This window comes from Flavobacterium sp. MFBS3-15 (genome assembly GCF_026107645.2).
GTDB lineage: Bacteria > Bacteroidota > Bacteroidia > Flavobacteriales > Flavobacteriaceae > Flavobacterium.
The window spans coordinates 57,672-173,014 of the sequence record NZ_JAPCHV010000006.1; the positions used below are offsets into that span (position 1 = coordinate 57,672).

Annotated in this window: 104 protein-coding genes and 2 tRNA genes (2 of these 106 cut by a window edge); 62 read left to right on the plus strand and 44 right to left on the minus strand. The window is 46.3% G+C overall.

The window, feature by feature from the left end:
- Window positions 1–96: the 3' end of a hypothetical protein gene (locus OGH69_RS06485; RefSeq protein WP_265173639.1), read on the plus strand. The gene continues 522 nt to the left of window position 1, outside the view; the window shows 96 of its 618 coding nt (coding positions 523–618); its start codon lies off the left edge, out of view; its stop codon occupies window positions 94–96.
- A 6-nt stretch (window positions 97–102) separates the two neighbouring features.
- Here the strand turns inward: OGH69_RS06485 and OGH69_RS06490 are convergent, their stop codons facing one another.
- From OGH69_RS06490 to OGH69_RS06505, 4 genes are all read right to left on the minus strand, one after another.
- On the minus strand, window positions 103–831 hold the full coding sequence (locus OGH69_RS06490) for a porin family protein (protein WP_265173640.1): 729 nt from the start codon (window positions 829–831) through the stop codon (window positions 103–105).
- Window positions 832–959: 128 nt separating this feature from the next.
- Window positions 960–2,204 (minus strand): beta-ketoacyl-ACP synthase II, encoded by a 1,245-nt coding sequence (gene fabF, locus OGH69_RS06495; RefSeq protein WP_265173641.1) that lies wholly within the window; start codon window positions 2,202–2,204, stop codon window positions 960–962.
- The gene (locus OGH69_RS06500) at window positions 2,201–2,644 is read right to left on the minus strand and encodes a PaaI family thioesterase (RefSeq protein ID WP_265173642.1); all 444 of its coding nucleotides are present in this window, start codon (window positions 2,642–2,644) and stop codon (window positions 2,201–2,203) included. Before OGH69_RS06500 ends, fabF begins: the two co-directional genes overlap by 4 nt.
- A 75-nt stretch (window positions 2,645–2,719) precedes the next feature.
- Entirely contained in the window at window positions 2,720–3,310 is a 591-nt protein-coding gene (locus OGH69_RS06505) for a TetR/AcrR family transcriptional regulator (protein WP_265173643.1), read from the minus strand.
- Between the two features lie 155 nt (window positions 3,311–3,465).
- Between OGH69_RS06505 and OGH69_RS06510 the strand changes: the two genes are divergently transcribed.
- Both OGH69_RS06510 and OGH69_RS06515 read left to right on the plus strand, forming a co-directional pair.
- Entirely contained in the window at window positions 3,466–3,780 is a 315-nt protein-coding gene (locus OGH69_RS06510) for an HPF/RaiA family ribosome-associated protein (RefSeq protein ID WP_265173644.1), read from the plus strand.
- A 112-nt stretch (window positions 3,781–3,892) separates the two neighbouring features.
- A complete protein-coding gene (locus OGH69_RS06515) occupies window positions 3,893–4,873 on the plus strand; it encodes a Gfo/Idh/MocA family protein (protein ID WP_265173645.1) in 981 nt (326 codons plus the stop codon).
- A gap of 48 nt (window positions 4,874–4,921) precedes the next feature.
- On the opposite strand, the gene OGH69_RS06520 is transcribed toward OGH69_RS06515, so the two are convergent.
- Window positions 4,922–5,506 (minus strand): hypothetical protein, encoded by a 585-nt coding sequence (locus tag OGH69_RS06520; protein WP_265173646.1) that lies wholly within the window; start codon window positions 5,504–5,506, stop codon window positions 4,922–4,924.
- A gap of 192 nt (window positions 5,507–5,698) precedes the next feature.
- Between OGH69_RS06520 and OGH69_RS06525 the strand changes: the two genes are divergently transcribed.
- Window positions 5,699–6,571, plus strand: coding sequence for an AraC family transcriptional regulator (locus OGH69_RS06525; RefSeq protein ID WP_265173647.1), 873 nt, complete (start codon window positions 5,699–5,701; stop codon window positions 6,569–6,571).
- A gap of 48 nt (window positions 6,572–6,619) precedes the next feature.
- Here the strand turns inward: OGH69_RS06525 and OGH69_RS06530 are convergent, their stop codons facing one another.
- From OGH69_RS06530 to OGH69_RS06555, 6 genes are all read right to left on the minus strand, one after another.
- Window positions 6,620–7,600, minus strand: coding sequence for a LuxE/PaaK family acyltransferase (locus tag OGH69_RS06530; protein ID WP_265173648.1), 981 nt, complete (start codon window positions 7,598–7,600; stop codon window positions 6,620–6,622).
- Between the two features lie 78 nt (window positions 7,601–7,678).
- Window positions 7,679–8,683 (minus strand): T9SS type A sorting domain-containing protein, encoded by a 1,005-nt coding sequence (locus tag OGH69_RS06535; RefSeq protein WP_265173649.1) that lies wholly within the window; start codon window positions 8,681–8,683, stop codon window positions 7,679–7,681.
- Between the two features lie 102 nt (window positions 8,684–8,785).
- On the minus strand, window positions 8,786–9,589 hold the full coding sequence (locus OGH69_RS06540) for a T9SS type A sorting domain-containing protein (RefSeq protein ID WP_265173650.1): 804 nt from the start codon (window positions 9,587–9,589) through the stop codon (window positions 8,786–8,788).
- Window positions 9,590–9,701: 112 nt separating this feature from the next.
- The gene (locus tag OGH69_RS06545; protein WP_265173651.1) at window positions 9,702–10,037 is read right to left on the minus strand and encodes a T9SS type A sorting domain-containing protein; all 336 of its coding nucleotides are present in this window, start codon (window positions 10,035–10,037) and stop codon (window positions 9,702–9,704) included.
- Window positions 10,038–10,265: 228 nt separating this feature from the next.
- Window positions 10,266–11,456: a hypothetical protein gene (locus OGH69_RS06550; RefSeq protein WP_265173652.1), complete on the minus strand. Its 1,191-nt coding sequence runs from the start codon at window positions 11,454–11,456 to the stop codon at window positions 10,266–10,268.
- A gap of 50 nt (window positions 11,457–11,506) precedes the next feature.
- Window positions 11,507–14,302, minus strand: coding sequence for a TonB-dependent receptor (locus OGH69_RS06555; protein ID WP_265173653.1), 2,796 nt, complete (start codon window positions 14,300–14,302; stop codon window positions 11,507–11,509).
- 189 nt (window positions 14,303–14,491) lie between these two features.
- Here OGH69_RS06555 and OGH69_RS06560 point away from each other — a divergent pair, with 189 nt between their 5' ends.
- The 10 genes from OGH69_RS06560 (at window position 14,492) to OGH69_RS06605 (ending at window position 21,443) form a co-directional block, all read left to right on the plus strand.
- Window positions 14,492–15,175, plus strand: a complete 684-nt coding sequence (locus tag OGH69_RS06560; protein ID WP_265173654.1) for a response regulator transcription factor — start codon at window positions 14,492–14,494, stop codon at window positions 15,173–15,175.
- The gene (locus OGH69_RS06565; RefSeq protein WP_265173655.1) at window positions 15,175–16,218 is read left to right on the plus strand and encodes a sensor histidine kinase; all 1,044 of its coding nucleotides are present in this window, start codon (window positions 15,175–15,177) and stop codon (window positions 16,216–16,218) included. Before OGH69_RS06560 ends, OGH69_RS06565 begins: the two co-directional genes overlap by 1 nt.
- 221 nt (window positions 16,219–16,439) lie before the next feature.
- Window positions 16,440–17,114, plus strand: a complete 675-nt coding sequence (gene trmB / locus OGH69_RS06570; protein ID WP_265173656.1) for a tRNA (guanosine(46)-N7)-methyltransferase TrmB — start codon at window positions 16,440–16,442, stop codon at window positions 17,112–17,114.
- Window position 17,115: 1 nt separating this feature from the next.
- Window positions 17,116–17,751 carry a lysine transporter LysE gene (locus OGH69_RS06575; RefSeq protein ID WP_265173657.1) on the plus strand — a complete coding sequence of 212 codons (636 nt, stop codon included), beginning with the start codon at window positions 17,116–17,118 and terminating at the stop codon, window positions 17,749–17,751.
- A gap of 11 nt (window positions 17,752–17,762) precedes the next feature.
- The gene (locus tag OGH69_RS06580; RefSeq protein ID WP_265173658.1) at window positions 17,763–18,110 is read left to right on the plus strand and encodes an MGMT family protein; all 348 of its coding nucleotides are present in this window, start codon (window positions 17,763–17,765) and stop codon (window positions 18,108–18,110) included.
- Window positions 18,111–18,112: 2 nt separating this feature from the next.
- Complete coding sequence (locus OGH69_RS06585) at window positions 18,113–18,292, plus strand: hypothetical protein (RefSeq protein ID WP_265173659.1); 180 nt, start codon at window positions 18,113–18,115, stop codon at window positions 18,290–18,292.
- 225 nt (window positions 18,293–18,517) lie between these two features.
- Complete coding sequence (locus OGH69_RS06590; protein WP_265173660.1) at window positions 18,518–19,648, plus strand: Mrp/NBP35 family ATP-binding protein; 1,131 nt, start codon at window positions 18,518–18,520, stop codon at window positions 19,646–19,648.
- A 1-nt stretch (window position 19,649) separates the two neighbouring features.
- Window positions 19,650–19,889, plus strand: a complete 240-nt coding sequence (locus OGH69_RS06595) for a NifU family protein (RefSeq protein ID WP_265173661.1) — start codon at window positions 19,650–19,652, stop codon at window positions 19,887–19,889.
- 90 nt (window positions 19,890–19,979) lie between these two features.
- The gene (locus tag OGH69_RS06600) at window positions 19,980–21,032 is read left to right on the plus strand and encodes an NAD(P)/FAD-dependent oxidoreductase (RefSeq protein WP_265173662.1); all 1,053 of its coding nucleotides are present in this window, start codon (window positions 19,980–19,982) and stop codon (window positions 21,030–21,032) included.
- Window positions 21,033–21,110: 78 nt separating this feature from the next.
- Window positions 21,111–21,443, plus strand: a complete 333-nt coding sequence (locus tag OGH69_RS06605; protein WP_372339332.1) for a 2Fe-2S iron-sulfur cluster-binding family protein — start codon at window positions 21,111–21,113, stop codon at window positions 21,441–21,443.
- An 80-nt stretch (window positions 21,444–21,523) separates the two neighbouring features.
- Here OGH69_RS06605 and OGH69_RS06610 read toward each other — a convergent pair whose 3' ends face one another.
- The 5 genes from OGH69_RS06610 to OGH69_RS06630 all read right to left on the minus strand — a co-directional run bounded on the left by OGH69_RS06610 (window position 21,524) and on the right by OGH69_RS06630 (window position 26,160).
- Window positions 21,524–22,906 carry a T9SS type A sorting domain-containing protein gene (locus tag OGH69_RS06610; protein ID WP_265173664.1) on the minus strand — a complete coding sequence of 461 codons (1,383 nt, stop codon included), beginning with the start codon at window positions 22,904–22,906 and terminating at the stop codon, window positions 21,524–21,526.
- 186 nt (window positions 22,907–23,092) lie between these two features.
- Window positions 23,093–23,773, minus strand: a complete 681-nt coding sequence (locus OGH69_RS06615) for a LytR/AlgR family response regulator transcription factor (protein ID WP_265173665.1) — start codon at window positions 23,771–23,773, stop codon at window positions 23,093–23,095.
- Window positions 23,770–24,810, minus strand: coding sequence for a sensor histidine kinase (locus OGH69_RS06620; RefSeq protein ID WP_265173666.1), 1,041 nt, complete (start codon window positions 24,808–24,810; stop codon window positions 23,770–23,772). The genes OGH69_RS06615 and OGH69_RS06620 overlap by 4 nt, the downstream gene beginning before the upstream one ends.
- Before the next feature lie 263 nt (window positions 24,811–25,073).
- A tRNA-Asp gene (locus tag OGH69_RS06625) sits at window positions 25,074–25,147 on the minus strand.
- A gap of 86 nt (window positions 25,148–25,233) precedes the next feature.
- Window positions 25,234–26,160: a DUF58 domain-containing protein gene (locus OGH69_RS06630; RefSeq protein WP_265173667.1), complete on the minus strand. Its 927-nt coding sequence runs from the start codon at window positions 26,158–26,160 to the stop codon at window positions 25,234–25,236.
- A gap of 463 nt (window positions 26,161–26,623) precedes the next feature.
- Here OGH69_RS06630 and OGH69_RS06635 point away from each other — a divergent pair, with 463 nt between their 5' ends.
- The gene (locus OGH69_RS06635; RefSeq protein WP_265173668.1) at window positions 26,624–27,241 is read left to right on the plus strand and encodes a hypothetical protein; all 618 of its coding nucleotides are present in this window, start codon (window positions 26,624–26,626) and stop codon (window positions 27,239–27,241) included.
- 248 nt (window positions 27,242–27,489) lie between these two features.
- On the opposite strand, the gene OGH69_RS06640 is transcribed toward OGH69_RS06635, so the two are convergent.
- A complete protein-coding gene (locus tag OGH69_RS06640) occupies window positions 27,490–28,554 on the minus strand; it encodes an NADH:flavin oxidoreductase (protein ID WP_265173669.1) in 1,065 nt (354 codons plus the stop codon).
- A gap of 98 nt (window positions 28,555–28,652) precedes the next feature.
- Here OGH69_RS06640 and OGH69_RS06645 point away from each other — a divergent pair, with 98 nt between their 5' ends.
- Window positions 28,653–28,994, plus strand: a complete 342-nt coding sequence (locus OGH69_RS06645; protein ID WP_265173670.1) for a winged helix-turn-helix transcriptional regulator — start codon at window positions 28,653–28,655, stop codon at window positions 28,992–28,994.
- Window positions 28,995–29,117: 123 nt separating this feature from the next.
- Here OGH69_RS06645 and trxA read toward each other — a convergent pair whose 3' ends face one another.
- The 4 genes from trxA to OGH69_RS06665 form a co-directional block, all read right to left on the minus strand.
- Window positions 29,118–29,435 (minus strand): thioredoxin, encoded by a 318-nt coding sequence (gene trxA / locus OGH69_RS06650; RefSeq protein WP_265173671.1) that lies wholly within the window; start codon window positions 29,433–29,435, stop codon window positions 29,118–29,120.
- A gap of 119 nt (window positions 29,436–29,554) precedes the next feature.
- Window positions 29,555–34,066 carry a DNA polymerase III subunit alpha gene (gene dnaE, locus OGH69_RS06655; RefSeq protein ID WP_265173672.1) on the minus strand — a complete coding sequence of 1,504 codons (4,512 nt, stop codon included), beginning with the start codon at window positions 34,064–34,066 and terminating at the stop codon, window positions 29,555–29,557.
- A 197-nt stretch (window positions 34,067–34,263) separates the two neighbouring features.
- Window positions 34,264–34,641, minus strand: coding sequence for an RNA recognition motif domain-containing protein (locus OGH69_RS06660; RefSeq protein WP_265173673.1), 378 nt, complete (start codon window positions 34,639–34,641; stop codon window positions 34,264–34,266).
- Window positions 34,642–34,782: 141 nt separating this feature from the next.
- Entirely contained in the window at window positions 34,783–35,259 is a 477-nt protein-coding gene (locus OGH69_RS06665) for a DUF6252 domain-containing protein (protein ID WP_265173674.1), read from the minus strand.
- Window positions 35,260–35,489: 230 nt separating this feature from the next.
- On the opposite strand from OGH69_RS06665, the gene OGH69_RS06670 reads away from it, so the two are divergent.
- The 8 genes from OGH69_RS06670 to OGH69_RS06705 all read left to right on the plus strand — a co-directional run bounded on the left by OGH69_RS06670 (window position 35,490) and on the right by OGH69_RS06705 (window position 45,288).
- The gene (locus OGH69_RS06670; RefSeq protein ID WP_265173675.1) at window positions 35,490–36,050 is read left to right on the plus strand and encodes a 30S ribosomal protein S16; all 561 of its coding nucleotides are present in this window, start codon (window positions 35,490–35,492) and stop codon (window positions 36,048–36,050) included.
- 13 nt (window positions 36,051–36,063) lie between these two features.
- Window positions 36,064–36,594, plus strand: a complete 531-nt coding sequence (rimM, locus tag OGH69_RS06675; protein WP_265173786.1) for a ribosome maturation factor RimM — start codon at window positions 36,064–36,066, stop codon at window positions 36,592–36,594.
- A gap of 152 nt (window positions 36,595–36,746) precedes the next feature.
- Complete coding sequence (locus tag OGH69_RS06680; protein WP_265173676.1) at window positions 36,747–37,454, plus strand: tRNA1(Val) (adenine(37)-N6)-methyltransferase; 708 nt, start codon at window positions 36,747–36,749, stop codon at window positions 37,452–37,454.
- Window positions 37,455–37,589: 135 nt separating this feature from the next.
- The gene (locus OGH69_RS06685) at window positions 37,590–38,015 is read left to right on the plus strand and encodes a hypothetical protein (RefSeq protein ID WP_265173677.1); all 426 of its coding nucleotides are present in this window, start codon (window positions 37,590–37,592) and stop codon (window positions 38,013–38,015) included.
- 129 nt (window positions 38,016–38,144) lie between these two features.
- On the plus strand, window positions 38,145–39,227 hold the full coding sequence (locus tag OGH69_RS06690) for an efflux RND transporter periplasmic adaptor subunit (RefSeq protein ID WP_265173678.1): 1,083 nt from the start codon (window positions 38,145–38,147) through the stop codon (window positions 39,225–39,227).
- A 24-nt stretch (window positions 39,228–39,251) separates the two neighbouring features.
- Window positions 39,252–42,461, plus strand: a complete 3,210-nt coding sequence (locus OGH69_RS06695; protein ID WP_265173679.1) for an efflux RND transporter permease subunit — start codon at window positions 39,252–39,254, stop codon at window positions 42,459–42,461.
- Window positions 42,461–43,897, plus strand: coding sequence for a TolC family protein (locus OGH69_RS06700; RefSeq protein WP_372339333.1), 1,437 nt, complete (start codon window positions 42,461–42,463; stop codon window positions 43,895–43,897). The genes OGH69_RS06695 and OGH69_RS06700 overlap by 1 nt, the downstream gene beginning before the upstream one ends.
- Window positions 43,898–44,109: 212 nt before the next feature.
- Complete coding sequence (locus tag OGH69_RS06705) at window positions 44,110–45,288, plus strand: acyl-CoA dehydrogenase family protein (RefSeq protein ID WP_265173680.1); 1,179 nt, start codon at window positions 44,110–44,112, stop codon at window positions 45,286–45,288.
- 79 nt (window positions 45,289–45,367) lie between these two features.
- Here the strand turns inward: OGH69_RS06705 and OGH69_RS06710 are convergent, their stop codons facing one another.
- A complete protein-coding gene (locus tag OGH69_RS06710; protein ID WP_265173681.1) occupies window positions 45,368–47,386 on the minus strand; it encodes a M43 family zinc metalloprotease in 2,019 nt (672 codons plus the stop codon).
- 320 nt (window positions 47,387–47,706) lie between these two features.
- Here OGH69_RS06710 and OGH69_RS06715 point away from each other — a divergent pair, with 320 nt between their 5' ends.
- Window positions 47,707–48,492, plus strand: coding sequence for a DUF3050 domain-containing protein (locus OGH69_RS06715; protein WP_265173682.1), 786 nt, complete (start codon window positions 47,707–47,709; stop codon window positions 48,490–48,492).
- Window positions 48,493–48,584: 92 nt separating this feature from the next.
- Entirely contained in the window at window positions 48,585–50,636 is a 2,052-nt protein-coding gene (locus OGH69_RS06720) for a M43 family zinc metalloprotease (protein ID WP_265173683.1), read from the plus strand.
- A gap of 69 nt (window positions 50,637–50,705) precedes the next feature.
- On the opposite strand, the gene OGH69_RS06725 is transcribed toward OGH69_RS06720, so the two are convergent.
- The 8 genes from OGH69_RS06725 to ruvC form a co-directional block, all read right to left on the minus strand.
- Window positions 50,706–51,131, minus strand: coding sequence for a 3-hydroxyacyl-ACP dehydratase FabZ family protein (locus OGH69_RS06725; RefSeq protein WP_265173684.1), 426 nt, complete (start codon window positions 51,129–51,131; stop codon window positions 50,706–50,708).
- 53 nt (window positions 51,132–51,184) lie between these two features.
- Window positions 51,185–51,934 carry a PH domain-containing protein gene (locus tag OGH69_RS06730; protein WP_265173685.1) on the minus strand — a complete coding sequence of 250 codons (750 nt, stop codon included), beginning with the start codon at window positions 51,932–51,934 and terminating at the stop codon, window positions 51,185–51,187.
- A 47-nt stretch (window positions 51,935–51,981) separates the two neighbouring features.
- The gene (locus OGH69_RS06735; protein WP_265173686.1) at window positions 51,982–52,353 is read right to left on the minus strand and encodes an MmcQ/YjbR family DNA-binding protein; all 372 of its coding nucleotides are present in this window, start codon (window positions 52,351–52,353) and stop codon (window positions 51,982–51,984) included.
- Complete coding sequence (locus OGH69_RS06740; protein WP_265173687.1) at window positions 52,350–52,709, minus strand: DUF4260 domain-containing protein; 360 nt, start codon at window positions 52,707–52,709, stop codon at window positions 52,350–52,352. Before OGH69_RS06740 ends, OGH69_RS06735 begins: the two co-directional genes overlap by 4 nt.
- Window positions 52,706–53,470 (minus strand): cyclase family protein, encoded by a 765-nt coding sequence (locus OGH69_RS06745; protein WP_265173688.1) that lies wholly within the window; start codon window positions 53,468–53,470, stop codon window positions 52,706–52,708. Before OGH69_RS06745 ends, OGH69_RS06740 begins: the two co-directional genes overlap by 4 nt.
- Before the next feature lie 146 nt (window positions 53,471–53,616).
- A complete protein-coding gene (gene hemW / locus OGH69_RS06750; RefSeq protein ID WP_265173689.1) occupies window positions 53,617–54,750 on the minus strand; it encodes a radical SAM family heme chaperone HemW in 1,134 nt (377 codons plus the stop codon).
- A gap of 73 nt (window positions 54,751–54,823) precedes the next feature.
- Window positions 54,824–55,690 (minus strand): hypothetical protein, encoded by an 867-nt coding sequence (locus OGH69_RS06755; RefSeq protein ID WP_265173690.1) that lies wholly within the window; start codon window positions 55,688–55,690, stop codon window positions 54,824–54,826.
- 138 nt (window positions 55,691–55,828) lie between these two features.
- Window positions 55,829–56,383 carry a crossover junction endodeoxyribonuclease RuvC gene (gene ruvC, locus OGH69_RS06760; RefSeq protein ID WP_265173691.1) on the minus strand — a complete coding sequence of 185 codons (555 nt, stop codon included), beginning with the start codon at window positions 56,381–56,383 and terminating at the stop codon, window positions 55,829–55,831.
- A gap of 22 nt (window positions 56,384–56,405) precedes the next feature.
- Between ruvC and OGH69_RS06765 the strand changes: the two genes are divergently transcribed.
- On the plus strand, window positions 56,406–57,368 hold the full coding sequence (locus OGH69_RS06765; RefSeq protein WP_265173692.1) for a hypothetical protein: 963 nt from the start codon (window positions 56,406–56,408) through the stop codon (window positions 57,366–57,368).
- Between the two features lie 57 nt (window positions 57,369–57,425).
- Here the strand turns inward: OGH69_RS06765 and OGH69_RS06770 are convergent, their stop codons facing one another.
- Together OGH69_RS06770 and OGH69_RS06775 are read right to left on the minus strand one after the other, a co-directional pair.
- Window positions 57,426–57,902: a hypothetical protein gene (locus OGH69_RS06770; RefSeq protein WP_265173693.1), complete on the minus strand. Its 477-nt coding sequence runs from the start codon at window positions 57,900–57,902 to the stop codon at window positions 57,426–57,428.
- A gap of 53 nt (window positions 57,903–57,955) precedes the next feature.
- Window positions 57,956–58,753 (minus strand): hypothetical protein, encoded by a 798-nt coding sequence (locus OGH69_RS06775; protein WP_265173694.1) that lies wholly within the window; start codon window positions 58,751–58,753, stop codon window positions 57,956–57,958.
- A 172-nt stretch (window positions 58,754–58,925) separates the two neighbouring features.
- On the opposite strand from OGH69_RS06775, the gene OGH69_RS06780 reads away from it, so the two are divergent.
- Together OGH69_RS06780 and OGH69_RS06785 are read left to right on the plus strand one after the other, a co-directional pair.
- Window positions 58,926–59,438, plus strand: a complete 513-nt coding sequence (locus OGH69_RS06780) for a Crp/Fnr family transcriptional regulator (protein ID WP_265173788.1) — start codon at window positions 58,926–58,928, stop codon at window positions 59,436–59,438.
- A gap of 57 nt (window positions 59,439–59,495) precedes the next feature.
- On the plus strand, window positions 59,496–60,347 hold the full coding sequence (locus OGH69_RS06785; protein ID WP_265173695.1) for an acyl-CoA thioester hydrolase/BAAT C-terminal domain-containing protein: 852 nt from the start codon (window positions 59,496–59,498) through the stop codon (window positions 60,345–60,347).
- Between the two features lie 61 nt (window positions 60,348–60,408).
- Here OGH69_RS06785 and OGH69_RS06790 read toward each other — a convergent pair whose 3' ends face one another.
- Both OGH69_RS06790 and OGH69_RS06795 read right to left on the minus strand, forming a co-directional pair.
- Window positions 60,409–61,239: a ferritin-like domain-containing protein gene (locus OGH69_RS06790; protein ID WP_265173696.1), complete on the minus strand. Its 831-nt coding sequence runs from the start codon at window positions 61,237–61,239 to the stop codon at window positions 60,409–60,411.
- Window positions 61,240–61,257: 18 nt separating this feature from the next.
- Complete coding sequence (locus OGH69_RS06795) at window positions 61,258–62,004, minus strand: ferritin-like domain-containing protein (protein WP_265173697.1); 747 nt, start codon at window positions 62,002–62,004, stop codon at window positions 61,258–61,260.
- A gap of 421 nt (window positions 62,005–62,425) precedes the next feature.
- On the opposite strand from OGH69_RS06795, the gene OGH69_RS06800 reads away from it, so the two are divergent.
- Window positions 62,426–63,448, plus strand: coding sequence for a LacI family DNA-binding transcriptional regulator (locus tag OGH69_RS06800; RefSeq protein WP_265173698.1), 1,023 nt, complete (start codon window positions 62,426–62,428; stop codon window positions 63,446–63,448).
- Window positions 63,449–63,613: 165 nt separating this feature from the next.
- Here OGH69_RS06800 and OGH69_RS06805 read toward each other — a convergent pair whose 3' ends face one another.
- Both OGH69_RS06805 and polA read right to left on the minus strand, forming a co-directional pair.
- Window positions 63,614–64,942 (minus strand): serine hydrolase domain-containing protein, encoded by a 1,329-nt coding sequence (locus OGH69_RS06805; RefSeq protein ID WP_265173699.1) that lies wholly within the window; start codon window positions 64,940–64,942, stop codon window positions 63,614–63,616.
- Between the two features lie 112 nt (window positions 64,943–65,054).
- Complete coding sequence (gene polA, locus OGH69_RS06810; RefSeq protein WP_265173700.1) at window positions 65,055–67,886, minus strand: DNA polymerase I; 2,832 nt, start codon at window positions 67,884–67,886, stop codon at window positions 65,055–65,057.
- A 243-nt stretch (window positions 67,887–68,129) separates the two neighbouring features.
- Here polA and OGH69_RS06815 point away from each other — a divergent pair, with 243 nt between their 5' ends.
- Window positions 68,130–69,362 carry a metallophosphoesterase gene (locus tag OGH69_RS06815; protein WP_265173701.1) on the plus strand — a complete coding sequence of 411 codons (1,233 nt, stop codon included), beginning with the start codon at window positions 68,130–68,132 and terminating at the stop codon, window positions 69,360–69,362.
- A 75-nt stretch (window positions 69,363–69,437) separates the two neighbouring features.
- Complete coding sequence (locus tag OGH69_RS06820; RefSeq protein ID WP_265173702.1) at window positions 69,438–69,734, plus strand: thioredoxin family protein; 297 nt, start codon at window positions 69,438–69,440, stop codon at window positions 69,732–69,734.
- Here the strand turns inward: OGH69_RS06820 and OGH69_RS06825 are convergent.
- Window positions 69,731–70,363, minus strand: coding sequence for a polysaccharide deacetylase family protein (locus OGH69_RS06825; RefSeq protein ID WP_265173703.1), 633 nt, complete (start codon window positions 70,361–70,363; stop codon window positions 69,731–69,733). The genes OGH69_RS06820 and OGH69_RS06825 overlap by 4 nt on opposite strands.
- Window positions 70,364–70,478: 115 nt before the next feature.
- On the opposite strand from OGH69_RS06825, the gene OGH69_RS06830 reads away from it, so the two are divergent.
- The 14 genes from OGH69_RS06830 to OGH69_RS06895 all read left to right on the plus strand — a co-directional run bounded on the left by OGH69_RS06830 (window position 70,479) and on the right by OGH69_RS06895 (window position 87,792).
- Window positions 70,479–72,770, plus strand: coding sequence for an NADP-dependent malic enzyme (locus OGH69_RS06830; RefSeq protein WP_265173704.1), 2,292 nt, complete (start codon window positions 70,479–70,481; stop codon window positions 72,768–72,770).
- 125 nt (window positions 72,771–72,895) lie between these two features.
- Window positions 72,896–73,477, plus strand: a complete 582-nt coding sequence (ruvA, locus tag OGH69_RS06835; protein ID WP_265173705.1) for a Holliday junction branch migration protein RuvA — start codon at window positions 72,896–72,898, stop codon at window positions 73,475–73,477.
- 84 nt (window positions 73,478–73,561) lie between these two features.
- On the plus strand, window positions 73,562–80,836 hold the full coding sequence (gene sprA / locus OGH69_RS06840; RefSeq protein ID WP_265173789.1) for a T9SS outer membrane translocon Sov/SprA: 7,275 nt from the start codon (window positions 73,562–73,564) through the stop codon (window positions 80,834–80,836).
- A 70-nt stretch (window positions 80,837–80,906) separates the two neighbouring features.
- A complete protein-coding gene (gene gcvH, locus OGH69_RS06845; RefSeq protein WP_265173706.1) occupies window positions 80,907–81,287 on the plus strand; it encodes a glycine cleavage system protein GcvH in 381 nt (126 codons plus the stop codon).
- Window positions 81,280–81,675: a VanZ family protein gene (locus tag OGH69_RS06850; RefSeq protein WP_265173707.1), complete on the plus strand. Its 396-nt coding sequence runs from the start codon at window positions 81,280–81,282 to the stop codon at window positions 81,673–81,675. Before gcvH ends, OGH69_RS06850 begins: the two co-directional genes overlap by 8 nt.
- A gap of 23 nt (window positions 81,676–81,698) precedes the next feature.
- Window positions 81,699–82,442, plus strand: a complete 744-nt coding sequence (gene deoC / locus OGH69_RS06855) for a deoxyribose-phosphate aldolase (RefSeq protein ID WP_265173708.1) — start codon at window positions 81,699–81,701, stop codon at window positions 82,440–82,442.
- 323 nt (window positions 82,443–82,765) lie between these two features.
- On the plus strand, window positions 82,766–83,668 hold the full coding sequence (gene cyoE, locus OGH69_RS06860; protein ID WP_265173790.1) for a heme o synthase: 903 nt from the start codon (window positions 82,766–82,768) through the stop codon (window positions 83,666–83,668).
- Window positions 83,669–83,670: 2 nt separating this feature from the next.
- The gene (locus tag OGH69_RS06865; RefSeq protein ID WP_265173709.1) at window positions 83,671–84,246 is read left to right on the plus strand and encodes a cytochrome c oxidase subunit 3; all 576 of its coding nucleotides are present in this window, start codon (window positions 83,671–83,673) and stop codon (window positions 84,244–84,246) included.
- Between the two features lie 47 nt (window positions 84,247–84,293).
- Window positions 84,294–85,271 (plus strand): cytochrome c oxidase subunit 3, encoded by a 978-nt coding sequence (locus tag OGH69_RS06870; protein ID WP_265173710.1) that lies wholly within the window; start codon window positions 84,294–84,296, stop codon window positions 85,269–85,271.
- 20 nt (window positions 85,272–85,291) lie between these two features.
- Window positions 85,292–85,642, plus strand: a complete 351-nt coding sequence (locus OGH69_RS06875; RefSeq protein WP_265173711.1) for a cytochrome C oxidase subunit IV family protein — start codon at window positions 85,292–85,294, stop codon at window positions 85,640–85,642.
- A 72-nt stretch (window positions 85,643–85,714) separates the two neighbouring features.
- Window positions 85,715–86,383, plus strand: a complete 669-nt coding sequence (locus OGH69_RS06880) for a hypothetical protein (protein WP_265173712.1) — start codon at window positions 85,715–85,717, stop codon at window positions 86,381–86,383.
- Window positions 86,383–87,012 (plus strand): SCO family protein, encoded by a 630-nt coding sequence (locus OGH69_RS06885; protein ID WP_265173713.1) that lies wholly within the window; start codon window positions 86,383–86,385, stop codon window positions 87,010–87,012. Before OGH69_RS06880 ends, OGH69_RS06885 begins: the two co-directional genes overlap by 1 nt.
- Window positions 87,012–87,560, plus strand: coding sequence for a DUF420 domain-containing protein (locus tag OGH69_RS06890; RefSeq protein ID WP_265173714.1), 549 nt, complete (start codon window positions 87,012–87,014; stop codon window positions 87,558–87,560). The genes OGH69_RS06885 and OGH69_RS06890 overlap by 1 nt, the downstream gene beginning before the upstream one ends.
- 1 nt (window position 87,561) lies before the next feature.
- Complete coding sequence (locus OGH69_RS06895) at window positions 87,562–87,792, plus strand: hypothetical protein (protein ID WP_265173715.1); 231 nt, start codon at window positions 87,562–87,564, stop codon at window positions 87,790–87,792.
- Between the two features lie 219 nt (window positions 87,793–88,011).
- Here OGH69_RS06895 and OGH69_RS06900 read toward each other — a convergent pair whose 3' ends face one another.
- Window positions 88,012–89,403 (minus strand): DUF4403 family protein, encoded by a 1,392-nt coding sequence (locus OGH69_RS06900; RefSeq protein ID WP_265173716.1) that lies wholly within the window; start codon window positions 89,401–89,403, stop codon window positions 88,012–88,014.
- Window positions 89,404–89,544: 141 nt separating this feature from the next.
- Here OGH69_RS06900 and OGH69_RS06905 point away from each other — a divergent pair, with 141 nt between their 5' ends.
- The 3 genes from OGH69_RS06905 to tsaB are packed head-to-tail and all read left to right on the plus strand — an operon-like array spanning window position 89,545 to window position 92,963.
- Complete coding sequence (locus OGH69_RS06905) at window positions 89,545–90,996, plus strand: TolC family protein (protein ID WP_265173717.1); 1,452 nt, start codon at window positions 89,545–89,547, stop codon at window positions 90,994–90,996.
- 5 nt (window positions 90,997–91,001) lie between these two features.
- Window positions 91,002–92,300, plus strand: coding sequence for an efflux RND transporter periplasmic adaptor subunit (locus tag OGH69_RS06910; protein ID WP_265173718.1), 1,299 nt, complete (start codon window positions 91,002–91,004; stop codon window positions 92,298–92,300).
- 3 nt (window positions 92,301–92,303) lie between these two features.
- The gene (gene tsaB, locus OGH69_RS06915; protein ID WP_265173719.1) at window positions 92,304–92,963 is read left to right on the plus strand and encodes a tRNA (adenosine(37)-N6)-threonylcarbamoyltransferase complex dimerization subunit type 1 TsaB; all 660 of its coding nucleotides are present in this window, start codon (window positions 92,304–92,306) and stop codon (window positions 92,961–92,963) included.
- On the opposite strand, the gene OGH69_RS06920 is transcribed toward tsaB, so the two are convergent.
- From OGH69_RS06920 to OGH69_RS06930, 3 genes are all read right to left on the minus strand, one after another.
- Window positions 92,964–93,650 carry a hypothetical protein gene (locus tag OGH69_RS06920; protein ID WP_265173720.1) on the minus strand — a complete coding sequence of 229 codons (687 nt, stop codon included), beginning with the start codon at window positions 93,648–93,650 and terminating at the stop codon, window positions 92,964–92,966. It abuts the gene before it with no gap.
- A gap of 137 nt (window positions 93,651–93,787) precedes the next feature.
- Entirely contained in the window at window positions 93,788–94,618 is an 831-nt protein-coding gene (locus OGH69_RS06925; protein ID WP_265173721.1) for a mechanosensitive ion channel family protein, read from the minus strand.
- Window positions 94,615–96,636 (minus strand): thioredoxin domain-containing protein, encoded by a 2,022-nt coding sequence (locus OGH69_RS06930; RefSeq protein ID WP_265173722.1) that lies wholly within the window; start codon window positions 96,634–96,636, stop codon window positions 94,615–94,617. The genes OGH69_RS06925 and OGH69_RS06930 overlap by 4 nt, the downstream gene beginning before the upstream one ends.
- A gap of 162 nt (window positions 96,637–96,798) precedes the next feature.
- Between OGH69_RS06930 and OGH69_RS06935 the strand changes: the two genes are divergently transcribed.
- Entirely contained in the window at window positions 96,799–98,172 is a 1,374-nt protein-coding gene (locus tag OGH69_RS06935) for an RCC1 domain-containing protein (RefSeq protein ID WP_265173723.1), read from the plus strand.
- Between the two features lie 122 nt (window positions 98,173–98,294).
- On the opposite strand, the gene OGH69_RS06940 is transcribed toward OGH69_RS06935, so the two are convergent.
- A tRNA-Phe gene (locus OGH69_RS06940) sits at window positions 98,295–98,367 on the minus strand.
- Between the two features lie 133 nt (window positions 98,368–98,500).
- On the opposite strand from OGH69_RS06940, the gene OGH69_RS06945 reads away from it, so the two are divergent.
- The 9 genes from OGH69_RS06945 (at window position 98,501) to OGH69_RS06985 (ending at window position 107,253) form a co-directional block, all read left to right on the plus strand.
- Window positions 98,501–99,229, plus strand: coding sequence for a type III pantothenate kinase (locus OGH69_RS06945; RefSeq protein WP_265173724.1), 729 nt, complete (start codon window positions 98,501–98,503; stop codon window positions 99,227–99,229).
- Window positions 99,226–100,485 (plus strand): BamG family beta-barrel-assembly machinery protein, encoded by a 1,260-nt coding sequence (locus OGH69_RS06950; RefSeq protein WP_265173725.1) that lies wholly within the window; start codon window positions 99,226–99,228, stop codon window positions 100,483–100,485. Before OGH69_RS06945 ends, OGH69_RS06950 begins: the two co-directional genes overlap by 4 nt.
- Before the next feature lie 15 nt (window positions 100,486–100,500).
- Complete coding sequence (locus tag OGH69_RS06955; protein WP_265173726.1) at window positions 100,501–101,868, plus strand: tetratricopeptide repeat protein; 1,368 nt, start codon at window positions 100,501–100,503, stop codon at window positions 101,866–101,868.
- Window positions 101,869–101,871: 3 nt separating this feature from the next.
- The gene (gene lptC / locus OGH69_RS06960) at window positions 101,872–102,426 is read left to right on the plus strand and encodes an LPS export ABC transporter periplasmic protein LptC (protein ID WP_265173727.1); all 555 of its coding nucleotides are present in this window, start codon (window positions 101,872–101,874) and stop codon (window positions 102,424–102,426) included.
- A 5-nt stretch (window positions 102,427–102,431) separates the two neighbouring features.
- Complete coding sequence (locus OGH69_RS06965; RefSeq protein WP_265173728.1) at window positions 102,432–102,614, plus strand: hypothetical protein; 183 nt, start codon at window positions 102,432–102,434, stop codon at window positions 102,612–102,614.
- Window positions 102,615–102,623: 9 nt separating this feature from the next.
- The gene (locus OGH69_RS06970) at window positions 102,624–103,889 is read left to right on the plus strand and encodes a hemolysin family protein (RefSeq protein ID WP_265173729.1); all 1,266 of its coding nucleotides are present in this window, start codon (window positions 102,624–102,626) and stop codon (window positions 103,887–103,889) included.
- A gap of 250 nt (window positions 103,890–104,139) precedes the next feature.
- Window positions 104,140–106,239, plus strand: coding sequence for a peptidylprolyl isomerase (locus tag OGH69_RS06975; protein ID WP_265173730.1), 2,100 nt, complete (start codon window positions 104,140–104,142; stop codon window positions 106,237–106,239).
- 199 nt (window positions 106,240–106,438) lie between these two features.
- Window positions 106,439–106,609 (plus strand): hypothetical protein, encoded by a 171-nt coding sequence (locus tag OGH69_RS06980; RefSeq protein WP_265173731.1) that lies wholly within the window; start codon window positions 106,439–106,441, stop codon window positions 106,607–106,609.
- Between the two features lie 8 nt (window positions 106,610–106,617).
- The gene (locus tag OGH69_RS06985; RefSeq protein WP_265173732.1) at window positions 106,618–107,253 is read left to right on the plus strand and encodes a hypothetical protein; all 636 of its coding nucleotides are present in this window, start codon (window positions 106,618–106,620) and stop codon (window positions 107,251–107,253) included.
- Window positions 107,254–107,315: 62 nt separating this feature from the next.
- Here the strand turns inward: OGH69_RS06985 and OGH69_RS06990 are convergent, their stop codons facing one another.
- Together OGH69_RS06990 and OGH69_RS06995 are read right to left on the minus strand one after the other, a co-directional pair.
- Window positions 107,316–108,230, minus strand: coding sequence for a GYDIA family GHMP kinase (locus tag OGH69_RS06990; RefSeq protein ID WP_265173733.1), 915 nt, complete (start codon window positions 108,228–108,230; stop codon window positions 107,316–107,318).
- Complete coding sequence (locus OGH69_RS06995; protein ID WP_265173734.1) at window positions 108,208–109,560, minus strand: hydroxymethylglutaryl-CoA reductase, degradative; 1,353 nt, start codon at window positions 109,558–109,560, stop codon at window positions 108,208–108,210. Before OGH69_RS06995 ends, OGH69_RS06990 begins: the two co-directional genes overlap by 23 nt.
- Before the next feature lie 163 nt (window positions 109,561–109,723).
- Between OGH69_RS06995 and OGH69_RS07000 the strand changes: the two genes are divergently transcribed.
- The 3 genes in view from OGH69_RS07000 to OGH69_RS07010 are tightly spaced (at most 19 nt apart) and all read left to right on the plus strand, a layout consistent with a single transcriptional unit that may run on beyond the window.
- Window positions 109,724–111,892, plus strand: coding sequence for a S9 family peptidase (locus OGH69_RS07000; RefSeq protein ID WP_265173735.1), 2,169 nt, complete (start codon window positions 109,724–109,726; stop codon window positions 111,890–111,892).
- A gap of 14 nt (window positions 111,893–111,906) precedes the next feature.
- Window positions 111,907–113,628 carry a peptide MFS transporter gene (locus OGH69_RS07005; RefSeq protein ID WP_265173736.1) on the plus strand — a complete coding sequence of 574 codons (1,722 nt, stop codon included), beginning with the start codon at window positions 111,907–111,909 and terminating at the stop codon, window positions 113,626–113,628.
- Window positions 113,629–113,647: 19 nt separating this feature from the next.
- A protein-coding gene (locus OGH69_RS07010) for a peptide MFS transporter (RefSeq protein ID WP_265173737.1) crosses the window boundary here: on the plus strand, window positions 113,648–115,343 show its 5' portion. 5 nt of this gene lie beyond the right edge of the window; 1,696 of the gene's 1,701 nt are visible here — the first part of the coding sequence; the start codon lies at window positions 113,648–113,650; the stop codon falls past the right edge of the window.

The window sequence follows — 115,343 nt, forward strand, 5'->3', positions numbered from 1 at the left end:
GGTACAAATGGTTTGGGCGAGGTTGTGCTTGGCACGCTTATAGGGATCCTGCCCCAGGTCGGGCTTTGGTATTTCTGGCTGTTGCCATCGATATAATAATTGCTACAAAATGTAAAATATCAGCCCGAGGTTGAGCGATTGCATTTTCACCTCTTCGCCACTTTCAAGATAAGTGTTTTTGTATAAGGGAGTAATCGCATAACAGGCATAAAAGTTCCAGGTGTTCCATCCCGCAGAGAGATAGGCGCTATATACAAAGCGGTTCATGTTGCTGTCGTTGCGCACCTTTACGGTTTTGCCTACATTGGGTTCATACTGTGCCTTGTCATACAGGAGCATGCTCACCTTGGCACCGGCGTACACACGCCAAAACCTGTGGTCAATTGAGTTGGAATTTCGCCATCTCAATTCCAGTGGTACCTCAAGGTAGTGCAATACCAGCTTGTTTTTGTCAAAACTGCCTTCGTCCATGGCTGCATAGTTCTTTACCCCTCCGCCAAGGTCGGTCACCACAAGGTTATGCTTGATGTTGCTGTAAGAATATCCGATGCCCAGCGCGATGGAGTGGTTCCTGCGCTCGTTGATGGGCATATCCCGTAAAAATCCTGCTGATAAGCTCGTAGAAAAAGAATACTGTTTGTACCCAACCGGCTTACCCTGCATCAGGTTATACGAAATAGTGGCGTAAAACTGGTCTTCCCTGTACTTCGGATCGTTAAAGGCCGGTACGCTGTCCGTTTCGATGGTGTCGCGAGCACGTTCCAACTCACTCACCTGTGCCGAAATCGGCAGGAAACACAAACCCATCAATAAGGCATATAGGTAACGCATACGGTTTTTAAGCTTAGTACTGCAAAGATGCGAAAAGTTTTGTTTGCTATGGGTTGTACTTTACCATGAATTATACATTTTTCGCCAATTAACCGGTGATTTCCTGTTTATAAGCTTTGATAAGCGTATCATGCTTTTTTAAAGATGGTACTGGCAGTATGCCCGCCAAAGCCGAATGTATTATTCAATGCATAATTCACTTCATGCTCCAGTGGTTTGCCCAGAACGATGGAAAGCCCCTTTGGTATTTCGGCATCTAATGTTCCAGTATTGATAGTTGGCGGTACAACATTGTTCTTTACTGCCAATATGCTGATGATGCTTTCAATGGCGCCGGCAGCACCAAGCAAATGCCCTGTCATCGATTTGGTAGCGCTTACCGGGACATCCAAACCTTTAAAAACAGCAGCAATGGCCGTGAGTTCACTCAGGTCGCCCTGCGGTGTGGAAGTCGCGTGTGCATTGATGTAGTCAATATCCGACGGCTGCAATCCGGCATCCGCCAACGCTTTTCGCATACCCAGTGCCGCACCAAGCCCGTCGGCAGGGGTACCTGTTAAGTGATACGCATCGGCGGCCATGCCGCCACCTGCGATTTCGGCATAAATCGTTGCTCCCCGTGACACGGCATGATCCCATTCTTCAAGAATGAGCGCACCCGCACCCTCGCCGGCCACAAAGCCGTCACGATGGGCATCAAAAGGCCTGGAGGCACCTTGCGGATCGTCATTATTTTTAGACAGGGCATGCGAAGCATTGAATCCGCCGATGGAAGACTGCGTGATTGCAGCCTCACTTCCTCCGGCAATCATCACTTTGGCCTTACCGAGGCGGATGGTATCGAATGCGGAAATGATGGCAGTATTGGATGAAGCACATGCCGAAACAGTGGCATAATTCGGCCCGTGCAATCCATAGCGTATCGACAGCACGCCCGCTGCAATGTCCACGATCATTTTTGGGATGAAAAAGGGGTTGAACCTCGGTGTACCATCACCGGAATGGAATTCTTTGAGCTGTTCTTCAAAGGTACCAATGCCGCCGTTGCCGGATGCCCAGATTACGCCAACATCAAAGCGGTCTTGTTGCGGCATGGCTTCAAAGTCCAGGCCTGAATCTTTCACAGCCTCATCGGCTGCCGCAATGGCATACCGGGTAAAAAGATCGTATTTGCGTGCTTCCTTGCGGTCCACATATTGGGTAATGTCGAAATCCTTCACCTCGCAGGCAAATTGCGTCTTGAATTTGGATGCGTCGAATTTAGTGATGGGTCCTGAACCGCTTTTCCCGGCAAGGATGTTTCCCCAAAATTCAGGTACTGAATTGCCCAGCGGTGTTATCGCGCCAAGGCCTGTAACTGCTACTCTTTTCATGATTTATTTTTAATGTCCGTACGCAGCAGGTTGGTATAGCCTTTAGCGACCAGTTTCGTCCTGTCCTTATTCCAAATCTCGCATTGCGCATTGGTTATCTGGCTTCCCTTCTTCAGGATGGCGGTTTTGGCCACTACCACATCGCCTTCCCGGGCCGGGGAAAAGTAGTCAGTAACCAGGTTGACCGATACATAAAAGCAGGGCTCGCCATAGGATATGAGTGTTGCCCCAATGGCGTCGTCTATCATAGCCGCCGTTACACCGCCATGCAGCGTACCGAACGGGTTGGTCATTTCTTTGCGGACGGTATATTCAAAGGTCAGGCTTCCGTCTTCTACAGCTGCCATTACAGGCTTCAGCCAGTTCATGAAGGGCGAGGGGGAATTTTCGACCTCTTTGCCTATATAGTTTTGTAAAAATTCTTTTGCTTTAGTATCCATGTTTTTTAATTTAATACCAAGTGGTATATTATAATTATATTTTATACCAATCGGTATATTATTGTTTAAAAAAATTTATTTTGCTATTTCGTCGATCATTTTTTCGGCCTGCTTCATGGCCGCCTTAAAACCGGTCATCCTGCCTGTCACTTTAGCCAGCATTACGCCGCCTTCTATAAGTGCGATGAGCGCAAATGCAAATTCTTTCTCATCGAACTTCTGGCGGATTTCCTTTCGCTCACGCCCCAGCCTGATTACCGCCAGGATTGTGCTATGCCAGCTATCTATGGCACTCCGCACTTTTATTTTCAGGAGGTCATGGGTATCGTCGCATTCCACAGCGGTATTGAGTACCGGGCAACCGCCCTGAAGTGCAGGCGCTTTTATGAGTTCAGCATACAAAGTCAGGTAGACCTTCAGTTTGTCCACTGTTTTTGAGTGTTCTGCCATCTTCTTATTTACGAGGGATGACATAAGGCCGAAATTGTGGTCGAAAACCGCGAGCGCCACGTCATCCTTGTTACCAAAGTTGCCGTATACGCTGCCTTTGGTCAGCCCCGTAGCTTCAGTAATGTCGGCAATGGAAGTCCCGGCATACCCTTTCCTGTTGAAAATGGGTGCTGTTTTCTCAATGATGAACTGCCTGGTTTTTTCCGCTTTAGTCATACATCAAAAGTACAAAATTTTTTATACCAATCGGTATATTTTATAGAATAATCTAAATTTTGTTTTTACGGGGCCAAATCCCAATCTTATGCTAATTGACGTGTATATATTCGTTTTATTGGGTAACTTTATGGATATAATTAAATTCAAACACTATGCAGATTAACATAAACACCGACAATCACATTGACGGAAGCGACAGGCTCGAAAATTACTTTTCTGAAGTATTGCACAACACACTGAAACGTTTTGAAGACAAGATAACCGGCCTTGAAGTCCATATAGGCGATGAGAATGGCGATAAAACAACAGGAGGCGATAAACGCTGCTTAATCGAAGCGCGTGTCAATGGCCTCAACCCGCTGGCAGTGACAAACCATGCAGATACTGTTGAGCTTGCCATTAAAGGCGCGGCCGACAAGATGAAGCATTTGCTGGAACATACATTCGACAAGATGCGTACGCATTAATAGATATCTTGCCTAAACCGAAAACCTTCAGGGACTGCCTGGAGGTTTTTTTTGTGCCTTTAGGATTGAATTCCGATTAAAAAAGTAATTTTAAGCTCCGAAAAACAAACCCATGAACCAAAACATCATCCGCTGGGGCATCATAGGCTGCGGCGACGTAACTGAACGCAAGAGTGGCCCGGCCTATCAAAAGACGGAAGGATTTGAACTCCACGCCGTGATGCGCCGTGATGCTGAAAAGGCGGCCGACTACGCCCGGCGTCACAATGTCCCGAAGTTTTACACCGATGCCGATGCGCTCATCAGCGATCCGGAGGTGGATGCGATATACATTGCCACCCCGCCGGACACCCATAGATTGTATGCCCTGAAAGTTGCCCGGGCGGGGAAGCCCTGCTGCATTGAGAAGCCTATGGCGCCATCGTATGCCGAATGTGAGGCTATCTGCGAGGCGTTTGAGGCTAAAGGATTGCCACTGTTTGTGGCCTACTACCGCCGGTCATTGCCAAGGTTTTTGCAGGTTAAGAAGTGGATTGAAGAGGGCCGGATAGGGGATGTACGCCATGTGAGCTGGCACCTGGGCCGCACACCATCGGCGACAGATCTTTCCGGGGATTATTTTTGGCGTACCGATGCCTCCATAGCCCCGGCAGGGTATTTTGACGACCTGGCCAGCCACGGGCTCGACCTGTTTGTTTATTTGTTCGGCAACGTCAGTTCAGCTTCAGGGCACAGCCTCAACCAACAGGGGTTGTATACTGCCAAAGATGCCGTATCCGGATCCTGGCTGCATGAAAGTGGTGTGACCGGTGTTGGCACATGGAATTCGGGTTTATCCGAACGTGCCGATGATGTGGCCATTTACGGCAGCAAAGGGAAAATAGAGTTTGCTGTTTTTGATGATGTGCCGTTGGTGCTTACCAATGGAGAGGGCAGGCAGGAAGCCACTATTGCACACCCTGAAAACATCCAGCTGTACCATGTGCACAACATGCGGGAGCATTTGTTGGGTAATAGTACGCACCCGTCTACAGGGCGAAACGGGGCGCATACCAGCTGGGTCATGGATAAGATACTGGGACTATATAAATAAAAAAGACAGTCCGAAGACTGTCGCTTTCATAGTAACCAAAACCAAACTTTAACGTGCCGCGATCGTCTCCACAAATGTCCTGTCGTTGTACTCCAGGATTACGGTGATGTTTTTCGCAGCAGTATTGTTTACGTCGAATTTCTTGGTGCCTTTCACGGTACCTGTGTAAAGTTCCACGTTATTTTCATCATACATCCTGATGGCTGCAGGCGCTTTGCCGTTGTCGGGTACGCTAACCATTACGAAGCCATCTTTTTTAGCAAGCACGGGCTTACTTACTTCGGCTACAGCCTTATCACCCACGATAACGCCATTGTTAGCTATCGTAACCTCATACTTTGCTACTTTAGCGCCGGTTTCTGCTTCAAGATAATATACTCCGTCGGGGAAGGAAGCCAGGTCATACGTCCTATTGATCTTACCGTCCTTGCTCCTTAGCGTTTCAGAGAAAATTACTTCTTTATCCTTTGAGCTTATTGATATCATAACGCTTTTTTCGTCATCTATGGAGAAGTTTACCAGCTTACCTACACCTGTCCTGACTCTTAAGGATAGTGCATTGCCATTTGCCATTGCAGTCAGTGCTGAAAAAAACAACGCTACTGCCAAACTGATTTTTAATACATTTTTCATAATTCGTGATTTAATGATTGAACCTTGACTGATGATTTTTGATAGTGCTAAATTACTACTATACTAATGGCAGCGTTACAGCAATATTTTCTAATATCTATGTTATTTTAACCTTCGAAAACGTTATAATTAAAATATCTGAAAATATTGTTGCAATATGGTTAACTTTGTGCTCATAAAGGTCTCAAAATCATGAAGACAGCAACAGCTACATTTGAGGTTATAGAACCGTCCTTCGGCAGTTCTTTCTACTATTCCAGATATCAGCAAAATGCGAATATTAAGGCACATGTATGGCATTACCATCCTGAAGTAGAGCTGGTATTTGTAAAAGGCGGTGCGGGCAAGCGGCAGATAGGCAGCCATATTTCCTATTATACCGATGGCGACCTTATACTCATAGGCAGTAACCTCCCGCATTGCGGTTTTACCGATGAAGCCACCGGCAACACTACGGAAACCGTCATACAAATGAAGCCGGATTTCCTGGGGGAGGATTTTTTATCCCTTCCCGAAACTATGGGTTTGCAAGCGCTTTTCGAACGCGCCAAAGGCGGCCTGGCGTTCGGCCCTGAAGCCCGAAAGCTTGTCGGCCAACGCATGGAGGCCATGGATGCCATGCAGCCGTTCGAGCGCCTGCTGACTTTGGTAAGTGTACTGCATGACCTTGAAAAGTCTGCAGACCACACCATACTTAATGCCGATGGCTTTGCAATCGAGACACAGGTTCAGGACAACGACCGCATCAACATGGTATTCAATCATGTAAAGGATAACTTTCGGGAGCCCATTGCCCTGGACGAAGTAGCGGGGATGGCAAGCATGGCGGTCCCGTCGTTTTGCCGTTATTTTAAAAAGGTAACTAAAAAGACTTTTACGCAGTTCGTGAACGAATACCGGATTGTGCATGCCTGCAAGCTATTGGCTGAAAAGCACATACCAATATCCGATGTGTGTTACGAAAGCGGCTTTAATAATTTTAGCCATTTTAATAAGTCGTTTAAGGAATTTACAGGCAAGAGCGCTTCGCAGTACAGGAAGGAGCTGAGGGAAGTGGTTTCGTAAGGACGCGATTCGCTGAAAGATCCATCTGAAACCTGCAATCCGGAATTCTTACACCACCATCAGATTACATCCCCGTATGTCGGAATTATCAAAACGTCCCAGCACTTCAAACGACTGGTTGGGGTATTTTTTGCCCAGGTCCTGTGTGGCGATAAAGGAGCAGGAGTTGATGTTAGCAAGGTCAATCACGTTGATACCGCCGGTTTTGCCATAGTCAATATAAGTTAGTGCATCCTCTGTATCGCGGATGAGGACATCCATCCAGGGCGGGCACTCAAAAATGCCATCACCAAGCGAGTAGGCCTGTGAAAGCAATTCGGTCATGCCGTATTCGGAATGGATCTTGCTTACGCCAAAGCCTTTGCAAAGTACTTCATGCAGTTCTTCACGTATCATTTCCCGTCGCCGGCCTTTCATGCCCCCGGTCTCCATGATGATGGTGTTCCTGAGGTGAACATCCTGCTTTTCAACCAGGTCGAGCAGGGCATAGGTTACCCCGATGAGCAATACGTTTTGGCCTTCGGCATCGAGTGTAGTCAGCTTTGAGATAAGTTCGTCGTAATTGTGCAGGTAAAAGCCGCTGTTGGGGTTGTTAGAGCCTTCTATGAGATCTTCAACCATATAGATGAGCGATGACCCCTCGCGCTCGAGATAGGATGGGAGAAGCGCTAAAACAGCATAGTCCTCAATATTTCCATAGAATTGCGAAAACGCCCGGCGGAAACTCTGCTCGTAATAATTTAAATCGGTTACCAAATGGCGGCTGGTTACCATCCCTGTTGTCCCGCTGCTCGTAAAAGCAACCTGAACCGGATCCTGGGAACTTAAAACCTCATGGGTTTTAAAAAACTGGATGGGCAGGAAGGGTATTTCCTTAACCGACTTTACATTCTGCTTATCCTTGCCCAAAAAGCCGCAAAAGTCACGGTACACCGCATTGTTCTCGTACTGGTGGCGGAAGACTTTGAGGGTTATCTTCTCAAACTCTTTTTTGGAGGCAATGGTAAATATGTCGGAGGCGCTGATCACGGCAGAAGTTTTGGCAAAAGTACAAATAAAAAAAGCATCCGACGCGGCAGATGCTTTTGAGGTATATTTTAAAAAAGCTTACTGCACCACCAATTTCTTAGTAGCCGTTTTTCCTTCTTCAGTTATTTTTACGATGTATACGCCGCTTGTAAGGTTGCTTACATTGATAGCCGTAGCAGAAGTTGTAGTGTTTACTACCTGCTTGCCAAGAACGTCGAATATCGCAACGGTTTTTGTAGCGTTAGCATCCGAAGTAATGTTAAGTACATTGCCTTTTAGCGGGTTAGGGAATACTTTCAGGCCTGCGATAGCGCTTTCTTTGACACTGGCTGTTCCGCCTGTTACGGAAGCGTAGGTTGTACCTGTCCTTAATTCATCTATTTGAAGGTTTCCTGTGCCGCCATTCGCAACGTTGCCGCCCTGCCTTATAAGGAAAGCCTCAATAGTTGTTGCTGCAGGCTCTGTGCCGGTTGCATTAGTTGTGCCTCCGGCTTCGCTGCCGCCCGGAGTAGGATTTACCCAAAGGGTGGCGGTGTTTGTGGCTAATTCATATTTAACGACTGCAAATACAGTTGTATTTACCGGAAGGTCAGTTGCCACAAAAGCAGGGTCAGCTGTTCCGCCTCCGGCATTCAAGATGCCAAGGTTAAAAGTATTTGGGGTGGCACCCTGCTTAATGTTCAATCGGGCATAATAGGCTGTCCCGTTAAAAAGCTGGCTTAAGGATAAGAAGTAGTCGCCGTTCGAGCCATTTACTTCGAGTCCCGTAGTGTTGTCTACTTTAATTAATGCGGAAAAATATGCAGCACCGGTTGATATCGCCTGCGGAAGCGCTTTTTTAACGTCTTCGCTTTCGCCTGCCACCAACGCGATACGATTTCCTGCAGATGCAGGCAGCCCGGTGAAGGAAAGGCTGTTGCCGGCATCACTAGCTGTAGTGAGTATCTTAATTTGCCCGGATGTTCCGGAGGCGGTAGTCCAGCCGTTGGCACTGAGATCGCCTGTGCCTGTAAAAGAGTCAAATGTCTGCCCAAAAGAAAAACCTGCAGCCATTAGTAGCGTAAAACAGTAGATTTTTTTCATTTTGAATAATTTTGAGTTTACTCAAAGATAACAAAAAAAATCACTAAAATAAAAAAACGCCCTGATAACAAGGCGTTTATAATTTAAATCTGTGGCCGGTGCTTATTTTACAACCAGCTTGCGTGTTGCAACGGCATTGCCCTGCTGTATTTTTACGATGTATACACCTGATGTAAGGTTTACGTTGATTACTTCATTTGCTGTTGTAGTGTTAACTACCTGCTTGCCAAGTACATCATAGATTGCAACTGTTTTAGCTTCGCTGCTGTCTGATGTAATGTTAAGTGTGTTGCCGCTTAGTGGGTTAGGGAACACTTTAAGGCCTGAAATAGCGTTGTCTTTAACACCCGCAGTTGATTGATCTATAAGTGAAACACCATCATAATAAATTATACCTGAATCTGCTCCTGCAGCTTCCTGATATATCCTAAAATCAAGCCTGAATGCTGTTGCTGTTGCAGGGGCCGTTAAAGTATATGTTACTTGCTGCCAGCCAGACGTGTTGGCCATATAATCAGGCTGTAAAACATCAAGATTGTCAGTTAACTGATTTGCGCCAGACCTCCAAGAAGCCCAGTGCCTTCCTTTTGCATTGTCGCTTTCATCTTTAACCCAGTATGAAAAAATATAACTGTGACCTGGTGTTACCGGAATATCGGTAACTGCAGCTTTTACATTTCCTGTCCCTGCAGGAGCTGTGAATTTAGCAGAACTTGTGCCTTCGTTAATATTAGCCGCTCCGGTTTCCTGAGTTAGACTTCCTCCATTTGCAGGTACTGTAACCGTAAATCCTTCTGGAGCTCCATCAGTCCAAGCTTCAAATCCTCCATTTGAAACTAGGTTTTGGGCATTTGCAGAAATAGCTGTAAGTGCTACTACAGATAATAATGAGTAGATTTTTTTCATGTCGATAGTTTTTGAATTTATTTTCGTTACAAAAATAACAAATACTGTCTGAAAATGAAAGAAATCGTAGTAAAATTAAGACGGTTTTAGCAACTGGTTAACGGAGTGTTAATTACTTCACTATCAGTTTCCTGGTGGCTGAGGCTTCGCCTTCTTTGATTTTTATTACATAAACGCCAGGGGTAAGGTTGGTTATGTTCAACTCTTTGCCCGTCAGGGTTGTTTGCAGTATTTTCTTTCCAAGCACATCATAAATCTCTACTTCCTTGCTCTGGCCTGACTTCGAAGTCACATAAATCCTGTCCGAAGTAGCAGGGTTCGGGTAGATGTTCAGTCCCTCTATGGTTTCCTTATTGGATGCGGAAATTCCTTTGTTTTCCTGGGCTGAGGAGCCAAGCGAAAACAAAAAGAAAGAGAGTAAGGTGATATAAAAGTATTTTTTTGCCATTGGTGAAAATGATGTTGTAAATATATAAAAAATATTCCAAATACTATACCAAAATTACTTTTGGCAAAAATTTATTAAAATAGTGAGGACTATATCGTTTTTTATAGAATAAAGGCCGCTAATGCATAGGGTTTTATGTGTTATTAACGTTTATTACCCATAAAATAGCCCCTCAATGCAAATTGCACGAGGGGCTAAAAGTATACTAACTAACTTAACCTCTAATTCTTAGAAAGCAGTGTAGCCTGTCCATCCGAATACTGAAGTATCAGCACCACCTGTAGCGCCTTCAGTTACGTTGATTGCAGCGCTGTTAATGCCCGCTTTGTTGTCTGTAAGGTTTAAGGCTGTACCTGTAGCTTTAATTGTGATAACAGTGCCTGTAGCAGCATCACCTTTAGAATCTGTACAGTCTACAAGGTCGTCCGGAGCTGTTGTAGCCGAAGCATCCCACTTAACCAGTGTGTTAGTGATGTTTGCGCCGCTACCCCTTCTTACTTTGATCACGTCAGAAAGTACAACCGGAGCCCTGTTTACAATAGTAAGCCCTGTTAATGTTGGGTTAGACTGGCCTGTGTGGTTCGGGTAGTCGCCGTCAAGGTTACCATCAGCCTCAATACCCCTTGGGTCAGAAGAAAGGCCGGTGAATGATTCTTCCCTTACACCATAAGCATTGGTAAGTTTACCAACCCATCCTTGTGTCCAGTCAAACATATCATCTTTAGCGTTTACTACAAGCAGGTTCTCAACGTCTACAGTACCGCCAAAAAATTCGATAGCGTCGTCATCGCCATTGTAGATAGCAATGTTTTTTATTGTAGTGCCTTTACCAACACCGTATAGTGTAAGGCCGTTAAATTCTTTTTCACCGTTGATGCGTGCGCCTGAATACCTGATGATTACATGGTTTAGCATACCTGAGTCAGAGTTCACGTTCGTACCTCCGTAGAAGTGGTCAACAACTTCAGTTACCGCTGTACCGCCACCGCTGATTGGAGCATCACCACAAAGGATAAGGCCACCCCAGTTTCCTGCAGCAGGTGTAGCAGCGTTTGATGTGAAAGTAATTGGGTTGTTTGCTTCTCCCTGGGCATCGATCCTTGCGCCCTGCTCAACGATTACATATACGTTTGTTCCGCCGGCCTGTGCTTTAAAAGTAGTGCCAGGGTTAAGCTTTAGCGTATAAGGAGGCCTTACAACAAGTCCGCCTGTTAGTACATACTCGCCTGCAGGCAGCTCAAGGTCAGCGCCAATAGCACCTTTAAGGTTGTTTGCGTCAAAGTCAGGATCTTCTGTTGATGTGATTACACCATTCATTTGGCCATCTCCTGAATTATTGCCGGAAGAATCGTCGTCGCTACATGCTACGAATGAGCCTGCAATAACAGAAAGCATTAGGATTTTTTTGATTGTGTTCATGATTAAAATTTAATAGTTAAAAGTTAAAAAGTTTATGATCTAAATTATAATTAGAGAGTCCAGTTCAACCCTACTGAAAAGAACATTCCTTTCTTGTAAGAGCTGATTATCGATTCGGAAGTCGTGCCTTCAACTGTCGTGGTTTCCTGGGTTAGCTTGTACTCAGGGTTTAGCAGGTTTTTAGCCGCAATGCTAAACTGAAGCTTTGACTTTATCAGTTCGAATTTGTTAACGAAGTCAAGCGACGGAACGCTGTTTTCCAAAATGTTCTCGTTTCCGCCCGGGCCTCCTGTACCCACAGCATATACCTTGTCGTAGAAATACCCGAATACAAGTGTTGACGTAAGTGCTGTTTTTTCGTTTTTAAACATATAGCTTAGGTCAGAGTTAACAAGCCATGGTGAGGCTCCCTGCATGCGGCCTTTTTCATGTGTAAACTGTACTGTAAAGTTGTCGGTATCCACATCATCCTGCTCCTGCATAGTGTACAGGTACGATCCGTTAAGGCCAAAGGTCATCTCGCTGCTCCGTATGTCGCTGGTGATATCGAAGATGCTTTTGCGTAATTCAACTTCTATACCTGTAACCATTGCTTTGGATGTGTTTACATAAGAGAAGTCATTGGCAGCCGAAGCAACGCGTATACGGCTGATAGGGTCTTTTATGTATTTGTAAAGCGCGCCCACGGAAATGATTTCCTTTTTAGAAAGGTACCAATCGTATTTCAGGTCGATGTTGTAATTCGTTGAAGGAAGGAGGTTAGGGTTACCTACATCAGACAGGTTGACATCTTCGTAAAGGAACGGCGCTGTTTCTTTAAACTGCGGCATGGTATATGTCTGGCTTGCAGCAAAACGCAGCGTGTTCTTTTCGTTGATGGAGTATTTAAGGGTAACGCTTGGCAGCAAATAGGTCTCATCGATTACCGAAGGGTCGATTGCCAGGTTTTCAACACTGCTTGATACGTTTGTGTCCCAATCGATTGTTTGCTTGAATGTTTCAAAACGCACGCCGGCCTGTGCAGTGAACTTTTCACTGAAGGGGTACACCATCTGTGCAAATCCGGCTACTACATCGCGGTCAGCAAGGTAATAGAACGGGTCAAGTGAATTTTCCCCGGATCCCCTGTTGGTTATAAGGTCAAATCCTCCGCCAAACTTGCCCAGTGTAAGGTTTTCCTGGTTGAATACGGCTTCGGGGTTATTGATGTCGATTGCTTTAGGGCTGTCAAAATCATAGTCGAACTGCGTAAAGTTAAAAGTCCTTTCAGTCGACCTCATGTCAGCACCTATGGTCAGTACCTTTTGCAAGTTCGCTTCAGGATTGAAGCTGTAGTTCAGGGAAACTGTTCCGGCCAGGTCATCTTCCTCAAGGGTTGAGAAGAAACGGTTGTTAAGCCTTGCGGAGTTGCTGGCAACCTGGTAGCCGCCTCCATTTGTGTCGCTGTAATCAAAATCGTATGAATTCGTTCTCCTGTCCGGCTCCGATCCCCTCATCATATTGTAGGTGAATCCCGCATTGGCGCTTATCTTATCGGAAAATTTATATTCACCAAGCAATTGATTTACAAAAAGGTTGTTGTTGTTCATCTGCTGGCGGCGAATCATAGAGTTGGTGGCAAAGTCATTATCGTTTATGCTTGTCGAAAAGCCGTGGTAGTCATCAACCGATTGGGTGTTGTCGTGAACATAAAGCGAGTTTAGGGCTATGCTTTTGCCTGTGCCGAAACGGTATTTGGCAGAACCCATCATAGTTTGTGTGGCGTTGTATTCAGATCTTTGGAAAGTAAGGTCTTTTCCGGCCTGCCCCCTTGGGTTTACCTGCCTGGCCTGCCCTTCACGGAAATTATAATCGCTATTGTTTACAATTGTTCCAAAAAGTGACAGCGACTGGTCTTCGCCTATGTTGATCTTGCCGCCGCCTACAAGGCTGAAGTTTGTATTTACGGTATTGCTTTTTTCAATTGGCTTAAACTTCGTTTTAAAGTCATACTGCCCCAGGTCGGTAATAGGGCTGTCCTTCCCGTTTTCCAAAAAGCCGAAGTAATTGTGGGTGCCGTCGGCAACCAAAAAGGTGGCATCAAGGGCATTGGTGTTAAAGCCGGTTCCGGCCGATGCGGAGAAAAATGCATTTTGGTCGGCTTCCTTCGAGGCAATGTCAATGTTGGCTCCGGCTACATCGCCATATATGTTGGCGCCAAAGGTTTTGTTGATGCTTACATTCTTAATGATATTCGAGCCAAACAGCTCCAGGTTTACGTTTTTATAAACCGGATCTTCAGACGGTAACGGAAGCCCGTTTAAGGTGGTAGAATTGTAGCGGTCGCCAAGTCCGCGTACAAATACGTTATTTACGCCTTCCTGCTTGGCAACACCGGTAGTTTTTACTACTGCTGCCGCTGCATCGCTTACGCCTTTACGGCTAAGTTCCTGTGCGCCGATGGCCTGTTTCATTTCAACCGCGTTTTGCTGCTCCAATAGCAGCGCGCTTTCCTTTTCGCGGCTGATTACCTTTTCAATTACCACATCTTCAAGCTGTACGCTGTCCGATTGGAGTTCCTTGTTTACTGTTTTAGTTTCGCCTGCTGCTACGGTTACGGTTGCTGTTGCGTCGGAGTAGCCAAGAAAGGCAAAAGTGATCGTGTGTGTTCCGGCCGACACGCTTAGCGTATAATTGCCATTCTCATCCGTATTTGTGATGATGTTGGTGCCTTTAACGCTTACCGAAGCAAAGGGCAGCGTTTCGCCGTTCATGTCCTTGTCGGTAACCGTGCCCCTGATTGTCGCGTTCTGGGCAAGTCCCGCAAAAAAGGTGAATAATGTAATTAATAGAAATTTGAATTTCATTTGTCGTCGTCGTTGTTTTAATTTTGGTGCAAAGTTGGTTCAGGCATCTAAATCACGTGTTACTTAAATGTTAGCTTTAGAATTGGTATTTATTACTAAATTGTTAAGACATTAAATAATGGTTAACACGTTTAAAGGTTTTGTATTATCTTTACCTTTACAGCCGCAAAACATTCACATACATCTATAATGAAGAAAAAAGACATTAAGATCTTGTTGGTTGATGATGAGCAGGATATCCTGGAAATCGTAGGCTACAACCTCACCCAGGAAGGCTATCAGGTAGTAACTGCCGCAAATGGCCGCGAAGCCATAACCAAGGCTAAAAAAGAACTGCCGCACCTTATTATAATTGACGTGATGATGCCCGAGATGGACGGTATGGAAGCGGTAGAGAATATAAGGAGGATACCCGAGCTGAACAATGTTATCATTACCTTCCTTACGGCACGCAGCGAAGACTATTCGCAGGTAGCCGGGTTCGATGCCGGGGCTGATGACTACATAGCCAAGCCTATCAAGCCGAAATTGCTTGTAAGCAAAGTAAAGGCGCTGCTAAGGAGGCTTAAGGATGATGAGGCGAAAGAGGATGTGTTGAGGGTAGGCAATATTGAAATAAACCGCGAAGAATATAAAATAATAATAGAAGACCAGGAAATCGTACTGCCACGCAAGGAATTTGAACTTTTCTACCTGCTGGCCTCCAAGCCGGGCAAGGTATTTAAAAGGGAAGAGATTCTTGATAAAGTGTGGGGCAACGAAGTGGTTGTGGGCGGAAGGACGATTGACGTACATATCCGCAAGCTTCGCGAAAAGATAGGTGAAGAATTGTTTAAAACAATAAAGGGTGTGGGCTATAAGCTCGAAGTTTAGTGGCAATAAATTTTAAGAAGTCATATAAGTTTGCGTTAAAATCATCGCTGTACATCATGCTGTTTTCGGCGGCATTCCTTGCAGGTATGATGTATTTTTTCATGGAACTGCGATGGGACTTCATTATTATTTTTGGGTTTTCCCTTTACATCTTCTCATTTTTTGTCCTGCAATACCGCGTTGAGCATTTCATTTACCGCAGGGTAAAGAAAATTTACGACGATGTTTCACTGCTGGAGTCGAGCACTTTCCGCAACAAAGCCATTACTACCGACATGGCTACGCTTACCCGCGAGGTACAGAAATTCGCACAGGACAAAAAGATTGAGATTGAAACCCTCAAGATACGCGAGGAGTACCGCCGCGAATTCCTCGGCAATGTTTCCCATGAGCTAAAAACGCCGCTGTTCACCGTGCAGGGCTACCTGCTTACACTGCTGGATGGCGCCATGGCAGACAAGGCCCTGCGTAAAAAATACCTGCAACGAGCCGAAAAAGGTGTGGAAAGGCTTATCTACATTGTGCAGGATCTCGACATGATCACCAAGCTCGAAGTGGGTGACCTGAACCTTAATTATACCCGTTTCAATATTGTGGAAGTCGTGCAGAACGTTTTCGACCTGCTCGAAATGAAAGCCGACAAGAAAGGTATCATGCTGATGTTCGACATGAAGTACATCAAGCCCATAATGGTTTATGCCGACCGTGAAAAAATACAGCAGGTTGTGACCAACCTGGTGGTAAATTCCATAAAATACGGGCGTGAGAACGGAACGACCGAGGTTGCTATAGAAGACCTTATTGACAACAAGATAATCGTGCGGGTAAAAGACAACGGTGAAGGTATCGAGAAAAAGCACATCCCGCGCCTGTTCGAGCGTTTTTACCGTGTCGATAAAAGCGGCGCCCGTACCGAAGGCGGATCAGGCCTTGGGCTTTCGATAGTAAAACACGTTGTGGAAGGCCACGATGAAAAAATCTATGTCGAGAGCAAAGTGGGGCAGGGTTCGGAATTTTCTTTCACTTTGGAAAAAACAAAGTAGCCCCGGCCTAAAAACCTGTTAGCATATACCCAAAAATCATCCCGCATATACTCATAAACCTCTACGCATGGGTGGCTAAATACCATTAAAATGATGAAATAGGGGGTGGTTTTCTCATTTTAGGGCAACAGGCAAAAGTTAAAATAATTTTGATAACTGGCTTACGAAATCGTCTTCCATTCCCGCAGATTTCCATATTTTTACCGAAATATTTTTAAAACGTGGGAAGTAAGAATAAATTAAAGCGATTCAGGGAAAACGAGACTTTTGGCAATGTACTCCAGCCTTCCAGGGAGGATGCCATGGCCGGCAAGTTTGAATTAAAAGGGAAATGGAACACGGATTTCTTTAAGAATGACAAGCCAATTGTGCTCGAACTGGGCTGCGGCAAAGGTGAATATACTATTGGCATGGCCGAAAGGTACCCGCAAAACAACTACATCGGCATAGATATTAAAGGAGCCCGGTTTTGGAGAGGTGCCAAGACTGCTGTAGAAGGCGGGCTTGATAATGTGGCATTCCTGCGCACACAGATAGAGCTCATCGAGCATTTTTTTGCCGAAGGTGAGGTTGCCGAAATATGGATCACTTTCCCCGATCCCCAGATAAAATACAAGCGCACGAAGCACAGGCTAACCAATGCGGAGTTCCTGCAGCGCTATAAAAAGATACTTGAGCCGGGCGGCATTGTCAACCTTAAGACTGATAGCGAATTCATGCATGGATACACTTTGGGCTTGTTGCACGGCGAGGGACATCAGGTACTCTACGCCAACCATAATGTATACCGTAATGAAGGTGCCCCCGAAATTGTGACCACCATCCAAACATTTTATGAGCAGCAATACCTTGAACAGGACAAGGCAATAACCTATATAAAATTCAGGATAAAATAACATGAATATTGTCCTTCCGCTTTTTTTAGGCTTAGGCCTGTCTTCAGTTGGGGTGGCTCTTCCCGGGCTCCTCAATATGACTGCAGCTAAAATAAGCCTGAAGGAAGGCAGGCAGCGGGCGCTCATTTTTGCAACAGGCGCTGCAACAATTGTTTTTTTTCAAACCTATATAGCTGTTTCATTTGCTAAATTTCTTTACAGCCGTCCCGACATCATCAAACTGCTGGAAGAAACCGGGCTTATCATCTTTACCTTGCTTACACTTTATTTTTTTCTTTTCGCCAAAAAGAAAAAGATGGGTAAGAATAAGGATATAGTAAAGCTTAACAGCCGTACCAGTAACTTTTTTTTGGGGGCGTTGCTTTCGGTGCTCAATTTTTTTCCTATACCTTATTACGTTTTTGTAAGCGTATCGTTGTCGGCATACAAATATTTTTATTTTTCCAACCTGTTCGTGTTCCTGTTTGTAATGGGTGTTGTGGCGGGATCATTCCTTATATTTTACCTGTATATCGTTTTCTTCAAGAAATTTGAGCATAAAGCCGATTTCTTTATGCGCAATGTCAATTATTTTCTTGGCAGTGTTACAGGCCTGGTTGCCATACTAACCCTGATAAAAATACTCCGCAGCCAATAAAATTCATTCTTATGGCAGGCAATAATGACAATTTTTTCGAACGTGTTTATGGGGTAGTTAGGCAGGTGCCTTATGGCCGGGTTACTTCGTATGGGGCTATTGCAAAATTCCTGGGTGCAGCACGTTCTGCACGAATGGTAGGCTGGGCTATGAACGCCTGTCCTGAGGATGTTGCCGCACACCGTGTCGTTAATCGTGTTGGCCTGCTTTCGGGCAAGCATCATTTTGAGGGTACTAATCTTATGCAGCAACTTTTGGAAAGCGAAGGTGTAAAGGTGAAGGATAACAAAGTTGTGAAATTCGCGAAACTCTTTTGGGATCCGGTGGTGGAATTAGGGTTCGGGGATAATGCTATATAATTATGAGCGAGGACATCATTAATAGGCTCGAAAATGATTTTGCGGCAGACAGCCAAACGGCATTGGCAATGCTTGAAGATTTTGTGTCTAAAAATACTTTCTCTGAATGTGTGACCCGTTGCATCATTCTGCTTTCTAAAGGGAATGTAGAGCAGCTAAAAAAATATATTGCCCCTGCTTAGGCCGACTGGAGGGGTTTTTTGGCAGAGAAATATGCTTTTCAATACAACGAACCATTTAAAAATTAGCTTCTATCCATTTTTATTTAAAAGGGTGAAGGCAATCTGTGTTTAATGACTACACAATTGAATCCCCGCAATATTCTTTCTCTAAGTTTTCCTGTATCACCTTTTCATACTATCTTTGCTGTTTGAAACCAGTCTTAATAAGAGGCTGTTATAACTATCATGAAATTAGACAGGAAAGAAATAATGAAAGCCCTCGAAACTATTACGCTGGCCGGAGAAGGGCAGAATATGGTGGAAAGCGGGGCTGTGAGGAATGTACTTACTTTTGGCGATGAGGTAGTGGTAGAGCTGGTAATGAATACACCTGCAATGCACATACGCAAACGAGCCGAGGCAGACATCATAAAAACAATACAGGAACAGGTATATGCTGATGCGAAAATTAAGGTAAACGTAAAAATGGAAGTGCCTGAAAAAGCTGAAATCAAAGGCAAGGGCATCCCTGGCATAACAAACATTATTGCGGTCTCATCGGGAAAAGGCGGTGTGGGCAAATCTACCATTACAGCCAATCTTGCCGTGGCACTGGCGAAAATGGGCTTTAAGGTGGGTGTGCTTGATGCCGACGTATACGGGCCATCGATGCCCATTATGTTTGATGTGGAGCGCGAAAGGCCAATATCGGTACAGATAGACGGTAAGTCGAAAATGAAGCCAATAGAGAATTATGGAGTAAAAATATTGTCTATAGGGTTCTTTACAAGCCCCGAACAGGCCGTAATATGGCGCGGCCCTATGGCCGGAAAAGCACTTAACCAGATGATTTTTGATGCCGACTGGGGCGAGCTCGACTTTATGTTAGTAGACCTCCCTCCGGGAACGGGCGACATACACCTTTCCATTATGCAGGCTTTGCCGATAACAGGCGCAGTAGTGATAAGCACGCCGCAGGCTGTAGCATTGGCCGATGCCAAGAAGGGCGTGGCAATGTTCCGCCAGGAGAGCATCAACGTGCCTGTATTGGGTATCATTGAGAATATGGCTTACTTTACTCCTGAAGAACTTCCTGAGAATAAATACTATATCTTTGGCAAAGAAGGAGCCCGCAACCTGGCCGAAGACCTCGATGTGCCTTTCCTTGGTGAAGTACCTATAGTGCAAAGCATACGCGAGGCCGGTGACTATGGCCGCCCAGCCGCCCTCCAAACCGCAACACCACTGGAAACGGTTTTTGAAGAGTTGGCAAGAGAGGTTGTGCAGGAAACGGTGAACAGGAATGATAACCTTCCTGCAACCGAAGCAATTAAAATAACCACAATGGCTGGCTGTTCAGCAGTTAAAAAGAAATAAAATGACAACAGAAGAGATTAGAAGCAGTGTAGAAAGGGCACTTGATGAGATCCGCCCATTCCTTGAATCTGACGGAGGCAATATTTCCCTTATCAGCATTGAGGATGATAAGCACGTGCAGGTGCGCCTTGAGGGAGCCTGCGTAGGCTGCAGCGTAAATCAAATGACCCTGAAGGCCGGTGTGGAAACTACTATCAAAAAATACGCGCCGCAAATTGAGACGGTAGTAAACGTAGCTTAAAAATATTCAGCAAAAGCTGATGAATATCATATTTTAAGAAAGCTGTTTTGGGGAACTTTGCCCCTAATAGCTTTTTTACCATTACGCATAATGATTACAACAGATATACTAATAATCGGTGCGGGTCCAACAGGGCTCTTTGCCGTGTTTGAAGCGGGGCTGCTCAAGCTGAAATGCCATATAATAGACGGGCTTCCGCAGCCTGGAGGACAGCTTACAGAGCTTTACCCTAAAAAACCCATTTTCGATATTCCCGGTTTTCCCTCCGTATTGGCAGGTGACCTGGTAACCAACCTGATGGAGCAGATAAAGCAATTCCAGCCGGGTTTTACTCTGAATGAAAAAGCCGAAACCGTACAAAAGCTCGAAGATGGCACATTTATAGTGACTACGAACAAGGGCACTGAGCACCATGCAAAAGCAATCGCCATTGCCGGTGGACTTGGCAGCTTCGAGCCACGCAAGCCACTGATAGAGGACATTGCTTTTTATGAAGATAAGGGCGTGGAGTATTTTGTAAAAGACCCGGAACTTTTCCGTGATAAGCGCATTGTGATTGCGGGCGGTGGAGATTCAGCGCTGGACTGGAGTATTTTCCTGGCCGATGTAGCTTCGGAAGTTACGCTGGTACACAGGCGTAACGAATTTAGGGGTGCTCTCGATTCTGTTGAGAAAGTCCAGGAGCTCAAAAAGGCGGGAAAGATAAAGCTTATTACGCCTGCTGAAGTAACAGGGATACATGGAGCAGAAAAAGTAGAAGCGTTGGACATCGAAATTGATGGCGCACACACTAAAGTTGAGACAGATTACTTCATCCCACTGTTCGGACTCACGCCAAAGTTGGGCGCCCTGGCCAATTGGGGTCTTGAAATTGAAAAGAATGCCATTAAAGTAAATAATGCACTCGACTACCAAACCAATATAGAAGGTATATACGCGATAGGCGACATTAATACCTATCCCGGCAAGCTGAAGCTTATATTGTGCGGCTTCCACGAGGCTACACTGATGTGCCAAAGCGTTTATAATAAGCTGAATCCAGGCAAAAAATATGTGCTAAAATATACTACTGTAAGCGGTGTAGACGGTTTTGACGGTACACGAAAGGAAGCCGAAAAGCAGGTGGTTAAAGCAATAGAATAATTAGTTCAGTGTTAGGGTCGGGATTTGTAGTTTCCATCCTGTATGATTGCCCGAACACGGAACTCCAAACCCGTAACTTTGGAAAAAGAAATAACCCTTAAAATAACCGATCGTGAGGGCGTTGTGCATGAAATTCAGGCGCCTACCGATATGGCTATGAACATCATGGAGGTGTGTCGTGCTTTTGAGCTGGCTCCCGAAGGTACGATTGGTATTTGCGGCGGTATGGCTATGTGCGCTTCCTGCCAGTGCTACATTCTGAATGACGTACAACTGCCCGAAATGGGCCCCGATGAAGAGGCGATGCTTTCAGAAGCATTCAATGTAAAGCCCAACAGCCGTTTGGGTTGCCAGATACCTGTTACCGAAGAACTGGAGGGGCTGGAAATTGAGCTTGCTCCAGAGGAATAAAAATAGCAGGCTGCAGTTAATAAAACAAAAAGCGGGACTTTTTTAAATGTCCCGCTTTATTATTATTATGATTTATCAAATTAGTTTTTGATAAACTTGATAGTTTTCGATTGGTTGCCTTTGTCCAATTTGATGAAGTAAAGGCCGTTAGCATAAGTTGAAGTATTCACATTAAGGTTTGATGTGCTCGACACTTTAATGTTCGCCATAACCTGACCAAGACTGTTATAAATTGTAAAGCTATCCGGAAGGTTTCCGTTATCTGATGAGATATTTAGTATACCCTGCGTAGGGTTAGGGTACACGTTCAAGCCATTTAGCAGGTTGAAATCATCTATTCCCAAAGGAGGTTGGCACCTTGTAGAGTTCTTTAAAGATGCTCTTCTTGGAGAGTTGTTCATAACTGTTAACATCCTTGTTTTTTGATTGAGGGTAAAGATGTTCATGCAGGTGTCATTAGTATAGTCCATGTAATTGTTGGTCATGTCAAGTCCTGTTTGTGCAGGGCAGGTGTCAAGTCCTGTAGGGCATGAACCGTTAGCGTCATAAGCTACAGGTGTATCGGCGCAATAGTCGCCGCCACTATTTGTTGTGCTGCATCCTACAGTATCACCCCAAATGTGCCTTAAGCCCAGTGAATGTCCAATTTCATGAGTGGCAGTACGTCCCCTGTCATATGGTGTGCCATAAGTGCCTGATGGGAAAACAGCACGCGAGCCAAAATATTGGTAATGTATTACTACTCCGTCAGTGTTAGCTGCAAAAGGCCCTGAAAGACCCTGAAGCCCTGATGACTGAGGGAATTGGGCATAGCCCAAAACACCATCAAGGTCACCTCCAAAGCGGCACACCCAGATATTAAAATAATTTGTTGGATCCCAGATGGTCTCGGGTTTCATATAGCTCTCCACAGTAGATTCATCATAGGAAGTTATTCCAAGATTTACCCTATCGATTCCAGTTGTGGCAGATCCGTCGGGAGCTGTTTTGGCAAGACAAAATTCTATTTCAACATCTGCTCCAACAGCGTCGCTGTTATATCCAGGTGTCCCGGCTTGTCTCCTGTAATCTTGGTTAAGTACTGTGATTTGTGAAAGCACCTGGCCTTCTTTTATATTTTCGCTTACTCCTACTGCATCGCCATCATGAATTACGTGTACAACTACAGGGATAGTAATTACTATAGCTTCATTGCTGGGTGATGCTTGCCTGCGAATTTGTTCCTGCTGAATTTTAGCTTCGATCCATTGTTCGAATTCAGGTGTATTGGCACGTTGAGGGATTTGCTCACGCAGATATTCTTCATATTCGGCAGAAACACACCTGATGAGGCCGTTCTCAGGGTTTGCTGCTGCTTTAATAGGTCTTCCGAAAGCTTTTGGTTGCTGTTGCGCTGCAACCGAGAGGCTTAAGGATAAGAAAGCAGCCACAAGAGCAACTTTACTATAAATAGTTTTTTTCATTATTTAGGGAATAAAAAAATTATGTTAAAAAAGTCTCGCAAGATATTTAAAATCAGTAACTAATTCCAAATATTTTTCGTTAATTTCATGCTTGATCATCAGAGGATAAAATTATATTATGATTTGTGTAATTGAAAATATTATAGGTAAATCATCATATTATATCGGTTAACCGTCTGTCTGTTGTTAAAAGTGTTTGTTTATTTCATCTTTATACGTGTCTCCGATAGGGATAACGAAATCTTCAATTTGAATGGTTTTATTGTAAATAGTTTTAATTTTTCTTAATGGGACAATGTATGACCTGTGGACTCTTAAAAATCCAGATTCAGGAAGTTTTTCAAGTATATTCTTCATTGATAACCGTGTAGTTATTGTGCTTTTTCCTTTGAGATGGATTCGGATATAATCATCCAGGCCTTCAATGAGCAAAATGTCTTCCATATCAATTCGATGCAGTTTGTAATCGGCACGTATGAGAATGTGCTGTTGTTCGCCGGTTGTATGCCGGGCCTTCATTTCTTTGAAGGCTTTATCAGTTGCGGTAAGGAATCTTTTCAGTGAAAACGGTTTCAACAGGTAATCTATAGCATTTACATTAAAACCTTCTACAGCATATTCGCTAAATGCGGTTGTGAAAATTACCATTATATCATAGTCCATCTGGCGATAAAAGTCTAAGCCATTTTTGCCTGGCATTTGTATGTCCAGGAATAGGAGGTCGACAGGAAATTTTTTTATGTGACGCAATGCTTCGGCTGTATTCGTGAAGGTTTTCTCCAGTTCAATTATGCCTGATTGCCTGCAGAAGTGTTCAATTACCTTTAGGGCAAGCGGCTCATCGTCTACGGCTATCGCTTTTATCATGACAGGTTGAGGGTTAATTGTACTTCGAACGATTCGTTTGTGTCAACTATAACTAATTTGTGTTTTTGGGGATAAAGGAATTCCAATCGTTGCTTTGTGTTTTCTATTCCCTGTTCGCTTTTTTCTTCTATCGGGGACATTGTTACCTTGTTGTTTGTGATGATCATTTCCAGTCTGTTTTCTTCGATATTGATATTTATGGAAATAAAACTGTCCTCTTCCGGGTTGAGTCCGTGTTTAAAAGCATTTTCTATAAAAGGTATCAGTAGCATTGGCGAAATGCTTTTGCCTGCAGGATCGCCTGTAATAATGAAAGAGAAAGGCGTGCTGTTAACCATCCTTAATTGCTGCAGGCTTACATAGTTTTTTATGTAGCTTAATTCATGTTCCAAAGGTACGGTATCACGGCTGCTTTCGGTAACTACATAACGCATCATTGAAGATAGTTTTAATACAGCTTCAGGAGCCGCATCCGATTTTTCAAGTGTAAGTGCATACAGGCTGTTTAGGGTGTTGAACAGGAAGTGTGGGTTAATCTGGGCTTTGAGATATGAAACTTCGGTTTTCAGCTTTTCGCTATGGATGGTGTTGAGGCGCTGGTTCACGCGCATTAGGAAGGATAGGAAAAATACCAAAAGGAATTGGAATATCGAACCCCCTCTAAAGAACATCATTACGGGGAATGTGATCCCGGGGTTTTGCATATCCGGAAGTGGAGGGGCTTGCATCGGCATATGCCGCGGCATATCCTCATACCCAAGCAAAATACCTGGTAGGCTGGCTATTATGATATAACAGGCAATGATCGCCAAAAAGAAAAACAGTCGCTGTTGCTTAAAATAGAGTTTTGGAATGAAATAAAGGTAATTGGCGTAAAAAAAGACGAGCAACAGTAAGTAGCTTATAAAGTGCCGGCGAAAGGGTATTATGTGGAGAAGGTGTCCTGAAGTACGATCTGGTGATGCGAGTATAGGAATGCTCAGGAACAGCAGCGCACCTAATAGGTGCAGTAGGTTGGTCTGTGTTTTTTTTGTCATGGCGATCATCGTTCAGGTAAAACTACCAAGAAAAAACGATGCCTGCGAATTTATGCGGTAAAACGATAAATAATAGAGGTGAATGTGTGTGTGGTATATACTAAAATCAAAAAAGCCCTCCAAACTAATGGAAAGCTTTTCATTGGTCTAACTACTAAACCTACCGCTCGCGCGGTATAAACAACACAACTGCGTTCTGGTTTTTTCAAAAACCTCATTGGGCAAAAAAGCCTTTCTTTACGAAAGGCTCTTCCCAATTTTAGCGGTCTGGACGGGACTCGAACCCGCGACCCCGTGCGTGACAGGCACGTATTCTAACCAACTGAACTACCAAACCAGCGCTTAATTGCGAGTGCAAATATACGACTCATTTCCACTTCTGCAAATCTTTTTCAAATAAAATTCAAATTATTTTTAGGGAGATTATCCAAACTTTTGTTTCTCAACAAGGTAGGTTGTCAATATTTTTTCAAATTTTTCATCTACAGAAACGGGAACATACTTAATTCTATACTGAATGCAGGTGTCGGCAATCTTCTTGAAATAGTCGTCCACCAGTTTTTCATACTCCGTTTTTACGTTTTCGGCAAAAAGGTTCACCTCTTCACCACTCTCCAGGTCGATAAATTTGCGAGGTGTGTTGTCAAAATCAAAGCTCAGTTCCGTTTTTTTATCAACTACGTGGAATAAAACCACCTTATGCTTGTTGTGCTTCAGGTGTTGCAAGGCATTAAACAGCGCTTCATCATTCCCGGGCTGGAACATATCGGTGAACAGTATGATCATCGAGCGCCTGTGCATCTTCTGCGCGATTTGGTGCAGGAAAGTTATGGTATCGGTAGCTTTTGCCTGCCCCGGTGCCGAAAGTATTCCCTCCAGCTTGTTCAGGAGCATCCTGTGATGCCTTCCGCTGCCTTTCTCTGGTGCGTAGAACTCGTAGGTGTCCGAATACACACTTAGTCCAACAGCATCCCTCTGGCGCTTTAGCAGGTCCATCAGGACAGCCGACGCCAGTACAGAGAAGCCTATTTTATTCTCGTAAAACAGCTGTCCGTCCTTTAGCTTTGGATAATGCATGGACGAAGAATTATCCACAATGATATGGCACCGTAAGTTGGTCTCTTCCTCGTATCGTTTGGTATACAGCCTGTCAGTACGGGCGAACAGCTTCCAGTCGATGTGTTTGGTGCTTTCGCCTGCATTGTACACCTTATGCTCGGCAAACTCCGACGAAAAACCATGAAACGGGCTCTTGTGCATGCCCGAGATGAAACCCTCCACAATCTGGTTGGCCAGCAGCTCCAGATGTGAAAAACTCGATATCTTTTCTAATTGTCCTTCTATCTTCATAATTCCAAATGTAGCGAATTTGAGGATATTTTGCCACGAATTACACCAATTTTACCAATTCTATATTGAAACGCTGATAGTGACAAATTATTTGAAGCGCCATCGAAACGCTTCTTTGGGGAGGCATGGTACCCTCGTCGGCTTTATCCCTCCTCCGTCGGGAATGTCGCTACCACCCGGGCTATGAGGAAATGTCTTCTTTTGTTTTAATCACAAGCCCGTTGAAAGAGAAAACACAAGTTGCACAAAAGCCCTGTAAATCAACATATTCTTAATATCAACACTTTGACCATTATATAATTAAATTATTTTATTTCAATTAATTACGTCACAGAGCTAAATGAGTAATTGTTTGATCAAATAACCTGTAAAATATGTCATCCTAATTTTACAAAATTTTTGTTAATACGGATTTTTGTTATATTTTTATGGTCTTAATCATTATATCAACAACCTTTAAAACATGAAACAATTTAGAGTTTTAATTTTAGCAAGTGCAGTGATCCTGACATCTTGTAAGAAAGAACAAACAACGGAACAGACTGACGAACAAACTAAAGAAAGTACTGCTGCTGTTGTAAGGCCGGAACCAAAAACAACAGTATCCGGTACTTCTTTTATAGATGAAAGTGAGAATACTTATGACAAACAATATCAAACAGGAAGTTATACAAAGGAAAAATATACAGTTGTAAGCTATACTACAAATGCTAAATTCTCTGAAACAGATTTCGAGCATGGCGCACCAAACGAACAACAACAATTATTAGCTGTAAACATCGGTCTTGAGAGTCTTGAGTGTAATGGAGCATATTCCGGAATGAATACAAGTTTATCTGTTCATGCCGATGATAAATCAGAAGGAATACAAAAGTTTACTTCTTTTACGCCGGAATTTTATAAAGCAAATCCTAATGCTGTAAGTCTTGATACAAGCAATGATCTGGTTTTAAAAAAAGGTGAGAAAGCTGAAAAAGTGTTTTATTTCATAATACCTAAAGATTCAGATTTGTCTAAAGCATATTTGACCCTGTATAGAGGAAGTGATAGAGAAGAACTCAAAGTACAATTAAACCCATAATTTTTGGAAAAAGTTATATTATGTGAATAATGGTTTTAACAAATTAAGTATTCATCATAAAATTGCACAGGATAAGACGAAATGTTTTATCCTGTTTTTTTTTGCCTAAATTTTGAGGTGATTTTAATTAATTTAACCGTTGGGTCTACTGGAGGTTTCAATCTGAAATTAATTGCCACATAGAAACTTATAAAATAAAAAAGAGATTAGATATGTTTCTATGTGGTAAAAAAATTACACCCAACGTATTAATATAATTTCGCTGCACTCGCCGGCTCAAAAGCCTTTAGCTCATCAAATCGTCCTGCTTTCACTTTTTGCACCCATTCAGGATCCTGTAATAATGAACGCCCCACTGCCACCAGGTCAAAGTCGCCGCGCTCGTAGCGTCGCAGCAACTCACTCAGGTCGGTAGTGCCTGCGCCTGCGCCCGTCCCGAAAAACTCCATGAAATCGCCAGAAAGGCCTACAGAGCCCACGGTAATGGTTGGCTGCCCTGTCACTTTTTTCAGCCATCCCGCAAAGTTGAGGTCGCTGCCTTCAAATTCATTCTCCCAGTACCTGCGCTGCGACCCGTGGAAAATGTCCACTCCGGCTTCTGCCAACGGCGCTACCCAGTCCTCAAGTTCCTGTGGCGTATGGGCCAGCTTTGCGGCATAGTCCTGCTGTTTCCATTGCGATAGGCGCAATATGATCACCATGTCCGGGCCTACAGCAGCACGCATCGCTTTTACCACCTCCACCGCAAAGCGGCTGCGCTCTTTAATGGTCTTTCCGCCATAGTCATCAGTACGGTGATTCATGCCTTCCCAAAAGAACTGGTCAATAAGGTAGCCGTGTGCTCCGTGTATCTCAAAGGCATCAAAGCCCATGTTTTTTGCTTCGAGTGCTGCGTCGGCAAAGGCTTTTATTGTGGCTTGTATATCTTCAATGGTCATGCTGTCAGGGCTTTCAAACGGGGCATCCGGTGTCCATTCGCCGTAGGGTGTATTGCCTACATGCCATAATTGCGGTGCTATCTTCCCACCTGCCGCATGAACGCTTTTAACTACATTTCCCCAGCCCGCGAGAGCATCGCTTCCGTAAAAATTAGGGATGGTCTTAATGTTTTTAGATGCCGGGCGGTTTACCACAGTACCTTCGGTAAGGATAAGCCCAACACCTGCCGCGGCACGGCGGGTATAGTAGTCAACATTGTGCTGTACAGGCACGCCATCGGCGGTCATGGCGCGGGTCATAGGGGCCATTACAAAGCGGTTATCGAGGATTAGGTTTTTATATTGAAAGGGTTTGAACAAAGGGCTTAAGTCCATCGTAATGTGTTTAAAATTAAAGGTACAAAGTTACGGGATAATGGTTTACTTTTGTAACCAATGATGGTTTATTCAGGTAACCTTAACGTAACCACTTTATGAAGAATGATGTTTTCCGGTACAGCGACTGCCCCGTGCACCGCTCCATGGCGATACTCGGCACCAAGTGGAAGCCCATAATTATTTATGCGTTGCGGGAGCGTAAGGCACGTTTCGGGCAGATTTATACTGCGGTTGGCTCCATCTCGAAAAAGGTGCTTACCACAACCCTCCGCGAACTCGAAGCCGATGGCGTACTCCTTCGCGAGGAATTCAAAGAACTCCCGCCAAGGGTAGAGTACAGCCTTACCAAAAAAGGCCGGGCGTTGATTCCCATAATCATCCAGCTGGCACAATGGGATACTATTTACCATGAAGAGAATGTGGTTGGGTGTGAATAAAAGAGCTTTGTGAAACTTTATGCTTCTTTGGGCATCTTTTTCATAGCCTCTAAATTCGGCATATAATCTGTAAACAAAAAGCCCCAACATTACGTTGAGGCTTCCATCTTAAAGGGATAAATATTATAGTAATGCGTCAATGGCATTAGTATATGTTTGCTTTGGTGCAACACCTACCTGTCTTCCCACGACTTCGCCGTTCTGGAAAACAAGTACTGTAGGTATGTTTCTTACACCATATTTTGCGGCAAACTCCTGGTTAGCATCTACATCAACTTTGCCAACTACTGCTTTACCTTCATATTCTGTGCTTATTTCATCAATGATTGGGCCTACCATGCGGCAAGGGCCACACCATGCTGCCCAAAAATCTACTAATACCGGTTTATCTGATTTCAATACTACTTCGTCAAAAGTAGCATCTGTTATTGCTTGTGCCATAGTATAATTAGCTAAATGTTTATAATTAATGTTTACAAATTTACGGATTTATATACCGTCCTTAGTTAAAATTATATTACATTTCACTATGGCGGCATAGATAATATTTATTAAGAAAATTAATTCAGCTTGAATTGAAGATCCAGCTTATCCAGTTCCTGTAAAAGTTCGTTGGATATTTTTACTTTTAGTTTCCGGCTGGGCATGGTAAGTTTTGTAACTACCTGTATTTCCTCAATATCAGTCTCAATGACAGCATTCATTTCCGGACTGTCAAATTCGTCACCGCTTTCTTCATTGCCTGCTTCTGCCAATACAGGTGCGGCAGCTGCGATTTCCACTTTTTTCTTAACTTTTTCCAGTTCCATCACCTCAAAAGTTACAGTATTGTCGCCCGAGTTTTGCCTGAATATCTGGTTGAGCGTTTCAATGAGCTGCTCCTGTAGTTCCAATACATTAAACTGGATAATAAGCTTTTTGGCAAAAGTCGTCAGTACGTCCTGCAGGTATTGTATGGCAATGAATTGCACCCTCGGGTCGCCCTTTTTGCCCTCCTGGTTCACCCAGCCTTCTTTTACAAGCACCCTTATATAGGTAAAGTTATTGCCAATCAGGAAATGCCTGAACTTAAGGTATTCCTCCCCATAAATACGGAATTCATGGTTCTCGTCATACCCTTCCAGTACAAATGATGCCCAGCCCTTGCCGTTTTTGGCTACCTTGTGCTGTACGTTGGATATAATGCCCCCAAAGCTGAGGTTCTTTCCCACGTGCAGCTCCAGGCTCTTCAGTGCATCCAGCCTTGTGTTGCAAAAGTACTTCATCTCAAACTTATAATCATCCAGCGGGTGGCCTGATATATAGATGCCCACCACCTCACGCTCTTTTGCCAGCTTTTCCATGGTGCTCCATTCCTCGCAAGGCGGTACTACGGGTTCAGGTATCTGTACCTCACTTGTTTCTCCAAAAAGGCTCACCTGTGAAGAGTTTTCATTTTCCTGGTATTTCGATCCGTATCGCATGGCCTTTTCCAGGAATGAGATGTTCTCGCTTGCATCCATGTGGAAATATTGAGCCCTGTGTGTGGTCTCGAAACAGTCAAAACCTCCCGCGAGGGCGAGGTTCTCAAAGGCTTTCTTGTTGGCCGAACGCAGGTCGATGCGCTTGGCCATATCGAAAATCGACTTATACCTGCCATTCTTGCGGTTTTCCACAATGGTCTCCACCGCGCCGGAACCCACGCCTTTGATGGCCCCCATCCCAAAACGTACCGCGCCTTGGTCGTTTACGGTAAATTTATAGTACGATTCGTTCACATCCGGGCCAAGTACCTGCAAGCCCATGCGCTTGGCTTCTTCCATAAAGAAGGATACCTGTTTGATGTCGTTCATGTTGTTCGATAGTACCGCCGCCATATATTCGGCAGGGTAGTGAGCCTTAAGGTAAGCGGTCTGGTAGGCAATCCATGCATAGCAGGTAGAGTGCGACTTGTTGAAAGCGTAACTCGCAAAGGCTTCCCAGTCTTTCCATATCTTTTCGAGTGTGGCAGGGTCGTGGCCTTTTTCGGCAGCCTGGGCCACAAACTTAGGTTTCATTTTATCGAGTACGTCCTTCTGCTTTTTACCCATTGCCTTACGCAGTACGTCGGCCTCGCCTTTGGTAAAGCCTGCCAGCTTTTGCGACAGCAGCATCACCTGCTCCTGGTATACCGTAATCCCATAGGTCTCCTTCAGGTATTCCTCGCAGGCATCAAGGTCGTAGGCAATAGGCTCTTCGCCATTCTTACGGCGCACGAAGCTTGGGATGTATTCCAACGGCCCGGGGCGGTACAGCGCATTCATGGCAATAAGGTCGCCAAACACGGTAGGCTTCAGGTCCTTCATGTATTTTTGCATACCTGGCGATTCGTACTGGAAAATCCCCACTGTTTCCCCGCGCTGGAAGAGTTCGTACGTTTTCACATCATCAATAGGGAAGGTGTCGGGGTCCAGTTCAATGCCAAAGCGGTATTTCACCAGCTTTACAGTGTCTTTTATCAGCGTAAGCGTTTTCAGTCCGAGAAAGTCCATCTTCAGCAATCCGGCGCTTTCCACCACCGAGTTGTCGAACTGGGTTACATACAGGTCGGAATCCTTTGCTACTGAAACAGGCACGAAGTTGGTGATGTCGTCCGGTGTAATAATTACCCCACAAGCGTGGATGCCGGTGTTGCGCAGCGATCCCTCAAGCACTTTAGCTTGCTGAATGGTTTCAGAAGTAAGGTCGCCCGCATCGGCCATGCCAATCAGCTCCTGCACGCGGTCGTATTCGTCCGAACGCAGCGCCCCGCGCAGTGCATTGCCATCCATGGTGAATATTTTAGCCAGCTTCATGTTTGGTATGAGCTTCGCTATCTTGTCGGCTTCAAACAGCGGCAGGTCCAGCACCCTTGCGGTATCACGAATGGACGATTTTGCCGCCATCGTACCGTAAGTAATGATCTGTGCCACCTGGCTTGCGCCATATTTGTTGATTACGTAATCCATCACGCGTCCGCGGCCCTCATCATCAAAGTCGATATCAATATCGGGCATCGATACACGGTCGGGGTTAAGGAAGCGCTCAAAAAGCAGGTCGTAAGCAATAGGGTCGATGTTGGTGATGCCCAAACAGTACGCTACGGCCGATCCCGCTGCCGATCCCCTTCCGGGGCCTACGGATACGCCGAGGTTGCGCGCCTCGGCAATGAAATCCTGCACTATGAGGAAGTAGCCGGGATAGCCTGTGTTCTCGATGGTCTTTAATTCGAAGTCGAGGCGCTCACGTATGTCATCAGTAATCTCGGGATAACGTTTTGCGGCACCCACGTAGGTAAGGTGGCGCAGAAACTTATTCTCCCCCCGTTTACCACCGTCCGCTTCGTCTTCTTCAACCAGGAATTCTTCCGGAATGTCGAATTTCGGCAAAAGTACATCCCTGTATAAGGAGTAGGCTTCTACCTTATCTACAATTTCAGCAATAGAGGCAATGGCTTCCGGCAGGTCCTTAAAGAGGTTTTTCATTTCCTCACCTGGCTTAAAGTAATACTCTTTGTTCGGCAGGCCGTAACGGTATCCCCGTCCGCGGCCTACCGGTGTTGCCAGTTTTTCGCCGTCTTTCACGCATAATAAAATATCGTGCGCATGCGAGTCTTCCTTATTTACATAATAGGTATTATTGGTAGCTACCAACTTTACACCATGCTTTCGTGCCAGAGATATCAGTGACTGGTTCACCCTGTCCTCATCCTCTTGGCCGTGGCGCATCAGCTCGATGTATAGGTCGTCGCCAAAGAGGCCTTTCCACCAAAGCAGTGCTTCTTCAGCCTGGTTTTCGCCGATATTCAGTACTTTGTTCGGAATTTCCCCATACAGGTTGCCCGAAAGCACAATAATGTCGTCCTTATATTGTTCGATGACCCGTTTGTCAATCCTGGGCACATAATAAAAACCTGAAGTGTAGGCAATGGATGACATTTTGGCCAAGTTGTGGTACCCTTTTTTATTTTTGGCCAGCATCACGATCTGGTAGCCGTTGTCCTTGCGGGTCTTGTCTTTATGGTCGTCGCATACAAAAAACTCACATCCCACGATAGGCTTCATGATGACCTCAGTAGGTTCTTCGCCATTCTCTATTGCTGCTTTATTTTTTGCTTCGGCAGCCTTATTGTGGTTCATGACATTACTCACAAAGTGGAATGCCCCCATCATGTTGCCGTGGTCGGTCATGGCAACGGCAGGCATTTTATATTTGGCAGCGGCTTTAACCAGGTCGGGCACAGAAATGGTGCTTTGCAGTACCGAAAACTGGGTATGGTTGTGCAGGTGTACAAAATCGACATCTGCAATGTTATGGTGTTCGGCAGGTGCGGAGACTTCAATGTTGTTAGCGGCTCTGAGTTTTTCAAGCCTAAGCCTGACTTCTTCAGATGCTTTTTTCAGGTTGATGTGCTTCAGCCCGATCAGCTGCACCGGCTGCGGGTTCTTTTCCCTGAACTCATGAAAGTAGGAGGGATGCACATCGAGTTCCTCCTGCCTGAAGGTTTCCCTTTTTAGTAGCTCGAGGAAACAGCGTGTTGTAGCCTCAACGTCGGCAGTGGCATTGTGGGCCTCGGCAAAAGGTTCGCCGAAGAGATATTCGTGGAGTTCGGTAAGCGTAGGCAGCTTGAACCTGCCGCCCCGTCCTCCGGGGAGTTTTAATAAATCAGCCGTTATTTCTGTACAGGTATCCAGCACTTTCATGCCGGCCATGCTGTTTTCCATACCAAAGCGATGGAATTCGCAGCCCATGATATTCACGTCGAACCCTACATTCTGGCCAACAATGAACTTTGATTTGGATAAGGCTATATTGAATTTTTCGAGCACTTCGGCGAGGTCGTGTCCCTGCTCGAGGGCAAGGTCGGTCGATATCCCGTGAATGCGCTCGGCATCGTACGGTATGTTGAAGCCTTCCGGCTTAATGATATAATCCTGGTGTTCAATAAGCCGGCCCATGTCGTCGTGCAACTGCCAGGCAATCTGTATGCAACGCGGCCAGTTATCGGTGTCTGTAATTGGTGCATCCCAGCGTTTGGGCAATCCGGTAGTTTCAGTGTCAAAAATCAGGTACATAACCGGTAAGAATTTTAGTTGGAGAATCCCGCGATGGGCAGATGTTCCAAAAATACGTTATTTGGAGGTAACGTAAAAATAGATTTATCAACAGACGTCAAAAGATCATCCCGTCTCCCACCTTTGGAGTGGGCTGGATGAGGCCAAACAAAAAAAACCACCCCGAAGGATGGTTTCTTGTGAATGCTTTATACTGACTAGTAGCTGCCTCCGCGGTTGTATCCGCCTCCGCTTCCACCACGGTTGTATCCGCCTCCGCCACCACGGTTGTTGTCCCTGTTGAAACCACCACCACCGGTACGGTTGTTGTTAAAGCTCCTTCTCTCACCTTCCGGTCTTGGTTCCGATTTGTTTACAACAATCGCCCTTCCCGATACGGTTGCACCATTCAGCTCATCGATAGCTTTTTGGGCTTCATCTTCGTTTGGCATCTCAACGAAACCAAACCCTTTACTCCTGCCTGTAAATTTATCAGTAATGATCTTTACTGAATCTACAGCACCATAAGCCTCAAAAGACTCTCTTAAATCTGCCTCCTCCATGCTGAACGGAAGGCTTCCAACGAATATGTTCATAAAAAATTAATTAATTTATTTTCTTTTTTGGTTTGTATCCCTACAAATATAATCTTATTTAGTTATAAAAAGCGCCGATATATTAATTTAATAAAATTTTAATATATCGGCGTCAGGTATATACTATATTTATTTTGTCTTTTAAGGGGTTACCGATGTTATCGGTATCCTGTAAAATACCCCCCTCTGGAAGTTTATCACATCGCCGGCTTCATCTTCTGCGTTAAAATGGAAAAAACCGGTTATATACCCTGCTGTAATATTGGTTTCGGTAGGGTCGGCACTGATAGTTATCTCGCCATCGCCAATGTTTGTGCCGGTACTGTAAAACATTTCGATTCCGTCTACAGACAATGTATAGGTTGCCTTATTGCTTTCGTTAATGCCTAAGGTATATACTCCAGGGTCAATGTTTTGTGTTTTAAGCGTAATGATCTCAAATCCGTTATCGGCTGTTATTGTAAGGGAATTATCCCCACCCCTCGAGGCTGTAAAGTCAGTCGCTTTCCATAGCTCGTTGTCTTTAAGGCCTTGTACCGCAGGGTTATTAAATTTCACATCTTCTTCACATGAGGTTAAAACCGCCACCAGCACTATGAGTGATAAAATCTTTTTCATTATTAATTAGTTAGAAGGGGTAACTCAATTTTTACAACGACAAAAATAGTTTTTTATAGAATATATCCTAATCAAAATAGAATAAATCATAATAATTTTTCATATTTTAAAATCAGCCCCTGCTTATTTTTTAAAAAATCAATCGGGTATAGCTTTTGATTACTAAAGTTTTATATCTTTGCACCCTTAATTAACAGAGGTCGGGAACCTCAAAATTTAATCTAAAGATTATGCCTGTAAAAATCAGATTACAAAGACACGGTAAAAAAGGAAAACCTTTTTACTGGGTAGTAGCAGCGGACAGCCGCTCTAAAAGGGACGGTAAATTCCTTGAAAAACTAGGAACTTACAATCCGAACACCAACCCTGCAACAATCGAGCTTAACCTTGACAGCGCTGTACAGTGGCTGTGGAATGGTGCACAGCCTACGGAAACTGCAAGAGCTATCCTTTCTTATAAAGGAGTACTATTGAAGCACCACCTTGAAGGAGGCGTTCGCAAAGGCGCACTTACTCAGGAGCAGGCTGATGAGAAACTGGCTAAGTGGCTTGATGAAAAAGCAGGAAAAGTAGATGCTAAAGTATCTGGCCTTTCTACCGCTAAAGCTGATGCTAAAGCAAAAGCGCTTGAAGCTGAGAAAAAAGTGAATGAAGACCGTATTGCTGCTGCCAAGCAGGCTGAGGCCGATGCTGCTGCCGATGCTTCTCAGGAAGAAGCTGTTGCTGCTGAAGGCGAGGAAACTGCTGCTGAAGCTTCTGCGGAAGAAAACACAGAAAACACAGAAGCTTAATTTAAAAGGCGTAATGCGTAAAGAAGATTGTTTCTATTTAGGCAAGATCGCCAAAAAATTTAGCTACAAGGGGGAGGTGCTGGCATGGCTGGATACCGATGATCCCGGGTTTTTCGAAAATATGGAATCAGTGTTTGTTGAGCTCAACAATCATCTGGTTCCATTTTTTATTATGGAGTCCCGCCTGCACAAAAATGACTTCCTTCGAATCCGTTTTGAAGATGTGGAAGACGAGGCCGCTGCCGAGAGGCTCCTGGGGAGTGCACTCTACCTGCCTGTTACCATGCTCCCAAAACTCGAGGGAAACAAATTCTATTTCCACGAAATCATCGGCTTTGATGCCGAAGACGAAAGGCTGGGTAACATCGGCAAGATTGTTGGCATAAATGATAACTCCGCCCAGGCACTTTTCGAAATAATGAAAGGCGACATCGAGATACTTGTCCCTATGATTGATGACTTCATTGTAAAAGTAGACCGCGAAAATAAAAAAATCGTTCTCAATACCCCCGAAGGGCTGGTTGATCTTTACCTTAATAGTTAATACGGTTACGGGTTTGGAGTTCTGGGTTCCGGGTTGCCAATCGTTATGGCAACTGTCGCGACCTACGATGTCTCTCATCTCTCATCTATTATCTTTACTCTGAACTTCAAGGGACTGAGTGGCAATCTAAAATCTGAAATCTGAAATCTGAAATGTTTTCCTTCAAGCAATTCACCATACAACAGGATAAGTGCGCCATGAAAGTGGGCACTGATGGCGTATTGCTGGGTGCCTGGGCACCGGTGGATCATAACCCATATTCCATTCTCGATATAGGGGCGGGTACGGGGCTGATTGCATTAATGCTCGCGCAGCGCAGTCATGCCGAACAGGTTGATGCTATTGAGATCGACGATGAGGCTTATGAGCAGTGTGTGGACAACTTTGAAGAATCCCCCTGGAGTGACAGGTTGTTTTGCTACCATGCCGGCCTCGACGAGTTCATGGAGGAGCCGGAAGATGAGTATGACCTTATAGTGTCAAACCCGCCATTTTATAGTGAAGATTATACCAGTGGCAATGAAAGCCGCGACAAAGCACGCTTCGAAACGTCACTTCCATTTGAGGATTTGGCAGAAGCGGCGTCAATATTATTGTCAGACGCAGGGGTTCTTGCTGTTATAATCCCTTATAAAGAAGAAGCAAGGTTTGTAGCCGTTGCAAGAGAAAATGAACTATATCCTGTAAAGATTACCCGCGTAAAAGGTACGCCAACGGCGGAAACAAAGCGTAGCCTGATAGCATTTTCAAGGACCGAAACGTTGGATCCTGCTTTTGATGAGTTGGTTATAGAAACGGCACGCCATATTTATACTGAGCCCTACATCGCTCTTACGCAGGATTTTTACCTTAAAATGTGATTTTGAAGTAATTGATTGCATCAAATACAACGAAAAAAAAATAAATCGTTGAACTCTAACGTTTTCGCATAATTTTGCACTCATTTTTGGACTTAAACATTTGTTTATTCCTAAATCCTTCCTAATTTTGTCCGTATGAAAAACAACCTTTTGCGTTATTTATGGCTTTCAATAATCTTCATAGGAGGATATGGCCAGCTATATGCGCATGAGGATATTGCTGTTGGCAACCTTAAAAATACAGCTTACAAGCAGGAGGGGTTTTGCGCTGCAAGCCTGCACCGCCATGTAACGCTTATTAACTATGCCACGCTTCATTTTGAAAAACAGCAGGAAACCATCGAGTTTTCGCAAAGTGAAAATGAAGAAGAAGAACTTTCATTAGATAAGGTTAACTTGTTAAGGAGCCATATCGCCCTTAATAAGCAATACCTGAATTCGTACTATGCAAATGCGCCCGGTATCTTTTACGAAAATACTGCTGCCCCACAAATTTGCAATACACCTTTCCATAGCCTTTCTTCCAGACAGTACATACTGTTCAGGGTGATCAGGATTTGATTTAAACCGTGGCAACCCGCCGCGCATTCCCGTTTCCATTCATTCGGGATTGGCTTTCGCCTCCGGATGATGCGTGTATGAGATACACATCCCTTTAAATCAAATCAGAACAATCGTATAATTTAAGATATGAACAAGATCATCATGCTTTTCACTGCATGCGGCCTTTTAGCACTCGCATCATGCCATTCAGAAAAAGAGCACAAAGAAGAACACACCGAATTCCTTGCTACCCAGCCGGTAGTTTTGGATACCATAATTAATAAAGAATATGTCGCCCAGGTAAAGTCAATTCAGCACATAGAACTAAGGGCACAGGAACGCGGCTACCTTGAGAAAATATATGTTGACGAAGGCCAGGCTGTGAAAAAAGGCCAACTGCTGTTCCAGATCATGCCGAAGCTATATGAAGCAGAGTATGAAAGGGCTAAAGCCGAGGCTAACTTTGCCGAAATTGAATATAAGAATACCAAAAGGCTTGCAGAAAGCAATGTTGTGGCTCCTAACGAACTTGCTATGGCAAAAGCCAAGCTGGACAAAGCCAAAGCTGAACTTTCATTGAGCAATGCCCACCTGCAATTCACCCAGATACGCGCACCTTTCGACGGTATCATCGACCGTTTCCATGTAAGGCTGGGGAGTCTTGTAGATGAGGGCGACCTGCTTACCGAGCTCTCGGATAACAGCAAAATGTGGGTATACTACAACGTACCTGAAGCCGAATATCTTGACATACAGTCAAAACTCAATACAGGCAACAAGGTTAATGTAAACCTGATGATGGCCAACAATAAAATGTTCGACCATCCGGGTGTGGTGGAAACCATTGAGGCCGACTTTAACAACGAAACAGGCAACATAGCCTTCAGGGCCACTTTCCCGAACCCGAAAAGTCTTTTAAGGCATGGCGAAACCGGTAACATCGTGATGACGCAGCCTTATAAAGGCGCAATGCTCATCCCGCAAAAAGCCACCTTCGAAGTGCTCGAGAAGAAATATGTATATGTTATCGACAAGAACAACCAGATCAAATCGCGCGAGATAACCCTTGCTGCCGAGCTGCCGCACATTTTCATAGTAAAAAGCGGGTTGTCTACCGATGATAAGATACTCCTGGAAGGCCTTCGCCTTGTAAAAGAGAACGAGAAGGTAAAATACAAGCTGGAAGACCCTAAGCATGTGATTTCGCATTTAGAGCTGTACGCTGAATAACTAACACTTTAAATCCGAAAAAAAATGTTTAGCAAGTTTATACACAGGCCTGTATTTGCGATCGTTATATCCATCATGATCGTATTTGTAGGTACGCTGTCCATATTCAGCCTGCCTACCTCGCAATTCCCCGAAATTGCGCCTACCACAGTAAATATCTTTATCGCTTATCCGGGCGCGAGTGCGGATGTACTGGTAAAGTCTACGCTTATTACCTTAGAGAATGCCATCAACGGTGTGCAGGATGCACGCTATGTTGCTACCGATGCCACCAGTGCGGGCGAGGCCACACTAAGGGTGATTTTTGAACCGGGCACCGACCCTAACCAGGCGGTTATCCGTGTGAAAACGAGGGTTGACCAGGTAATGCCGCTGCTACCCGAGCTTGTGCAGAAGGAAGGTGTGGTAATTACGCCTATCCAGCCGAGTATGCTTATGTATGTGAACCTCTATGCCAAGGACAAGAGCATGGATGAGAAGTTCCTGTACAACTATGCCAACGTGAACATGATCCCCGAGATCAACCGTATCAAAGGGGTAGGGCGTACGCAGATATTGGGTAGCCGTACCTACGCGATGCGCATCTGGCTGAACCCTGACAGAATGAGGGCCTACAACATTTCTGTCGATGAGGTGATGAAAGCCCTTGGCGAGCAGAGCATCGTAGGCCGTCCGGGCCGTATAGGACAGAGTTCCGGTATCCAGGCACAATCGCTCGAATATGTTTTGACTTATAAAGGCCGTTTCAGCGAACCATCCGAATATGAAAATGTAATTGTGCGTGCCAACTCAAGCGGTGAGGCCATCCGATTGAAAGACATCGGCAAGGCCGAGTTGGGCAGTGAGTTCTTTGATATTTATTCGAACCTTGACGGGCATCCTTCGGCTTCTATAGTATTGAAGCAGAACTACGGCAGTAACGCGACGGATGTAATTGCGGCTGTAAAAGCCAGGCTCGAGGAAATGAAGGAAACCTTCCCGCCGGGAATGGACTATAAAATCAGTTATGACGTATCGCAGTTCCTTGATGCGTCTATAGAGCAGGTAATCCATACATTAAGGGATGCATTCATCCTGGTAGCAATAGTCGTGTTCATCTTCCTGGGTGACTGGCGATCGACGCTTATCCCGATATTGGCGGTTCCGGTATCGCTCATCGGGGCATTCTTTGCCATGCAATTGTTTGGGCTGTCCATCAACCTTGTTACGCTGTTCGCATTGGTATTGGCCATCGGTATCGTGGTAGATGACGCCATAGTCGTCGTCGAGGCGGTGCACGCCAAATTTGAGGAAGACCCACACATTACGCCGTACAATGCTGTGAAAAAAGTATTGGGCGAGATCAGTGGTGCCATCATAGCGATCACTGCAGTAATGGTTTCGGTATTCCTGCCTATCTCGTTCATGTCGGGCCCGGTGGGTACGTTTTACCGGCAGTTCTCGATCACCATGGCGAGCTCGATCGTAATTTCGGCTATCGTCGCACTTACCCTTACTCCCGTATTGTGTGCCATATTGCTTAAAAACCACCACGGCCACGAGCGCAAAAAAAATATATTGACAAAAGGCCTTGATAAATTCAACCAGGGCTTTGATAAGATGACCGGCAAATATGTTGGTTTGCTTAGGCTTATCGTGAACAGGAAAGTAGTGACCTTCGGGGTGCTTCTCGCTTTCTGTGCAGGAACATTCTACATGACCAAAATTCTTCCTTCGGGCTTCATCCCGAGTGAAGACCAGGGTACCATTTATGCTATCATCCAGACGCCTCCCGGCTCTACGCTGGAAACGACCAACATGGTTTCGCAACGGCTGCAGAAGATTTGTGAAGAGGTGGATGGAGTAGAATCAGTATCATCGCTTGCCGGTTATGAGATCATGACTGAAGGCCGCGGATCGAACGCCGGTACCTGCCTTATCAACCTGAAGCCGTGGTCCGACAGGGAGCACACCGTGGTTGAGGTGATGGAAGAGCTGGAAGAAAAGACACGTGGCCTTGGCGCCAAGATAGAGTTTTTCGAGCCGCCGGCCATTCCGGGCTTTGGTTCATCAGGTGGTTTCTCAATGCGCCTTCTGGATAAGAACACGACTACGGATTATGCCGACTTTGATAAAGTGAACAAGCAGTTTATGGACGAGCTGGGCAAGCGTAAAGAGTTGACAGGTTTGTTTACCTTCTTTGCAGCCAACTATCCGCAGTATGAACTGGAAATAGACAACGACCTTGCGATGCAGAAAGGCGTATCCATAGGCGATGCAATGGAGAACCTTAACATCATGGTGGGTAGTACCTATGAGCAGGGCTTCATCAAGTTCAACCGTTTCTTTAAGGTGTATGTGCAGTCGGATCCCAAGTTCAGGAGACTGCCATCGGACATCCTTAATATGTTTGTGAAGAATGATAAGGGCGAAATGGTACCGTACTCGGCTTTCATGAAGCTGGTAAAAGGTCAGGGCCCTAACGAGATTACACGCTATAATATGTACAACTCGGCCGCCATACAGGGGCTTCCGGCAAAAGGCTATACCACAGCCGATGCCATTGCCGCTGTAAAAGAGGTTTCCGAAAAACTGCCTAAAGGCTATGATATTGCATGGGAAGGCCTTTCGTATGACGAAGCCAGCCGCGGCAACGAGTCGGTGTATATCTTCCTGATCGTACTGGCGTTTGTTTATTTTGTTCTTGCGGCACAGTACGAAAGCTTCATCATTCCGATGGCGGTTGTATTCTCGCTTCCTGTAGGGGTATTCGGTACATTCCTTGTGCTCCAGATGATGGGACTGGAAAACAACATCTACGCGCAGATCGGGCTTATCATGCTTGTCGGGCTCCTGGGTAAGAACGCGGTACTTATAGTAGAGTTCGCCGTCCAGAAGCGCCACGAGGGCTTTACGATACTTGAAGCCGCCATTGAAGGTGCCAAGGTGCGTTTCCGTCCGATCCTGATGACATCGTTCGCATTCATCGCCGGTTTGATACCGCTGTTGATAGCGCATGGGGCAGGTGCCATCGGTAACAAGACCATTGGTGGCGCGGCGTTGGGCGGTATGCTTTTTGGAACCGTATTCGGGGTGATCATTGTGCCGGGCTTGTACTACATCTTCGGATCGCTGGCCGATGGCAGGAAGCTCATCAAGTACGAAGAGGACAGCTCGCTTTCCGATTCATTCGTGCACCAGATAGACGATTTTTCACACAGGGAAGAACCCGACCAATCCAAAGAAACTGAATAATGATGGTTAAGAAGATAATATATACAGGCTTTTTTGCCGCATTGGTGGCAGTAAGCGTTACATCGTGCAAAACGCCGGGGATCGCTCAGCGCGAGGAAAATAAAAATGTACCTGCAAGTTATGCAAACAACTCCCTGGACAGCACCAACACTGCTACGATTAAATGGAAGGACTACTTTACCGATCCGAATCTTGCCGCACTGATTGATGTTGCCCTGAAGAACAATCAGGAGCTGAACATCACGATGCAGGAAATCGAAATCTCGAAGAACGAAATCCGTGCCCGTAAAGGGGAATATCTCCCGTTCGTAGGCCTTGGTGCCGGTGCCGGTGTGGATAAAGTGGCGCGCTACACTAATATAGGTGCAATGGAGGCCACAACCGACATAAGGCCAGGTAAGGAAATGCCCGAGCCGTTGCAGGACTACAGGCTGGGATTGCAGGCCAACTGGGAGCTGGACATTTGGAAGAAGCTGCGCAACTCGAAAAAGGCGGCCGTGAACCGTTATCTTGCTAGCATAGAAGGAAGGAACTTCATGGTGACCAACCTTATCGGGGAAATAGCCAGTTCCTATTACGAACTGCTGGCACTGGACAACCAACTGGCTATCGTACAGCAGAACATCGGCATCCAAAACAATGCCCTTGAGATCGTAAAGCTGCAAAAGGAATCGGCAAGGGTGACCGAATTGGCCGTACAGCGTTTCCGTGCGCAGGTGCTCAATACGCAGAGCCTGCAATACGATATACAGCAGAAGATTGTGGAGACGGAGAACAGGATCAACTTCCTGGTGGGCCGTTTCCCACAGCATGTAGAGCGCAGTACCCAAGCCTTCACCGACCTTGTTCCGGCAGCAGTACAAACAGGATTGCCTTCGCAGCTGCTTGCCAACAGGCCGGACATCCGCCAGGCAGAACTTGACCTCATGGCCGCCAAGCTGGATGTGAAAGTAGCCAGGGCAAGGTTTTATCCTTCGATAGGCATCTCGGCAGGAATAGGATACCAGGCGTTTAACCCGTCGTATATTTTCAAGCCGCAGTCGCTGATGTATAACTTTGCGGGCGACCTTATGGCGCCGCTCATCAACAGGAATGCTATCAAGGCTGAGTACTACAGTGCCAACAACAAGCAGGTGCAGGCGGTATACAACTACGAGAAAGCCATCCTGAACTCCTATATAGAGGTAGCCAACCAGCTTTCGCGTGTGGGCAACCTCGAAAAGAGCTACGGCCTTAAGGCGCAGGAAGTGGAAGCGCTGAACCAGTCGGTAAACATTTCCAACGACCTGTTCAAGTCGGCCAGGGCGGACTATATGGAAGTACTGATGACACAGCGCGACGCACTGGAATCGAAGTTCGACCTGATAGAGACAAAATTGCAGCAGATGGAAGCGATGGTTGCCATCTACCGCTCACTGGGCGGCGGATGGAACTAAATACTTTTGTTTAGTTGGTTTGAGGGTGAAGCCTCCGCGGGTTGCGGGGGCTTCTTTTTTTTACAAGAATGCGATTTTCAGCATTTTGTTTTTTGCACAACATATCTGATTCGAGATAAGAGAATTGTTTAATAATCAATAAAAATCGCAACAAATTTTTATTGAATTGTTAGAATACTTCGCTACTTTTGCCTCCAACAAAACAAATTATCATGAAACCTGATCTTTTCCAGGCACCTGACTACTACCTGTTGGACGAATTGCTGACAGACGAGCATAAAATGGTGCGCGACGCTGCCCGTGAGTGGGTTAAGCGTGAAGTTTCCCCAATAATAGAGGACTATGCCCAAAAGGCGGAATTCCCAACACAGATCATCAAAGGCCTTGCCGACATCGGTGCCTTTGGCCCTTATATCCCTGAAGAATATGGAGGCGCAGGCCTTGACCAGATCTCTTACGGGCTTATCATGCAGGAAATCGAAAGGGGCGACAGCGGTGTGCGTTCTACAGCTTCCGTACAGTCGTCACTGGTAATGTACCCGATTTGGAAATACGGTAACGAAGAGCAGCGTATGAAATACCTGCCTAAGCTTGCCTCAGGCGAATTCATGGGCTGTTTCGGCCTTACCGAGCCGGACTATGGTTCGAACCCCGGAGGTATGATCACCAACTTTAGGGATATGGGTGACCATTACTTGCTGAACGGTGCCAAAATGTGGATATCCAATGCACCATTTGCTGACATTGCGGTGGTATGGGCTAAGGACGAGGAAGGCCGCATCCACGGGCTTATCGTAGAGCGTGGCATGGAAGGCTTCACGACTCCCGAAACACATAACAAATGGTCGCTCAGGGCTTCGGCTACAGGCGAGCTTATATTCGACAACGTAAAAGTACCTAAAGAAAACCTGCTTCCTAACAAGTCGGGATTGGGCGGGCCGCTGGGGTGCCTTGACTCTGCCCGTTACGGCATCGCATGGGGTGCCATCGGTGCGGCAATGGACTGTTACGATACCGCGCTTCGCTACTCGAAAGAGCGTATCCAGTTCGACAAACCTATCGGGGCGACACAGCTGCAGCAGAAGAAACTTGCCGAAATGATTACTGAGATTACTAAGGCGCAGCTCCTGACGTGGAGACTGGGTGTGCTTCGTAACGAAGGCAAGGCAACATCAGCACAAATATCTATGGCCAAGCGTAATAACGTAGACATGGCGCTTACCATTGCCCGTGATGCACGCCAGATGCTGGGCGGTATGGGTATTACCGGCGAATACTCCATCATGCGCCACATGATGAACCTTGAAAGTGTGGTTACCTACGAAGGTACACACGACATCCACCTGCTTATCACAGGTATGGACGTGACAGGTTTCGCGGCTTTTAAATAAGAAAGGATAACCTTTATATATAGAAAATCCCATCATTTCGATGGGATTTTCAGTTTAAAAAGAATTGAGTTAGTTAAAATTATTGCTTTATGAAACGCAGCGATTGAGTTGCATTGCCGTCGTCTACCTTTATTGAATACACACCATTGGCATAATTTGCAATGTCGATGCCCTGCCCGTCCGACTCAATCTTCCCTTTGCCCACCAACTGGCCAAGGTTATTGTATATCGCATACGTTGCGGCTTCAGCCGGATTGTCCATTTTAAGGTTAATCATTGTGTGTGCCGGGTTAGGGAACAGGGTGATGCCTTGTGCATTCACTGAATTTTGGTTGCCCAGCACCCCGCTTACCTTAAATACCCTTGTGTCTGAAGTGGTATAGGTGGCGCCTCTTGCAAGGAGTATATTACCGGCAGAAATTGTATAGTTTCCGTAACCTAGGTCACAGCATATACCGTCTCCAAAGGAGTCGTTTATTGTAAAGGTATAGCAATGCCCTTCTTCAATGGCTACCGTTTGCGTATAGGTAGGGAATGGTGTTACAGGAACTTCCAGATCCTGATACGGCCCGCCGGAGGCAACAACCACATTAAAGCTATTTTTCAATTGCCATGTAATGTCGGCACCAAATATATCCTGTGTCACGGTTATGGTCACTTCATCAGCATCAGTTACCGGAGCAGTGATGAAGGTCTTGTTTTTGTTGTCGTTAAATCCGTTCTCATCGTCTTCACCGTTTACGGTAGTAAGGCTAACATGCAGTATGTGGCCGCCGGGTATAGCGGTTATTGCAGGTAGTTCTGCTACGGTATCAGTGCCGGGCGCAAGGCTTCCGGTCCAGTTATAGGTGGCAGGAGTGTCATTGTCTGCCCAATAAGTAATAACAGCCGATGTTATTGCTGACGTTCCTGCGTTATAGATGAGAACTTCCGGTACGGCATCGGCACTGCAGGCCACTACATCAATACCTTGTATTTCAAGCGATCCGTCGTTTACCCTTTCTTCAACGGGTGTGCAAGCCTGTGATACCGCAAGCGATGCCCTTCGTGGAGAATGGGCGAGTACGGCATGGATGCGGTCTTTTTGATCCTGGGTAAAAACGTTCATGCACGTCTCGGAAGAGTAGTCCATGTAGTTCTCTATCATGTCCATTCCCGGATTATCAAGGCAAGAGTCCTTACCTGCTGGGCAGTTGCCTTGTGTTGGGCCACTTGCAACAGGGGTGTCTTCACAAAAATCATCTATGTCGCAGCCACCATCTCCCCATATGTGCCTAAGCCCCAGGAAATGGCCTATCTCGTGGGTAGCTGTCCTTCCAAAAGTCCCGGCAGCATAGTTTCCTTGCGGATAAATTGCAGGTGAACCGAAAAAACGCGCAGCGATTACCACTCCATCCGTTTCCTCTGTTTTTCCCTGGTAAGGCAAGCCATCCAATTCCTGAAGGTCCTCAGGTAGTTGTGCATAGCCTTTCAGCGCAGGTGTGCCGAACAGGAGTATGTCACTTACAATCCAGACATTAAGGTATAACGATGTATCCCAATGCGTTTCCGGTTTAAGGACAGTTTCAATGGCATTCATTTCCCACGCCGGAAAATTATACTGGTGACGTATGATTCCCGTAGTAGGTCGGCCTTGAGGATCCTGCTGTGCCAGGCAGAAGGTGATGCCGGTATCGGCGCCTACAGGGTTCTCATTATATCCCGGTGTGCCGGCAATCCTGCGATAATCCTGGTTGAGTACCTCGATTTGTGAAAGCACCTGCGCGTCGGTAATGTTCTCATTTACTCCCAAAGCATCACCATTGTGTACAATGTGAACTACAACGGGTATCTGTACGTTGTTGTCGGTCGTGTTGCCATTTCTTCTCAATCTATTGTTTTTTATGGCATTCACTTTCGGTGCCAGCCATTGTTCAAATTGTCCAGTCGTTGAACGGTTGGGGTTGCGCTGCTGCAGATAGGTTTCATATTCGGTGGTGCCGCATTGGGGCGGCGGGCCAAATTGTTTTGGGGTTTGCTGCCGTTCCTGCGCAAGTACTCCTACAGACAGTAAGGCGGAAAGGAAAAGCATGCCTTTTTTAAAAGTAGAATTCTCCATGGTTTATGTTTTTTGATTTAATGATTTGCCAATTCGTAATAGCGGACGATTGGCTTTATAACAAAAATCAATACTTGTGTGAAATCCTAATTGAACAAATACGACATAGCTATAAAAAAAATCAAACCCTCATTAAAAGTTTTCAACAATAACCTTTTCGGACATCGTGTATATCTTAAACTGCTGCTCCGGATTCAATAATTTAAGAAAATTTACGTTGATGTAAGAAATGTCAGGCACTATTTTTGTGTTTAGTTAAAACGAAGAAATCGGTGTTGCAGCTTGAGGCCGTACTTCGTAAATTTGTAAAAACTATTGCTATGAATATTTCTACCATCAACAACAGCATTCTGCGACACAGGGAACTGTTGTTACAGCACTCCTTATATAATAAGGTAAAAAGCATTGACGACCTGAGGCATTTTCTCGAGGGGCATGTCTATGCAGTTTGGGATTTTATGTCGCTCCTTAAGGCGCTGCAATCCAAGCTTACCTGTACCAATACGCCGTGGCTCCCGGTGGGCAATCCTGAAATACGCTACCTTATTAACGAGATAGTTTTGGCTGAGGAAACCGACCTGAATGCTGAGGGCAAGCGCCAGAGCCATTACGAAATGTACCTTGATGCCATGAAGGCCTGTGGCGCCGATACTTCGGCAGTGGAGGCTTTTCTTGAAGATGTGGTGGAGACACAGAATATTTTTGTTTCCATCAGGAAAAGTAGCTTGCATGAAGACATAAAGGCGTTCCTTGATTTTACCTTCAGGGTGATTGATGAAGGCAAGCCACATGAAATTGCCGCCGCCTTTACTTTTGGACGCGAAGACCTTATCCCGTCGATGTTTACTGAGATACTCAGAAGCTTTAAACAAAACTTCCCCGAAGTGAACCTGGATAAGCTTATCTATTACTTTGAGCGCCATATTGAGCTGGATGCGGACGAACACGGCCCTATGGCCATGCAGATGATTACCGAACTTTGCAGCAGCGATACCCGTAAGTGGAAGGAAGTAGAGGAAATATCAATGATGGCCCTGGAAAAAAGAATAGCACTTTGGGATGCTATTGAAGATAATATACTGCAGCACGATCTTGCGTCCATATGAATCAATCCCGGCACAGCCGGGATTTTTTAGTCATCGTAACCTAAATAACATATTTTTAGCTATTTTCGGCACAATTTAATAAGCATCAATCAATGAAACACAAATTTACTATTGCTGCTATTGCGGCAGCATTCCTGTTTTTATCGCCGGAAGCCAAAGCACAGCAACCCGCCAAAAGGTTTGGCAGGCCGGTTGAATATTCAAAATGCGGCTCTACCGAGTATGAAGCGCTTTTAAAACGCAAAAACCCGCAAAGGGCAACCACCCAGCAATTTGAACAATGGATGGCGCCCAAAGCCGCCCAGGCGAAATTGAACCGCCTGCAAATGAATAGCATAAATACCAACGTTTTCAATACTAATCAGGTAGTGACTATACCTGTAGTAGTGCACGTGATACACAATGGTGACGCCGTGGGTGAAAACGAGAACATAGCCAATGAGCAAATACTTTCCCAAATTACGGTGTTAAACCAGGATTTTCGTAGAATGCTCAATACCCCCGGGCACAATACAAACCCTGTAGGTGCCGATGCGGAGATTGAATTCTGTTTGGCACAACGTGACCCCGCAGGGCTTTTTACCACCGGTATCAACCGTTATGCTCTCGGCTCTGATGATGGATGGGACGTTATGGATATCGAGGTTCTTAAAACCCAAACCCAGTGGGATCCTACACGTTATCTCAATATTTGGGTCGTTAACGAAATGGCAATCGAAGGTATATTTGCTGTTGCCGGTTATGCGCAATTCCCGCAACAGTCCGGGCTTCCCGGCCTTGACGGTGGCAGCCTTTCCGAGGAAGCCAATACCGATGGTGTTGTAATTGCGGCCAACTGCTTTGGTTCGTCTGACATTTATCCGGATGGATTTTATAATCCCGGCCAGGATAAAGGCCGTACGACCACACATGAGGTAGGCCACTTCTTTGGGTTAAGGCATATTTGGGGTGATGAAGAAGAATGTATGGGTAACGACTTTTGTGCCGATACGCCGGTAGCTGCAAGCGCCAACAGCGGGTGCCCGGATCCCGGTTTTGATTCATGCCCCAACGATGATGGATTTGATATGGTGCAGAACTACATGGATTATACCGACGACATTTGCCACAACATCTTTACCCTGAACCAAAAGGACAGGATGATGGCAGTATTAGCCAACTCTCCAAGGAGGACATCGCTTACCACATCCAATGGCTGTGTGCCGGGTGAAGTTTTCGACCTTGATGGTTCATTGGACATACAGGGCATCAACCCGGAATGCGGTACGTTGATTACTCCGCAGGTGGTGCTTTCAAATGCCGGAAATGTAGTACTTACATCTGCTGCCATCAGCTACCGTGTAGACGAAGAAACGGCTGTAATATACAACTGGTCCGGAAACCTTACGGCAGGCCAGCAGGCTACCATACAATTGCCGAACCTTACTGTAGTGCCGGGCAGCCATACATTTAATGTAGCAATAGTTACGCTAAATGGCGGGACAGATCAGGCTCCGTCCAATGATAACAAGTCACAGGCATTCAATATTGTCCAGGTATATAATACCAATGAGATCATAGTGAATATTATGACTGATGATTATGGTTCAGAAACAATATGGGTTGTTTTTGATAGCAACGGAGAGCAGATAGGGGGCAATATCGACCTGTTAACGCTGGAAGGAGAGCTGTACGGAAATAATGAATTCCATAGTACTCCGGTTCCGGTAAGCAATAACGAATGCTACGGATTGCTCATATTTGACTTTGGAGGTGACGGAATGTGCTGTGACTGGGGTGAAGGTTATTACAACATTACTACTGCTGACGGTACTGTTATTGCAGAAGGCGGTGAGTTTGGACAGCAGGTAGAATTTGAGTTCAGGATCGATACCAGCCTTGGAATGGGCGATGTGGCGAAAGGGCTTAATGCAATCAGCCTGTTCCCGAACCCGGCCAACAGCGTACTGAACATTGCAATGCCACAAAACATGGCGCTGCCTGAAGGTTATACGGTATTCAACAGCCTCGGGCAGGTGATGGATGCGGGTAAATTCACATCAGCATCGCAGTCACTGAATATTTCAGGTTATGCCAATGGCGTATACTTTGTAAAAGTAGCTTCGGGCGATAGCGCAAGAACACTACAGTTCATAAAATACTAAAACATTCGTTTCTGTATACAAAGAACCCCGCCAATGGCGGGGTTTCTTATTTTTTATTAAGCAGGTTCCTTAGTTACGTTCACCCATTTTGATGGACATCCACGAAGCCTCAAATATCAGGTTGTCGCCTATGTAGGCTTTGCCTTCCTGCTTGATGATCTTTTCACTCAGGCGCGCGTTTTTTACTACATACCTTATCTGTTCGCCAAATCTTGCGCCGGCATAAAATTGTGCCGATTCTATCTGTACCAGTGCGAATATGCCATCGGTTATGCCGAGCAGGCGTACGCCCGCCCCGCCTGCCTGTGCCATCGACTCTATGAGTATGGTGCCGGGAATGTAGTCGAAGTCGGGGAAGCTGCCTTTCAGTAGTGCATCGGCTTTATCTTCAAACGTCATTGTAGCGATTATTTCCTCAGTGGTAGCCGACACGATCTCGTCCACAAAAAGGAATGGCGCGCGGTGCGGTATCAGTTCTTCAATGTTTTCTCTCATGGCAAAATGGTTTTGCGTTAATGTAAAAATCCCGATACTATCGGGATTGTGTTTTATAAATGGCTAAGGATTTCCTTTTTAAAGGCATCATATTCACCTTGCAGGATCAGCCCGTTATCGAGCAGTTTCTTGTAGTTCTGCAGCTTGTCGAAAAGCTCTTCTTTGCTCAGTCCGGCAAGTCCTTCCGGTTTGGCTGCCGGTTTCTCTTCTTCCACCGGGGCAGGTGCTTCCGTATACACAGGAGCCGATGGCTGTAATCCCGGGGTTATGATCTCGGCAAAGTCGTTTACCTCTTCGGTTTCCACTTCCTCAATTTCTTCTGCAGGTTCAACAGGTGCAATTACAGTAGGTTCGATTATTACAGGCTCAGGCTGTATCGAAGTCTGCGGGCTGGCAGGTGAGGCTGCTTCTTTCAAAAGCTCCAGCTGTTCTTTGGCAAAGGTGTTGATCTTGCGCGCCTGTATCTTTGGTATATAATCTATCGAAACCGTAAGGTCCGTATTGGTGTTGAATGAGAATTCAGATCCCAATATGTTTTCCTTTACGAAAGTGCCGGTAACTGCCGTCCATGGGTAATCGGTAAAATCCATCGAAAGGCCAAGGTTCTTCGGCTTGCAGATGATGATCCGCTTATTGGTAAGCACAATGCTGTCCGGGAAAACATTGATGGCAGGCTTTTTCTGCACGCCTATGTAGCCGATTTCCTCATTGCGCATGAGTATGTCGCTTATCTTCGACGTGATTTTCTCTACCGCTTTAGGGTCCTGCTCCTCATTGAGGAAATTTTTTATATGCTCTCTCATCAGTTAAATAGTTGATGTTTCAAAGTTACAAAGTCGGCCGAAAAATCCTAATTATCTTTTTGCAATATTTCGGCTTGCACTTTTTTAGTCAGGCTGTTAAAAACCAGTTCGTATGAATGGCTTATCAGTTCCAGCAGCAGCTTTTGCGGTACATCGCCATTTACGTCTATGGTATTCCAGTGCACCTTACTCATGTGGTAGCCGGGGTTTATGGAGTCGTATTCCGCGCGGAGTTCCAAAGCCCTTTCGGGGTCGCACTTCAGGTTGACGGATGGTTCATTCTTTTCCCACTGCGAAAGTGAAGAAAGCGCAAACATCTTGCCCCCGACTTTAAACACCAGCGTATCTTCATCAAAAGGAAAATGCTCGGTAACGCCTTTTTTCGAGAGGCAGTAATCATAGAAATCCTGTATGGTCATTGTTTCTTATTTTCCAGATTTCCCAAATGGGTAAATTTAAACCCTTTTTCGTATTTGAGCCCGTACCCAAATAGCCTGTCCATAGAGGAGTGGGTAAAAAGCATTACCCCTGTAAGCTGCAGCCATTCATTCAGGGTATAAATACCCAATAGGTAAACCGCAATGGCGATGCCCCGGTGATGGAAAAAATTGTAAGCCCGGGCGCCGGCTTTATTCCCCCCAAGGTACCCCAGCATCGAGAGGTCGGGTGCCAATAGCAAAGCCGCAAACCACCACCATTCAAAACCCAACAGGCTGAAAAGGTAAATCCCTAAAGCGAAGAGTGCTGCCTCCTCAAGTTTTATAAGTGTATTCATGATATTTTATATAAAACCGGCTTGCTCGGGCTGGCATCATTCTCAAACGAGGCGATCTGCAGGTTGAGCAGGTATGCGCCATCCGCTACCGCATCGGGTACATATATCATCTCGGTTATGGTGGCATCGTGTCGGGCATCGGTGTTGAGGTGGTTTACATCGGTTACATTCCAGAAAGCCTTGTGCGAGACCAGCCTGCCTTCGTCATTCTCGCGGTCTACGCTAGGCAGGTCGATAAGCAGGTGCCTTATCCCGCATTCGCGGATAAACAATGTCGCAGCTTCCTCAAGATAGGGCGGGTTGGTATTGCTGTAATTCTTCGATTTTTTGTCCGCGTCATTCGGCAGCGTACGGATGATGATGGCCTCGGGCTTTTTGCCGTCAAGGGCTTTTTCGATCTGCACTTTCGTAATGACAAAATCTTCCCCCTGCACTTCCGGCTGTACCGAAACCACTTCTGCCACAAAAAAGAACTGTTTCAGCGCCTGGTTGATGCTGTAGAAATCTTTGGTGATGTGGCCAAGGCATTCGGTATGCGTGCCGTGCCCGTGCGGATTGAAGAATATATTATTGAAGTTGGTCGACGCGCCCGCACTCACCTTGCCGGTCCAGTCGCCCATTTTTACCGGTTCGATAACCGGCTTGTCCAGATACCACGCTATGGGGTTGCTGTCGCTGTTGGTCAGCGGGATAGAGATGTCTATGGGGTGTGACAGGTCAACTTCGAAGGGTGCGTTATTATGGGTTAGGGTTGCTTTCATAAATATGTCCCTTCAGTATCCATTCAATTTGTCATTTCGACGACAGGAGAAATCTCTGTCTGTGACGTATTTGAGATTTCTCCACTACGCTGCACTTCGGTCGAAATGACACACGACGGCTTTACTTAAAGGGAAGTGGTTTAAGTTCAATCCAAATTTAGGAAAAACAGGTCACTTGCAATGCCGTCGGCCAAAAACTTTCCGCTTTTGGTGGTTTTCAGGATGCCATTGTCGTTGGCAAGCAGTCCCTGCACAATGAATTTGGCGGCTTCTTTCTCCAGATGGGTACGGTATAACGCGCCGAGCTCTTTTTCCACACGGTCTAACGATATACCCCAAATCGTGCGTAATCCGGTCATGACATATTCATTATAACGGTCGGCAGGGGTAAGCTTTTCGGTTTCCGATGGCAGGCTGCCTTCGCCGATGCGTTTCAGGTAAAGGGCGTTGTTGGCAATGTTCCAGCTGCGGTGCGTGCCGTTATAGCTGTGTGCCGACGGGCCTATGCCGATGTATTTTTTGCCGAGCCAGTAGGCGGTATTGTTCTTTGAAAAATAACCTTCCCTGCCAAAGTTGGAGAGTTCATAATGCACAAATCCGCTGCTTTCCAGCTTTTCTGTCAAAAGCGAGAACTGCTCCTGTGCAGCTTCATCGCTGGGAGGGGAAACGATTCCTTTTTGTACCAGCGTGTGCAATGCGGTTTTTGGCTCTACCGTAAGCGCGTAGCTCGAAATGTGCGGGATGCCAAACGATAAGGCCTTGTCGACATTTTCCAGCCAGCGGCTGTTGCCCATACCGGGTGTTCCATAAATGAGGTCGATGGAAATGTTGTCGAAATGCTTTACGGCTTCGGCAATGCAGTTTTCGGCCTGTGTGGCATTGTGGGCGCGGTTCATCAGCCTGAGGTCTTCTTCAAAAAAAGACTGTACGCCAATGCTCAGGCGGTTGACTTTGCTTTTTGAGATTTGGATGATCCTTTCCGTTGATAAGTCATCCGGATTGGCTTCGAGGGTGATCTCCGGGCTTTCCGATACGGCATAGTTTTGATAAACGGTATCGATAAGCAGGTCGATTTCTTCATTCGACAGTACTGAGGGTGTGCCGCCGCCGAAATAAATCGTTTCAACCGTTTCATTGGCAAATTCTCCCTTGCGTAGTACGATCTCTTTGGCCAGGGCCGCAACCATTTCGTCCCGTTTTTTCATCGAGGTCGAAAAATGAAAGTCGCAGTAATGGCATGCCTGCCTGCAAAAAGGAATGTGGATGTAAATGCCCGCCATGCTGCAAAGCTACGGCCTTTTTTCCATAAAAAAGCCCCGTCGAAACGGGGCCTGATAACTTGCCGGTGACAGGTTAAAAATCGTATGCTATCTTGAACTGTCCGTTTGTAACGGTTACGTCTGCACCTGTTTCGGGATGTTCGGCATTTACCGTAAAAGTACCTTCAATAACCGTAAAGTTCCCCACAGTCGTTTTTGAAGTGATGTTGAATGTACCATTGTTGGACACCAGTTCTTCCTCGTAGCCTAATGCTGTGTTGTATTTGTAAACCACAACTTTATTCACTTCTGAGTTGGCATTGAACGTGTTGTTGCCAACAGCTATTGTGCCGGGATCGATTAAGAACGAAAAGCTGTACTCATTATCACTATTAGAAAATAGCGAATATGAACTGCCTGAAGTAGTGCCTCCTTCTACCTCGTGCCATGCGTTGCCATTTACTGTTGCAGAAACAGTCAGTCCGTCTATTGGTGGCGGGGTGTTGGTAAGGTCGATTACAAAGCTGCCTTCAACAGTCACAAAATCACTGTCCAGATCGTACTGGTCATCATAAAGCTTGCCGGAAAAATTTGCCTTTACCTGGTTGTTGTCAAGCGATACCATCTCGAAATCAAAATAGTTTTCTTTGAAGAAGTAATGGTTCATATAACTATTGACGTTGCCCTGCGTAGAGAAGGATGTCGCTGTTGCGATGTCGCCAAATACATTGAAAGTCAACTGAATTGACCGTCCATCAGCTGCGCCCGCAGAAACGAATATCTGTTCACCGCTGATGTAGCCGCCATAAATGGTCATTGGAACTTCTGTGCCATTCAGGCTGTATTCAAAAGACTGGTCTTCGTTGCCAGGGTTGTTGTCAACCGGATCAGAATCATCCGAAGAGCAGGAGGCCATAAGTGCAACAAACATTACAAATAATGCATTCTTGAGTGTTTTCATAAAATTGAATTGGTTAGATTTATGTGTGATAAACGCAAATATATCTTTTATGGTATCGTCAAGAAAGTATTTACCCTTATAAATACAGGGTTTTTCACGATTTAAGTTCAAATGATTGATTTGAAGTGTCTTGGCGATTTACTTTTTTACCCGCTCTTCATTCTGCTTTATGAAAGCATCCCAGCCGGAGTAGCTTTTGCCGCCAACAATCTTGCCCGAATTGAAGAAATGGCAAACGGCTGCTGCAAGACCATCGGTGCTGTCGAGGTTTTTGGGAAGTTCTTTCAGGCCGAGGAGCTGTTGCAACATTTTGGCCACCTGCTCTTTGCTGGCTGCACCGTTGCCGGTTATGGCCATTTTGATCTTTTTGGGTTCGTATTCGGTGATGGGTATCTGCCGCGAAAGCCCTGCCGCCATGGCTACCCCCTGCGCTCGCCCCAGCTTGAGCATCGACTGCACGTTCTTCCCGAAGAAAGGCGCCTCGATGGCGATCTCGTCGGGCAGGTGGGTGTCGATAAGCTCTATGGTGCGCTCAAAGATGAGGCGCAGCTTTACATAATGGTCGTCGTACTTGCTGAGCTGCAATTCGTTTAGCTGGAGGAATTCCATCTTTTTGTTTACGACCTTTATCAGGCCGAAACCCATGATGGTCGTGCCAGGATCGATGCCCAATATTATGCGTTCGGTTGCCAAAATTTAAATTACTTTTGCGGGCATGCTTACCCTCTCGCGCAAAGCTAAGGAATTCCTTGTACTTACGGCCAAACTTTTGATCGTGGGCGGGGCATTTTATTTCATCTACAGCCGCATTTCGGATGATGACAGCCTCGATTGGTCGCGCATTACCGAAGCAGCTTCGCGTGAAGGGTCATACCTCCTTATTTCTCTCATCCTGCTGCTCACGTTCCTCAATCGCTTTTTAGAGATTGTCAAGTGGTGCAACCTGGTTTCGTGGCTGCAGCCGCTGCCACTCGCAAAAGCCGCCGAACAGGTGCTGGCCGCCATGACCGCCGCGATATTCACTCCAAATGGCATAGGGGAGTATGCCGCCAAGGCACTTTATTACAAAAAGCAGCAGGCCGGCGACATTATCTTCCTGAACCTTGTGTGCAATGGCATCCAGCTCATCATTGCGGTGCTGGCAGGGATTGCAGGGCTTATCATTTTCAATGTAGTGTACGATGTCATTGCTGTTGGTACGCTGTTGCTCATTCTTGGGGCGATAGTGGCTGCCGGCCTACTCGTATTCGCCTCGCGCAACATCGCCATCAAAGGCTACTCGCTGCAACGCCTGTTTGCAAAAGTAGGGGAGGTGCCCAAAGCCATCCACCGTAAAAATGTGCTGTTAGGCTTTGGCCGGTATTTATCGATCATCCACCAGCATTATTTTTTGTTCCTGCTTTTTGGAGTAGACTTGCCTTACCCGATAATGATAAGTGCCATAGCGGGCATTTACTTCCTGGGGTCGTCATTGCCCACCTTCCAGTTGCTGGACTTTGCAGTGCGCGGGAGCGTAGCGGTGTATTTCTTCGGGATATTGGGAGTGAACGAATGGATTGTGGTATTTGCCGCAACGCTCCAATGGCTGCTGAATATCGTGTTGCCGGTAGCGATCGGTAGTTATTTTGTTGTCAGGTTTAAGGCCTCTCCCAAGCCCTCTCCAAAGGAGAGGGAGTAGCTTCACCCGAGCGTGCTACTTCCAAAATATTCGACTTCGTACTTCCGACTAAAAAACCTACTCCACATCCAGTATTACCGGCAGTATGAACTGCGTGGTAACCGGTACACCTTCCTTTTGGGCAGGTTCAATCTTTGGGAAATCGACAAGGCGGGCCTTGAGGATGCTGTCAATAGCAGTGCGGTCATACGAAACGCTGTCGGTGGGCATTTCGGGTTCGAATTTTAATGTGGAATCAGAGAATACCGTGACTTTTACCTGTATCGTGTCCAACTCGGGGTAGAGCAGGGCAATGGTATCGATACCCAGTTTTTCCTGTACCAGGCGTGCCATCTGTTCAAAAAAGCATTCCTTTTTCAGCTGCTTGTCCATGATGGCATCGCATTCGGCCATCGAAGGATAGCTGCTCACTTCTTTCCAGTTGATCTCCTTAAGGCGTTTTTGCAGCAGGGCATCCTCGTCCGGCACCTGCTTGTCAAAGTACTGGCAGGAGCTCAAAAAGGCAAGCAGGAAAAGGGCAATGGCTTTCTTCATTTGCCCAAAAATAAGGAAAAATTATTTAGCCGTACAATTATGCCCCATTACAGCTATTCAACATTATCTACAAAGTTTTCCAGCATCTCCACTTTACGCCATTTTTTCATGGCTTTTTGGATGATGTTTTTCGGGACGGGTGAGGTAAGGTCGTCGGTGAAATGGGTAAAGTTTGAAATGAAATCTTCAAGCGGATCGGTGTCGCCCTCAAAAGTTTCCAGGAAGGATTTGTTGCATAAAAGCTTTATTACCGCATCGTAGGCTTCGTCATTCAACCGGTGATTGTCGGTTATTTCAGTGATTGCTTCAAGAATGTTACTGTTGTTATCAATGTCATCATTAGTACTCCCAACAGATATTTTTACTACGGATGATGGCGTGTGGTAATCCTCGTTACTTACCATCCCTTTAATCTCCAGTTCACAGGAAAGCTCAAAAGGTACGTTGGTATTGTAATCACCTTCAAATCCAAGTTCTTCTATCACTCCTTTCCAATAGACGGCCACTTTATTACCCTCAATTTTCCCGAATGTGATCTCGTTATCCTTTACGCCGTTGTGCGTAAGCACATAGAAAGTGAACAAATGCTCGTCGGTCACATAATCATAAGCGCCTTTAACCTCTATGGTTTTTTCTGCGAGGGATTGGAGATTGCCCTGTGTGGCGATCATCTGTTCGCAACGTATATTGCCGCTATGCATTCCTTCATCCATAAAAGGCGCTTCTTCGCCTTGTACCCAAACATCCCATAGCGTGTAAGTCTGACCAAAATCCTCCTGGTTGTATTCTTTTATGTACGATTTTGCCGTGTCGATCGGAAAAATGTAATCTTTGATTTTGAGGGTGTTCATTGTTGGTTGATGATTTGGTTTTTGTTCAAAAATAATAAAAAGCCCTTCTGTGAGGATTAGCATTGTTGATAATAAATGTTATTTTTACTGATGTGTAAAATCAAATCATCCCATCGACCACACATCTAAAATAATTGCCCATTTCGAAAAGTACATCCCGCTAAGCGATGCGCTGAAGCACGAACTTACCGAAAAGCTAAAGCCTGTACATTTTAAAAAAGGGGAGCTGGTGCTGGATGCGTCCAAAACCTGTACCTATAGCTATTTTATCGTTCGTGGCATGTTTCGCACCTATTTCCTGAAAGACGGCAAAGAAATATCGGAGTATTTTTCGGCAGAAGAGGAGTGGTGCAATTCGCCCAAAAGCTTCATGACGCGCCGCCCCGACATTTATTACATCGATGCCATCGAAAACACCGAAGCCTACAGCCTGTATGTGGACGATCTGGTGGCGCTGTTCAATAAATTTCCAGAAATGGAGCGCTATTCCCGGCTTTCGATGGGCACAGTCTTCGGGCACCTGATGGAGCGCATTACCTCAATGCGGTTTACCACAGCCAAAGAAAAGCACGATCACTTTTTGGAGGTATACCACGACATCCACCACCGGATACCGCTGGGCATGGTGGCATCCTACCTCGGCATCACCCAGGAAACCCTGAGCCGCCTGCGTGCAGCCAGGTGATTTTTTGATCTGCATCAAATGCAGTTTTGAGCTAAAGCATCACCTTTGTACAAAACAATGATGATGAATTATTTTAGCACACTTTTATTTATTGCCTTTTCCCTGACTTCCTTAACCTCTTTCTCCCAGGAAAAGATACCTGTAAAAAATGCCGAAGCCATCCTTTATACAGGCAATGGCGCTAACCAGCCTTTAGTCGTAGGCCTTGGCGGCTCCGAGGGTGGGAATGCATGGGCAAGCGACCACTGGAAACCAATACGCGATGAATTCGTTGCAAAAGGCTATGCTTTCCTGGCGCTGGGCTATTTTGGCTGTGAAGGTACGCCGCCACTTCTCGACAAAATCGCCATTGATGAGGTGCACGCTGCCATTGCCTCGGCGGCAGCGCATCCAAAGGTTAACGGAAGTAAGATTGCAGTAATTGGCGGCTCACGCGGCGCCGATCTTGCCCTGCTGCTCGGCAGCTATTACAATGATATTTCGTGTGTCATCGGGATGTCGGCCAGCCATGCGGTCTTCCCGGGGCATACGCAGGAATTCAATTCGTCTTGCTGGGCGTTTGGGGGCAAGGAATTGCCTTTTATCCCGGTTAACAATGAAGTTGTACCTTTCCTGGTGAAAGGCGACCTGCGCGGCACATTCGAAGCCATGTTGCAGGATGCCGACGCCGAGCAGCGCTGCCTGATAAAAGTTGAGAACATCAAAGCTCCCGTACTGTTGCTTTCTGCCGATGCTGATGAAATCATCCCCGCTGTTGCGATGGGAGATAAAATGATGGCACGGCTCACAGCGAATGATTTTAAATATCCGCACGAACATATTATTTATAAGGGAGGCCATGCAGAACCCACAAAGCATTTTGATGTAGTGTTTGCTTTTTTGGAAAAGCACTTTATTAAAGCCCGGTAATGAAAAACTGCCCGCAGGAAATTTTCCCACGGGCAGTTCAACCAACTTAATTTATTTTTTATTATACGATGAACAGTCCGGCAATGTCAGATGCCTGTGTTCCTGTAAGTGGCTCATCGTATGATTCCGATCCTGCCCCTGCAGGTATGTTTGGTACTGTAGCCGTATTGAAGCCTGCCTGCATGGTGTTTTGCTCGCCATCATAAACAGCTTGCGCTGCTTCGGGAAGCCCGCCACGGTCGTTGCCCTCAATCCATCCTTTTTGTCCGCGCAGCCTGCGTATCTGCGATGCATGCCTTGCCTCCACCGAGTGGATCTGCAATGCGGCCTGCAACAGGTCGGGCTGCGACATCAGGTTGCCTGCCTGGCCTTTGTAAGCGCGTACTCCTGTATCTTCAAATGCCTGAGATAATGCGAGGAATACTTCATAATTTTCAAATGGATTAAAGGGACCGCCGGGATTACCCTGGCCGCCTGTAAAATCAAATGTAGGCTTATCCGGCGCATTATCACCCAGGGCACTCCTTAAAAACTCAACGTGCGCTGCCTCATGCTGGCTTATTTGTGCTATAATGGCACGATCGGCCTGTGGTATTAGACCATTGGTATCCAGTGCGATCTGGTAAAACTCATCTTCAAGGTATTCCAGTGTCAGTGCAAGCTGTAGCGCCTGGGTTGGCGTTTCGACGGTTGTTGTAAAAAATGCTGCCGATGCGGCCCTTGCCTTTGTCGGGGCCAATAGTGCTGCCAGTCCGAATGGCGCCGCTGCCAGCGCCGCTGTTTTGCCTATATTGCCAAATTGGCTAAAGCTTTCCCTGCGGGAGTGTTTCTCGCCCAGGCTTTTAATCAGGCCTTCGTTAGTAAACGACTCTATAAATTTTAAAATATTCATGATATCGAAGTTTAAGGATTAAGGAAGATAGTTTGCGGTAAATGGTGTCTGGATGAAATCGAGTGCAGCCACTTGCGGAATAACCATTGAAGGCCTTTCTGCTTTATCAAGGCCATTGGCATCAACAACATCGTTTCCTGCAAAGGCAGCTGTTCCCGGGTCTATCAGTTCCCTTATAGCCGCGGCATGCCTTGCTTCCACCGACACGATTTTTCCTGCGATGAGCAGGTAGTCCGCATTTTCAATATAGCGTCCGGCGCCATTATATGCTTTTACACCGGTATCTTCCAGTGCTTTGGCAGTACCCAGTACGCTGGCCCTGTTATTGAAGTTTACTGAATCATAAGCGAATTCCAATGAAGGCAACACGCGTGCATCATCTTCCAGAGCACCTGTCAGTGCAGCCTTGAAAAACTCCCTGTGGATTACTTCATGGCGATACAGGTCAACCAAAACGGCTTGCTCTTCGGAATTGAAAATGGAACCGAACTGGTTGCCGTTTACTACCCTGGTGTAAAAATCGGCCTCAAGCTGCTCAAGTGCATACGCATAGGTCAGTATGCCAAGGTCGCCTCCGCCAAGGTCAAATTTTCCGTTCCGTACACCCGGAAGCTGGCCGGAATCGGGGGTGCCGCCATCGTCATCGCTGCTGCAGCCTGCCAGGAGCAATCCTGTTCCGGCAATGGTAAGCCCGCTTAATTTAAGGAAGCTTCTCCTGCTGGCAAAGCTGCCGATGCCAACTTCCTTTACTTCTACTTTTTTCATAATTGAGAATTTATAGGTTAATAACTGGTGGGTGTGGTTTCGTTGATTTCCAGAGTTCCCTGTTATTTACGTCAACTAAATGGTAAGGGTTTTGCATGAAACCTAATTAAACCGGAGTTTTAAGAATAATTTATGAAAAAAGGTATGAGCCTGAACCCGGTTTTTCACGCTCGTACCAAGGCTTCGCGCGACTATTTCAGGTTGCATTTTTTTTGACTGAAAATGGGTCGGCCTATGAAATTTTACAAAAACATTAACGGGTGGTTAGGCAGTGCAAATTTGGTTTTGTAAATTTTTTCCTTACAAATGCCGGATAATGGGACAGCCTTATAATTTTAAGAATTTGCAATTTACTCTCGTTTGCCACATAAAGGATTACATTTTTTTTCGTTTCTTTACATTTAAAATAATCCCGAAGGCCATGAAACAAAAAGCGACCCTGAAGCAGATAGCGAAAGAACTCAATGTATCGGTTTCCACCGTTTCCAAAGCACTAAGCAACAGCCCCGAGATAAGCGAGCCCACAAAGATCAGGGTGCAGGAGTTTGCCAAGCTGAAAAACTACAAGCCCAATAACATTGCGGTGAACCTGAAAAGCAAGCGTTCCAAGACTATCGGAGTTATCATACCGAACATCCTGAACCCTTTCTTTGCCAAAGTGTTTTCAGGAATTGAAAAGGGAGCCAACGACAAGGGATATAATGTGATTACCTGTATTTCCAACGAGTCGCTGGAAAAGGAAATCCACGCGATGGAAATGCTTTCTAACGGTACCATTGACGGTTTCATCCTTTCCATTTCGGAAGAAACACAAAAGGAGCAGGAGTTTAAGCACTTTAAGGAAGCCATCTCAGATGACTTGCCAATCGTGATGTTCGACAGGATTTCCGATGAGGTGAATTGCGACAAAGTGATTGTGGATGATTTTGATTCGTCAGTACACGGGGTAAACCACCTGATAAAGCTAAAGTGCAAAAACATCGCCCTGCTGTCCAGCATCGATAATCTTAGCGTAGGCAAGCTGAGGGCAGAAGGATATGAGAAGGCCCTGAAAGATAACGGCTATACGATAAACAACGACCTTATCATACGTACGGATACCCCGGAAGACTTTGATGAAAAGCTGAAGACATTGTTTGAGAAGCCGGTAGACGGAATTTTTGCGTTGGACGAGCATGCTTCGGTAATGGCAATGAAAGCCGCCATCAAGAAGGGTATCAAGATACCGGAAGACCTCAATATAATAGGCTTTGCCGATGGCGTATGGTCAAGGAGGCTGACACCAAGCCTATCCACCATCAGCCAGCATGGCCCGGAAATTGGAGAGGCGGCCGCAGAAATGCTCATCAGGAGGCTCGAAGCCAAAGAGGAAGAGGAGCCCGAATACGAAACCCGTGTCATCAAAACCGAGTTGAGGCAACGGGAGTCTACAAGGAAATTATAATGAAAGCCTCCATGCGGAGGCTTTTTTGTTGGATTTGTATACGAAATTACCTCGTAGCACCGTCGTTGCGAGGAGGGACGACGAAGCAATCTTTCCTTATATGCCAAGATTCTTCAATGCGCTATTCCCGCAAGAGTGAAGCTGTTCCCACTCTTTCGGAGGGGGTTAGGGGGAGTCTTTCTTAAACTCCGTTACCTGCCCGCCCTGTTTCAGGGTAAACCCTTTTGGACTGAAAATCATGTGGAGGTTTGCTGGGTCATAGTTGAATTCCGTTTCGCTAAGGGGGTTCAGCTCGAACATTCCCTGTCCGGGCTCCATGGCAATGGCAACCAGCTTGCCGTCACGCGCCACAATCTTTACCTTATAAGGCAGGGAAGGCGCAGAATAGAGGCCTTCGTAGCTCTGCAGGATGCTGTCATCAACAGTAGTGGTCGCAAAGTTAGGAAAACGGTAGGGCAGCTTGTAGTAGCAGCTCAGGATGCCTATCATCATGTCGTCGAGTTCGGTATTTACGCCATTCAGCGTAAGCGATATTGCTACATCTTCTTTCGGGTAATAGCCCAGTATAGTGGCAAAGCCCTCTATGTCACCGTTGTGCCCCAGGAATTTACGCTCACCGAATGGAAAAGCGAACAGCCCGCGGCCAAAGCCCATTTCCATTTTGGTCATTTCGGCCAGCGATTCCTTGCTTATCAGCGTACCGTCAAAAAGCGCCCTGGCAAACAGGGTCAGGTCGGGTGCGGTAGACTGTAGCCCGCCCGCACCCCCGGCAGATGACTCATGGTATTCTTCCTGCTTCACCCACTTCCCATCGGCAAACTTATAGGAGTAAGCTTCCTTTTTCTTGGGGTTGATCTTAGAGAAGTAATAGGTGTTCTTCAGTCCGGCCCTTTTTACGATACGCTCAAACACGGCTTCCTTATACGTCTTGTTGGTAATGTCCTGGATGATGTAACCCAAAAGCAGGTAGTTGGTGTTGCTGTATTCGGCCTTGACCCCCGGTTCGAAAACGGGGTTGTATGACTCAATCCTGTCGAGAATCTGCTTCCTGCTCTGAAGTTTCCCTTTTATGTCATCAAAATTCGCATCGTCTGTAATATTAAATACCCCGCTGGTATGCCCTAAAAGGTCAGAAATTTTGATTTTTTCAGCATTTTTCACCCTGGGGAAAAAGTCGGAAAGCTTCATGTCGAGCTTCAGTTTTTTTTCATCCACAAGCTGGAAAATCATCGCCGAGGTAAACATCTTGGTAACCGAACCGATTTTGTATTTGGTGTCCGGCGTGGCCTTGACTTTGGCCTCTACATCGGCGAAACCATAGGCTTTTTCAAATACCGGCCTACCCTTTTCGCGTATGCTGAGCACGCCCATAAACTTATTGTTCCTGCTGAAATGGTTCATCAGGCTATCGATTTTCCGGTATTTCGCCTCGCTTTGCGCCAGTGCCGGAATTGTAATTGCTAAGACAAATAAGGATAAGAAAAGTCGCTTCATGATTATTTGGTTAGGCTATTATAACGCAACTGCCTTGAAAATGTTGCCATCCCCTGAAAGAAGCAGGAGTGAAGCTGCTCCCTCTCCTTTGAAGAGGGTTGAGGGGAGGCTTTTAATGCGCCTCCAGCCAGTTCCTTCCGGTACCCATATCAACTTCTAATGGCACATCAAGTTTAAAAGCATTCTCCATTTCTTCCTTAATTAACGGCTTGATGCGTTCCATTTCGCTGTTATGTACGTCGAACACCAATTCGTCATGCACCTGTAGCAGCATCTTGCTTTTAAAGTTCTCGCCTATCAAACGCCTTTGGATATTAATCATTGCAATCTTGATGATGTCCGCGGCACTGCCCTGTATAGGCGCGTTCACGGCATTTCGCTCTGCTGCGCCCCGGACAACCTGGTTTTGTGAATTGATGTCTTTCAAATACCGCCTCCGGCCTGAAATGGTCTGTACATAACCCTTTTCGCGCGCAGTTTCCACCTGTTCATTGATGTATTGCTTCAGCGTTGGATAAGTCAGGTAGTACGCATCGATGAGGTCTTTCGATTCCGATCGGCTCAATGAGGTCTGGTTACTCAACCCGAAGGCCGAAACCCCGTACACGATTCCGAAGTTCACTGTTTTCGCATGGCTCCGCTGCTCGCGTGTCACTGCCGACAATTCCACATTAAACACCTTTGCTGCTGTAGAGGCGTGGATGTCCTCCTTGTTTTGGAACGCCTTTACCATCTCGGGATCGCCGCTAAGCGCTGCAATAATGCGTAGCTCTATTTGTGAGTAGTCGGCAGAAAGAATGGTGTGCTCTTCATCGCGTGCTATGAAGGCTTTGCGTATCTGCCTGCCACGTTCGGTGCGTATTGGGATGTTTTGCAGGTTGGGGTTGTTGGAACTCAAGCGTCCCGTAGCCGCAACAGCCTGCATGTAGTCGGTGTGTACGCGGCCTGTTTTAGGTTCTACCTGTAGGGGCAATGCGTCTACATAGGTGTTTTGAAGCTTAACGAGCTGCCTCCAGTCCAGGATGTCCTGAACAATAGGGTTTTCCAATGCAAGGTAGGAAAGTACTTCCTCGCCTGTGGCATACTGCCCTGTTTTGGTTTTCTTCTGTTTGGCACCGCCTATTTTCAGTTTGTCGAACAATATCTCGCCCAACTGTTTTGGGGAACCGAGGTTGAACGACTGCCCGGCAGCTTCGTATATTTTTTGTTCCAGAACTTTTGTGTCTGCGGACAGCTCTGCCGAAAGTTCCTTTAAATATGGCACATCGAGGTTGATGCCTTCGGTTTCCATGCTTGCCAGTACCGGCATTAGTGGTACTTCTATCTCGTCGAACAGCTTTCGTGTGCCCGTCTGCTCCAACTTAGGTGCGAAAATCTCTTTTAACTGCAGTGTAATGTCGGCATCTTCAACTGCATATTCCTTTATGAGTTCCAAATCTACATCGCGCATTGATTTTTGGCCCTTGCCTTTTTTGCCAATAAGCGCTTCAATGGGCATCGGCGAATATTTCAGGTAGGTTTCCGCTAAAATGTCCATTCCGTGCCTCATATCGGGATTGATAAGGTAATGTGCCAGCATGGTGTCAAAGAATTTACCCTTCACTTTTACCCCATAGTTGGCAAGCACTTCAAGGTCGTATTTCAGGTTTTGCCCTACTTTCTCGATGCTTTCATCCTCAAAGAACGGGATGAACTTATCTACGATTTCCTGTGCCTCCGCACGGTCCGCCGGTACAGGGATATAAAAACCTTTACCCTTTTCCCATGAGAAGGACATTCCTACCAGCTCAGCCGTAAGCGCGCAAATTCCGGTTGTTTCTGTGTCAAAGCTAACTACAGGCTGCTTCAGCAGGTCACGCAACAGCAGGCTTATGGCCATGTTGCCCTGTACCAGTTGGTAATGGTGGTCAGTGTTATCAAGGGTGTTATAAAAACCGGGTCCGGTGAGTGCATCGTCGTCAGCGGCCCCCTCATCAAACAGCGAAAATTGCTGTTCGCCGGCGGTAATGGTTTTTGTAGGCGAGTAGCCCTGGGTTTGCACATTGTCAAACTCCTGCCCGTCACCAAATAACTTATGGAACTGCTCTGCCATGCGGCGGAATTCCAGTTCGTTAAAGAGAGCCTCCACTTTTTCGGCATCCGGCCTGGTCAGCTCATAATCTTTCTCGTCGAAGGTTACATTGCAGTCGGTAATGATGGTCGCCAACTTTTTCGACATGATGCCTTTCTCCTTGTTGGCTTCAATGTTCTCACGCATTTTGCCTTTCAGTTCGTGCGTATTTGCCAAAAGGTTTTCCATTGACCCATAGTCCTTCAGGAACTTCTTAGCGGTCTTTTCGCCCACGCCGGGAAGCCCAGGAATGTTATCTACAGCATCGCCCATCATGCCCAAAAAGTCAATCACCTGTTCCGGCCTCTCAATCTCAAATCGCTCCAATACTTCGGGTACGCCCCAAATCTCAATGCCGTTGCCAAGTCTGGCAGGACGGTACATAAAAATGTTTTCGCTTACCAGCTGCGCAAAGTCTTTGTCAGGAGTAACCATGAAAACCTGGTAACCTTCCTTTTCGGCCTGCTTGGCAAGGGTGCCTATAAGGTCATCCGCTTCGCAGCCTGCCTCTTCGATTACGGGAATGTGCATGGCGCGTAGTATTTCCTGGATGTAGGGCACGGCAATCTTTATGGCTTCAGGTGTTGCATCGCGGTTGGCTTTGTAGTTCTGGTACATTTCGGTGCGTACTGTACTGCCTTCCTTGTCGAATGCTACAGCAAGGTGGTCGGGCTTTTCGCGCTTGATTACATCCAGTAGCGAATTGGTAAATCCAAAAATCGCTGAGGTATCCATACCCTTGGAGTTAATACGCGGGTTCTTGATGAATGCATAATACCCGCGAAAAATCAGCGCATAGGCATCAAGCAGGAAAAGTCGTTTTTGCTGTGACATGAAAAAAAATATTTAGCCGTAAAAATAATCAAACGATGGGATAATTTCCAATTAAAGCGAATCCATTAAAAAGAATGTTTGTTGTCAAAAGTTATATTTGAACGTCTTTGCCTGCGTAAAGATTCAAATTCCAGTAAAAGAAATCTGTGAAAATCCGCTTCATACGTGTTTCTTTCTTCAACTACTGAAATAATCTTTGTAACAATTCACCGTGTTATTCGTTTCTTTGTAAAAACAAATTAAATGCGCCGCGCACTCATCTATATCCTCATCGCCGCTATATTGGGCGAAGTCTACACGTTCCTTGCCGTAAAAACCCTTGTAAAAACCCGCTGGATGCTGTGGGCTTATGTAGGAGTATCGGTATTCATCATTGCTTTCATTATCTGGTCGTTTACGCAATTCGACCGTAGTGTTGGCCAAACCAAACGGTCCCTCTTTACCATTGGCCTGATGCTGATAACCGTTATCCCTAAAATGGTTGTAGGGCTTATCTTATTGGGTGAAGATATTTTCCGCGTCATTGGCGGTTTCATCAGGACGTTCCTTGGTAATGAAGGGCAGTCGTTCCTGCCGGAGCGGCGAAAGTTCGTAAGCCAGATAGCATTGGGCGTAGCTGCAATACCCTTTTTGTCATTTTTATACGGAATGAAATGGGGTAAGTATAATTTCAAGGTCAGGAAGGAAACCATCTACTTCCCCGACCTGCCCGAAAATTTCGACGGTTTTACCATCACCCAAATCTCAGACATCCATAGTGGCAGCTTTGACAACCCTGAAAAGATTGCCTATGCTATTGACCTGATTAACGAGCAGCATGGAGACATAGTCCTTTTCACCGGAGATATAGTAAACACCCACGCCGAGGAAATGTACAACTGGATAGACACCTTCAAAAAGATCGAAACACCGGCTTTTGGTAAATATTCTATTTTGGGAAATCATGATTATGGCGAATATGTAACCTGGCCTTCGCAGAGGGAAAAAAACAAAAATTTTGAAGACATTAAAGGCCTGCACAAGCAAATAGACTTTAAGTTGTTGCTAAATGAACACGTAAAGCTGGAAAAAGGCGGACAGGAAATAGCGCTGGTTGGTGTAGAAAACTGGGGCGTAAACTTTAAGCAGGCGGGCGATCTTGGCAAGGCATCGAAGGGATTGGACAAAGAAGATTTTAAGATATTGATGAGCCACGACCCGTCGCACTGGGAACATGAGGTTAAGGATCACCCGAATAACTACCACCTTACGCTTAGCGGGCATACGCATGGTTTGCAATTTGGCATAGAGATTCCGGGAGTTTTCAAGTGGAGCCCTGTGCAATATGTATATAAGCAGTGGGCTGGCCTGTACGAAAATGTAGGCCGCTATATTTATGTAAACCGTGGTTTTGGTTTTCATGCTTACCCCGGCAGGGTAGGTATATGGCCGGAAATTACAGTCATCGAACTAAAAAAAGGTCAAAAAGCAGCGTAATATGGTAAAAATGTTATATTTGTATCACTAAAATGCAGATATAACGATTTTAAGACCGTTTAAAATTTCAATTTTATGTCAAAATTCGGAGAACTTATAAACTCCCATGTACCTGTACTGATCGATTTTTATACAGAGTGGAATGAGCCTTCGGTATCCATGCACCCTGTTATAAGGGATGTGGCAGCCGCACTTGGCGACAGGGCCAAAGTCATTAAAATTGATGTGGATAAAAACCAGGAACTGGCTGATGCGTTGAGGATTAAAGGCCTTCCTACGCTGATGATCTACAAGGATGGGCACATGGTGTGGAGGCAGAGCGGCGAGCTGGATGCCAACACTATTATTGGCCTGGTACAGGAGCAGATCTAATCGATAGCGGCAAACTGAAATCCTTTTTCTTTTAAATATTTTATCGCTTTTGGCAACGCATGGCGGAGGTTTTCCTGCGCCTTAATGCTGTCATGAAAAATGATTATACTGCCGTTGGCAGTATTTTTTACTACATTCTGCAGGCATTGCTCCGGTGTAATTGTGGTGTCAAAGTCGGCGCTAAGTACATCCCACATTACAATACGGTAACCTTTTTTCAGTATTTCTTTTTTCTGTGAACGCTTTATTTTGCCATAAGGCGGACGGAAAAGCCTTGCACTATTGTTTTCCTCCATGAAATTTTCGCAGGCTTCAATGTTTTCAAAGTATTTGTTGTTGCCGGTATTCCATCCGTTAAGGTGGTTAAAAGTATGGTTGGCAACGGTATGCCCCGCTTCGATAACTTTCCTGAAAATATCGGGGTGCTTTTCGATATTGTTGCCAATACAGAAGAATGTGGCCTTTATATCATGTTCCGCAAGTAGGTCCAGTACCCATTCAGTCACATCTGGCGTAGGGCCGTCATCAAAAGTAAGATATACAGTTTTGGACGTGTTGGGAATGTTCCACACAAATCCCGGGAACAGCTTCCGTATAAACCACCTGGTCTTTACCCAATAGAATCTCATAGTGTAAAGATACGGGGTAAAATGTAATGACAGGCGTAGGAAAAGAAAACCGTTAAAAATTTCCCAGTTCCGTTCATAGGATTACCTTTGTGGGTTCATTACCAAATGTTAGAAAATGAACCAGTACAGTAAAAGAAGGGAAGCACTGTTATATCACGCCAAGCCGCATCCGGGGAAGATACAGATAGTGCCTACTAAACCTTATGCAACCCAACGCGACCTTTCGCTTGCCTATTCTCCGGGAGTTGCAGAGCCCTGCCTTGAGATTGCCAAAGATGTAAATAACGTTTATAAATATACTGCCAAAGGAAACCTCGTAGCCGTAATATCTAACGGGACTGCCGTACTTGGCCTGGGCGACATTGGCCCCGAAGCCTCAAAGCCGGTTATGGAAGGCAAAGGCTTGCTCTTTAAAATATTTGCTGATATTGATGTGTTTGACATAGAGGTAGATACCAAGGATGTTGATGCTTTTATCGCGACTGTAAAAAACATCGCACCAACATTTGGAGGAATAAATCTTGAAGACATCAAGGCGCCTGAATCTTTCGAAATTGAACGCAGGCTGGTTGAAGAACTCAACATTCCGGTAATGCACGACGACCAGCATGGTACGGCCATTATTTCTTCCGCTGCGTTGCTTAACGCAGTTGAGCTGGCCGAGAAAAATATTGGTGATATAAAGATAGTGGTTTCAGGTGCCGGATCTGCCGCGCTTGCTTGTGCTAACCTATACCTCCTGTTGGGAGTAAAGGTTGAAAATATAATCATGTTTGATAAGGACGGCATGCTGGTAAACAGCCGTGCCGACCTTTCGCAACTGCAAAGGAAATATGCTAAGGATGCAGAGGCAGCCCCGCTTGCGGAAGCAGTAAAAGGGGCGGATGTGTTCCTTGGGCTTTCGGTAGGTAATGTGCTTTCGCCCGAAATGCTGCTGAGCATGAATGCCAACCCGATAGTGTTTGCGATGGCCAATCCTATACCGGAAATTGATTATGATGTTGCCATTGCCACACGTGAAGATGTGATCATGGCAACGGGCCGTTCCGACCATCCTAACCAGGTGAATAATGTGCTTGGCTTTCCGTACATATTCCGCGGGGCGTTGGATGTACGCGCGGCAAAGATTAACGAAGAAATGAAAATGGCAGCTGTGGTTGCCCTTGCCGAATTGGCCAAAGCGCCGGTGCCGGAACAGGTGAATATTGCCTATGGGGAGACCAAGCTTAACTTTGGGCGTGACTATATCATTCCGAAGCCATTTGATCCGAGGCTGATAGCTGTTGTGGCTCCTGCTGTGGCCAAAGCGGCCATGGATAGTGGTGTCGCCCAGCACCCTATACACGACTGGGACAAATATACCGAAGAACTTTTGGAGCGTCTTGGGAACGATAACAAGATGGTGCGCCTTCTTACAAATAGGGCTAAAACCGCTCCTAAACGTATTGTTTTTGCCGAAGCCGACCATTTGGATGTGCTAAAGGCCGCCCAGATCGTATTGGAAGAAAGAATAGGCTACCCTATATTATTGGGTAACCGTGAAAAGATTGAACTTCTTAAGGAGGAAATTGGATTTGATGCCGAAGTGGCCATTATCGACCCGAAAACCGATGCTGAGGATGAAAGGCGCTATCGTTACGCTGAGGTTTTCTGGAAGAACAAGCAACGCAGGGGAGTGAACCTGCTCGATGCCCAAAAGTGGATGCGCGAACGCAACTATTTTGCAGCCATGATGGTGAACGAAGGAGAGGCTGATGCTATGGTTACCGGTTATTCAAGGAGCTATCCTTCTACTGTGAAGCCAATCATGCAGCTCATAGGCAGGGCACCGGGTGTTACCCGTATAGCTACTACCAACATGATGCTTACCAAGCGCGGGCCATTATTCTTGTCTGATACCGCTATTAATCCAAATCCAACTGCCGATGACCTGGCTAAAATTGCGCTGATGACAGCACGTACCGTAAGGATGTTTGGAATGGAACCGGTAGTAGCCATGGTATCATTTTCAAACTTTGGATCCTCGACAGATCCTGGTACAACCAAAGTGCGTGAAGCGGTAGCTTACCTGCACAGGGAATTTCCGGATCTTTTGGTAGATGGCGAGATACAGGCCGATTTTGCCCTTAATCCCGAAATGCTGAAGGATAAATTTCCATTCTCTAAGCTGGCAGGCAAAAAGGTAAATACGCTGATTTTCCCGAACCTTGAGTCGGCAAACATAACTTATAAGATACTCAAGGAACTGAATAAAGTGGTTTCTATAGGGCCTATAATGCTTGGTATGGACAAGCCGGTGCATATATTCCAGCTTGGTGCCAGTGTGGAAGAAATGGTGAACATGGCCGCTGTTGCTGTGGTGGATGCACAGGAAAAAGAAAAGCGCCTCAAGATGGCAAAAAAGTAGGTGTTCTCTTTTTTTATCTGGTTAACAGGACGAAAACATATACAGACGATCAGGCCTACTAACTTTTATTATATCGTTGGAGATTAAAGAATTTTATTATTTTTGGAAATTGTTAAAAAATTGATATGATAGCACATCTTCAGGGAAGAATGGTGGAGAAAACGCCTACCGGCGTGGTAATAGACTGTAATGGGGTGGGTTATGATGTGAACATTTCGCTGCATACCTACTCGCTGCTGCCTGACTCTGAAAGTATAAAGTTATATACTTACCTGTTGGTAAAAGAGGATGCGCACACACTCTATGGTTTTGCCGAAAAGGCTGAAAGGGAATTGTTTAAGCTTCTTATTTCGGTTTCGGGTGTGGGGGCCGGTACAGCACGTACCATGCTTTCCTCACTGGAACCACGGCACATAATCAATTCAGTAGCTTCGGGCGATGTAGGGACAATACAATCAATAAAAGGTATAGGGAGCAAAACGGCGCAGCGGGTAATACTCGACCTGAAGGATAAAGTGTTAAAACTGTATGATTTGGGTGAAGTTTCCGTTTCAGCTTACAATACAAACAAGGATGAAGCGTTATCTGCCTTGGAGGTGTTGGGCTTTAACAAAAAATTGGCTGAAAAGGTTGTCGAGAAGATTGTTAAGGATGATCCGTCGGCAGGGGTGGAGACAATAATAAAACAAGCATTAAAAAACTTATAGTACTTGAAAACTGAATACTCTAAAGGTTTATATATCCGGGTAAAATATACGCTTTCGATATTGTTTTTCCTTTGCGGCCTTGCCATGCAGGCACAGGTGGATGAGGAAGAAGAGAACGAAGCCGCGCGCGATACCATCAAGGGATACAATACAGGCAAGGTAGAGATTGATAATCCGAAGAGCATCATAGAAGCCTATACCTACGATCCTGCAACCGACCGCTATATTTATACTAATAAATTTGACGGTTTCAACATCAATTACCCGATAATCCTTACGCCTGACCAATACCAGGAACTTGTACTGAGGGAGTCGATGCGTGAATATTACAAAGAGAAATCGAAAGCCGTAGATGGAAAAGGCACAGAAGAACAGCAAAAGAACCTCTTGCCGCGCTACTACGTCAATTCCAGTTTTTTTGAGACTATATTTGGCGGCAATACCATCGATATAAAGCCGCAGGGTTCCGTAGAGCTGGATCTTGGGGTGCGCTATACCAAGCAGGACAACCCATCGCTTTCGCCACGCAACCGCAGTACGTTTACATTCGACTTTGACCAGCGCATCTCCATGAGCCTGCAGGGAAAAGTAGGTACCAGGCTGGCTGTTACGGCTAATTATGACACAGAGTCTACATTTGCTTTCCAGAACCTTATCAAGCTGGAATATACGCCTACCGAAGACGACATTATCCAGAAAATCGAGATAGGAAACGTAAGCTTCCCGCTTTCCAACTCGCTCGTGCGTGGGGCGCAGAGCCTTTTTGGCGTTAAGATGGCCCTGCAGTTTGGGAAAACGACCGTAACAGGTATTTTCTCCGAGCAAAAGTCGCAAACCAAGACCGTAACTTCACAGGGTGGAGGCACCATTCAGGAATTTGAACTATTTGGGCTTGATTATGATTCCGACAGGCATTTCTTCCTTTCACAATATTTCAGGAACCGCTACGACAGGGCGCTGCGGAATTACCCATTGATAGACAGCCGTGTGCAGATAACCCGTATTGAAGTATGGGTGACCAACAGGCAGAACAGGATAAATGCTCAGGAAAACAATTCCAGGAACATTGTGGCCATACAGGACTTAGGTGAATCGCGACTTACCAGTAGCCGCACCAACCAGGACATTACGGATGAGGCAGTAGGTTTTGCGAATCCTTCACCGGCACCGCCGGGCTTCTTTACAGCACCGCCAAACAGCCCGCCGGATAACAGCAACAACGCGCTGAACCCTGAGATCATCCCTGCGGGGATGCTTACGCAGGGTGTAAGGCAAATTGTTACGGTAGATAACACCAGTTTCGTTGGGGGGCTTAGCGCTAATGAAGGCCGTGACTACTCCAAGCTGGAAAATGCCAGGAAGCTGAATCCAAACGAATATACCTTCCATACACAGTTGGGCTACCTGTCGCTTAATCAAAAGCTGAACAATGATGAGGTGCTTGCGGTGGCCTACCAGTATACCATTGGCGACGAGGTATACCAGGTGGGTGAGTTTGGTACCGATGGTGTTGCAGCTACTGTAGTAGATAATACTACGCCTCCTGAAGAAACTATCCCGGTAACCCAGACACTTATACTGAAAATGCTTAAGAGCAACCTGGTAAATGTGAATGAGCCGGTATGGGACCTGATGATGAAAAACGTATACCAGATACCGGGCGGCTTCCAGCTTACGCAGGAGGACTTCCGTTTTAATATATTATATACCGACCCTTCTCCGCTGAATTATATTACACCGGCAACCGATCCGGCAGCAACACCGCCCGGGCCGTATGCATTTCCTGTACCGCCAAACGAAGAGGGCCCTGTTGCCGACACACCGCTGCTTCGTGTGTTTAACCTGGACAGGCTGACATATGCTAATGACCCGCAGGAGGGTGGCGACGGTTTCTTTGACTTTGTGCCGGGGCTTACCATAGATGCGCAGAACGGGCGTATATTCTTTACGACTGTTGAGCCGTTTGGTGAATACCTGTATGATAAGCTGGAGCGCAGCGACGATCCGTCGCCGCCGGAAAACTATAACGACGATACTACCGAAAGCAACTTTAACCCGAACCAAAAGCGCTATGTGTACCGCAAAATGTATAAGAGTACACAGGCCGATGCATTGCAGGACAGCCAGAAGAACAAGTTCCAGCTGAGGGGCCGCTTTAAATCAACGGGTGGCGATGGTATTCCGTTGGGAGCCTTTAATGTTCCGCAGGGATCGGTAGTAGTAACTGCCGGTGGCCGCGTGCTTGTGGAAGGGCAGGACTATACGGTGAACTACCAGCTGGGCCGCGTGCAGATACTGGACCCTTCGCTGCAGGCATCAAACACCCCTATTGAGGTTTCGGTAGAGAACAATGCTGTCTTTGGACAGCAGACCAGGCGCTTTGCCGGTTTCAACATTGAGCACAAGTTTACCGATAAGTTCCTGGTGGGGGCTACGGTACTTAATATGTCTGAAAGGCCGTTTACTACAAAAACAAACTACGGCCAGGAGTCGGTAAACAATACCATCTTCGGCTTAAACACGACTTATTCTACAGAAGTGCCTTTCTTTACGCGATTGGTAAACAAGCTTCCGAACATTGATACAGACGTTCCTTCGAACTTCTCCTTCAGGGGCGAGGTAGCCATGCTGAAACCGGGTGCCTCCAAAGCAGACCAGTTTAATGGCGAGGCCACAACCTATGTAGACGATTTTGAGGGCTCGCAAACCAATATCGACATGCGCGGTGCGTTGGGCTGGACACTTGCCAGTGCGCCGGTGGGCCTTGGCGGTGAGTTTGAGACCAACGACCTGCAGGTAGGTTTCAGGCGGGCAAAGCTGGCATGGTACAGCATTGACCCCGCGTTTTACGCAGACGGGTCGCGCCCTTCAGGCATCAGTGCTGCCGACATTTCATCGAACAGGACAAGGCGTGTGTATTATGATGAGCTCTACCCGGTAACCGATGTGGTGCCCGGACAAAGCAGGGTAGTAAACACCCTTGACCTTAGCTATTACCCGCAGGAAAGGGGGCCATACAATTACAACCCCATTGCCGCGCCGCCATCAACCGGATTTTCACAATCCGATGCTGTAAATAACTGGGGTGGTATCATGCGGGCCATCAACTCGACCAACTTTGAGCAGACCAATGTAGAATACATCCAGTTTTGGGTAATGGACCCGTATGACGGTACCAACGCTACACCGGCAACCAACACCGGTTTCCTGGAAATCAACCTGGGTGAAATATCTGAAGACATACTAAAAGACAACAGGAAGCAGTATGAAAATGGTCTTCCTGAAGCAGGCAGCAACCAACCGACATTTACTACCTCATGGGGTAAGGTGCCGGTATCGCAATCGCTTATCTATGCTTTTGACACTAATACCTCTAACCGTAACGTGCAGGATGTGGGCTTTGACGGTCTTACTGATGATGATGAGCGAATGATGTTTAGTCAGTTTTCCAGCCTTGATGACCCTGCCGCTGATAACTACCAGTTCTTCCTGAGTGCAAACGGCAACGTGCTGGACCGTTATAAAAACTATAATGGTACCGAGGGCAACTCGCCTGTAGATGTAGGGAATAACAACAGGGGTAACACTACCCTTCCGGATACAGAGGATATCAACCGTGACAACACCATGAACACGATTGATGCCTATTTTAAATATGAAATTCCAATCACGCCGGGTGTAATTCCGGGCCAGGGCTATGTAGTAGACGAAAGGCGTTTTGACGGTGCCGCTGCAGCAGACGGATCTACGCTTTCCGGCCGCTGGCTGTTATATAAAGTTCCGGTACAGGGAGCAGGTGCAGTACCTGTTGGCGGTATCAGCAGCGTGCGTTCCATCCGTTTCATGAGGATGATCATGAGGGGCTTTAATGACGAGATTACGCTGCGTTTTGGCGCGCTTGACCTGGTAAGAGGTGAATGGAGGCGTTATACCAACTCACTGGACACTGAGCCTGATAACACTGAAGACGATACGGATGACCGCACAGGTTTTGACGTGGTTGCCCTGAACATCCAGGAAAACGGCGACCGTGAGCCGATACCTTACAAATCGCCACCGGGCGTTGTAAGAGAGCAGCTGTATAACAATAATGCAGTGATCAACCAGAACGAGCAGTCGCTTTCGCTCCGCGTATATGCCACCGACGGTACGACCTCTAACAATAAGGGCCTTGAGCCGGCAGATGCCCGCGCGGTTTTCAAAAGCGTGAATGTAGACATGCGCCAGTATAAGAAGATTAGGATGTTCCTGCATGCTGAAGCATTGTCGTCGGACAATGATTCTGACACGCCTGAAGCCAATGGCCTTCTTAGTGGCGAAATGAAGGCGTTCATGCGATTTGGTAACGACTTTACGGATAACTTTTACCAGATAGAAAAAAGGCTGGATGTAACACCGCTGAGCGCATCTGCAGAGGACCAGATATGGCCGGAGGAGAATGAGATAACGGTTAATATCGATGCGCTTACCCGCCTCAAGATCGACGTGCTAAATAATGTTGCCGGCGCGCCGGATGAGAATGGCATTTATTACCGCGACATAGACGAAAGGACAACTATAGCCATAAAGGGTAACCCTAACTTTGGCTATGTACGCACATTGATGCTTGGAGTGAAGAATGGATATGAAACTGCTGACCCTATGGCACGCCACCTTAGGGGTGAGGTATGGTTCAATGAACTGCGCCTGTCAGATATGGACAGCGAAGGCGGTATGGCTGCTATTGCGAGCATGGATACCAACTTCGCAGATTTTATGACCTTGTCGGGTACCGGGCGTATGAGTACCATAGGCTTTGGTACCATTGAGCAAAGCCCTAATGAGAGGAGCAGGGAAGATGTGATGCAGTATGACCTTGTGACCAATATTAGCCTTGGTAAGCTCCTGCCGAAAAACTGGCGTATCAACCTGCCGTTTAACTACGGTGTGGGAGAGGAGATCATTACACCGGAATATGACCCATTCCAGCAGGACATACGACTCGAGCAATTGATTGACGAAACCGACGACCAGGCTACGAGGGATAACCTTCGTGACCGGGCCATTGATTATACGAAGCGCACCAGCATTAACTTTATAGGGGTTAAGAAGGAGCGGGCACCGGATGCGAAACCTCATGTGTATGACCCGGAAAATATTACGCTGTCGTACTCATACAATGAGACCGAACACCACGATTATGAAATTGAGGACCTGAGGGACCAGCAGGTAAGGGTGTCGGCAGATTATAATTACAATTTCCAGAATAAGCCGGTAGAACCATTCAAGAATACGGCTTTTATGAAGAAAAGCAACTACTGGAAAATATTGAGCGATTTTAACTTTAACTACCTGCCGTCGAACATTTCGTTCAGCTCGAACATCATCAGGCAGTTCAACAGGCAGCAGTACCGTAACGTAGATGTGGAGGGTATTCCTATTGACCCGCTATACAGGAGGAATTATTTCTTTAATTATCAATACGGTTTTAATTACAACATAACCAAATCGTTAAAATTTAATTATTCGGTGGCGACAAGCAACATTGTGAGGAATTACCTTGACGAGGACAACCTGCCGATAGATGACCTTACCGTTTGGAACGACTTCTGGAATACGGGCGAGGCTAACACACACGTACAAAAGTTTGTAGTGAATTACGACCTGCCGCTAAGCAAGATACCGGCGCTTTCTTTTGTGAAATCTACGTATACTTATAACGGTGATTTTAACTGGACACGTTCTACAGATGCATTGTCGATAATTAACGCACCGGTAACAGAAGGGGTGGAGACCGGCCCGTACAGGGACTTTAACCTTGGGAATACGATACAGAATGCCAATTCGCATACACTGAATACCACCCTGAACATGGATTTGTTCTACAAGTATGTTGGCCTTGGGCCTAAAAAACCTGCCGCGAAAAATGCAGCGCCAAAACCGGCACCTAAACCAGGTGAGAAAGTAACTGCTGCGCCAAAGCCGGCCACTCAGGGCAATCCTTTTGTAAATGGCCTGATAGGGGTGTTGACCAGCGTGAAGGATATACGGATAAATTACACCGAAACCAATTCTACCGCGCTTCCGGGCTACCTGCCGGGCATAGGATTCCTGGGTACCACCAAGCCGGGTGTCGATTTCGTATTTGGCAGCCAAAGCGATATCCGTTATGAAATGGCCAAAAAAGGCTACCTGACCGATTATTATGGGTACAACCAGAATTTCATGCAGGTAAATACAAAAGAACTTAAGCTTGCGGCCAACGTGGACCTGTTCCCTGACTTTAAAATAGACCTTAACGCTACCAGGACCTATTCTGAAAACTATTCTGAGCAGTATGATGTGGATGCCTTAGGAAATTATAATTCGCGTTCGCCATATACATTCGGTAACTTTGAAATAACCACAATACTGATTAAGACTGCTTTCAGCCAAAGCGATGTGAACGGTTCGGAAGCATTTGACGACTTTAGGGAAAACAGGCTGGTGATAGCCAACAGGCTTGCAGAACAGCGCTATGGCACAACCCAATTCCCAAGGTATGTTGCTGATGGCACCGGGGGCTTTGCCGATGCCAACGCCGGCTTCCCGGTAGGGTACGGACGCAATAGCCAGGCGGTATTGCTGCCTTCATTCCTTGCGGCTTATTCAGGCCAGGATGCATCTAAGTCTTCAACCAGTACTTTCAGGGATGTGCCATTGCCCAACTGGGTAGTGAAGTATACTGGTCTTATGCGTTACAAATTCTTTAAGGACAAATTCAAACGCTTCTCGCTACAACATGGCTATACGTCAACATATAACATCAATTCGTACAGGTCGAACTTTGAAAGCACCAACAGCCAGGACAACAATGGCATCGGTAATTTCTATACCAAGAACATTATCTCTAACATCAACCTAAGTGAGCGCTTTAACCCGCTTATCCGTGTTGACTTTGAGATGAAGAACTCCATAAAGGTTTTGGCCGAGATACGTAAAGACCGCACGCTCAACCTTAGCTTTGACAACAACCTTCTTACCGAGGTGAAAGGCAACGAATACATACTTGGTCTTGGCTACCGCATTAAGGATGTAACTATCAACTCGAGCCTTGCCGATAACCCGCAGAATGTGATCAAGAGCGACATCAACATCAAGGCAGACTTTACATTGAGGAAGAATGAAACCATTGTGCGTTACCTGGACTATGATAACAACCAGCTGGGTGGCGGCCAGGATATGTGGTCTGTTAAGCTTTCTGCAGATTATGCATTCAGCAAGAACCTTACCGCCATATTCTATTACGACCATTCGTTCTCGAAAGCAGTGATATCAACAGCTTATCCGCTGACCAATATCCGTTCGTGGATTACGCTGCGGTATAATTTTGGAAATTAAACACAAAAAAACATTTTACAGTTCACCGCATAACGCATACATTTGCGTAAACAAAACAAACTTTTTGAACATGAATATTCCAGCAGAATTAAAGTACACCAAGGATCATGAATGGGTTAAGATAGAGGGCGATACCGCTACGGTAGGCATTACCGATTTTGCACAGAAAGAACTGGGTGACATCGTATATGTTGAGGTGGAAACACTTGACCAGACCCTGGCCAAAGACGAAGTTTTTGGTACTGTAGAGGCAGTAAAAACTGTATCAGACCTGTTTCTTCCGCTTTCAGGGGAAATCGTTGAATTCAACGAAGCGCTTGAAACAGCTCCTGAAAATGTAAATACTGACCCTTATGGCGATGGCTGGATGATAAAGGTGAAATTCTCCGATGCGTCTGAAGTGGACGGGCTTTTAAGCAGCGAACAGTATAGGGAGCTTATAGGTGCGTAACAAATATCTTTGGGCAGCGATATCCTGGACGGTTTTAATAACCGTGGCCTGCCTGGTAAGCGCGAGTAATTTTAAAGACCTTGAAAAGGTAGAAATGCCTGCCAAGGATAAATTGCTTCATGCTTTTTTCTATTTTGTGTTTACGCTGTTATGGTACCTGGGGCTTCGTGCCCTAAAGGTTTCAACGCATTTTAGTAGAAGGGTATGGGCGTTTACAATAGCAGTTGGTTATGGTATAATCATGGAGGTTTGCCAGGCGCTGTTTACGGACAGCAGGTCGGCAGATGCAATTGATGCCATTGCTAACAGCGCAGGCAGCGCAATAGCAGTATTTGCTTTGTGGCGTTACCAAAAAAGAAAAATAAATTCACAATCCCCGGCATATTGACCGGGGATTCTTATTTTTGATCTATGGACATTAAGCAATATTTAGATTCGACCTACCTGAAGACAGCAGGACAGGCAGGGATTACCGAAGTTGAAAACCGGGATGTAGTACGCGGTGTCGTACACGAGGCAATTCATGAGAACTTTAAGCTGGCTATGGTGCGCCCGGATATGGTTGCAATGGCAAAGCAGATGGTGGCCGGGGCACGAAGCAGTGTGCTGGTAGGCACGGTAATCGATTTTCCGTTGGGTAACAATTCGCTTGAATATAAACTCGCCGAAGCGGGTCAGGCTATTGCTGATGGCGCTGACGAACTGGATTTTGTGCTGGATTATGAGGGATTTAAGAATGGGAATATTGCTGAAGTAAAAAAGCAGGTGCTGGAATGCACGCGTTTGGGTCTGTCGTACGGAAAAATCGTAAAGTGGATTATAGAGGTAGCAGCGCTGAACGATCATGAGATCGTGCAGCTGAGCGCGCTGGTCAAAAATATTGTAGTTTCCAATTTTGAAGAAACAGAATATAACAGGGTTTTTGTAAAATCATCTACCGGGTTTTATCCCGTGGGGGATGGCAAGCCAAACGGGGCAACTGTACCGGCTATAAAGCTGATGCTTGAAAATGCATTTCCGCTACCGGTTAAGGCTGCCGGTGGTGTGCGCTCGTTTGAGGAAGCCCAGGAAATGATTTTACTGGGTGTGAAGCGCATTGGTACATCATCGGCAAAAGCCATTGCGGATGGCGGTGCTGCGGGTGGAGGCTACTGATTTGTGATTTAAGGATTTTAGAGTTAAGTAATAACAAAAGAACCTTCCCGTTTCGGGGAAGGCTCTCTCTTTCATAGCAATTTAACGAATTCTTCTTTTTCGTAGTAACAATTTAAACAACCTATGTAGTCATTGCCTTTATAAGATGCGCAAAATTCGGAAAGGTTGCGTGTAATGAAGAAAAAATATATTCAATTGGATCAAAACTTTGTCGGGCAGTATATAAGTTGGCGGATTTTCTTTGACATGCACCTTTTCTTTTGATGAAATCTATTTTTTGGACTATCTTTGCGCCAGTTTTTGCAAATCCAATGAAAATCATTTTGAACGCTTCGCAGACCCCAATTTCTATAAAGTCAATTTTTGCCGATTTTACCGCTATTACAAAGGCAAGGCTGGCTATAAGCGTTGTTTTCTCTTCGGTTGCAGGCTATCTTTTGGGTGTGTCCGATCTGTTTCCTTTCAGCTGGCTGACACTTGTGCTTCTTGCCATTGGCGGCTACTGCATGGTGGGTGCTTCCAATGTTTTTAACCAAATCATCGAAAAGGATCTTGATGCCCTGATGGACCGTACCAAAAACCGCCCAATACCATCGGGTAAGATGTCGGTTAAAAATGCGTTTTTACTCGGCTCGGCATTAACGATACTGGGTATTGCCATATTGTACAGCATCAACCCGAAGACCGCGATGTTCGGTGCGATCTCGATATTTCTTTATACAAGCATTTATACCCCGCTCAAAACGATAACCCCGCTTGCGGTATTTGTTGGCGCATTTCCGGGAGCCATACCTTTTATGTTGGGATGGGTAGCTGCAACCAACGATTTTGGCATCGAAGCAGGAACGCTTTTCCTGATACAGTTCTTTTGGCAGTTCCCGCATTTTTGGGCAATTGGGTGGTTTTTGTTCGATGATTATAAAAAGGCCGGTTTTTTCATGCTGCCAACCGGCAAAAGGGATAAAAAGACTGCTATACAAACAATATTGTATACCGTATGGCTGATAGTAGCTTCGCTGCTTCCTGTTACAGGATTTACCGGAGAGCTGCGGCTTAGCGTGGTTTCGGCTGTAATCGTGTTCCTGTTGGGTGTATGGATGCTGGTGTACGCGATAAAACTTTATAACAAAATGGATGGCCCGGCTGCAAAGAAGCTGATGCTGGTAAGCGTTTCTTACATATCGCTGATGCAGGTAATATTAGTGGCTGATAAATTTCTGAGGTAATTATGATGACAATTGAAGAATATAACGAAAGGAGTGCAAAGTCGAAAAAGATGCTTCTTTGGTTTGGGATGGTAAGCATGTTCATGATGTTTGCAGGCCTTACGAGTGCTTATGTGGTAAGCACCTCAAGGCCCGACTGGCTTAATGACTTTAAGCTTCCGCAGGCTTTTATGATAAGCACCGCCGTAATTGTGGCGAGCAGCATTACTTTCCACCTGGCAAAAATGGCCATTAAGAAAGGTGACAGGCAGGGTACTTCGTTGTGGCTGCTGGTTACCCTGGTACTTGGCATGGCCTTTGTTGTGGCGCAGTTTTACGGGTTTAACCAGGTCATTGCAAGCGGCTATTTCTTTACAGGCCCGGAGAGTACGGTAACTACCTCATTCCTTTACATTGTGACCACCGTACACCTTGCTCACCTTTTTGCCGGAATTATTGTGCTTTTGGTGGTAATTTATAATCATTTTAAACAAAAATACGATAAGTCTCAAACCCTTGGATTAGAGTTGGGTGCAATGTTTTGGCACTTTCTGGACATTTTATGGGTTTACTTGTTTTTATTTTTCTATTTCTATTAATAGAAAAAAACTGTACATTTGAAAACTTTTTAACCTAACAATTTTATATGGCAGCGACAGTTACTACAACAGCTACTACAGGTAAAACATGGGACGGCGGAAATGAGCCAATGGGCGCCAGCTACGGCAAACTGATGATGTGGTTTTTCATCGTTTCCGATGCGCTTACTTTCTCAGGATTTCTTGCCGCTTATGGTTTCTCGAGGTTTAAATTCATTGAAACATGGCCTATTGCCGACGAAGTGTTTAACCACTTCCCGTTCATGCACGGTGTTGATGCGCCGATGTACTATGTGGCATTCATGACATTTATCCTTATCTTCTCTTCAGTAACCATGGTGCTTGCGGTTGATGCCGGCCACCATCTGAAAAAGACAAAAGTAGCCATCTATATGGTGCTGACCATCATTGGTGGTTTTATATTCCTTGGCTCACAGGCATGGGAATGGAAAAACTTCATCAAAGGCGAATATGGTGCTATCGAAACCAAAGGTGGTGCCATCCTTCAGTTTGTGGATGCAAACGGTAAAAGGGTTGCGCTTGCTGATTTTGCTGCCGATATCCCAACCGACCGCATATCTAAGAAGAAAAGCGAAGGCATTTGGTTCGCTGAAGGTGCCGACCTGCCAACGTACTCTGTAGAGGAGGTTGTAGAAGGATTTAAGGCGCGCCCTGACCTTTTGGTAAGGACTGAATGGATCACTAAAGACAAAAAGAAAACAGTACTTTCAAGGGAAGAATCGGTTAAAAGGCTTGCCGATGCAGCAATTGTTGTAGAAGGCGCTAACCTTGTAAGGAATGAATATGGCCACAAATTGTTTGCCAACTTCTTCTTCTTCATTACAGGTTTCCACGGTTTCCACGTATTTACAGGTGTAATGCTTAATATCCTTATTTTCTTCAATGTACTTTTAGGTACGTATGAAAAAAGAAGGAGCTACGAAATGGTTGAAAAAATCGGTTTGTACTGGCACTTTGTAGACCTTGTTTGGGTATTTGTATTTACATTCTTCTACCTGGTTTAATTTTTAAAATCTAAAGCAAAATGGCACATTCGCACGAATCTAATACAAAAAGGATCTGGTTTGTTTTCGGACTTTTGTCAGTGATAACCATAGTTGAAGTTATACTGGGTATTGCAAAACCCGAAGCCCTGTACATGAACAACTTCATGTACATGAACCTTCTTAACTGGATATTCATCATACTTACCATCTTTAAGGCATACTACATCGTATGGGCATTCATGCACATCGAAGGCGAGAGAGGCAGTCTTAAATGGTCGGTTGTGGCACCACTGGTGTTTCTGGTTCTTTACCTGATGTTCATCATCCTTATCGAGGGCGACTACATCTATGAGGTGTTCAAAGGATCACACTACAAGTGGTTGTTCTAAAAAACATATAATTCATAAAAAAGGCGGTTATTTCAACCGCCTTTTTTACTTTTGTACCGAAAATTTTTCATTATGAAAAGAAAGGTTATTCTCCTTTGCCTGCTCGTTTTACCGCTCACGCTTTACATATATTTTTCGATGGTAAAGCACAACTCCCTTTACCTTCCGACCATTACTGAAAATGTTGCCGAAGCTCCTGCCGGAAAAACATTGGACGGCAAGCCTGTGGTGCTCGAAGGGAAAATCTCGATTGTCGGTTTCTTAGGCAGGGACATACGTAAAAAGAAAGAGACGCTTTTCAATATCAACCAGAAGATCAATAACAAGTATAAGGATTTTACCGATTTCCAAATTGTTATGATAGCCGCTGATGGTGCGCAGGACGAAGTGAAGCAGGTTGCTGCTGAGCTAAAGACAATGGCCGATATATCTAACTGGAAATTCATATTCGCACAGCCGGAGGCTACGAGGGCATTTTATAGTTCCCTGAAAGTTCGTGAGCCGCTGGATGCCGACCTTTCGACCTACAACATTTTTATCGTTGACAAAGCTTTAAGCCTGAGGGGCAGGAAGGGAAAAAATAAGGAAACCGGCAAGGAAGAGTATAAGGACAGCTATAATTCGTTCTCAGCAGCCGAACTGCATAACGAAATGACCGATGACGTAAAAATCGTACTGAGGGAATACCGCCTGGCCCTGCGTAAAAACGACACGCTGAAAGGTGTAAAAAGAAAAATATAATGAATAAGAAGTCATACTCATACATTGGCGTTTCGTTTATTATCCTGCTGTTCGGGATTTGGGCGGTGCCGAAGATTGTAGCAAAGTTCCAGAAATCGGACCTTGTGGAGATTGGCCCGGTACCTGATTTTACCCTTACTGACCAAAATGGTAAGAAGATCACAAATAAGGATTATCTCGGGAAAGTATATGTGGTAGAGTTCTTCTTTTCTACCTGCCCGTCGATTTGCCCGATCATGAACCGCAACATGCTTACCCTGCAGGATGAGTATTACGGCAATCCGGAATTTGGGGTGGCTTCGATTACGATAAATCCGGAGCATGATACCCCGCAGGTACTTAAAGAGCACGCCGATAAACTGGGTGTAAAGCACTACAACTGGCATTTTTTGACAGGTAACAGGGATTATATTTTTAACCTGGCCAAAACATTCAAGCTATATGCGGGAGAAGACCCGACTGCCCCGGGAGGCTTTGAGCATTCGGGAATGTTTGCGCTTGTCGATAAGGAAGGGAATATAAGGTGTCGCAAGGACTCATTTGAAAACCCGATCATGTATTATGACGGCCTTAGTGATGAAGGCGTAAAAGCAATCAAAGAAGATATTAAAAAATTACTTGAAGAATAATGGAAACATTGAATAATAACGTCGAGGCAAAATACAATAAATGGATATGGGTGCTCTCAATAGCCATACCTGTAGTGGTCGCGATCCTTTTTGGTGTCAATCTCAGGAAATTAGGTTATGACGTGCAGCCACTGTCGTTCCTGCCGCCAATATACGCGGGAATAAATGGGTTAACAGCTGTTGTGCTTGTTGTTTCGGTTTGGGCTATAAAGAACAAGAGACAAAAACTGCACGAGAACCTTATGAAGTTTGCAATCGGGCTTTCGGTATGCTTTCTTGCAATGTATGTAGCCTACCACATGACTTCCGATTCCACACCTTACGGGGGGGAAGGAGTCATCCGATATGTATATTTCTTCATACTGATCACACATATCGCGCTTTCGGTAATCATTATCCCTTTCGTGCTTATCACTTATGTAAGGGCGCTGGCAGGCAACTTTGCACGCCATAGGAAGATTGCACGCATTACCTACCCGCTATGGCTGTATGTGGCTGTAACCGGTGTAATTGTTTACCTGATGATTTCGCCTTATTATGCACACTGACATGAAACTTAAAAATTACATACTTACTGCCGTGGCGCTGGCCTCGCCTGTTTTTGCCGGTGCGCAATGCGCCATGTGCCGTGCCGCCCTCGAAAGCAGTGATGGCAACATTAAGGCCGAGGCGGTGAACGACGGTATCGTATACCTCATGGTATTGCCTTACCTGCTTGTGGGGCTTGTGGGCTATGCGGTGTACAAGCTCAGGAAAAAGAAGAAGGCCGCTTCGGAATAGTTTTCAGTCGCAGTCGCAGTTTTCAGGGTTGTATACCTGAACATTAAAAATATCCTTGTAGCGATGTTGTATTACAACTTCTTCTATTTATAACATTAGGGCCGATGCAATTGCATCGGCCCTAATGTTATATTTCGTATGTAATCGTAATCCGCCCAATCCGCATTCCATTTTCAAAAAGAACTGGACTGTAAACTGTGACTGCGACTGTAAACCAAACTACTTCATCCCGTCTATCTTCAGGTCCATTTTTCCGGTACCTTTAATAAAGGCAATGATGGCATTATTGGTAAGTTCCACTTTCTGGAATTCAAAATCGTTTAGCGTGCCGTTTACAAACACACCCGGAATAGGAGAATAGTTGTTAAGGTAAGGCAGCATGCTTTTCTTGCCGTCCTCAAGATTTTGCTTTATGGAATAGCGGCAGTTTTCCTGTATCTTCCTCAGGATGTAGCCTTCGGCCAGCCAGTTGGCGGTCTTCATCAATACGCTTTTGGTATTGAGTACATAATCCATCTGATCGAAATATATTTCCTTCGTCACCGCATTATAATTCGGGTAGCCGGTAAGGTAAATCGTGCCGTTGATGCTTCCTGTCATATCGAGCGCAACTACCATCTTGTCATCCTTGCTCCACAGGTCTACCTTCTGTACAGTTACTTTTCTTTTGCCTTCGCCAAATTCCTGCCCCTGAAAGTTTTTAGTAATGATCTTCGAGGCGCTTTCGTAGGTAGATACCGCCGCTACGACCACATCGATCTGGTCGGGCATGGTTTTTACCGCTTTCAGCACCACTTTATCTTTGCTGAATGTCTTTTTAGGTGCCTGTCCAACGCGGGTTTCCATGGTGCATTTAAGCCCCATGTTCATGGTTATCTGCTTTTTGTTCAGCACTGCGTCGGTAACATAAAGTTCTACCGGGGTAAGCAGGAACCATGTTTCGAACTGTTCGCTGGTCAGGAAGGGTGCATTAAGCTTTTCCAAGGCATCGAGCACCTGCGGCTTGAAATCGGCTACCTTTGCCAGTGATTTGTCAATCTCGTTTTCTATGCGCGACCTGAACAATTTTATGGCCGGATTGATAAGGTAGGTTACGGCAACTTTTTTTCCGGCAATGGTAATGCTGGGGCTTTCCTTCCATTCGAGTGTTTCAATAGTAGTGTCAGTAGTCATCTTCCAGTTGGAAAGCCCTATCTTGCTGCTAAAGGTAATCACGGCATCCATGTTTACCTCGCGGGTGTCGTGAAGGTCGAGGCCAAGTGCCGTGGTGCCGTAGCGTACGTTGGCCGTAACTTTTATAGGCACTACCGATTTCAGTTTCCCTTTGTCTTCAGAGAACTTTATGGGTGCGGTTTTCCAAACCTTTACCATAATGTCATCATCTTTGATGTTGTTGTCTTCATAGATCAGGCCGTTCAATAGCTTGTTTACCTGTGTCTCGACGTCGGCAATAGTAATGCTCACCGGCAGGTTGATGAAAGATGTCGCAGATTCATATACTACATCGGTGGTGTTACCCGGTTCGGGTTTAAGGGCTTCAATTTTTTTTGTGGTGCCGCATCCTGTAATAAGAAAAACAGAAAGCAAGGCTAGGGGAAGCAAGGTCTTCATGAGGATAAAGATGAATTTTTGCAGCAAAAGTAAAGCAATTTTCCGTAACAATTTTAACAGGAAAGCGTCTAACAAAAATATAATATGGTTACCCGCGTTAGATATTTTAATAAATTTGTAACCAATTCCCAAACACAACCCATGAAAAGCAGACTGTATGTGATATCGTTCTTTGTTTATGCGTTTTTCTCCGGAAGCTCGTACGGACAGGAAGTAAAGAAATGGACACTGAAAGAATGCGTTGACTATGCACTGAAAAATAACATTTCGATAAAGTTGGCCGCCCTCGATGCCGAAGTGGTAAACATTGCCCGCAAAGATGCCTGGGGCGCTTTCCTGCCTACTGCCAATGCGCAGGGGTCGCATTCGTGGAACATAGGCCTCAACCAGAATATCACCACCGGTCTTTTGGAAAACCAAACCACCCAGTTTACCTCGGTAGGGCTAAACGTGGGTGTGGATATTTACAAAGGCCTGCAAAACCTGAACCGTTACCGCAGGGCCAACCTCGCCATTATTTCGGCGCAGTATACAACCCTCAAAATGCAGGAAGATGTAGCACTGAATGTGGCCAATGCCTACCTGCAGGTGCTTTTTAATAAAGAGAACCTCAAGGTGCAGGAACAACAGCTTGCTTACGATAACAAACAGATGGAGCGCGTGCAGGAGCTTGTAGAAGGCGGGGCAGTGCCGCGGGGCGACCTGCTGGATGTAAAAGCGACCGTAGCGGCCGATAACCAAAGGAAGGTAGCCGCTGAAAATACGCTGCTGATATCAAAACTGAGCCTTGCACAGCTCATGCAGCTGGAAGACTTCCAGAGTTTTGATACCGAAGAAGGTAATTATGAGGTGGAAGCTGACCCTATATTGCTGGAGCAGCCATCAACGATTTACAATAAGGCAAAAGAGCTAAGGACAGAGATAAAGATTGCGAAAGCCAATGTAGAGATTGCTGAAAAGGATGTGAAAATTGCCCGTGGAGCTTACCAACCTACGATTAGCGGATTTTATAGCCTTACTACAAGGGCTGCATATTCTGACAGGATTGTCGGGGTTACCCGCGATACCCAAAACCCAACAACAACCATAGGTTTTGTTGATGGCACGAATCAACTGGTTTTCCAGGATAATTATGTGCCTGTGCTTGGCAGGTACGCGCCCATCATGGACCAGTTTAATGATAATAAGGGGCATTCATTCGGGATTGGTGTAAGTGTGCCGATCCTCAACGGCTTTGCCACAAGGAACAATGTCGAAAGGACCAAAGTTGAATTGGAACGATCAAGGTTAACACTGGAGCAAACGCAGCAGGACCTGGAAAAGAATGTTTACACAGCTTATACCGATGCCATGGGCGCATTGAAAGCTTATGATGCCGCGGTATCTGCTTCAAGTGCCAGGGAAGAATCGCTTAACTATGCAAAAGAGCGTTATGAAGTAGGGCTGATTAATGTTTTCGACCTGAACCAGGCACAAACACTTGCGGTGAATGCACAATCTGAAGTATTGCGTACCAAGTACGATTATATTTTCAGGGTCAAGATACTTGAATTTTACTTTGGAGTACCTATCTCCCAAATTTCTCAAAAATAAACACCATGTCAAAAAAAACGATCTATTTTTTATTAGGCGGGGTAGCGCTTCTAATAGTATTGCTGGTAATCCTCAAAAAAACGGGTGCTATTGGCAACAAAGACGAAGGCAAAGAAGTTGAAACTGCAACGGTTAAGGAAATAACCCTTACCGAGACGGTATCGGCTACCGGAAAGATACAGCCCGAAGTGGAAGTGAAAATTTCTTCGGAAGTTTCTGGAGAGATTATCGAGCTGCCTATTAAGGAAGGGCAAGCCATTAAAAAGGGTGACCTGCTGGTGCGCATCAACCCCGATTTGTATGAATCGGGCGTGAGCAGGAGTGCTGCATCATTGTCCACAGCACGTGCAGGCCTTAGCCAGGCCGAAGCGCAGCTCAAGGAAGCCAAAGCCAATTATGACCGCAACAAGCGCCTTTTTGAGAAGGGAGTCATTTCAAAATCGGAATGGGATAAGATCGTTTCGGCTTATGAAGTAGCGCAGGCAGGGAAACAGTCGGCCTACTTCAACATGCAAAGTGCGGGCGCAACAGTTACCGAGGCCAGGGACAACCTGAACAGGACTACAATCTATTCGCCCGTAGACGGTACTATTTCCAAGCTGGATGCCGAACTGGGTGAGCGTGTCGTAGGGACGCAGCAAATGACCGGTACCGAAATACTCCGTGTGGCTAACCTTAACAACATGGAGGTTGAAGTTGATGTGAATGAGAACGACATTGTCAAGATCGAGATAGGCGATGAAGCGGAAATTGAAGTTGACGCCTACCTGAAAAAGAAATTCAAGGGCGTGGTTACAAGCATTTCCAATTCTGCCACTGCAGATCTTACAGCCGACCAGGTGACCAACTTCAAAGTTAAGGTACATATCCTGAAAGAGTCGTATGAAGATATGGTAAAAGGCAAGCCTTCAAATTATTCGCCGTTCAGGCCGGGCATGACGGCAACTGTGGACATCATTACCGAAAGGAAAGAGAATGTGGTTGCGGTGCCTATCAGCGCGGTAGTGGTTAAATCAGATACTACATCTGTAAAAAGGGATGTAGTAAAAGAGCTGGAAGAAAAGGAAAAAGAAAAAAAGACGGGAGTAGTTGAGAAAAAACACGAATGTGTATTTGTTAAAGTAGGCGATAAGGCTGTGCTCAGGCCGATAGTTACCGGTATTCAGGACGATACTAACATAGAGATACTGAGCGGCCTCAAAAAAGGAGACGAGGTAATTACAGGGCCATATGCGCTGGTGACGAAGGAGCTCAATCCGGAAGACAAGGTGAAAACCAAGCCAAAAGACAAAGACTCCAAATAACACATGGGTTATATTTTAAATATTGAGACAGCTACAAAAAACTGTTCGGTCTGTGTGGCTAAAGAAGGTACAGTCCTATCGTTGAGGGAGTATGCCGGTGAAGGCTATGCGCATGCCGAGAAGCTGCACGTTTTTATTGAAGAGGTTTTAAAAGAAGCGGGTATCACATATAGTGTATTGGATGCCGTGGCCATTAGTATGGGACCGGGGTCATATACCGGCCTCAGGATTGGTGTTTCGGCGGCTAAGGGGCTGTGCTATGCCCTGTCCATACCATTGATAGCTGTTGATACCCTTGAGGCTCTTGCAAGGCAGATTGAAGTTCAGGACGGGGTCATCATTCCAATGATAGATGCCCGGCGCATGGAGGCGTATACGGCCGTTTTTGATTCAAAACACCAAAAAATCAGGGAAACCAAAGCAGAAATAATCACGGAAGATTCATTTAGCGATCTGGAAGGGACAATTTACCTCGTTGGAGATGGCGCTGCAAAATGCAAAGGTGTGCTTCCTGAAGGGAAATTTGTTTTCCGTGATGACATTATATATCCTTCATCAGCAGAGATGGCCGGAGTATCTTTTGATAGGTACAAAAAAAGCGACACTGTTGATGTCGCTTATTTTGAGCCTTTTTATTTAAAGGATTTCCTTATTGCAAAGTAGTTACAGGATCGATTCGATGAAGCCTGAAAGCTCCTGAAGATCTTTAGCTTCTTCAACATCTATCTTGTTCTTTTTGATAAAATCCAATACTTCTTTGCTTTTGCCCGGTACCAGGTTTGCAATGTCTTTTTTATTAGACACGTAAGTGATTTCGCCATCATTGATCTTTACATAGAACTCATCATCAGCTCTTTTATATGTTGCCGGTTTTGAAGCATGATAGCTGTCCTGTGCAATTTTTCCCGGCTGAAGGTATATTTTTTCCCTCTTGTAGATCTTTACTTTAGAATTATCACTCACTACATTAAGGTAGCCGTTTATCTCTTCGCCTTTTTCGGTCTTGTATTTTTGGAAAGCATACACTTCTCCGGTTCCTGTCATTGTAACAGTTGAGCCGGTTTGTTTCGGCAATATCTGGGTTGTTCCCTGCTGAGGGTTGTTCATTTCAAAATAATCGGAATAGGCATTGTACTTAACCAGGATTATTTGCTCATTCCCTGAAGTCTTAGCAGGCATGAATCTGTCATCTGTATACATAGATCCGGTTGCGGGCATTGCACTCTCCGCTTTTACCATGATTTGTCCCTGGGCACCGCCGGAGTGCATAGGGGTTTGATTAATTTGAGCATTTATGAATAGTGGCGAAAATGCCAGTAGGATTGCAGGGATAAGATTGAATTTTTTCATTATGATGGTATTAATTTTTAAAGTGCCAAATATACTTTGTTTTTGTAAAATCGTTGCATACAATGCATTAAAAAAACGCAAATAGCATGCCACAAGGAAATGAAACGCAGCTTTTTATTAATTATTGTCGGCTGTGCTTACTTTTTCAGGTGAATATCGCGCTGTGGATGTGATATTTCGATGCCCTCTTTTTCAAATGCAGTTTTTACATTTTCATAAAAATCCGAAACCATCGCTCCGTACCTGCCCCGCTCAGCCCAAATCAGTACGGCCAGGTCAATGCCATTTTCGCCCAGCGACTTTATGTCAATCGATGGTGTTGGCTCGGTAAGGATATTCGGGTCATTTTTAATTACACCGTATATGACATCCTTTACGCTCTTCAGGTCGTTCTTGTAATCAACACTCAGCAAAATTTCTGCCCTCCGCAGCGGTTCCTGGGAAAAGTTCTTGATAGTGCCGTTAGACAATGCCCCATTCGGCATATAGATCACCTGGTTGTTGCCGGTTATGATCCTGGTGCTGAAAATCTGTATGCTGTTTACCGTACCGGCCTGCCCCTGCGCTTCAATATAATCGCCTACGCGGAAAGGCTTAAACAGGATGATGAGCAATCCGCCTGCAAAGTTGGAGAGCGATCCCTGCAATGCCAGGCCTATCGCAATTCCCGCAGCGCCAAGTGCCGCCATGAGCGACGTGGTCTTCACGCCCAGCTGGTCAATCACGGTAACGAATAATATTACCCTGAAGACCCATGTAAACACATCGAGTACAAATTTTAAAAGGGTAGGGTCCAGGTCCTTTTTGTTCATCAGGTTCCTGACGATTTTCCGGAACAGCTTGATGATCAGAAGTCCAAGGACAAGGACTATCACGGCTGAGATAAGGCTGGGTACGTAATCGACAAGGTTGCTGTAAAAGCGGGTAATGTAAACATCGATGTTTTCGATGGCGAAAAGAGGTATCATTTTAGTTCCAGTTCTTTTAAGGCGTCTTCTAAATTTGAGTGCGGCAAGTTACACGCGTTGTTGCGGCAAACATAAAACATTAATCTATCTTTAACAAGGCGGTTTTGCAGGAAAGGAACTGCCGATTCTTCCTCACAGCCGGCAACGATAATATGGGGAAGGTATAGGTTGTTGATTTCCCTGATTGCCTCTGCTGCATTTTCGCCGCAAACGGCCAGTTCCCTGTTTTGCATTGACAATTCGAACCAAAGGTTGATCCAGTTGGAGAATGCCGACGGATAATCCAGTCCCGGCAGGATGCGGTACAGCATTTGCAACGCGACCTTTTCGTAATATTGGTTGCTGAACAGCAGGCTCAGCTTGTACAATACATTCCCCATGACGGAATTGGATGCGGGGATAACATTGTCTTCCGTCTCATAATGCGGGGTTATGAGCTGTTCCCCATTCTTAGCTGTGTAGGAGAAAAACTGTACCTGCTCATCATAAAAATGCTCCAGGCAGTAATCCGTAAGCTGTTTGGCATACATCAGCCACTTTTCTTCAAGGGTCGCTTCGTATAGCGTTATGAAAGCATCGGCGGTATGGGCATAGTCCTCCAAAAAACCTTTGATTTTGGCCGTACCGTTCTTATAGGTTCGCCATAAATGCCCCTCGCTGTCCCACATTGTGCCGGCAATGAACAATGCATTGCGCCGTGCCGCGGTGAGGTACTCTTCATTGCCAAGTGCTTTGTAGGCATCGGCATAGCCTTTCAGCATCAGCGCATTCCAGGAAGTTAGCGCTTTATCGTCCAGTCGGGGTTTTTCGCGGTGTTCCCTTGCTTCATAGAGCAGTTGTTCCCATTCCGTTTTCTTTTCCTGAAGCGCTTCGGCACTTACTCCTGCTTTTGAGGCTTGTTCGCCAAGGCTTTCATTTTGTATCAATACAAATTTGCCATCCTCCCAAAACCCGAATTCATTGATATTGTATATGGCAGCAAAAAGTTCGAAGTCTTCCTCTAATAATTCTTTAAGTTCGTCCTTTTCCCAAACGTAAAAGGCGCCTTCCTCAAGATGGCCTCTTACATCAAGGCTGTCGGCATCAAATGCGCTGTAAAAGGCACCGCTTTCGTGGGTAAGCTCGTTTTTTATAAAGAAATGCGTTTTCTCAATCACCTCCTTATATAATGCGTTCCCGGTGCGCTTATAGGCATTGGCATACAGGCTCATCAGCTGCCCGTTGTCATACAGCATTTTCTCGAAGTGCGGCACATGCCACTTCATGTCGACCGAGTAGCGCGAAAAACCGCCGCCTACCGTATCGAACAGCCCGCCCCACGCCATGCGCGTAAGGGTGAGGTCGACAAAATCCAGCAGTTCCCGGTTCCCGGTTTGGAAGCCGTAGCGCAGCAGGAACAGGTAGTTGTTGGGCATCATGAATTTAGGTGCACGGGCATAGCCGCCATACTCATGGTCGAAGCTGCGTGCCCATTTCTCCACTATGGGTTTTATGCCCGACGGGTCGGGGATTGCGCCGTCGCCCTCGGCGTTTACCAGCCCGATATGCGCAACACCCTGCATCAGCTTGTCGGCGTAGTCGAACATCTTTTCGGGTTCGCTGGCATAAATGTCCTGCAATTGCTCCAGCACCTCGATCCAGTTATTTTTCCGGAAGTAGGTACCGCCCCATACGGGCCGTCCGTCGGGGAGCAGCACCACGTTCATGGGCCAGCCGCCCTGCCCGGTCATCAGCTGTACGGCCTTCATGTAAGTAGCATCCACATCGGGGCGCTCCTCGCGGTCTACCTTTATCGAAATATAGTGCCGGTTCATTACTTCGGCCACCTCGTTGTCCTCAAAGCTTTCGTGCTCCATCACGTGGCACCAGTGGCACGCCGAGTAGCCCACGCTTACCACCATCAGCTTGTTTTCACCCTTGGCCTGTGCCAGCGATTGTTCATTCCACGCCTTCCAGTGGATGGGGTTGTTGGCATGCTGCAGGAGGTAGGGGCTGGTTTCGAGGTGGAGTTCGTTCATGGAAATGATTTTGAAGTGTAAATTTACGCAAAGCAACAGGTGCCGGCAAAACATTTATGAAATAGGTTGCCTGCACGTGTCGCATTTCTTCAATGGAGGTTTATGGAATAGTATTAATTTCCTGACCGGAAAAGAGAACTTCACCTTCTTCCAAAACATGCTATGAAAAAGAAACTTATGATGCTGCTCCTTTTTAATGTGTCCATGTATGCGCAGTGCTGGATGTCTGTAACCTCAGGAGCCGATTTTTGCGCTGCGCTTAAAGATGACGGCACATTGTGGTGCTGGGGAAATAATGAGGGCGGGCAATTGGGTATCGGATCGTTCGAAAACCAAATTGCCCCTGTACAGGTTGGTGCGGACAACGATTGGGCCTCCGCATCGGCAGGTTACGGATTTGTCATTGCATTAAAAACAGACGGTACGCTTTGGGTTTGGGGCAGAAACGATTTCGGGCTGGGTGCAGCATCCGGTAATATGGTCAATGTCCCTGAACAGGTTGGTACAGATACCGACTGGAAAATTGTGGCGGCAGGGGGAGCGCATTCGCTTGCGATCAAAGAAGGGGGCACACTTTGGGGTTGGGGAAGAAATGATTTCGGACAGTTGGGCAACAGCAGCAATATACATTCAAATGTCCCGGTACAGGTGGGGAATGCTGATGACTGGGATGTAATTTGTGCGGGGATATTTCATTCCCTTGCACTAAAGACAGATCATACGCTCTGGTCCTGGGGCTACAATTTTGCAGGCCAGTTAGGCCAGGGTACTGTGGGCTTTGGTACCGAACTGAATGTTCCTACCCAGGTAGCGGCAACAGTTTCGGCTCCGTGGCAAAGCATAGCAGCGGGCGGGCGCCACAGCGTGGGTATTACCGGGGACGGCGTTTTGTGGGTATGGGGCAGCAATACCAGTTCTGCCCTGGGGATCAACGACGGGTCCACCTATAAATCAGTGCCAACAATATTGAGCTCAACCATTGGCTGGAGTGCAGCCTTTGGGGGGCTCAACCAGACTTTTGCTTTGAAAGAAGACGGCTCGCTGTGGGCATGGGGTATAAACACCGACGGACAGTTGGGCGACGGTACGTTTATAAACAGGAGTACTTCTGTGCAAATTGAAACTGCAACCGGTGAAGTCTTTGCCGGTAGTGGTGAGCGGCATGGGGTGGTTCTCGTGGGCGACGTAATTTCAACCGCCGGGTCAAATAATTACGGCCAGCTGGGTAGTAACACCCAGTCTCCGTCGAGCATCAGCACCCTGCAAACAGTGGCATGTCCCGTTTTGCGCAATCTAGCAAATGAGGAAAACGGAATTATAGTCTTTCCAAATCCGGCGACAGATTATATAAGCCTGCAGCATCCGGACGGTTTTGATAATGGAAAATTGGATATTTATGATGATAAAGGTGTACTGGTCATGCATGTTGATGACCTGGCCAACCCTGTGTCGACGGCTTGCCTGCAGGCGGGGGTCTACATCCTCAGGCTTACCTGCGGGGAGCGGCAGAGGTCGTCAAAACTGGTAAAGCTGTAAGTGAAGCCTGAGGTCTTTTAGTTCTTTCGGAATGGGAATTAGAGGAAGAAGGCCATATAACTTTCAAATAGTATTTTAATGCAAAACAAAAAACCCACTCGCTTTGAGTGGGTTTCTTTATGTGGTACCTCCAGGAATCGAACCAGGGACACATGGATTTTCAGTCCATTGCTCTACCAACTGAGCTAAGGTACCATTATGTTTTGCAATGTTACGTCAGTGTTTCCTGTGCTTCATTGCGGGTGCAAATATAGAACCATTTTTATATTATCCAAAACAAAAGATAAAAAAAATCAATCACTATCTTTGCCGCATTAATAACGGGAAAATGCTTTTAGCGGTAGATATCGGGAATACAATGATCAAAGCGGCTGTGTTTGAGGATGCTGTGCTCGTGGAAAAGTTTGTGTTCGATAAATCCGGCGCTGCTGAGGAGGTGCAAAATATTTTCGAAAAGCATCCGGGCATCACCCACAGCATGCTTGCATCGGTAGGGAAAGAGGAAGAAAACCTGTTTGCATTGCTAAAAGAAAAGACGCAATTGCTCGAAGTGGGCCGAAATTTTACATTCCCGTTTCAAAATAAATACGGCACGCCCGAAACCTTGGGCATCGACAGGATGGTGCTTGCCGCCGGTGCCGTGCTGAAGTTCCCGGGGCGCAACAGGCTGGTGATTGACGCCGGCACCTGCGTTACCTATGACTTTATTGACAATGCCGGCAACTACCTCGGCGGGGCCATTTCGCCCGGTTTGCAGATGCGCTACAATGCCATGCATACTTTTACGGCAAAACTTCCGTTGTTATATGCGGAAATGCCCGAAAGCTTCATTGGCAGCTCTACCGCAACGTCCATGCATTCGGGCGCGGTATACGGGCTGCTGCTGGAACTGGACGGGTTTATTGCGCGGTATGTGGAACAGTATCAGGAGGTAACGATAATAATGACGGGAGGGGATGCTGATTTTTTGGCTAAACGATTAAAAAACACCATATTTGCCAATTCAAATTTTCTGCTGGAAAGTCTGAATCTTTTATACTTATATACGAACCAATGATCAAAAAAATTGTTGCAGGCGTTTGCCTTCTTTTGTCTACAGTGGCTTTTTCCCAGGAAAATAACGCATCGCCCTATTCTTACTATGGTTTAGGTGATGTAAAATTCAAAGGCACCGCCGAAAACAGGGCCATGGGAGGGCTGGGCATTATCCCGGACAGTATCCACCTGAACCTGCAAAACCCGGCAACCTATTCCACCCTTAAGTATACTACCTTTACGCTTGGGGCAACCAATACGCGCACTACGTTCAAAACCGATACGCAGGAAGATAAAGCGCAAAGGACAACCCTCGACTACATAGCCGTGGCGATCCCGGTAAAAAATTTCGGCTTCGCATTTGGCCTTATGCCTTACACCTCTGTAGGCTACCGTATACAAAACGAAAGCGTTGACCCTGCCGACGGGCTAACGCGCATGAGGCGCTTCAATGGCAATGGCGGCCTTAACCGTGTATTTTTTGGCGGGGCATACAGGATTACGCCAAAGTTCAGCGTAGGCGCCGAGTTCAATTACAACTTCGGCCAGGTGGAAACCAAGAGTATAACGGGCATTCCTGATGCGGGCTTGCAATATGCCACAAGGGAACTGAATAATACGGATTACGGTGGGGCATCATTTAATATTGGCGCCAACTACCAGACCAGGATAGGAGATAAGCATGAGTGGGTGGCAAGTGCGACCTACACGCCGCAGGCTACGCTGAGCAGCAGCTCCGAAAGGTCGTTTGCTACCGTAACTATTACCAGTAACAGCGAGATAGTGCACGATGAGATAGAGCAGTCCCTTGTTGATGATGAGGTAAAGCTGCCGTCCAGGTTTACCTTCGGCTCCGGTTTTGGCGAAAGCAGGAAATGGTTTGTGGGCGCCGAGTATGCCTTTCAGGAGAGCAACGAGCTGGGCAACCGCTTTGACGATGTAACCGCTGCCGGGTTTGAAACCGCACACAGGTTTACCGTGGGCGGGTATTATATTCCAAAATACCTTTCTTTCAACAGCTACCTGAGCAGGGTGACCTACCGTGCCGGACTGAGGTACGAAAAAACGGGCCTTGTGGTAAATGGCGAATCTATCAATGATATGGGCGTAAGCCTGGGGCTGGGCCTTCCGCTTTACGGGGGATCCAACCTGAACATTGGCGCTGAGTATGGGCAGAAAGGTACAACATCGGCCAACCTTGTAAAGGAAAATTACCTAAACATATTCATAAGCCTCTCCATCAATGACCGTTGGTTCATAAAGAGGAAGTATGATTAATTAAAACACTACGGCATGAAAACAGCACGCATTGCATCGGTACTTTTAGTGAGCTTATTTACCCTGGCAGCATCTGCACAGGGAACCTCTAAGTGCGAGGCCGCGCTGAAGCCGTTTGAGGATGCCGTGGGTACCCTCAACTACAATGATGCCGCTGCGCTCATGCCCGACCTCCGGAAAAAATGCCCCGACTTTAGCGAAAAGCTTTACCAGTATGGGCAAAAAGTACTGGAATACAAAATTGAAACCGCAGCTACGCCCGCCGATAAGCAGCTGTATGTAGACGACCTTGCCGCCCTTTATACCGAGTACGCAAGGTATTTCCCAAAAGGGGATGGCGTAGTGAAGAAGGCCCTTTTGCAAAAGGAGCATAGCCTCGCTAAGGATGAGGAGGTTTTTAAGTCGCTCGACCTGGCGCTGGTATCCCACAAAGACGCTTTTACCGACTATAATGCCATAGAAACCTACTACAACCTGATGCTGAAGCAGTATGAGGAAGGTAAGAAAGGATTTACGCAGGAACAGTTCATAGAAAAATATGGCGCGATAGCGGCCCAGATTGCGTATGCAAAATCTAAGATTGCAGCCGACAGGGATGCCCTGCTGAAAAAACAGGAAACCGAAAAGCTTACCGCTGCAGAGAGCCGACTGGTTAGTGATGCCGGCAACAACATCAAGGCGCTGGATGCCGTAGGCGAGAATATGGCATTGCAGTCGTCGAGGCATTTTACCTGCGACAAGCTGGAAGCCTACTACGAAAAAAATTACGAGGCCCATAAAGCCGACCTTCCGTGGCTGGAGGGGCTGACTACCGGCATGTACAACAATAAGTGCTACAATTCTGCGGTGCTGTATAAGGCAGGACAGGCTGTGCATACGGCTAAGCCAACTGCACAAACAGCCTACATGATGGGCTCGATAGAAATGAAAAAGCACAATCAAAAGCAGGCTATTGTGTATTTTGAGCAGTCGGCGGCGCTGGAAGAAAATACGGCTAAAAAGGCTGACCTGTACTACGATATTGCCTCCATCTTCCGCAACAGCGACAAGGCGAAGGCCAAAGAGTTTGCCATGAAAGCAATCGGTACCAACGCGAAGTTTGGCAAGCCATACATCCTGCTCGCCGAAATGTACAGCACCGGTGGCAGGGAGTGCGGCCTTTCGGAATTTGACCGCAAAGCCCTTTCGTGGCTGGCGATAGAGACTGTAAAAAAAGCCGAAGTGGCCGAGCCGCGATACAAAACCACCGTAGCATCGCTGGTAAAGAATTTTGAAAAGAACCTGCCGACGAAAGAGGAGGCAAAGGCTGCCAAAAGGAAAAAAGGCGATGTGATAACCTACGGATGCTGGATCAGCCAAACTGTTACCGTTCCTAACCTGTAATTGATGAAGTCGTACAGTTTATACATAATATTTGCCGTTTTTGCGGTAGCCCTGATGTCGTGCGAGAGCAACTTCAAGGAGGTGCAGCGCATCAACAGCGTTGCATTTACCCCGGCGGGTGAAACTGAGAACATCAACCTGAAGTACACCGACTCAGGCAAAGTAAAGGCCATACTGGTAAGCCCGCTCATGAAGGATTTCTCCAACCTGCAATACGGGTTCAATGAATTCCCGAAAGGCGTCCATGTGACCCTGCTGGATAAAAACGGCAAGAAAAGCTATGCCGTTTCCGATTATGCCATTTGGTACAGCAATACCGAAGTGATCGATATGCAGGGCAATGTGAAGATAACTTCTGACGACGGCAAGGTGATGGAGACCGAGCAGCTGTACTACGACCAGAAGAATGAATGGTTTTATACCGAAAAAAAGTTTAAATTTACAGATGAAAAGGGCAGCTATATCGAAGGGCCGGGTGTAGACTTCAGCAAGGACTTCAAGATATTCAATGCCCAGCGCAATGTTGCGGAAATAAATAATGTAGACCCGACAGATTAATGGAAATGTACTGGAAATATGCACCCTACCTCTTTTTGGCACTTGCTGCCTTTGCTCTTTTTGATGCTTACCAAAGGATAAACGAAGGCCGCAACCCGCTCATCAGCTTTTTGTTTGCAGGGTTTGCCATCGCTTATTTCTTCTTCAAGCGTAATTTTTACAACAAGAGGTTCGGCAATAAAAAATAAAACCATCCTATGGAAACAGTGGTTATCATCGTTTGCCTGCTGCTTTCCGCCTTTTTCTCCGGCATGGAGATCGCCTGGGTTTCCACCAACAAGGTGTACCTCGAAGTAGAGAAAAAACAGCCCGACATTATTTCGAAGATACTTACGCGGCTTACTGCCAAGCCCGCGCTTTTCATGGCATCGCTGCTTATCGGCAATACCCTTGCGCTGGTCGTTTACAGTTACTGTATGTCCAATGCGGTGCTTCGATGGGTATATCCTGCCACGGGCGAAATGCATCTGGTTTGGCAGGTGCTGCTGCAAATTGTCATTGCGGCATTCATACTTTTGATCACTGCCGAATTTCTTCCTAAAGTCCTTTTCCAGGTGTATGCCAACCGGCTGATCAAGTTTTTTGCCTTGCCGGCCTATGTCTTCCACTGCCTCTTCTTTTGGGTGTCGAAAGTGGTTATCGCCATCTCCGATTTTTTGCTCGTAACCGTACTGCGTACCAAAGCCGGTACGGGGCAGGCGCTTTTTAGCCGCGGCGACCTTGAGGCTTATGTTGATGGTCATATCGGTGCTGCCGAAAACATGGATGTTGCCGACCCCGAAATTGAGCTGTTCCGAAATGCCATGGGGTTTTCGGTACTCCGGGCAAAAGACATCATGACGCCGCGAACGGAGATTGCTGCCGTGGAAATCAACGATCCTGTTGCCGAACTCCGGCAGCTGTTCATCGATACAGGCTATTCTAAGATCGTGGTATATGAGGGTGGGCTGGATAATGTTGTGGGGTATGTGCATGCCTTCGATATGTTCAGGCAGCCGAAATCGATATTCTCTGCCATGATACGGATTGAAAAAGCCGCCGGGGGGATACTCATAAAAGACCTGCTGAGCCAGCTTACCCGCAAGAGGAAAAGCATGGCCGTGATACAGGATGCCGATGGCTTTACTGCAGGGTTGGTGACCGTAGAGGACATCATTGAAGAGCTTTTTGGCGAAATTGAGGATGAGCACGACCTTGATGAAAAAGACCGTGTTGAAACGGCCCTCCCGGGGGGCGGGTATATTTTTTCGGCCGGACTGGACGTAGCTTATGTGAATGAAAAATACAAAATGGGCATCCCCGAAGCAGATGCCTATAATTCCCTGGGCGGGTTTACCGTATACCATGCAGGCCGTGTCCCCTTACCGGGCGGGAAACTGGTGGCCGGTGGCTTTGAAATAATTGTCCGCCAGGCTTCAGCTAAAAATATAAGGCTGCTTGAGGTAAGGCCGGTGAGGCAATAAGATAGTGCCCGTGCCACTACGGTGCCGGGAGGATTCCCGATTTGCTTCCGTAGTTTTGAGATTTGACTTCGCTGAACCACTTCGTTAGGTTTCTCTACTCCGCTGCGCTTCGGATAGAATGGCAGAACTTTATTTTTTTGCAGTTTCCAAAAAAAATCACCGGCGCGGTAAAAATATAGGGCCACTCCTTTTATTATTAAACAGATAATTGTATTTTCGCCCACTGAATTAAAAATTAACAAAAATAAAAATGGCGGTTTTATCAAAAATCAGGCAGCGTTCGCTCCTTCTGATACTGGTTATCGGATTCTGTTTATTGGCCTTCATCATTGGTGACATCATAAACAGCGGCGGGTTTGGCGTTTCCAAAGAAGTGGGAAGTGTGAATGGCAAGGACATCATGGCCCAGGAGTTTTTCCAGAAAGTAAATGATATGCAGTCCAGGCAGCAGGGACAGGGCGTTACTACGACCGCAGCTTCCAATGCAGTATGGAACCAAGAAGTGGATAACATACTTTTTGCCGAGCGTTTCGACAAAACCGGCATTAGGGTAGGTAAGGAACACGTATACAACATGTATGCACAGGATCCGAGCGTTGCCCAAAACCCACAGTTCCTTAACGCACTTGGTAAATTTGACAAGGCTAAATTCAACGAGTTCCTTGTGAACATGAAGACGACTAACCCGGCTCAGTACCAAATGATCGAAAGGAACGTTCCGCTTGTGGAGGACATGGCCAAAAGGCAATTGTATGTTACCATGCTGAAGGCAGGTTTCTATACTACCGATGCCGAAGCCAAAGCAAAATATAAGAGCGAGAGCGATAAGGCTTCATTTGACTATGTGTATGTTCCTTTTACTACCATCAACGACGACCAGGTTAAGGTTTCTGACGATGAGATCATCGCGTTCATGAAAAAGAACGAGAAAAAATACAAATCGGAAGCATCGCGTGAGATCGAGTTCGTGAAGTTCGACAGCAAGCCATCGGCAGCCGACGAGGCTGAAATGAAATCGAGCATCAATGCATTGCTTGCGCCAAGCGTTAAATATGACGAGAAGACTGGTAAGAATGATACTATCCAGGGATTCGGACAGCTTCCTGCTGGAGATGTTGCTGAATTTGTGGCTGCCAACTCAGAGATGGGCCTTGACACTATGTTCTATTCTAAGGAAAGGCTTCCGGTAGAGCATGCGGAGCAGCTGTTCAACCTGCCTGTAGGCGGCGTATTCGGGCCTTATATTGACAACGGATACTACAAAATTTCAAGGATGATGAAAAAAGGCGGAAGCGTAACGGCGAGCCACATCCTTATCGGATTCCAAACGAGGTCTAAAGAAGAGGCAAAGCTTAAAGCTGAGGACCTTTTGAAGCAGGTTAATGCTAACCCGGGCTCATTTGCGCAGCTTGCAAAAGATAACTCGGAAGATCCGGGGTCTAAAGATACCGGGGGTGAATATAAAGACATCGTTCCGGGCCAGATGGTACCTACGTTCGACAAGTTCATCTTCAACAATCCTGTAGGCGCTACAGGCATTGTGGAAACACAGTTCGGCTACCACGTGATCAAGGTTACCGGCAAGAGCGATGCGGTAAAGGCAGTGCAGCTTGCTACGGTAGCGCAAAAGATACAGGCGTCTGAAAAAACTACGGATGAAGTGTTTACCAAAGCATCGAAAATGGAAATGGATGCTGAAACCAAGCCATTTGCCGACCTGGCAAAACAGTATGGCCTTACGGTGAATACAGCTAACAAAGTATTGGCTAATGAAGAAGCCATCCAGGGTCTCGGCAATAACAGGGAGATTGTGAAATGGGCCTTTAATAAAGATACCAAAGTGGGCGATGTGAAGAAATTTGACCTTCCGATGGGCCAGGGCCATGTCGTGGCAAGGCTGAAAGCAGTTAACGAAAAAGGCCTGCTTCCTTTGGAAGAAGCCAAAACAGTGGTGCTTCCTATCCTTCGCAACGAAAAGAAAGCCGAGCTTATCAAGAAGAAGATGGCCGGGGCTACCCTTGAAGAAGTGGCACAAAAAACAGGCTCAAGCGTAGCAACGGCTACCGATGTTACCCTTGCTGCCCCAATGATCCCTAACGTAGGCGGTGAGCCTAAAGTAGTAGGTAAGGCATTTGCGCTTGCTGCCGGGAAAACATCAGGGCTTATCGTAGGCCAGACAGGTGTGTTCATGGTAAGGGCCAAAGGCGTAGTGGCAGCTCCTGAGCTTCCTAATTACAGCGCTTACACTACAAGGATGAAAGCTGAAAGCAGGGGTGGGGTTACCAACAGGATCTCTGCCGTGCTTAAAGACAAAGCCGATATCGTAGACAACAGGGCTGAATTCAACTAATCAGCTCTTACATTATATAGGAATCCCCAGTCATAACGGCTGGGGATTTTTCTTTTTTAATAGACGGTATAATGTAAATACTAATATAGAATTTGCTAAATTTGCGTTATACTTTAAAATACAGGATAGTGCCATATATTAAAAAGCAGTTTAAGGTATGGTTGTTACATTATTAAAGTACTAATTAAATTATTCACTTATGGCTAGCTTACAGATAAAACTTCTAACATCATTGGCCAAAGACATTAAGTCCGGCCAAAAGGATCGTGCTAAAGCAGTTACTACCCTGCAATCTGCCAAGATCCTGACCAAATCGGAAAACCTTGCCGGTCACTATAGTAACCTTAAAAAGGTGATAGTTTCTAAATAATCATTTTCATGATGTACAACAGCAGGCCAAATTTAATGATTGGGTTTCACGGCTGTGATGAATTGGTGAGAGATGAATTGGTCAGCAAGCCGAACCAGGTTAAAAAAAGTCAAGAGACCTTTGACTGGCTTGGAAACGGATTTTATATCTGGGAAAACAATTATGAAAGGGCACTTCGATGGGCCGAGGATAAGTATACTCGTGGTAAAATAAAAAAGCCTTCGGTAGTCGGAGTAATTTACCAGTTGGACTATTGCCTTGATTTTACAGATTCAGAGTTTACAGAAATCCTGTCCTACTATTATGACCTTATGAAAGCTGATTTTGAATTGGCAGGCAAAACATTACCTCAAAACAAGGATCTTCCGCAAGATCAGTACCATGACAAAATCCTTCGTGAACTTGATTGCGCAGTAATTGAATATCTCCATAATCAGATAGAAGTTAAGATTATGGAGGATATTGCTACCAATAAATTTAGTGAGCTTAAGCGTTTTGATACCGTAAGAGGGATTTTTACGGAGGGAGGCCCGGCATTTACCGGGGCCGGTATACAGCTCAAAAACCATATTCAGATATGCATCCGAAATCTTAACTGCATTAAGGGATTTTTTATTCCTCGCAATATTTCAAAATTTCCTTAACCAAAATTATTAATGCACTTCGTAAACCATTTGAAGTTGTTAGGCTTTTAATCCGCGTTTCATCATAATATCATCTCCCTATACGGCACCACTACCTCAAATCCCTTCTTTTTAAAGTAACCTGCAGGGTCATTTTCTGATACGGCCATCACAAAATCGCCACCCCAGGCCCCAAGGCTTTTTATGGCTCCGTTAAAGTCGGGGAACCGGGTTTCTTTTACGGTGGGCGTTTTCAGTACGGCGGACATGATGGCTTCGTGCTGTTCAAGCCCGGCGATAAATGACGGACTATCCGTAGCATTGATGATGTTGTCGGTCAGGGCATCGATTTGCGCAACTATTGGTGCGATGTGCTGCCGTTGCTCACGATAGGCCGCAATAGCTTCCCTGCTGTTCTGCTTGCGGTTCAGGTATACGAAATAAATGGTATCGGCGAATGCCGGATTGAAGTGTATTGGTGTAACCAGCGGATTGCCGTTATCCAGTCGGTAAAGCACCGCCGTATCGTTTTGTGCGCAGGCAATGTCGTACCCGCTGCCCCCAAAGCTTTTGTTGAGCAGATGGAAGGCATCGATGCCGAACCACTGCGCGATGTTGTTGATGAGTGTGGAGGAGCTCCCCAGGCCCCAATGGCGCGGAAAAGTGAGCCGTGTTGTGACGGTGAATGCTTTGGCGTTATTGAGCAGGCCGGTATTTGCCACGTGCGCATGGTGCAGGATCCCGATGAGGGTATCGGCCTCGGGGCTGGTCCAGCGCTGCCTGTTACCGATGATGCCCGGAAATGGCAGCTTGTCCCTGTACCATTCTGTACCATCGGCATCAAGGCTTATCCATGTAATCCATCCGTTGTCACCTGTTTCCTCCACATCAAGGTATTGTCCCGTTTTGGTGGGCAGTGCCAATGCGGTTGCGCCGTCGAGTACGGTATATTCGCCGGTGATCAGCAGCTTTCCGTTACTGTAAAAAGTCTTTTTCAATATTGGCGGGGTCAAAGTTTCGCAAACGGTCGATGTAGTCGTGCACGGCGGAGTGGCTCACGGTATTTTTTTCAAAATGCCTTACGGCCTGTCCTTTTTCGCTGTCGGTTGCTTGTAGCTGGTTCAGGATGTTCATCAGGTGCATCTTCATGTGGCCCTGCTGTATGCCGGTTGTGGTCAGCGAGCGCAGTGCGGCAAAATTCTGTGCCAGTCCTGCTACGGCAACGATCTGCATCAGTTCTTCCGCGTTGGGGTTGCCCAGCATTTCGTGCGACAGCCTGACCAGTGGGTGCAGCGAGGTTAATCCGCCGACAGTGCCCAATGCCAAAGGCAGTTCCAGCCAGAAGGTGAAAATGCCGTCCTCAATTTTGGCATGCGACAGGCTGGTGTACTGCCCGCCCGCAGATGCGTACGCATGAACCCCGGCTTCCACGGCACGGAAGTCGTTGCCCGTGGCCACCACTACCGCATCGATGCCGTTCATGATGCCCTTATTGTGCGTTACGGCACGGTATGGTTCTATCTCGGCAATCCACACGGCGGTAAGGAACTTGGAGGCAAACTCTTCAGGGTCAATGCCTTTATCGTCGCACAGGTCGGCTACCGGGCAGGAAACCTCGGCGCGAACGGTGCAGTTAGGTACGTAATTGGAAAGGATGCTCATGATGACCTGCAGGTTTTTCTCTTCATCGGTAAAGGCATCATGGTTAAGCGCTTCCTCCTTTAATGTTTTTGAAAACTGCTCAAGGCACGAATTGATGAAATTGGCGCCCATGCTGTCCTTTGTGTCAAAGGTGGCGTGCAGCTGGTAGTAGTCGGGCAATTCGGATGTTTTATTGCGAAGGGCGATATCAAGTATGCCGCCGCCCCGCTTTTGCATGTTGGCAGTAAGGTGTGCTGTGCCGGAGATCAGTTTCGGCTTGATGGCATCGAAAAAAGCCTGAAGTTTTGCGGCATCTCCTTTGTAGATGAAATGTACCTGGCCAATCTTTTCGGTATTGATTACGGTAGCTTTGAAACCGCCGCGTGCCGACCAGAATTTTGCGGCCTTGGATGCGGCTGCCACCACGGAACTTTCTTCAGTTGCCATCGGGATGATGTACTCGCGCCCGTTGATGGTAAAATTTGGGGCCACACCGAGGGGCAAATAGAAGTTAGTGATGGTGTTTTCTATGAATTCGTCGTGAAGTTGCTGCAAAGCGGCATCGGCATTCCAGTATTTTCTTATTAAATCGGCAGCGCCTTCGGGGTTTGAAAAGTAATTTTGGGCAATCCAGCCTATCTTTTCGTCTTTTGACAGTTTAGAGAACCCCGATATTCCTTTACTCATTTTCAGTAGCTTAAAATAGTATTCGCCTGCAAAGATACGGGTTTCCCGAATGTGGAGGGCCAATTATAAAACACAACGCTTAACTATTTCTTCATTTTGCGGAAAAAAGGGCGGCTAATTCATAAAAATTTACTAAAATTGGGAGTTTTTTACCATCTGCAAAATGAAATACATCAAATACCCGATTTTCTTCTTTTTAATGGCTGTCATGCCGGCAGTTGCCCAGCAAAAACTTACGCTTCAGGAAATATGGTCGGGCGCCTTCCGCACCCAGGGAATGCATGATCTTCAGGCCATGAAGAATACCAATCAGTATACTGTCCTTGATTCTGGCAAATCAGGGGCTACCATAGACCTGTACGATTTCGCTACCCTCGATAAGGTCAGCACCCTGGTTTCATCGGCCGATCACAAAGAGCTCGCCAAAGGCATAGACAGCTATACCTTCAGCGCTGATGAAAAGAAGCTGCTGCTGGCAACCAACTCTGATCCCATATTCAGGCATTCATTTACGGCTGACTTCTATATTTTCGACATCGCTTCCAAGTCGCTTTCGAAGCTGTCAGATAAAAAAGTACAGGAACCAACGTTCTCAGCAGACAACTCAAAGGTAGCCTATGCATTGGAAAACAACCTTTATGTATATGACATTGCCGCCAAAACAACGAAGCAGATTACTACCGACGGCAAAAAGAACTGCATCATCAACGGGATTACCGACTGGGTGTATGAGGAGGAATTCTCTTTTGTAAAGGCGTACGACTGGAACGCTACAGGTGACAAGATTGCCTACATCCGCTTTGATGAGACTGATGTGCCGGAATTCTCGATGGATGTGTACGGCAATGACCTGTACCAAACGCAATACGTGTTCAAGTACCCGAAGGCAGGCGAAAAGAACTCGGTTGTTTCGCTGCACATATATGACCTGAAAACGAATACTGGCAGCGAGGTAAAGCTGGGCAACTATTCTGACTTTTATATCCCGCGCATCCAATGGACTGCCGATGCCCGTGCCCTGAGCGTACAAGTGATCAACCGCCACCAAAATGACCTCGACCTCATTTTTGTGGATGCCAATACCGGCCTCGCAAAGGTAGTGCTTAACGAAAAAGACAAAGCTTATATCGACATTACCGATAACCTGACGTTCCTTAAAGACAACAGCTTTATATGGACCAGCGAAAAGGATGGCTACAACCATATTTACCATTACAGCAAAATGGGCAAGCTCATCAGCCAGGTGACCAAAGGCCCGTGGGAAGTGACCGACTACTACGGCTTTGATGAAAAAACAGGCAACATCTTTTACCAGTCGGTAGAGAACGGCTCCATCAACCGCGATGTGTACCGCGTGTCCCTGAACGGCAAAAACAAGACCAGGCTTACCCCACAGACGGGCACCAATGCTGCTACCTTCAGCCCGAACTACCAGTACTTCATCAATTCGTTCTCCAGCGCTACACAGCCTCCGGCCTATACGCTCAACAATGCGAAGGACGGCAGGGTGGTAAAGGAAATCAAGAACAACAACGCACTGCAGGCGAAGCTGGAGAAATACAGCCTTCCGGCAAAGGAGTTCATGGAGATCACCACCGAAAAAGGCCACAAGCTGAACGCGTGGATGATAAAGCCGAAGGATTTTGACCCGAATAAAAAATACCCTGTGTTCATGTACCAGTACAGCGGCCCCGGCTCGCAGCAGGTGAACAACGAATGGCACAGTACTGACGATTATTGGTTCATGATGCTGGCGCAGCAGGGTTACATCGTGGCTTGTGTTGACGGCCGCGGAACGGGCTTTAAGGGTGCTGCCTTCAAGAAAGTGACCTATAAAGAATTGGGTAAGTATGAAGTGGAAGACCAGATCGATGCCGCCAAGGTGTTTGGCAAATACAATTATGTAGATGCTTCGCGCATCGGTATCTTCGGGTGGAGCTATGGCGGTTTCATGTCGTCCAACTGCATCCTGAAGGGCAACGACGTTTTCAAAATGGCGATTGCCGTGGCCCCGGTGACCAACTGGCGTTTTTACGATTCGGTGTACACCGAGCGTTACATGCAGACCCCGCAGGAGAATGCTTCCGGCTACGACGACAATTCGCCCATCAACCATGTGGATAAGCTGAAGGGGCCTTTCCTTTTGGTACACGGGTCGGCAGACGACAACGTGCACGTGCAGAACACCATGCGCATGGTAGAAGCATTGGTGCAGGCCAACAAGCAGTTTGACTGGGCCATTTACCCTGATAAGAACCACGGCATTTACGGCGGCAAAACAAGGCTGCAGCTGTATACGAAGATGACTAACTTTATTAAAGAGAATTTATAATTAACTAAACTATTATGAGCGATAAGACAACTACACAAAAAGGCCATCCTACGGGACTTTGGTATTTATTCGGCACCGAGATGTGGGAACGTTTCGGCTACTACCTCATGCTGGGCATCTTTGCATTGTACATGCTGGATGGCTGGGACAACGGTGGTATGGGGTTTGATGCCGCGAAGAAATCAGACATCTACGGTACCTATCTTGGCCTGGTGTACTTAACCCCTTTTATCGGCGGTTTGCTTGCCGACAGGGTATTGGGATACAGGAAATCGATCATCCTGGGCGGCCTTATGATGGCCCTGGGCTATTTCCTCCTTTCCGTTCATGATATTACTTCATTCTTTGCCGGGCTTTTCTTCATCATTATGGGTAACGGCTTCTTCAAGCCGAACATTTCTACCCTTGTGGGTAACCTGTACAGCACCGAAGAGCTGAAGCACAAAAAGGATTCCGGCTACAACATCTTCTACATGGGTATCAATATCGGTGCCTTCATCTGTAACTTCGTAGCCGCGTACATGAGGATCAACTTCGGGTGGGGCTTTGCCTTTATCGCTGCGGGCGTGGGCATGCTCATCGGTGTAGCGATCTTCCTTATCGGTACAAAGCACATCAGGCACGTGGATGTGGTGAAGCCATTGCAGGCCGGCGACATGCCAACCGGCAAAATTTTGGGCTCGACCATCCTGCCGATGTTCGTTTTCGGTATTCTGGGCTACCTCATTCCGGGCAACATATTAGGGACCGATACTAACGATGCCTTCATTTTTGGCTGTGTACCGGTAATCGCATTCTTCATTTACCTTTGGTTCAAGTCGAGCGGGCTTGAAAAACGCTCCATTGCGGCGCTTCTTGCCGTATTCTCGTGCGTGATACTATTCTTCGCGATATTCCACCAGAACGGTGATGCACTTACCGTATGGGCAGAAGATTATACCAACAGGGAAATGCCCGAATCTGTAGCGAATGTCGCCGAAAAGGTAGACATGGCACAGACGGTTGAGAACAATGACATTGTAGCGCTTGACGATGCGGCTTTTACGGCAAAAATTGAAGAGCTGAGGGCAGAGGCCAACGCCATGCCGGAAAAGACCAAAGAAGAGATCGCTGCCAAAAAAGCGGCTTCGGGCAGGATTGCACAGCACGAGGCATCGCGCAAATACTTTAGCAACAAGGCTCCTGAAAATGTACCTGCAAAAGGCGAAAACCTGAAGCTGTACTCTACCGAGCTTTACCAGTCCATCAACCCGTTCTGGGTTATCCTGCTTACCCCTGTGCTTGTTGGCGTGTGGGGCTTCCTCAGGAAAAGGGGCAAAGAGCCAAGCACTCCGACAAAAATCGCATTGGGTCTCCTTATCACGGCACTGTCTGCATTAGTGATGGTAGGCGCTGTATATGCTACCAACGACCTGTCGATGAAAGCCAGCAGCTGGTGGCTGATCGCTTCGTACGGCGTAATCACGCTGGGAGAGCTGTGCCTTTCGCCAATGGGCCTTTCGCTTGTATCGAAACTCAGCCCGCCAAGGATTACTGCCCTGATGATGGGTGGTTTCTTCCTTGCCATATCGGTAGGTAACAAGCTTGCCGGCATGCTGTCGAGCCTTTGGGAAGAAATGGAGCATAAAGAAAACTTTTTCTACCTGAACTTCGGCCTTGTACTGGGCGCGGCCCTTTTATTATTCCTGATGCTGAAATGGCTGAACAGGGTAATGAAGGAGAACAACGTATATTAATATTTAGTTACTGATTTCAATGGAAATATCAAACCAATCCGTAGAGCTGGAGAAGATACAGGATTTTAAGGGCAAATATCCAAAGCAGCTTTGGTACCTTTTCCTTATAGAAATGTGGGAACGCTTTACATTCTACGGAATGCGGGCGCTGCTGGGGCTTTACATTTCGCACCTCATACTCACGGCCGATTATAAGCCGCTGGGCGCTGCCGAAATGGAAGCAAAAAAAGTGGAGTTCCAGAAGCAGAACCATGAGGAGCTGACGCAGGACCACCCGCTGTACTATATTGAAACCTCCGACATCAATAACCGGAGTGCGGCAGAGAGTACTTCCAACAAGCAATACGGCCTCATCCAGGCGTTCATTTATGCCATGGCCTTTGTGGGCGGTATGTTTGCCGACAAGATCTTCGGTTTCCGAAAGTCGGTATTCTGGGGCGGCATCCTTATGGCCATAGGTACATTTACCATGGCATTCCCGGGTGCATTTGCATTCTATGCCGGTATCAGTATCCTCATTGTGGGCAACGGTTTCTTTAAGCCGAACATCTCCACAATGGTAGGTGCGCTGTACCGCCCGGGCGACCCGAGGCGTGATGCGGGCTTCTCGCTGTTCTACTCGGGCATCAACATTGGTGCGGTACTGAGCGGGCTTACGATTGCCTATATCGGCACATCGGTAAGCTGGTCGCTGGGCTTTGCACTGGCAGGCGTGTGCATGCTGTGCGGGTTGGCACTGTTCCTGTTCACGCAAAAATCGCTTGGCCCAATCGGCCTTCCGCCGGCTCCTGAAAAGCTGAAGGAAACAAGGGCAGGCATCAACAAAAACGTTTGGGTATACATCCTTTCCATATTGTTCATACCTTTCTTCTTTGTGCTGGTATACTTCCCGTTCGAGATCGATTTTACCTTCCTTTTCGGGAATGATGCCGATGCGGATGGCAACCCGATACCCTACATGGTGCAGTTCAGCGACCTGTTCATGATGACCATTGCGGTGCTTATCCTGGGCTTCCTGATCTATACGCTTGTGAAAGTGACCAAGGAGGAGCAGAGCAAGATGTTTGTGGCGGTGGTGCTGATACTCTTCTCGGTACTGTTTTGGTCGTTCTTCGAGCAGGGCGGGGGATCGCTTAACTTCTTTGCGATAGGCAACGTAGAAAGCCACGGGCTCAACATGACCCAGGTGAACAATACGATCAACGGGCTTTGGGTAGTGATCTTTGCACCGCTTGTGGGCATGCTCTGGATCTACCTGAGCAAAAGGAAATCGGAACCGAACACCGTAGTGAAATTCGGGCTTGGCTTCGTATTCCTCGGCTTGGGCTTCCTGGTATTCTTTGCCAGCAAGTTCATGGCGAATGCAGCCGGGTTTACGCCCCTGTGGAGCTTCATGTTCGCCTACCTGGTAATAACATTGGGTGAGCTGTGCCTTTCGCCGATCGGGCTTTCGATGGTGACCAAGCTTACTCCCGGCAGGCTTCATGGCGTGATGATGGGTACATGGTTCCTTGCGAGCGCCTACGGGCAATATGGGGCAGGCCTTATCGGTTCGGCCCTGGCAACGGTAGACAAATCCATCAAGAACCCTACGAACCTTGATAAGCTGGAGCAGTACACAGCCGGGTATGAAAGTATAGGTTATGTCGCCATTGGCGCCGGTATTTTGCTGCTGGTGATTTCGCCGATACTTAAAAAACAGATGAAAGGCGCGG

Bases quoted from the DNA above. Each gene is read 5' to 3' on its own strand.
- OGH69_RS06985 (WP_265173732.1), top strand. From the start codon at position 106,618: ATGATGTACAACAGCAGGCCAAATTTAATGATTGGGTTTCACGGCTGT.
- OGH69_RS06770 (WP_265173693.1), bottom strand. From the start codon at position 57,902: ATGAAGAAAGCCATTGCCCTTTTCCTGCTTGCCTTTTTGAGCTCCTGC.
- OGH69_RS06795 (WP_265173697.1), bottom strand. From the start codon at position 62,004: ATGAAAAAAGTAGAAGTAAAGGAAGTTGGCATCGGCAGCTTTGCCAGC.
- OGH69_RS06700 (WP_372339333.1), top strand. From the start codon at position 42,461: ATGATGGTTAAGAAGATAATATATACAGGCTTTTTTGCCGCATTGGTG.
- OGH69_RS06995 (WP_265173734.1), bottom strand. From the start codon at position 109,560: ATGAGTAAAGGAATATCGGGGTTCTCTAAACTGTCAAAAGACGAAAAG.
- OGH69_RS06745 (WP_265173688.1), bottom strand. From the start codon at position 53,470: ATGAAAGCAACCCTAACCCATAATAACGCACCCTTCGAAGTTGACCTG.
- OGH69_RS06720 (WP_265173683.1), top strand. From the start codon at position 48,585: ATGAAACACAAATTTACTATTGCTGCTATTGCGGCAGCATTCCTGTTT.
- OGH69_RS06785 (WP_265173695.1), top strand. From the start codon at position 59,496: ATGATGATGAATTATTTTAGCACACTTTTATTTATTGCCTTTTCCCTG.
- fabF (WP_265173641.1), bottom strand. From the start codon at position 2,204: ATGAAAAGAGTAGCAGTTACAGGCCTTGGCGCGATAACACCGCTGGGC.
- OGH69_RS06980 (WP_265173731.1), top strand. From the start codon at position 106,439: ATGGCTAGCTTACAGATAAAACTTCTAACATCATTGGCCAAAGACATT.
- OGH69_RS06925 (WP_265173721.1), bottom strand. From the start codon at position 94,618: ATGATACCTCTTTTCGCCATCGAAAACATCGATGTTTACATTACCCGC.
- OGH69_RS06550 (WP_265173652.1), bottom strand. From the start codon at position 11,456: ATGAACACAATCAAAAAAATCCTAATGCTTTCTGTTATTGCAGGCTCA.
- hemW (WP_265173689.1), bottom strand. From the start codon at position 54,750: ATGGCGGGCATTTACATCCACATTCCTTTTTGCAGGCAGGCATGCCAT.
- rimM (WP_265173786.1), top strand. From the start codon at position 36,064: ATGCGTAAAGAAGATTGTTTCTATTTAGGCAAGATCGCCAAAAAATTT.
- OGH69_RS06730 (WP_265173685.1), bottom strand. From the start codon at position 51,934: ATGAGAGAGCATATAAAAAATTTCCTCAATGAGGAGCAGGACCCTAAA.
- OGH69_RS06735 (WP_265173686.1), bottom strand. From the start codon at position 52,353: ATGACCATACAGGATTTCTATGATTACTGCCTCTCGAAAAAAGGCGTT.
- OGH69_RS06765 (WP_265173692.1), top strand. From the start codon at position 56,406: ATGCTTACCCTCTCGCGCAAAGCTAAGGAATTCCTTGTACTTACGGCC.
- OGH69_RS06900 (WP_265173716.1), bottom strand. From the start codon at position 89,403: ATGAAGACCTTGCTTCCCCTAGCCTTGCTTTCTGTTTTTCTTATTACA.
- OGH69_RS06865 (WP_265173709.1), top strand. From the start codon at position 83,671: ATGATGACAATTGAAGAATATAACGAAAGGAGTGCAAAGTCGAAAAAG.
- polA (WP_265173700.1), bottom strand. From the start codon at position 67,886: ATGTCACAGCAAAAACGACTTTTCCTGCTTGATGCCTATGCGCTGATT.
- OGH69_RS06970 (WP_265173729.1), top strand. From the start codon at position 102,624: ATGGAAACAGTGGTTATCATCGTTTGCCTGCTGCTTTCCGCCTTTTTC.
- OGH69_RS06685 (WP_265173677.1), top strand. From the start codon at position 37,590: ATGAAAAACAACCTTTTGCGTTATTTATGGCTTTCAATAATCTTCATA.
- OGH69_RS06930 (WP_265173722.1), bottom strand. From the start codon at position 96,636: ATGAACGAACTCCACCTCGAAACCAGCCCCTACCTCCTGCAGCATGCC.
- trxA (WP_265173671.1), bottom strand. From the start codon at position 29,435: ATGGCACAAGCAATAACAGATGCTACTTTTGACGAAGTAGTATTGAAA.
- tsaB (WP_265173719.1), top strand. From the start codon at position 92,304: ATGGGTTATATTTTAAATATTGAGACAGCTACAAAAAACTGTTCGGTC.
- lptC (WP_265173727.1), top strand. From the start codon at position 101,872: ATGAAGTCGTACAGTTTATACATAATATTTGCCGTTTTTGCGGTAGCC.
- OGH69_RS06640 (WP_265173669.1), bottom strand. From the start codon at position 28,554: ATGGACTTAAGCCCTTTGTTCAAACCCTTTCAATATAAAAACCTAATC.
- OGH69_RS06825 (WP_265173703.1), bottom strand. From the start codon at position 70,363: ATGAGATTCTATTGGGTAAAGACCAGGTGGTTTATACGGAAGCTGTTC.
- OGH69_RS06630 (WP_265173667.1), bottom strand. From the start codon at position 26,160: ATGAAGATAGAAGGACAATTAGAAAAGATATCGAGTTTTTCACATCTG.
- OGH69_RS06645 (WP_265173670.1), top strand. From the start codon at position 28,653: ATGAAGAATGATGTTTTCCGGTACAGCGACTGCCCCGTGCACCGCTCC.
- OGH69_RS07005 (WP_265173736.1), top strand. From the start codon at position 111,907: ATGAGCGATAAGACAACTACACAAAAAGGCCATCCTACGGGACTTTGG.
- OGH69_RS06715 (WP_265173682.1), top strand. From the start codon at position 47,707: ATGAATATTTCTACCATCAACAACAGCATTCTGCGACACAGGGAACTG.
- OGH69_RS06615 (WP_265173665.1), bottom strand. From the start codon at position 23,773: ATGATAAAAGCGATAGCCGTAGACGATGAGCCGCTTGCCCTAAAGGTA.
- OGH69_RS06965 (WP_265173728.1), top strand. From the start codon at position 102,432: ATGTACTGGAAATATGCACCCTACCTCTTTTTGGCACTTGCTGCCTTT.
- OGH69_RS06595 (WP_265173661.1), top strand. From the start codon at position 19,650: ATGACAACAGAAGAGATTAGAAGCAGTGTAGAAAGGGCACTTGATGAG.
- OGH69_RS06540 (WP_265173650.1), bottom strand. From the start codon at position 9,589: ATGAAAAAAATCTACTCATTATTATCTGTAGTAGCACTTACAGCTATT.
- OGH69_RS06815 (WP_265173701.1), top strand. From the start codon at position 68,130: ATGCGCCGCGCACTCATCTATATCCTCATCGCCGCTATATTGGGCGAA.
- OGH69_RS06830 (WP_265173704.1), top strand. From the start codon at position 70,479: ATGAACCAGTACAGTAAAAGAAGGGAAGCACTGTTATATCACGCCAAG.
- dnaE (WP_265173672.1), bottom strand. From the start codon at position 34,066: ATGTACCTGATTTTTGACACTGAAACTACCGGATTGCCCAAACGCTGG.
- OGH69_RS06895 (WP_265173715.1), top strand. From the start codon at position 87,562: ATGAAACTTAAAAATTACATACTTACTGCCGTGGCGCTGGCCTCGCCT.
- OGH69_RS06590 (WP_265173660.1), top strand. From the start codon at position 18,518: ATGAAATTAGACAGGAAAGAAATAATGAAAGCCCTCGAAACTATTACG.
- OGH69_RS06520 (WP_265173646.1), bottom strand. From the start codon at position 5,506: ATGAAAAATGTATTAAAAATCAGTTTGGCAGTAGCGTTGTTTTTTTCA.
- OGH69_RS06710 (WP_265173681.1), bottom strand. From the start codon at position 47,386: ATGGAGAATTCTACTTTTAAAAAAGGCATGCTTTTCCTTTCCGCCTTA.
- OGH69_RS06620 (WP_265173666.1), bottom strand. From the start codon at position 24,810: ATGACAAAAAAAACACAGACCAACCTACTGCACCTATTAGGTGCGCTG.
- OGH69_RS06635 (WP_265173668.1), top strand. From the start codon at position 26,624: ATGAAACAATTTAGAGTTTTAATTTTAGCAAGTGCAGTGATCCTGACA.
- OGH69_RS06515 (WP_265173645.1), top strand. From the start codon at position 3,893: ATGAACCAAAACATCATCCGCTGGGGCATCATAGGCTGCGGCGACGTA.
- OGH69_RS06885 (WP_265173713.1), top strand. From the start codon at position 86,383: ATGAATAAGAAGTCATACTCATACATTGGCGTTTCGTTTATTATCCTG.
- OGH69_RS06695 (WP_265173679.1), top strand. From the start codon at position 39,252: ATGTTTAGCAAGTTTATACACAGGCCTGTATTTGCGATCGTTATATCC.
- ruvA (WP_265173705.1), top strand. From the start codon at position 72,896: ATGATAGCACATCTTCAGGGAAGAATGGTGGAGAAAACGCCTACCGGC.
- OGH69_RS06555 (WP_265173653.1), bottom strand. From the start codon at position 14,302: ATGAAATTCAAATTTCTATTAATTACATTATTCACCTTTTTTGCGGGA.
- gcvH (WP_265173706.1), top strand. From the start codon at position 80,907: ATGAATATTCCAGCAGAATTAAAGTACACCAAGGATCATGAATGGGTT.
- OGH69_RS07000 (WP_265173735.1), top strand. From the start codon at position 109,724: ATGAAATACATCAAATACCCGATTTTCTTCTTTTTAATGGCTGTCATG.
- OGH69_RS06575 (WP_265173657.1), top strand. From the start codon at position 17,116: ATGAATATTGTCCTTCCGCTTTTTTTAGGCTTAGGCCTGTCTTCAGTT.
- OGH69_RS06950 (WP_265173725.1), top strand. From the start codon at position 99,226: ATGATCAAAAAAATTGTTGCAGGCGTTTGCCTTCTTTTGTCTACAGTG.
- OGH69_RS06775 (WP_265173694.1), bottom strand. From the start codon at position 58,753: ATGAACACCCTCAAAATCAAAGATTACATTTTTCCGATCGACACGGCA.
- OGH69_RS06890 (WP_265173714.1), top strand. From the start codon at position 87,012: ATGGAAACATTGAATAATAACGTCGAGGCAAAATACAATAAATGGATA.
- OGH69_RS06525 (WP_265173647.1), top strand. From the start codon at position 5,699: ATGAAGACAGCAACAGCTACATTTGAGGTTATAGAACCGTCCTTCGGC.
- OGH69_RS06670 (WP_265173675.1), top strand. From the start codon at position 35,490: ATGCCTGTAAAAATCAGATTACAAAGACACGGTAAAAAAGGAAAACCT.
- OGH69_RS06725 (WP_265173684.1), bottom strand. From the start codon at position 51,131: ATGAGAGAAAACATTGAAGAACTGATACCGCACCGCGCGCCATTCCTT.
- OGH69_RS06805 (WP_265173699.1), bottom strand. From the start codon at position 64,942: ATGAAGCGACTTTTCTTATCCTTATTTGTCTTAGCAATTACAATTCCG.
- OGH69_RS06755 (WP_265173690.1), bottom strand. From the start codon at position 55,690: ATGAAAACACTCAAGAATGCATTATTTGTAATGTTTGTTGCACTTATG.
- OGH69_RS06935 (WP_265173723.1), top strand. From the start codon at position 96,799: ATGAAAAAGAAACTTATGATGCTGCTCCTTTTTAATGTGTCCATGTAT.
- OGH69_RS06680 (WP_265173676.1), top strand. From the start codon at position 36,747: ATGTTTTCCTTCAAGCAATTCACCATACAACAGGATAAGTGCGCCATG.
- OGH69_RS06535 (WP_265173649.1), bottom strand. From the start codon at position 8,683: ATGAAAAAAATCTACTGTTTTACGCTACTAATGGCTGCAGGTTTTTCT.
- OGH69_RS06820 (WP_265173702.1), top strand. From the start codon at position 69,438: ATGTCAAAATTCGGAGAACTTATAAACTCCCATGTACCTGTACTGATC.
- OGH69_RS06510 (WP_265173644.1), top strand. From the start codon at position 3,466: ATGCAGATTAACATAAACACCGACAATCACATTGACGGAAGCGACAGG.
- OGH69_RS06975 (WP_265173730.1), top strand. From the start codon at position 104,140: ATGGCGGTTTTATCAAAAATCAGGCAGCGTTCGCTCCTTCTGATACTG.
- OGH69_RS06600 (WP_265173662.1), top strand. From the start codon at position 19,980: ATGATTACAACAGATATACTAATAATCGGTGCGGGTCCAACAGGGCTC.
- OGH69_RS06800 (WP_265173698.1), top strand. From the start codon at position 62,426: ATGAAACAAAAAGCGACCCTGAAGCAGATAGCGAAAGAACTCAATGTA.
- OGH69_RS06740 (WP_265173687.1), bottom strand. From the start codon at position 52,709: ATGAATACACTTATAAAACTTGAGGAGGCAGCACTCTTCGCTTTAGGG.
- OGH69_RS06910 (WP_265173718.1), top strand. From the start codon at position 91,002: ATGTCAAAAAAAACGATCTATTTTTTATTAGGCGGGGTAGCGCTTCTA.
- OGH69_RS06505 (WP_265173643.1), bottom strand. From the start codon at position 3,310: ATGACTAAAGCGGAAAAAACCAGGCAGTTCATCATTGAGAAAACAGCA.
- OGH69_RS06585 (WP_265173659.1), top strand. From the start codon at position 18,113: ATGAGCGAGGACATCATTAATAGGCTCGAAAATGATTTTGCGGCAGAC.
- OGH69_RS06610 (WP_265173664.1), bottom strand. From the start codon at position 22,906: ATGAAAAAAACTATTTATAGTAAAGTTGCTCTTGTGGCTGCTTTCTTA.
- OGH69_RS06580 (WP_265173658.1), top strand. From the start codon at position 17,763: ATGGCAGGCAATAATGACAATTTTTTCGAACGTGTTTATGGGGTAGTT.
- OGH69_RS06690 (WP_265173678.1), top strand. From the start codon at position 38,145: ATGAACAAGATCATCATGCTTTTCACTGCATGCGGCCTTTTAGCACTC.
- OGH69_RS06500 (WP_265173642.1), bottom strand. From the start codon at position 2,644: ATGGATACTAAAGCAAAAGAATTTTTACAAAACTATATAGGCAAAGAG.
- OGH69_RS06790 (WP_265173696.1), bottom strand. From the start codon at position 61,239: ATGAATATTTTAAAATTTATAGAGTCGTTTACTAACGAAGGCCTGATT.
- OGH69_RS06870 (WP_265173710.1), top strand. From the start codon at position 84,294: ATGGCAGCGACAGTTACTACAACAGCTACTACAGGTAAAACATGGGAC.
- OGH69_RS06880 (WP_265173712.1), top strand. From the start codon at position 85,715: ATGAAAAGAAAGGTTATTCTCCTTTGCCTGCTCGTTTTACCGCTCACG.
- OGH69_RS06660 (WP_265173673.1), bottom strand. From the start codon at position 34,641: ATGAACATATTCGTTGGAAGCCTTCCGTTCAGCATGGAGGAGGCAGAT.
- OGH69_RS06560 (WP_265173654.1), top strand. From the start codon at position 14,492: ATGAAGAAAAAAGACATTAAGATCTTGTTGGTTGATGATGAGCAGGAT.
- OGH69_RS06705 (WP_265173680.1), top strand. From the start codon at position 44,110: ATGAAACCTGATCTTTTCCAGGCACCTGACTACTACCTGTTGGACGAA.
- OGH69_RS06905 (WP_265173717.1), top strand. From the start codon at position 89,545: ATGAAAAGCAGACTGTATGTGATATCGTTCTTTGTTTATGCGTTTTTC.
- OGH69_RS06490 (WP_265173640.1), bottom strand. From the start codon at position 831: ATGCGTTACCTATATGCCTTATTGATGGGTTTGTGTTTCCTGCCGATT.
- sprA (WP_265173789.1), top strand. From the start codon at position 73,562: ATGCAGGCACAGGTGGATGAGGAAGAAGAGAACGAAGCCGCGCGCGAT.
- OGH69_RS06665 (WP_265173674.1), bottom strand. From the start codon at position 35,259: ATGAAAAAGATTTTATCACTCATAGTGCTGGTGGCGGTTTTAACCTCA.
- OGH69_RS06945 (WP_265173724.1), top strand. From the start codon at position 98,501: ATGCTTTTAGCGGTAGATATCGGGAATACAATGATCAAAGCGGCTGTG.
- deoC (WP_265173708.1), top strand. From the start codon at position 81,699: ATGGACATTAAGCAATATTTAGATTCGACCTACCTGAAGACAGCAGGA.
- OGH69_RS06955 (WP_265173726.1), top strand. From the start codon at position 100,501: ATGAAAACAGCACGCATTGCATCGGTACTTTTAGTGAGCTTATTTACC.
- OGH69_RS06875 (WP_265173711.1), top strand. From the start codon at position 85,292: ATGGCACATTCGCACGAATCTAATACAAAAAGGATCTGGTTTGTTTTC.
- OGH69_RS06545 (WP_265173651.1), bottom strand. From the start codon at position 10,037: ATGGCAAAAAAATACTTTTATATCACCTTACTCTCTTTCTTTTTGTTT.
- OGH69_RS06920 (WP_265173720.1), bottom strand. From the start codon at position 93,650: ATGAAAAAATTCAATCTTATCCCTGCAATCCTACTGGCATTTTCGCCA.